This is a genomic window from Microcella indica, from assembly GCF_013414345.1.
GTDB classification, from domain to species: domain Bacteria; phylum Actinomycetota; class Actinomycetes; order Actinomycetales; family Microbacteriaceae; genus Microcella; species Microcella indica.
Map to the genome: position 1 here is coordinate 2262042 of NZ_CP058670.1, position 112630 is coordinate 2374671.

Below are 112630 nucleotides of genomic sequence, written 5' to 3' on the forward strand. Positions count from 1 at the left end.
CCCGTCGCGATCGCGCCGGCCACGGTGATGTGCGGCAGCGACGCCATGGCCCCGAGAGCCCAGCCGGCCGCGTCTAGCTGGCGCGCGGCTTCGGCGTACCGCAAGCCCGCGGGAACAGATGCCGTGCCTCGCTCCGCGTGCACGGTCACGGCCCCGGGAATCGCCTCGACGGAGACCAGGAGGTCGTCGCTGTCGGCGAGCGCCGAGAACGTGTGGCGCGAGCCGACGGCACGCACGGCGCGAGCCGCACCCACCAGCTCGATGAGCGCGTCAAGCGTCGTCGGTGCGGCGAATCGCGGCGCGCGGAAGATCACGTTGCCGGCCCAGTTGCGACCGGCGGCAGAAGGGGCGCTCACCCCTCGACCCTACGCGGGCTGACGCTCCTCGAGGCCCCAGGGCTGGCCGTATCCGCCCTCGCTCTCGGGCGCGGCCATGAGGTCGAGGAAGGGCTGCGCGTCGAAGGCCTCGGGGCCGAGCACGCCCGCGCCGCTCCACGCCCCGCTGGCGAGCAGCTCGAGCGCGACGACGGGGTTGAGGGCCGTCTGCCAGACGACGCACTGCGCCTCGTACTCGGCCATCGTCCAATCGTTGTCGCTCGCGTGGTAGAGGTACACCTCGCGCGGCTGGCCGTCCTTGCCGGTGCCCGTGACCCACATGCCGGCGCAGGTCTTGCCGGTCATGCGCGGCCCGAGAGTCGCGGGGTCGGGCAGGCCGGCGGCGACGACGTCGCGCGGGCTCACCTCGACCGGGCCGGATGCACTGCGCACGCGAACCGGCGCGGTCCTGTCGAGCCCCAGCTGGTTGAGGGTCTTCAGGATGCCGATGAACTCGTCACCGAGCCCGTACTTGAAGGTCACGCGCTGGGCGTCGAGCCAGCGCGGCATGAGCAGCACCTCTTCGTGCTCGACGTTGACGCACTCGACGGGGCCGATGCCCTCGGGGAAGTTGAAGACCTCGGGCTCGCTGAAGGGCGGCGTCGTGTACCAGCCGCGCTCCTTCTCCCACACGACGGGCGGGTTGAGGCACTCCTCGATCGTCGTCCAGATGGAGAACGACGGGGCGAAGATCTCGTTGCCCTCGTCGTCGCGCACGACGAGGTTGGCACCGTCGCGCGTGCCGAGCTCGTCGACCTCGCTGAAGAGGTGGTCGACGGCGTAGCGCGCGAACACGTCGCTCAGCCCGGGCTCGACGCCCATGCCGACGAGGGCGAGACGGCCGGCGCTCTCCCACTCCTCGGCGACCGCGAACTGCTCGTCACCGAGCTTGACGCCCGTCTTCGCGTAGGGCTCCTCGGGGTGGGGCTGCGACAGGCTCATCGCCATGTCCATGTAGTCCGCGCCCGCGGCCTTCGCGCCCTCGAAGATCGGCATGACGAACTTCGGCTCGACGGCGTTCATGACGTGGGTCGCACCCTGCTCGCGCGCGACCTTCTCGACGACGGCCGGGTCGGATGCGTCGATCTGCGCGGCGACGAATCGGTCGCCCTGCGGGCCGTGCTTCGCCTCGATCCAGGCGATCGTGCGCTCGGCGCGCGTCACGTCGTAGTCGCTCACGATCATGGTCTCGAAGAACGAGCGGCGGGCTGCGATCTTCGCGATCGCGTCTCCGACGCCTCCGGCGCCGACAAGCAGGATTCTCATGACCTCATGTTATCCATGTGGACAATTCAGCGCTAGACGGATGCCCTGCTCATCCCGAGCGGACGCGGCGCGGTCGCGGCTCCCGCGCGAGAGCGCGAGCGAACGGCACCCACACGACGACGGCGACCCCCGCGCCGAGCAGCGCGCCGCCAATCGTGTCGGTGAGCCAGTGCACCCCCAGGTAGGTGCGGCTCAGTGCCATCGCGACGATGTACAGGGCCCCGAGCATCCAGACCCATCGACGACCGCGATCGAGCGCGAGGATGAGACCGAGCGCGATCGCGATCGTCGCCGCGTTCGCGACATGGCCGGACGGAAAAGAGCCCTCGTCGCTCACCACGAGCATGAGCTCGGGCCTCGCCCGACCGAACGCCGCCTTGAGCACCTGCACGAGCCCCGCGCTGAGCACGGAGGCGAGCAGGAAGACCGCGGCGCCGAGCGGCCTGCGCGCAAGCACGAGCGCCCCCGCGATGAGGAGAGGAACGACGATCACGGCGACGAAGCCGCCGCCGAGCCAGTCCATGAAGAGCGCGGGAACATCCCACCACGGCCTGCGACCCTCGAGCAGCTCCTCCATCCACTCGGCATCGAGTTCGATCGGGCTCTCGCGCAGAGCGACGAGAATGCCCAGAAGCCCGGCGATGCCGACCGCGACACCGCCGCTGATGAGCGGCCAGTGGCCGGCGATCGTGCGCCGGTTCTCGAGAGACATAGGGGGCAGGCTACCGAGTCGCGCTGACCTCGCCTCAGAGAAGGGTCCGCGACTCAGAGGTTCGTCAGCGGCTGAGTGCCGGCACGGTGCGCGGTCGCACGATGAACCACAGGCTTGCCATGGCGACGGCGGCCGTGATCGCCATGACGGTGCCCATCGGCACGGCGTCGGCGATGCCGAAGAGCCCGACGATGGGCGAGATGATGCCGGCGAGCCCGAAGTTCATGGCGCCGAGCACCGAGGCCGCCGTGCCCGCCTCCTTTCCGTGGTTGGTGAGCGCCAGCACCTGCACGCACGGGAAACCGAATCCGCAGGCGGTGATGAAGAGCCAGAGGGGGATGACCGTGCCGAGCAGACCCGCCCCCGCGAGCTCGAGCACGACGATCGCGATGGCGCTGCCCAGCAGCACCGCGGTCGACCCGGCGAGAATCCACGCGGGACCGAAATACTTCGCGAGGCGCGAGCTCACCTGCACTCCGATGACAACGCCGATGGAGTTGGCGGCGAAGAGCAGGCCGTAGCCCTGCGGGTCGAGCCCGTAGACATCCTGGAAGAGGAAGGACGACGCCGAGAGGTAGGCGAAGAGGCCGGCGAAGGTCATGCCGCCGATGATCGCGACACCCACGAAGATGCGGTCGGTGAAGAGCGAGCGGTAGCGCTCTCCGAGAGTGGAGTGGCCCTTCTCCACGCGCCGGGCGGGCGGCAGGGTCTCGACGATGAAGAGCGCGGCGAGCACCATGATGATGACGCCGTAGGCGGCGAGCACCCCGAACATGCCGCGCCAGGGCATGACGAGCAGCAGCTGCGAGCCGATCACCGGTGCAGCGATCGGCGCGATGCCCGTGACGAGAGCAAGACGCGAGAGCATCCGCACGAGAGGGTAGCCCCCGAAGAGGTCGCGCACGGTGGCCATCGCGACGACGCCGCCGGCGGCAGCCCCGAAGCCCTGCAGCACGCGGAACGCGAGCAGCCAGGAGATGTCGGGCGAGAAGGCGACGCCGATGCTCGCGAGCACGTGCACGGAGGTCGCGAGGATGAGCGGCAGTCGCCGCCCCACTTTGTCGCTCCACGGGCCCACGAGCAGCTGGCCGAGCGCGAAGCCGAGCGTCGTCGCGGTGAGGGTCAGCTGCACAGCAGCCGTCGACACGTCGAGGTCGCCCTCGATCTGCGGGAAGGCCGGCAGGTACAGGTCGATCGTGAACGGCCCGAGCGCGGTCAGAGCGCCGAGGATGAGGACGTACACGGCCCGCTGGCGCCCGCTGAGCGAGTCGCCCGGGTGGACGACCGTCGTCACTGCGGGATACGGCGCGAGCTGATGAGCTCGCGGTACCAGTGCGCGCTGTCCTTGAGGGTGCGCTGCTGAGTCTCGTAGTCCACGTGCACGATGCCGAACCGCTTGGTGTAGCCGTAGGCCCACTCGAAGTTGTCGAGCAGGCTCCACACCTGGTACCCACGCAGGTCGACACCGCGCTGCATCGCCCGGTGAGCCGCCGTAAAGTGCCGACGCAGATAGTCGACCCGCTCGGGGTCGTGCACGCGCCCGTCGACGACCTCATCACCGTCGAAAGCTGCCCCGTTCTCGGTGATCATAAGCGGTAGCTCCGGGAACTGCTGGTGCAGGTCGATGAGCAACTGCTCGAAGCCGTCGGGCGCGATGTTCCACCCCATGGCCGTGTAGGGGCCAGCCTGCTGCACGAACTCGACGTTCTCTGACCCGGGCCAGGCCGAGCCTGTCGACACCCCGTGCCCATCGGCGTTGCTGCGCGGCGCGTGGCCGTCCCACATCTTCACCGTGACGGTCGAGTAGTAGTTGACACCGAGCACGTCGATCGGTTGGTTAATGAGCTCCAGGTCGCCGGGGCGCACGAACTGCCAGTCGGTCACGTTCGCGGTGTCGTCGAGCAGATCTTGCGGGTAGGCGCCGAGCAGCATCGGCCCGGTGAAGGCCCGGTTGGCAAGCGCATCAATGCGGCGCACGGCCTCCGACTGCGAATCAACGTCGGCGTCGTCTGCCCCGCGAATCATATGGATGTTGAGCGTCGCCGAGTACTCCGTGTCGGGGCGCGTCACGCTCGAGCGCAGGGCGGTGAGGCCGAGGCCGTGCGCGAGGTTCAGGTGGTGCACTGCGGTGAGCGCCGCCCGCCCGCTCGTGACACCGGGGGCGTGCACGCCGGAGCCGTAGCCGAGGTAGGCGCTGCACCACGGCTCGTTGAGCGTCGTCCACATCGCCACCCGGTCGCCGAGCGCCTCGCCCACGTGGTGGGCGTAGTCGGCGAAGCGGTACGCCGTGTCACGGTTCGTCCAGCCCCCCAGGTCTTCGAGCGCCTGCGGCAGATCCCAGTGGTAGAGGGTCGCGATGGGGCGGATTCCCCGCTCGAGCAGCCCGTCGACGAGACGGCCGTAGAACGCGAGCCCCTTGTCGTTCGGCGCACCCGTGCCCTCGGCCTGGACGCGCGGCCACGCGATCGAGAAGCGGTACGACTCGAGACCGAGCTCGGCCATGAGGTCGAGATCGCTCTCGACGCGGTGGTAGTGGTCATCGGCGACGTCGCCGGTGTCGCCGTTGACGATCTTGCCCGGCGTGTGGCTGAAGGTGTCCCAGATCGACGGGCCGCGGCCGTCCTCGTGCGCCGCGCCCTCGATCTGATAGCTCGCCGTCGCCGACCCGAAGACGAAGTCGGCGGGGAACTCGAGGCCAGAGTCGCGGTAGTCGGGGGAGCCGTCAGTCATGGTTCCAGCCTACTGGCGGGGGCGGCGCGCACCCGTTGCAGGGTCTCGGGCCGGATGCTCGGGCTGTCGTTGAGCACGCGCGAGACGGTCTGGTACGAGACGCCCGCGACCCGCGCCACGTCGCGGATGTTCGGAGCGCGCACGCGCTCCGGCTCCGCGGGCCGGTCGGTCTCGGTGGTCATCAGCGTCCGTTCGGGCGGGGAATGTGTACGGTCACACGGGTTCCGCCCCCATTATGCCGCTCGGTGCGTGCCCACTCGACGGGGACGAGGTGCCGGATGCTCGGCTAGACGCGCGCGAGGGCCTGCAGCACGTCGGCCACGAGGTCGTCGGCCTCCTCGATGCCCACCGAGAGGCGCACGATCGAGTCGGGCACCTCGAGCTCGGTACCGCGCACCGACGCATGCGTCATCTCGCTCGGGTAGTTCATGAGCGACTCGACGCCGCCGAGCGACTCCGCCAACTGGAACAGCCGGGTGCCTTCGGCGAAGGCGCGCGCGGCCGCTCCTCCACCGGCGAGCTCGAGCGAGAGCATCCCGCCGAACAGGCGCATCTGCCGCGCGGCGAGAGCGTGGTCGGGGTGCGAGGGCAGGCCCGGGTAGTGCACGCGCGCGACCGCCGCTTGACCCTCGATCGCCTCGGCGATGGCCTGCGCGTTCGCGCTGTGGCGCTCCATGCGTACCGCGAGGGTCTTGATGCCGCGCGAGGTGAGCCACGCGTCCATGGGGCCGGAGACGGCGCCCGCCGCGAACTGCTGGAACTGCACCTTCTGCGCGAGCTCGGGGTCGGAGGTCACGATCGCGCCGCCGAGCACGTCCGAGTGGCCGCCCAGGTACTTCGTCGTCGAGTGCACGACGACATCGGCTCCGAGCGCGAGAGGCTGCTGCAGGTACGGCGTCGCGAACGTGTTGTCGACGACCACGAGGGCTCCAGCAGCATGGCCGATCTCAGCGAGCTGGGCGATGTCGGTCACCGTCATCATGGGGTTGCTCGGCGTCTCGAGCCAGAGCACCCGCGGGCTCAGGTCGGCTAGCGCCGCCCGCACCGCGTCGGGGTCCGACAGCGCCATCGTCGTGAGGCCGATGCCCCAGTCGCCGAAGATGCGCCGCACGAGGCGGTGCGTGCCGCCGTACACGTCGTTGCCCATGAGCACGTGATCACCGGGGCGCAGCACGGCGCGCAGCAGGGCGTCCTCGGCGGCGAGGCCCGAGGCGAAGCTCACGGCGTGGGCGGCGCCCTCGAGCGCGGCGAGCTGCTCCTGCAGGGCATCCCGCGTGGGGTTGCCACCGCGCGCGTACTCGTAGCCGCCGCGCAGTCGGCCGATGCCCTCCTGCACGAACGTCGACGTGAAGTACACGGGCGGAATGATCGCGCCCGTCGTCGGGTCGAAGTCCTGCCCCGCGTGGATGGCGCGCGTGGCGAAGCCGTGGTCGGTGTGGTCGGTCATGGTTCTCCAGACGGTGGGGCGCGAAGAGGGGCGAGGATGCTCGCGGCTCAGCCGGCGAGCGCGGCGAGCAGGTCGTGGCGCGAGAGCAGCCCCACGGGGTTGCCGCCCTCGAGCACGAGAAGGGTGTCGGGCACGCGGCCGCCCGCGCCGCGCGCGGCAAAGCGCTCGGCCGCCGCCTCGAGGGACTCGTGCGCGCCTACGAAGGGCAGGCCGGGCCCCATCGCGGCCGTCACCGGGTCGGACGCCGTGACCTCGCCCGAGGCGAGCGCCTTCAGCAGACCGGAGGCGGAGACCGCACCGAGCACCTCGCCGAGCACGAGCGGCGGCTCCGCCGCGACGACGGGCAGCGCGCCCGCCGACGAATCCAGCGCGGCGATCGCCTCGCCTACGGTGTGCTCGCGACGCACGTGCGCGAGCGGGCGGCGCTGCTCGCCGAGCAGGTCGGCGACGGTCGGCGAGCCCGTGGCCGGAGCGAAGCCGTGGCGGCGCATCCAGCCCTCGTTGAAGATCTTGCCCAGGTAGCCGCGGCCGCCATCGGGGAGGAGGACGACGACGACGTCGTCGGGGCCGAGCTCGCGCGCCACCTCGAGGGCCGCGACGACCGCCATGCCGCACGAGCCGCCGACGAGCAGACCCTCCTCGCGCGCGAGGCGCAGCGTCATGTCGAAGGACTCCTGGTCGCTCACGGCCACGACGCGGTCGACGACGCTCGGGTCGTAGGCGCCCGGCCAGAAGTCCTCACCCACGCCTTCGACGAGGTACGGGCGACCGTCGCCGCCCGAGTAGACGCTGCCGACCGGGTCGGCGCCCACGATCTGCACGCGGCCCATGGGGGTCTCGTCGCTGATCTCGCGCAGGTAGCGGCCGGCGCCCGTGATCGTGCCGCCCGTGCCCACTCCCGCCACGAAGTGGGTCACCCGGCCCTCGGTGTCTCGCCAGATCTCCGGGCCCGTCGTCTCGTAGTGCGAGAGCGGGCCGTTGGGGTTCGCGTACTGGTTGGGCTTGAAGGCGCCCGGAATCTCGGCCGCCAGGCGATCGCTCACCGAGTAGTACGACTCGGGGTCGTCTGGTGCGACGGCGGTCGGCGTCACGACGATCTCGGCGCCGTAGGCGGTGAGCACGTTGCGCTTGTCCTCGCCGACCTTGTCCGGCAGCACGAAGACGCAGCGGTAGCCGCGCTGCTGGGCGACGAGCGCGAGACCCACGCCCGTGTTGCCGCTCGTCGGCTCGACGATCGTGCCGCCGGGCTTCAGCAGTCCGTCGCGCTCGGCCGCGTCGATGATGCGCGTCGCGATGCGGTCCTTGGACGACCCGCCCGGGTTGAGGTACTCGATCTTGGCGAGCACCGTCGCGGCGATGCCCTCGGTGACGTGGTTGAGCTTGACGAGGGGCGTGTCGCCGATGAGGTCGATGACCGTCTGCGCGTACTTCATGGTGCGTTCACGCTATCAGCGCCGGTAGGCCCTCTCAGTGGCCGCATACGATTCGTCTGCGATAATGAAGACTCTGTGCGCGTCTCGCCACAGTCCCTCACGAAGCCTCCGGGAGCGAAACCGTGTCCGACGACGAGAACCTCACGATCAAGCAGCAGCGCGAGAAGCGCCGTGCCGAGAAGGTGGCGGTCCTAAAGAAGAAGCAGCAGGCGGAGAAGGTGCGCAACCGCGTCACCGTCCTCGGCTCGATCGCCGCCGGCGCGGGCGTGCTCAGTCTCATCATCGCCGTCGTCATCACCTCGGCGACGCCTCCCGTCGATCCTTCGACGATCGAGGTCGAGGGCGTGCAGGAGATCGAAGCTCTCGAGGCGGTCCATGTGGAGTCTGCCGTCGATTACGAGCAGACTCCCCCTGCGGGCGGTCCCCACAACCCGACCTGGCTCAACTGCGGCATCTACGCGGAGCCCCTCCCGAACGAGAACGCCGTGCACTCGCTCGAGCACGGTGCCGTGTGGATCACCTACGACCCCGCGCAGCTCAGCGAGGACGAGATTGGCCAGTTGCGCGCCTCAGTGCCGAGCACGTACATGATCGTGTCGCCCTTCGACGGCCTCGACGCTCCGGTATACGCGAGCGCCTGGGGCTACCAGATCGCACTCGACGGCGTCGACGACCCGCGGCTTGCTGACTTCATCATCAAGTATCGACTCGCTCAGTCGGCCCCAGAGCCCGGAGCGCTCTGCAGCCAAGCGCTGGACGGACCCGGGAAGGTGTCGTAATGGGTGACAGAAAACCCGACGCAGCCGAAGCGTCTCTGACGCTCAGCCGAACGCGTCTGCTGGTCATCGGCACGCTGCTCGTGCTTGTCGCAATCGTTGTCGGCGTGCTGGTCGGGCGGGCCAATGCGCCAGCCGCGGCCCAAACGCCTGAAGAGTCGAGCGCCGAGGCGGGTTTCGCGCGCGACATGCAGGTGCACCACGGCCAGGCTGTCGAGATGTCCCTCATCATTCGCGAGCGCACTGACGACCCCGAGATCCGCCTGCTCGCGCTCGACATCGCGATTGGTCAGACTCAACAGCAGGGTCAGATGTTTGCGTGGTTGACGATGTGGGGTCTGCCACAAACCTCGAGCGGTCCTGCGATGGAATGGATGTCGATGCCCGCACTCAACAGCGACGAGCAGGGTCGCGACCACACCGGGATGGACATGACAAATGGCTCAAGTTCAGACGCCCTCGGCGGTGCAATGCCCGGCATGGCCACTCCGGATGATCTGCAGCTGCTGTCGAGCCTCATCGGCGTCGAGGCCGAGCGCCTCTTCCTCGAGCTCATGACGGAGCACCACCTCGGCGGCGTCGCGATGGCGGAGGCCGTGCTCGCACGCACCGACATGCCGTTCGTGACGAACCTCGCGAACGGCATGGTGCAGTTGCAATCGCAGGAGATCGACTACATGCGCGAGCTGCTCGCCGAGCGCCAATAACTCCTCAGTGGTCCTCGGCCGCGACAAAGTCGGTCGACTGCTCGGCGACGAGACGCGCGTACACGCCTCCGCGCGCGACGAGCTCGCCGTGCGTGCCGCTTTCGACGATGCGCCCTCGATCGACCACGTGAATGGTGTCGGCAGTGCTCACCGTCGACAGCCGGTGCGCGATCGTGATCGTCGTGCGCCCGCGCGTCGCCGAGTCGAGCGCCCGCTGCACGACGCGCTCCGAGACCGAGTCGAGCGCGCTCGTCGCCTCGTCGAGGATGAGCACCGGGGGGTCTTTGAGCAGCACGCGCGCGATCGCGACGCGCTGCTTCTCCCCGCCGGAGAGCCGGTATCCGCGCTCGCCGACGACGGTCGCGTAGCCGTCGGGAAAGCTCTCGATCGTCGCGTGGATGTTCGCGGCACGGCAGGCTGCCTCGAGCTCCTCGTCGCTCGCGTCGGGCTTCGCATACCGGAGGTTCTCGGCGATCGACGCGTGAAAGAGGTAAGTCTCCTGACTCACAATGCCGACCGACCCGATGAGCGACTCCTGGCGCAGCTCGCGCACGTCGGTGCCCGCGAACTCGACGACGCCGCTCGAGGCCTCGTGCAGTCGCGGCACGAGGTACGAGATCGTCGTCTTGCCCGCGCCGGACGGCCCGACGAAGGCCACGAACTGCCCGGGCTCGACGGTGAACGACACCCCGTCGAGGGTCGCGGTCGTCTCGTCGCCCGCATCGGGGTAGCGGAACACGACGTCGCGGAACGCGACGCTGCCCACGCGCGCGGGGTCCACGTCGCGCGCATCCGGCGACTCCGTGATCGCGGGCCGCAGGTCGAGGTACTCGAAGATGCGCGCGAAGAGCGCCGCAGACGTCTGCAGGTCGAGCGCGACGCGCATGAGGCCCAGCAGCGGGAAGGTGAGGCGCGCCTGCACCGTCGTGAAGGCGACGATCGTGCCCGCCGTCACCGCGACATCCGCCTGGATGAGGAAGGCGGCGACGAGGTAGATGACGGCGGGGATGACGGAGAGGAAGACGTTGACGATCGCGAAGAACCACTGGCCGCTCATCTGCAGCTGCACCTGCAGGCGGCGCTGCACCTCGTTCTCGCTGCGGTAGCGCTCGATCTCGCCCGCCTGGCCGAAGAAGCTCTTCGCGAGCAGGATGCCCGAGACGCTCAGCGACTCCTGCGTGATCGCCGACATGTCGCTCAGCGACTCCTGGGTCTTGCCGGCGATGCGCGCGCGCACCTGGCCGACGCGCCGCTGCGCGATCACGAGGAGGGGCAGCAGGATCACCGCGACGACCGTGAGCTGCCAGCTGAGGATGAGCATGGCGATGAAGGCCGCGATGACGGTGACCGTGTTGCCGATGACGCTCGAGACGGTGTTGTTGAGCACGCCCGCGACGCCCCCGACGTCGTTCTGCAGGCGCGACTGGATGGCGCCGGTCTTGGTGCGGGTGAAGAAGCCGAGCTCCATGCTCTGCAGGTGCGCGAAGAGCCGCACGCGCAACTGCGCCATGACGGCGTTGCCCACGGTGGCGGTGAGGAAGGTCTGGGCGATGCCGAGACCCGCGCTGAGCATCCAGAGCAGCAGCATGAGGCTCACGAGCTGAATCAGCACGGGGATGTTCGGGCCGCCCTCGGGCGGGAAGAGCCCTCGGTCGAAGGCCTGCTGCGTGAGGAGCGGCGGCAGCACGCTGAGACCGGCCGACACGAGGACGAGAGCGATCGTGAGCGCGAGGCGGGCGCGATGAGGCCGGAACAGCTGCGCGATGCGCGGGAGCAGATTCGGGATGCGCGGGGCAGCAGCGTTCTCGGCCCGCTGAGCCTCGGCGTCCCCGCCCGAGACACGTGATCCCCGGTGGCCGCCTCCCATGCTCATGCATCGAGCCTAGGCGCAGCCACCGGGGATTCCCGTGTGGAGAGTGCCGCTACCCCTTCGTCGAGCCCGCCAGCAGGCCGCGCACGAAGTAGCGCTGCAGGCTGAAGAACACGATGAGCGGAATGATCAACGAGATGAACGCCGCCGCCGGCAGGCGCTCGGTGTTGCGCCCGAAGTTTCCGACGAGCTCGGCCAACCGTTGCGTCAGGGGCGCGACGTCTGCTGTGCCGCCCGAGAACACGAGGGCGACGAGCAGATCGTTCCAGACCCACAGGAACTGGAAGATGCCGATCGACGCGAGAGCCGGGAGCGACAGCGGGATGATCACGCGGAAGAAGATCTGCGTGTGGTTCGCACCGTCGACACGGGCCGCCTCGACGACCTCCCCGGGAATCTCGGAGATGAAGTTGTGCAGCAGGAAGATGCACAACGGGAGCCCGAAGATGGTGTGCGCGATCCACACCGCGGGGAAGGTGCCGCTGATGCCGAGCACACCGCTGAAGATCTGCAGCAGCGGTACGAGGGCCATCTGCAACGGCACGATCTGGAGGGCGAACACGAGCACGAACAGCGCTCCGGAACCCTTGAACTTGATCCACGCGAAGGCGTACGCGGCCATCGTCGCGAGGGCGATGGGGAAGAGCGCCGCGGGAATCGCGATGACGAGCGAGTTCACGAAGTACTGCCCGAGGTTCGCCGAGGATGCGCCGGAGACGGTGAGCACTTCCGCGTAGTTCTCGAGCGTGAAGCTCGGGCTCACGAAGATGTTCCACCAGCCGGTCGTGCGGATCTCCTCCGGCGTTCGGATCGAGGAGACGAGCAGGCCGAAGGTCGGGATCGTCCACACGACGGCGATGACGATGGCCGCGAAGGTCGCCCAGCGCGAGGTGAGGCGCTGCTTGACCCGCTTCGCCTTGCCGCCCCCCGTCGCCTTGTTCCTCTGGCCGAGCGGCTTGTCGAGCTTGGTCTCGGCCTTCTGCACCTTGTCCGTGCTCGTGCCCGCGTTGGTTCCGCTGCTCGTGCTCATCGGATCTCCTTCTGCTTGCGCATGATGCGCACGTTGTAGACGACGATGGGCAGAACCATCACGAAGAGCACGACGGCGAGAGCCGAACCCTGCCCGAACTCACCACGGTTGAACGCCTGCGTGTACATCTCGTTCGCGACGACGGAGGTGTCGAAGTTGCCGCCCGTCATCGCTCGCACGATGTCGAAGACCTTCAGCGTGGCGATGGAGATGGTGGTGACGACGACGACGAGCGTGCTGCGGATGCCGGGAACCGTGACGTTCCAGAACGTCTGCCACGGGTTGGCGCCGTCGAGCCGGGACGCTTCGATGATCTCGACCGGGACTCCCTTGATCGCCGCCGAGAGCAGCACCATGGCGAAACCGGTCTGGATCCACACCATGACGATGATGAGGAAGAAGGTGTTCCATGGCGAGTTCTGCAGGAACTGCTGCGGTTCGCCGCCGACCCAGACGATGATCTGGTTGAGCACACCGATCTGCTCGCTGAACCCTTCCGCGCGGTACTCGTACATGAAGCGCCAGATGATGCCGGCGCCGACGAACGAGATCGCCATGGGCATGAAGACGAGCGACTTCAGGACCTTCTCACCCTTCGACTTGTCGATGAAGACCGCGTAGGCGAGGCCGAAGATCGTCGAGAGCGTCGGCACCAGCGCCACCCAGATGAGGGTGTTGATGAGGGTGATCTGAATCGACGGCTGGGTGAACATCCAGACGAAGTTGTCGAAGCCGACGAATTCCTGCGAGTTGCGGTTGAAGAACGACAGCACTGTCGTGTTGACCGCGGGGTAGATGAGGCCCACGGTGAGCAGGATGCCCGCGGGGAGAAGGAAGATGAGGAGCTGCAGAACGTCTCGACCCCGCTTGGGGGCCCGATCTGCCAAGAAGAGAAGGACGCCGACCACCACGGCGAACGCGGCGAGGCCGAGGAACATGAGTCCGAACTTCTCAGCGAAGTCGGACAGGAAATCCGCCATGCGATGAAACCTCCATTGGTTTATCTGACTCGACCCACGCTACCCGACAGTCGGGCCCGCCGAACAGGAGTGCTCGGCGGGCCCGCTGTCATTCAGTGCAGTTCAGTCATGAGAGAGAACTACTCAGGGGAAGGTGCTGTCGATAAACGACGTCAGCTCGTCGGTCGAGACCGTGCCGCTCACCCAGTCCACCATGCCGGTCCAGAAGGAGCTGGTACCGACTTCGGCGGGCATGAGGTCAGAGGCGTCGAAGCGGAACACCGTGTCCGGGTTCTGCAGGATCTCGATCGACTGGACGCCGAGCTGCGAGCCGGCGAGGCTCGCGTCGAGGCCCTGGTTGGCCGAGATGACACCGCCGAGCGCGACGCGGTTGTTCGCCCACGTGTCGCTCGCGAGGTAGGTCTGCACAGCACCCGTCGCCTCGCGGTCGTTGAACGCGGCGACGAACTCGCCACCACCGGTGACGGCGGGGCCGTCATCGGCGCTCATCGGCGGGGTGATGAAGGCCCAGATGTCGCCATCCGGAGCCACCGTCACGCCGTCGCCCCACTGCGCCTCGTAGAACGAAGCCTGGTGGTGCATCGAGCAGTTGCCATCGAGGATGGGCAGGCCGCCGTCGTTGAAGGTCGTCGAGACGATCGACTCGACGCCGCCGAAGCCGCCGTTGACGTACTCCGGGTTGAGGAGGATGTCGCCGACCATCTCGATGGCCTCGGTGATCTCGGGCGAGCTGAACTCGAGCTCTCCCGCGACCCAGGCGTCGTACGCCTCGGGGCCAGCCGAGCGCAGCACGGCGTCCTCGACCCAGTCGGTGCCGGGCCAGCCGGTCGCGTCACCGGAGCCGAAGCCGACGCACCAGGGGCGGTAGGCGCCCTCGTTGCGCTCGGTCATCTGGTCGGTGAGCGCCATCATCTCGTCCCACGTGGTGGGAATCTCGTAGCCGTTCTCCTCGAAGTCGGCCGGCGAGTACCAGATGTAGCCCTTGACGCTCGCCATGAGCGGCGCGGCGTAGAAGGTGCCGTCGATCGTGCCGTAGCCCTTCCAGGACTCGCTCCAGAACTCGTCGACGTTGTCCTCGACGCTCGAGGGAGCGGCGACGACGTAGCCGTCGGCGATGAGGCGCTGGAGAAGACCGGGCTGCGGGATGATCATGAGGTCGGGAGCGTCACCAGCGGCGGCGCGCACGTTGATCTGCGTCTCCGCCTCCTGCGTGCCCACGTAGTCGATCGTGATGCCCGTGCAGTCCTCGAAGTCGGACCAGCTGGTCACCAGGTCATCGGCTTCGACCTCGACGATCGTCGCGTAGACCTCGACGCTCTCGCCGTCGAAGGTGCCGTACTGCTCGTACGCGGAGCAGTCGACGTCGCCGCCCGCTCCGGGCTCGTCGGTGTCGGCGGCGCAGCCTGCGAGAACGAGGCTGAGGGCGCCGACTGCTGCGGCTGGCGCAAGAACCCTGCGCCGGAGAGTGGAACTCATGTGTTTCCTCCTCATTGAGGTCGGTCGGCGCATCGAGACCCGAGGCGCCGGGTGTGGTGTTGGTGGTGCAAGAGCGAAACTCGATACCCGCCATCGGGGCGCGGAAGGCACTCCGTCGGGAACCGGTTCCAGACGCTACGGTACGTCACGTTCGCGCGCACTGCAAGCGCGAGATTCCGGCTCGTTACCGATCCGTTGCGCGACTGTAGGCCCGCTCCCAGGTGCGAGATCCGGCCGTGAGCGAGCAAACATGCGGTGGATTCCTGGCACCGGTTCCATAGAGTCCGGGAATCGGGCTACACTGGCCCCTCAGCGGGCTACCCCAGCAGGCCGCCCCTTCTTCGCGGTCACCACCGCACCGGTCCAACGGAGGACGACGAGGCATGAGCATCCTGGCTGATGTTGCCCGCATCGCGGGCGTCTCCAAGTCCACCGCGTCGCGCGCTCTGAGCGGTCGCGGATACGTCTCGATCGACACGCGCCGGAAGGTCGAGGCAGCGGCCTCCGAGCTCGGCTACGTCGTCTCGAGCACGGCGGCGAGCCTCGTGACCGGCCGCACGCGCAACGTCGGGGTCGTCATCCCGTACATCAACCGCTGGTATTTCGCGGAGGTGCTCGAGGGCATCGAGTCCGCGCTCATCCGTGCCGGGTACGACCTCACTCTCTATCGTCTGAGCACCGACCGCGATCTGCGGCGCCGCGTGTTCGACTACTTCCTCGTGCGCAAGCGCGTCGACGCCGTGATCGCCGTCACGATCGCCCTGAGCCCGCACGAGGTCGAGATGCTGCAGGCGCTCGGCAAGCCGCTCGTCGCCATCGGAGGGCGCGTGGCGGGCATCCCGTCGCTGTCGATCGACGACGTGGAGACCTCGCGCCTCGCGACGGAGCACCTCATCAGCCTGGGCCACGAGCGCATCATCCACGTCGGCGGCGACCAGGACGAGCAGATGGACTTCCGCGTGCACAGTCAGCGCTACTCGGGCTTCCGACGCGCGATGGAGGAGGCCGGGCTGGGCGACGGGGACGACTTCCGCGAAGCGGAGTTCTCCATCTCCGGCGGCTACGCCGCGGGGCTCGCGGTGCTCGGCGATCCGCGCACGCGACCCACCGCCATCTTCGCCGGGTGCGACGAGATCGCGGTCGGCATCATGATGGCCGCCCGCCAGCTCGGCATCGGCGTGCCGCACGACCTCTCGATCATCGGCATCGACGACCACCCCCTCGCCGAGACTCTCGGCATCACGACGCTCGCCCAGCGCCCCGGCGCGCAGGGCGGCCGCGCGGTCGAGCTTCTGCTCGAGCAGATCGACCACCACGACGCCCACGCGCCCGATGAGCACCTGCTGCTGCCCACTGGCCTCACGGTGCGGTCGAGCACGGGCCCCGCGCGCCCGGCGTAGCGCACGAGTACCGCAGCGCGCGACGGTCTCTCCCCACGCACGAAGGCCCCGCGCCGTCGACGGACGGGCGGGGCCTTCGCGAGCAGCACGAGGCTGCGGGTAGTGCGACTACTTGAGGGTGACGGTGGCGCCGGCCTCTTCGAGCTGGGCCTTGGCCTTCTCGGCGGCCTCCTTGTTCGCGCCCTCGAGCACGACACCGGGAGCACCGTCGACGAGCGCCTTCGCCTCGCCGAGACCGAGGCTCGTGAGGGCGCGCACCTCCTTGATGACCTGGATCTTCTTGTCACCGGCGGCCTCGAGAACGACGTCGAACGAGTCCTTCTCCTCGACCTCCTCGGCAGCGGCTCCGCCACCGGCGTGGCCGGCCGCGGCCACGGCGACGGGCGCCGCGGCGGTCACCTCGAAGACCTCTTCGAACTTCTTCACGAACTCGCTGAGCTCGATGAGCGACAGCTCCTTGAACGCCTCGATGAGGTCGTCAGTCGACATCTTTGCCATGATTTCTCCTTCTTACGTGCTGCTACTGGTCTGATCTAACGCGAAGCTGGATTCAGCTCGCGGACTCCTGCTTCTGCCGCAGCGCGTCCACTGCCCGCGCGGCCTGGGCCAGCGGAGCGTTGAACATGTACGCGGCACCGAACAGCGAGGCCTTGACGGCACCGGCCAGCTTGGCCAGCACCACCTCACGGCTCTCGAGATCGGCGAGCTTGGTCACCTCGGCGGCGCTGAGCGGGTTACCGTCGAAGTACCCGCCCTTCACCACGAGGAGGGGGTTCGCCTTGGCGAAGTCGCGCATGGCCTTCGCCACGTTCACGGTGTCACCGTGGACGAAGGCGATGGCAGAAGGACCCTCGAGCAGGTCATCGAACGAGTCGATGCCGGCGTTGTTGGCCGCAATCTTGGTCAGCGTGTTCTTCACCACGGCATAGGTCGCGTCCTCACGGAGTGCGGCACGCAGCTGCTTGAGCTGGGCCACCGTGAGACCGCGGTACTCGGTCAGCAGGACGGCGTTCGAGCTGCGGAACAGTTCCGTCAGCTCGGCGACCGTTGCTTCCTTGTTCGCCATGGTGCTCCTCTAGTCATTGACGTTCGGACTCCAGAGAACACCCGGCACACATGACGAAAGCCCCGTAGCGCGGGCGCTCGGGGCTTCTTCGTGATCCCGGTACGGGATGCACGGCAAGAGTTTCCTCACACCTGCGCGGGCCCCCGCCGCTCTTCACGAGGAAGAACTGCGAGCCTTCGGCCGACTCGCCCGCGAACGGGCCCGTCGACAACCGGCGGTCTCTGGCAAGGGCTCAGACTACGGCACGGAACGGCCCGCGCGCAAAACGGCGCAGACGGGGCCCTCGCACGAACGGGGCGCCTAGGCCCCGTCGAGCCAGCTGTGCTGCGGCGCGTAGCCGAGGTCGCGCCGGGCGGCGTCGATCGACAGGAGCGTCTGGCGCCCGCTCACGGCGGAGTGCACCGGTACGTCGGGGAACTCGGCCGCCATGAGCTCTGCGCTGTCCCGCCGCATGACGGTGTCTGCCGCGGCGATGATGTAGGCGCTGTAGCCGGGCTGCTGCGCGAGGAGTGCGCGCTCGACCGCGTGACCGCCGTCGCGACGGTCGATGTAGCCCCACAGGTTCCAGCGCCGCACGGCCGGGTCGTCCTGCCAGGTCTCGAACTCGGCGTAGTCCTCGGGCGCCATGACGTTGCTGAAGCGCAGGCCGGTCATGGCGAGCTCCGGCTCCAGCCGGCAGATCGCCCGCCCGAACTCCTCCTCGAGGTGCTTGCCGACCGCGTACATGTAGTTCGGCCGCACCGTCTGGGTCTCGTCGATGGGGGCGGCGGGCGGCGGTTCCTCGAGCGGCAGGCCGAGCAGGGTCTCGCTCGAGGCGTGCACGATGTGCCGGATCCCGACGCGTCGCGCCGCCTGCACGACGCCGATCGTCATCGTGATGTTCTGCTGCAGAAGTGCCGTATCGGGCCGGATGCCCGGCGCGGGTGTCGCCGCGAGGTGCACGAGCGCGTCCACGCCGTCGTGGCGCCCCTCGACCCCGGCGAGAGCATCCGCCACCTGGCCGTAGTCGGCGAGGTCGACCTGCACGAAGTCCGCGCCGCGGGCGCCCACGGCATCCATGCCGATGACGGTGTGCCCGCGCTCGCGCAGGTGCTCGACGACCCCGACGCCGAGCTTGCCACTGGATCCTGTCACGGCGATGATCACGGTCGACCTCCTCTGCGGGCCGACGGTCACGACCCTCCTCGAGGCTACTCGTCGCGCGCGAGCGGCAGCCGCACGGTGAAGACCGTGCGGCCTGGGCGCGACTCGACCGACACGCTGCCCCCGTGCGCGCCCACGACAGCCGCGACGATCGCGAGCCCGAGCCCCGTGCTGCCGGTCGCCCGCGAGCGCGAGGTGTCGGCGCGTGCGAAGCGCTCGAAGAGGACCGGCTGCACCTCCTCCGGTATCCCCGGCCCGTCGTCGGCCACGCGCACGATCGCCTCGCCCTCGACGGCGGCGACCGACGCCGCGACCGACGTGCCCTCGGGCGTGTGCACGCGGGCGTTGGCGAGGAGGTTCGCGACGACCTGGTGCAGCCGCCCCTGGTCACCAGAGACGATGACGGGCTCGTCGGGCACCTCCACGCTCCAGCGGTGGTCGTCGCTCGTCGCACGGGCATCGGCGAGAGCATCCGCGATCACGCGACCGAGGTCGACGAGGTCGGTTCGCAACGCGCGGCCCTCGTCCAGTCGCGCGAGCAGCAGGAGGTCGTCGACGAGCTCGGTCATGCGCACCGACTCCGACTCGATGCGGTCGAGCGCGTGGCGAACGTCGGGCGGAACCTCGTGCCCGCCCCGCCGCGTGAGCTCGCTGTACCCGCGGATGGCGGCGAGCGGGGTGCGCAGCTCGTGGCTCGCATCGGCCACGAACTGCCGCACCTTGCCCTCGCTCGCCTCCCGGGCGAGCAGCGCCGACTGCACGTGGTCGATCATGCGCGTGAAGGCGGCGCCCAGCTGCCCGACCTCGGTGCGCGTATCGGTGTCGATCGTCTCGAGCCGGTCAGAGAGGGCGACGGCGCCGCGGTCGAGCGGCAGCGCGGTCACGCGCGTCGCCGTCTCGCGAATGCGGGTGAGGGGACGCAGCGCGACGCGGGCGACGCTGCGCCCGAGCGCCGCCGCGATGATGAGGGTGCCGATGAGGATGGCCGTGATCGTCGCGCCGAGGCGCGCGGTCGTCACGGTCGCCTCACGAGTGGACAGCCCGACCACGACGGCCGAGCCCTGACCGACGGGAGCACCGAGCACGCGGTACTCGCCGAGCCCGCCGGGGAACCGGATCGTGCGCGGCTGCTCGATCGAGGCCCCCACGAGGACGCGCTGCTGGAGGGCAGAGAGCTCGCGCACCTCGGCGTCGAGATCGAGGTAGGCGGCCGTCACACGGCCCTGCGGCGACACGACGGCGATGAGCGAGCCGAGCGGAAGCCCGGGGCCGAGCAGGCTGCGACTCGGATCCCCCGGCCCCGCGTCGAGGGTGACGGCGACGCGCTGCGTCGTCGTGCGCAGCTCGTCGTCGAGCTGGCCGATGAGGGAGGTGCGCAGAGCGAAGGTGCTCACGACGCCGATGCCGAGGGTGGCGACCGCGAGCAGAGCCAGGATGCCCGCGACGAGCCGCTGCTGCAGGGACCAGCCGCGCATCCTCAGAGCCCCGCCCTCACACGACCGGCCCTCACGCGACCGGCTTGATGAGGTAGCCCACGCCGCGCACGGTGTGGATCATCGCCGGGCCGAGGGTGTCGATCTTCTTGCGCAGGTAGGAGATGTAGATCTCGACGATGCTCGAGCGACCGCCGAAGTCGTAGCTCCAGACCCGGTCGAGGATCTGCGCCTTGCTGAGCACGCGGCGGGGATTGCGCATGAGGTAGCGCAGCAGCTCGAACTCTGTGGCGGTGAGCTCGATCTCGGTATCGCCGCGGCGCACCTCGTAGCTCTCCTCGTTGAGCACGAGGTCGCCGACGCGAATCTCGGGGTCCGCCCGCTCGCTCACCACGAGCGCGCTTCGGCGGATGAGCCCGCGCAGTCGCGCGACGAGCTCCTCGAGGCTGAACGGCTTCGTGACGTAGTCGTCGCCACCCGCGGTGAGGCCGACGACGCGGTCATCCACGGCGTCCTTCGCTGTGAGGAAGAGCACCGGAACGTTGTTGCCGTCCGCCCGCAGCCGGCGCAGCACTTCGAGGCCGTCGAGGTCGGGCAGCATGATGTCGAGCACGACGATGTCGGGGCGGAACTCGCGGCCGTGCGCGAGCGCCTCCTGCCCGGTGAGGGCGGTGCGCACCTCCCACCCTTCGTACCGCAGCGCCATCGAGACGAGGTCGGCGAGGGAGGGCTCGTCGTCGACGACGAGCGCCCGGACGGGTGAGCCGTCGGGACGCGTGAGACGAGGCGACTCGGTCTGATCGTCGTAGGACATGCTCCCAGTACTGCCCATGAACCTATGAGCCTCCTCGGAGCCAGCCCTGAAGCGTGCGCGGCGCGGTGCCACTCCGCTCCTCCCGCAGTGCTGCTCGCGGGCTGTCGCCGACAACGACGAGAACCCCGGCCGTCCTTGGGGGAAGGGACTGCCGGGGCTCGTCGTACTGCGCGGAGACGCGGAGCTCTCGGGGAGCCGGTGCGTCAGGCGCGGTGCGCGCCACGGGACTTGCGGCCCGTACCGGCGACGCCGGCCATGAGGGCGAAGAAGCCCACGAGTGCGGAGATCATGAGGAGGGGGAGGGTGATCATGATGTTCCTCTCGGGTCGAGTCGGGTGGGTGTCGCAGGGAGGTGAGCTCCGGGTGCTCGTGTCCTCCCTGTGGGGGACCGGGGGTGTCCCCCTTCTCTACGAGTGTGCGCTAAACGAACATCGAGCACAGTCCCCCCTCCGGGGGTGATTCGGTCCCCAGAAAGGGGGACTCCGGTGCTCACTTTCTGTACCCCGGTCGCCCTCCTGGCCCGCAATTCCGGGAGAGTTTGCCCTCGCGTGACACTCTGGAAACATCCGCGACCCGAAAGCGCGGTTGACTGATGCTCGTTGCGGGAGGGGACCGACGATGACGACGATGACGGCCATGGTGGCCACGGAATGGGGCGGCCCCGAGGTGCTCTCCCCCGCCGAGGTGGCGACGCCCGTGCGGGCGAACGCCGAAGTGCTCGTGAAGGTCATGGCGGCGGGCGTGAACCCGATCGACGCGAAGACCCGCGCAGGCCTCGGGGTCGCGGGCGCCGTGCGATCCTTCCCCGTGATCCTTGGCTACGACGTCGCAGGCGTCGTCGTCGAGTCGCCGTACGAGGCGCACCCGCTCGCCGTGGGCCGCGAGGTCTACGGCATGTCGATGGTGCCGCGCTTCGACGGCACCTACGCCGAGTACGCGGTACTGCCGGAGGCCTCCGTGTGCCCCAAGCCCGCCTCGCTGAGCTTCACCGAGGCGGCCGGCGTGCCGCTCGCAGCGCTCACCGCATGGGGCATGGTCGTCGATGTGGCGCGCGCTCACGAGGGGCAGCGGATGCTCATTCACGCCGGCGCCGGAGGCGTCGGGCACTTCGCCGTGCAGCTCGCCGCGTACTTCGGGGCCCATGTCACCACCACGGGCTCTGCCCGCAACCAGGGCTGGCTGCGCGAGCTCGGCGCCTCGCAAGTGATCGACTACACCTCGGCGCGCTTCGAGGACCATGTCCACGACGCGGACGTCGTCATCGACCTCATCGGCAATGTGCACGACGACACGGGCACGCGCTCGCTCAGCGTCCTGCGACCAGGCGGGCTCCTCGTCAACGCGCCCAGCGGCAGCTGGCCGACCATGCGCGAGGACGCGCTCGGGGCTGGCGTGCGGGCGACCGGCTACAAGGTCTCGCCGAGCGGGGCGACCCTCGCGGTGCTCTCACGGCTGTTCGAGTCGGGCGACCTTCGGGTGCACCTCGACCACGTGCTGCCGCTGAGCGAGGCCGCGGAGGCCCACCGGCTGCTGGAGGAGGGTCACACTCGCGGCAAGATCGTGCTCGAGGTCTCGCCAGATCAGTGAGCGCTGCGCGGTAGGCGACTGCGCAGTGAGCGCTGCGCAGGAGGCGCCGGTCAGAGCGCCCGCTCGCGCACCCAGTCGTCCTCATAGGTGTCGCCGACGAGGAACCTCTTGCTGCCCACCGTCTCGAACCCGCTCTTGGCGTAGAAGCGGTTCGCGCGGGCGTTGTGCTGGTTGACCCCGAGCCACACGCTCGCGGCATGGTGCCGCGACGCGGCGTCGACGACCGCTGCGACGAGCGCCGACGCGACCCCGCCCCCGTGGTGCAGGGGGTGCACGTAGAGCTTGCTGAGCTCGGCCGTCGGCCGCGAGCGCACCGCCTGCGCGACATCAGGGTCGGCCGGTTCGCCGTGCACGAGCATCGCATAGCCGACAAGCTGCCCGGCATCGTCGGCGACGACCACCTCGCGTGCGGGATCGGCCAGGTAGCGGTCGAACGCCGCCGCGCTCAAGTGCTCGGCGATGAACGCCGCCTTCGAGGCCTCGGTCGTCGAGGGCGGGCAGGCGAGCGGGAACGTGAGGGCGGCGAGCTCGTGCAGAGCCGAGGCCTCCGTCGCGCTCGCGGGCCGGATGCGCGCAGTCATGCCCCTATTCTGCCGCCCGGCCACGAGCATCCCGTGCTGGCCCCGTGCGCAGACGACGATGGCCCCGCCGAAGCGGGGCCATCGTGGTGATGCGGTGCGCGGTGCGCCGAGAAGACGACGCGCCTAGAAGACGTTGACGTCGAGCGGGATGCCCGGGCCGAAGGTCGTCGAGACGGTGGCCTTCTGCACGTAGCGGCCCTTCGAGCTCGACGGCTTGAGCCGCACGACCTCGTCGAGCGCCGCGTGGATGTTCTCCGAGAGCTGCTCCTGCGTGAAGCCGGTCTTGCCGACGATGAAGTGCACGTTCGCGTGCTTGTCGACGCGGAACTCGATCTTGCCACCCTTGATGTCGGTCACGGCCTTCGCGGGGTCGGGCGTCACGGTGCCGGTCTTCGGGTTGGGCATGAGGCCGCGCGGGCCCAGCACCTTGCCGAGTCGACCGACCTGGCCCATGAGCTCCGGGGTCGAGACCGCGGAGTCGAACGAGGTGTAGCCGCCGGCGACCTTCTCGATGAGCTCGGCGCCGCCGACCTCGTCGGCTCCCGCCGCGATCGCGGCCTCGGCCGCGGGGCCGGTCGCGAACACGATGACGCGGGCGGTCTTGCCCGTGCCGTGCGGCAGGTTGACGGTGCCGCGCACCATCTGGTCGGCCTTGCGCGGATCGACGCCGAGCTTGAGCGCGACCTCGACGGTCGAGTCCATCTTCTTGGAGCCCGTCTCGCGGGCGACCGCGACGGCCTCGTCAGGGGTGTAGAACTTGCCCGGCTCGATCTTCTCGGCCGCGGCCCGGTAGGCCTTGGACTTCTGTGCCATGTTGTGTCTCCTAGTGGGGAAGAACGCGGTTGACGAGCCTGGCAGGCTCTCCCGCTGAATGAAGGTGTGTGAGGTCGCTTACTTGTCGACCGTGATGCCCATGGACCGCGCCGTGCCGGCAATGATCTTCTCCGCGGCGTCGAGGTCGTTGGCGTTGAGGTCGGACTGCTTCTGCTCGGCGATCGCGCGAACCTGCTCGCGCGTGATCGAGGCGACCTTGACGGTGTGCGGGGTTCCCGAACCCTTCTGCACGCCGGCGGCCTTCTTGATGAGCTCTGCGGCCGGCGGGGTCTTGAGGATGAACGTGAACGAGCGGTCCTCGTACACGGTGATCTCGACCGGGATGACGTTGCCGCGCTGCGACTCGGTGGCCGCGTTGTAGGCCTTGCAGAACTCCATGATGTTGACGCCGTGCTGACCCAGCGCGGGCCCGATGGGCGGGGCGGGGTTGGCGGCGCCGGCCTGGATCTGCAGCTTGATCAGACCCGAGACCTTCTTCTTCGGTGCCATATTTTCTTCCTTCGTGTCGTGCGGCACCCGGTGAGAGTGCCGCGCTCCCGCCTGCGCGCCCTGTGCGCGCCGCGGTCAACTGATGAGTCTAGAGCGTGCCGCTCGACTCGGGGTACAGGGTCAGAGCTTGGTGACCTGGTCGAACGACAGCTCGACCGGGGTCTCGCGCTCGAAGAGCGAGACGAGCACCGTGAGCTTGCCGCTCTCGGGCTTGATCTCGTTGATCGTGCCGGGAAGGCCCGCGAACGAGCCCTCCTTGATCGTGATGGTCTCGCCGACCTCGAAGTCGATCTCGGCGGGGATGACGCGTGCCGCGACGCCGCCGCCCTTCGCGCCGCCGGTCTTGGCGGGCGCCTCGACGACCTGCACGGTCGACTTGAGCATCTGGAACGCCTCGTCGAAGCGCAACGGCGTGGGGTTGTGGGCGTTGCCGACGAACCCGGTCACGCCGGGCGTGTGACGCACGACCGACCAGCTGTCCTCGTTGAGGTCCATGCGCACGAGCACGTAGCTGGGGATGCGCACGCGGTTGACGAGCTTGCGCTGCCCGTTCTTGATCTCGACGACGTCCTCCATGGGGACCTGCACCTCGTAGATGCTCTCCTCCATGTTCATCGAGATCTTGCGGTTCTCGATGTTCTGCTTGACGCGCTTCTCGAAGCCCGCGTAGGAGTGCACGACGTACCACTTGCCCGGCTTCATGCGCAGCTCGAGCTTGAACTCCTCGTAGGGGTCGACCTCTGCCTCCTCAGCCTCGGCATCGGCCTCAGCGTCGGCGTCGGCGGCAGCGGCGTCCTCGTCGGACTCGTCGTGGGTCGCCTCGGCCGCGGCGTCCGCCTCCTGAGCGGAGTCGATGTCGAGGGCGTCCTCGACGACCGCGTCCGCCTCCGGGTCGGCCGCCATGTCGAGGGCGTCGAGAAGACCGTCGAGGTCGGGCTCGCGGTTCTCATCGTCGACGACGTGCATCGCGTTGTGCTCAGCCGGGTCGGAGGCGTGCTGCTGAGAGTCGAGCACGTTGCCCTCCTGCGCCTCGTCCTCCTCGGAGGACTGCTCGGCGGCGGTCGCGAGATCGATGTCGCGCGGCAATTTCTCAGACACTGCTTCTTCTTTCCTTGTGCTGTCGAACGGGCACTGCTGTCGAACGTGCACGGTTGTCGAACATGCTCGGTGAGGCGGACTCAGCCGCCGGCGCCCAGGTTTCCCGTACCGAACAGGAAGTTCACGAGAGACCCGAACACGATGTCGAGGCCCGACACGATCGCCATCATGATGATCACGAAGACGAGCACGACGAGCGTGTAGGTGATGAGCTCGCGGCGCGTCGGCGTGACGACCTTGCTGAGCTCGTTGAGCACCTGGCGGATGAACAGCGCGAAACGACTGAACGGTCCGCGCTTCTCGGCGCGTTCCCGCTTCGCCTTGGCGACGACATCCTCGCCGCCGGGCTCGTCGATCACATTGCTCACGTGATGCTCTACCTTCGTCGCTCGGGTACTGAACTGGGGGTGGTGCTCACCGCCGCACCCGGCACATCTCGTCCCGCGTCGCGAACGGATGCGCCGAGCTCGGCGACTGTGCAGGGCGGACAGGACTCGAACCTGCAACCTGCGGTTTTGGAGACCGCTGCTCTACCAATTGAGCCACCGCCCTCTGCGGTGCGGCGCTGACCCGCGGGCATGCCAAAGCATGGCGGAGATCAACCACCGTGCCCCAGTGTAGGCGACTCGGGCGAGGCCGCCAACCTGACGGGATGCCCTGCGCGCGAGCCGAGCATCCCGAAGCCGCTCTGCACGAGATCGGTAGACTGCGCAGCGTGACCAGCGACTCTCGACGCATCGCCCACCGCATCGCCGCCATCAGCGAATCGGCCACCCTCAAGGTGGACGCCCAGGCCAAGGCCCTCAAGGCCGCCGGGCGCCCCGTCATCAGCTTCGCGGCGGGCGAGCCCGACTTCGCGACGCCCGACCACATCGTCGAGGCCGCCGTCGAGGCGGCGCGTGACCCCAAGAACCACCGATACACGCCGGCCGCCGGGCTCCCCGAGCTGCGCGAGGCGATCGCCGAGAAAACGCTGCGCGACTCGGGCCTCGAGGTGCCCGCGAGTCAGGTCATCGTCACGAACGGCGGCAAGCAGGCCGTGTACGAGGCCTTCCAGACCATCGTGGACGACGGCGACGAAGTGCTGCTGCCCGCACCGTACTGGACGACGTACCCCGAGGTCGTGCGCCTGGCGGGCGGAACACCGGTCGAGGTCTTCGCCGGCAGCGACCAGGAGTACTTGGTCACGGTCGAGCAGCTCGAGGCCGCGCGCACCCCGCGCACCAAGGCGCTGCTGTTCGTGAGCCCCTCCAACCCGACGGGCGCCGTCTACAGCCCCGAGCAGACACGGGCCATCGGCGAGTGGGCCCTCGCCCACGGCATCTGGGTCATCACCGACGAGATCTACCAGGCCCTCACCTACGACGGCGCACGCGCGGTGTCGATCGTCGAGGCTGTTCCCGAGCTGGCCGAGCAGTGCATCCTCGTCAACGGCGTCGCGAAGACGTACGCGATGACGGGCTGGCGCGTGGGCTGGATGGTCGGGCCGAAAGACGTCATCGCGGCCGCGGCGAACCTGCAGTCGCACCTGTCGAGCAACGTCGCGAACGTCTCGCAGCGCGCGGCCCTCGCCGCCCTCACGGGCCCGCAGGACGCGGTCGCGTCCATGCGCGAGGCCTTCGACCGTCGCCGCCGCCTCGCCGTCGCCGAGCTCAACGCGATCGACGGGATGCTCACCCCCACGCCGACCGGAGCCTTCTACGTCTACCCCGACGTCACGGGGCTGCTCGGCCGCGAGTGGCACGGCGTGACGCCGACGACCTCGCTCGAGCTCGCCGGGCTGATTCTCGAGAAGGCCGAGGTCGCGGCGGTGCCTGGCGAGGCCTTCGGCCCGAGCGGGTACCTGCGCTTCAGCTACGCGCTCGGCGACGCCGACCTGCTCGAGGGCATCCAGCGCTTGCAGCGCTTCTTCGGCGCGTAGTCGCTCCGCGCGGCGTCAGCGCTGCGCGGCGGCGTACGCCTCGCGGATCTCGGCGGGGATGCGCCCGCGGTCGCCCACCGTGTAGCCGTTGCGCTGCGCCCACTCGCGCACGGCTGCCGTGTCGCTCGAGCCGCTCGAGCGCTTGCGCGGGGCAGCACCGCCACGGCGGCCCGTCGAGCGCGCGTTGGCGATGAACGGTGCGAGAGCATCCCGCAGCGCCCGCTGGTTGTCGTCACCGAGGTCGATCTCGTAATTCGTGCCGTCGAGCGCGAAGGCGACGGTGCCGCCCGTACCGGGCTCGATAACCGTGCCGTCGATATCGTCGACGAGTTCGGTCGTAATGCGCTTCATGGAATTCCCCCTCGATAAACAGTCGTGCTGGTGTGCGCATTGAGTGTAGAGGCTGCGAAATGCGGGCGCACTTTATGGGCTCTTCGCAGTTGAGGGGGTAGGTCGGTAGCGCGTCGGGGTCTGGAGACAGGGTCGAGGTCTTCCAGGATGGAAGTTCTTCAGGCTCACCATCCGAGAAAGACCTCGACGTGCTCAACGCTACCTTCGACCCCGCCGATCTGACTGTCTTCTGCCGTCTCGAGGAGCTCGGACTCGTGGTCGCCGGGCAGCGGATCGAGGCACATCGGGCGGTGTTGGAGTGCCGGATCGTGGAGCCGGACCAGTGGTGCCGGTGGTGCGGGGCGGAGGGTGTCTCGCGCGGCACCGAGGCGAGACGGCTCGCGCATGTCCCGTTCGGCGAGCGGCCGACGACGTTGCTGGTGCGGGTGCGCCGCTACCGGTGCTCGGGATGCGGCAGGTCGTGGCGGCAGGACAGCACCGCGGCGGCTGAGCCGAGGTCGAAGCTGTCCCGTGGAGCGCTCACCTGGGCGCTCACCGCGCTCGTCGTGGACCATCTCACGATCAGCCGAGTCGCAGCTCGGCTCGGGGTGTCCTGGCACACGGCCAACAGTGCTGTTTTGGAGGAAGGCCGTCGGAGGCTGATCGGCGATCCGGCCCGCTTCGATGGGGTCACCGTGATCGGTGTCGATGAACACGTCTGGCGGCACACGAGGTTCGGGGACCGCTACGTGACCGTGGTCATCGACCTGACCCCGGTGCGTGACGGGACGGGTCCGGCGCGGCTGCTGGACATGGTCGAGGGCCGATCGAAGCCGGTGTTCAAGACCTGGCTCGAGCAGCAGTCCCCGGCGTTCCGGGCCGGGATCGAGGTGGTCGCGATGGATGGGTTCACCGGCTTCAAGACCGCCGCCGCCGAAGCCCTCCCCGACGCGATCGAGGTGATGGACCCGTTCCACGTCGTCCAGCTCGCCGGCGACGCCCTCGACCGCACCCGGCAACGCGTCCAACAGCACACCCTCGGCCACCGCGGCCACGCCGGCGATCCGCTCTATGGTGTTCGCCGCGCCCTGCACACCGGGGAAGCGTTCCTCACCGACCGACAGCGCGCCCGCATCGAGGCGGTGTTCGCCATCGACGAGCATGTCGAGGTCGAGACCACCTGGGCCGTCTACCAGAGCATCGTCGCCGCCTACCGGCACCCCGACCGAGCCGCCGGGCGCCGAGCCCTGCAAGCGGTGATCGACTCGCTGCGTCACGGCGTTCCCGAAGTCCTCGTCGAGCTGGGCAAGCTCGGCCGCACCCTGCATCGCCGCGCCGGCGACGTGCTGGCCTATTTCGACCTGCCCGGCACCTCGAACGGTCCAACCGAGGCGATCAACGGCCGACTCGAACACCTCCGCGGCAGTGCGCTCGGCTTCCGCAACCTCAGCAACTACATCGCCCGCAGCCTGCTCGAAAGCGGCGGATTCAGACCCCACCTACCCGCTTGATTGCGAAGAGCCACTTTATGCGCTCATATCGTTCGCAACTCAGGCAGAGAGTGCGGTGGTGACCGGTTGACCCCGCACACACCCGATTCCTGCCTGAGTTAAGAACACGAACGGGGGGGTCCACCGGTCGGTGGACGGCAGAGTAGGCCTAACGGCCGTTGTCGCGACCGGGCTGCCAGGCGCAGAGTAGTCGCATGACCACACACGAGAACGTCGTCGAGGTGCGCGAATTGCGCAAGAATTACGGCCATTTCGCCGCCGTCGACGGTATTGACTTCGATATTCACCGGGGCGAGACATTCGCCCTGCTCGGCCCGAACGGCGCAGGAAAGTCGACGACGATCGAGATCCTCGAGGGCTACCGCGCCCGCACCTCGGGCGAGGCCCGCGTGCTCGGCGTCGACCCCGGTCGCGGCGGCCTCGACTGGAAGGCGCGGCTCGGCATCGTGCTGCAGTCCTCCGGCGAGAGCGGCAACGTCACGGTCGTCGAGCAGCTGCGGCACTTCGCCTCGTTCTACCCGAACCCGCGCGACGTCGACGAGGTGATCGCCGCCGTCGGGCTGGAGGAGAAGCGCAGCACGCTCATCCGCAAGCTCTCGGGGGGCCAGCGTCGCCGCGTCGACGTGGCGGTCGACATCATCGGCCGCCCCGAGCTGCTGTTCTTGGACGAGCCGACGACGGGTTTCGACCCCGAGGCGCGCCGCAGCTTCTGGGGCCTCATCCGCACCCTGCAGAGCGAGGGCACGACGATCCTCCTCACGACCCACTACCTCGACGAGGCCGCCCAGCTGGGCGACCGCGCAGGAGTCATCGCGGGTGGTCGCATGGTCGACCTCGCCCCGATCGGCGAGCTGGGCGGTGCGGATGCTCGCATTCCGATCGTGCGCTGGCGCGAGTCTGGTGAGCACCGCGAGCAGCGCACCGACGCACCGGGCGCACTCGTCGCCGCCCTGCTCGACCGGCTCGGGCCGGAACCCGAGGCGCTCGAGGTGATCCGCCCGAGCCTCGAAGACGTCTATCTCGACCTCATCGGCCACGAGGCCTCGACCTCGGATGACGCAGAACCGACCACGACAGAGACGGAGGTCGCACGATGAGCGCGACGACGAGCACCCCCCCGGCACCCCGCACGACTTCGCACGTTGTCGGCGGCAGCATCCTGCGGGCGATCCGCCTCGGAGGCCTGCGCATCGGCTACGAGGTGCGCGCGTACTTCCGCCAGGGCGACACCGTGTTCTTCACGTTCCTGTTCCCGGTCGTCATGCTCACGATCTTCAGCGTGTCGTTCAGCCAGGCGAGCTTCGGCCAGACAGCCGACGGCGACGACGTGAGCGCCGCGTGGTTCTACCTGCCCGCAATGCTCGCCGCCGGGCTGCTGCTGAGCGGTGTGCAGAACCTCGCGATCGATATCGCGCTCGAGAAGAGCGACGGCACGCTCAAGCGGCTCGCAGGCTCTCCCCTTCCGGTGGTGAGCTACTTCATCGGCAAGCTCGGGCAGTCGTTCGTCACGGGACTCGCGCAGGCCGCGGTGCTGCTCGCCCTCGGCTTCACCGTCTTCGGCGTGCCCCTGCCGGAGGAGCCGCAGAACTGGCTCGTGTTCGCGTGGGTGTTCGTGCTCGGTGTCGTCACCTCGGCGATCCTCGGCATCGCCCTCTCCGCTGTTCCGCGCAGCGGCAAGAGCGCGACGGCCGTAGTCATCCCGATCACGCTCGTGCTGCAGTTCATCTCGGGTGTGTACCTCGCGTTCAGCAACCTGCCGGACTGGCTGCAGAACTTCGCGAGCGTCTTCCCCCTCAAGTGGATGGCGCAGGGCATGCGCAGCGTGTTCCTGCCCGAGGAGCTCGTGATTCTCGAGCCGAACGAGTCGTGGGAGCTGCCCGGGGTCGCCCTGGTGCTGGGTCTGTGGCTCGTCGTCGGTCTTGTGCTCGCCCGCCTCACCTTCCGCTGGATCCGCAAGGACAGCTGAGTGGCTAGGCTCGGCCGCATGACGGCGAGGCGCTGGTGGTGGGTCGCTGTGCTCGGCATGGCGGCCCTCACCGGCGTGCTCGCCATCGTCAACCTGCAGACTCCGTGGCGCCTCACGCTCGCCCTCACGGGCATCGCCCTGCTGGTCGTCGCGTGGGCCGTTGTCGGCGACCGTCGCGCGGAGTCGGAGGCACCGTCGTGGACGCTCGTGCTGCTCGTCACCGCCGCCGCCGGCATCGGCACAGCCGGGTACCCGACCCTCGCGATCCTGCAGGCGCTCGCGTACCCGATCTCGTGGGTCTTCGCGGCCCGCTCGCGTGACGCCGTCGTCGGCAACGTGCTCATCGCCGTGGCGGTCGGCGTCGGTTTCGCCATCGGCATCGGCACCGGGCCGGAAGACATCATCCAGATCCTCGTGACGCAGTCGCTCGCCCTCGGGTTCAGCCTCGCGATGGGCTTCTGGATCACCCGGATGGTCGAGCTCGGCGAAGAGCGGGGCCGCCTGCTCACCGAGCTGCAGGGCGCGCAGGAGCAGATCGCCGCCCTGCACCGCGACGCCGGAGCCGCCGCCGAGCGCGAGCACCTCGCCCGCGAACTGCACGACACGATCGCGCAAGACCTCACGGGGCTCGTCATGCTCGCCCAGCGCGCACGGCGGGAGGGCGCGGGCGCGGTGGAGACGCTCGCGCTCATCGAGGAGAACGCGCGCGGCGTGCTCGCCGAGACGCGCGCACTCGTGGCGGCGGGCGCGAGCGTCGAGACCGGCGAGACCCGTCTCGATCTGCTCAACGCTCTGCGCCGCATCGCCGAGCGCTTCCAGCGCGAGACGGGCATCACCGTCACCGTGCAGGGGCCGGAGAGGCTCGTGCTGCCGCGCGACCTCGAGGTGGTCGTGCTGCGCTGTGCGCAGGAGGCGCTCGCGAATGCGCGCAAGCATGCGCGAGCATCCCGCATCGAGGTGGGGCTCGTCGCGGGGGACGGCGCCGTGCGCGTCACCGTGACCGACGACGGCATCGGCTTCGACCCGGACGACGCACCAGACGGGTTCGGGCTGCCCGGCATGCGCGACCGCCTCGCCCTCGTGGGCGGCTCGCTCAGCGTCACGAGCGCCCCCGGTGAGGGCACGCGGCTCACCGCCGAGGTAAGCGTGCAGGAGCTCGCGCTGTGATCCGCGTACTCGTGGCCGACGACCACGCGGTCGTGCGCGCCGGCATCGTGTCGCTCCTCGAGGCCGAGGACGGCATCGAGGTGGTCGGCGAGGCGGTCGACGGTGAGGATGCCGTGGGTCGCGCCCTCGCGCTGCGCCCCGATCTCGTCGTCATGGATGTCAGGATGCCCGGGCTCACGGGCGACCAGGCGACGGCGCGCATTCGGGAGAGCGCGCCGGAGATCCGCGTGCTCGTGCTCACGACCTACGAGTCGGATGCGAGCATCCTCGCCGCGATCGAGGCGGGCGCGAGCGGATACCTGCTGAAGGCCGCCCCGGCCGAGGAGCTCGTCGCGGGGGTGCGCTCGGTCGCCGCGGGCGAGGTCGCCCTCTCGCCGTCGATCGCCGCGCAGCTCGTGACGCGCATGCGCGAGCCGGCGCCTGCCGCGCTCACGCCGCGCGAGACGGAGGTGCTGCGGCTCGTCGCCGAAGGGCTCTCGAACCGCGAGATCGGCGAGCGCCTCTTCCTCGGCGAGGCGACCGTGAAGACGCACCTGCTGCGCACTTTCGAGAAGCTCGGCGTGAGCGACCGCACGCGCGCGGTGACCCTCGCGATGGAGCGCGGGCTCCTCTAGCCGAAAGCGCAGCGGCCACGGCGTGATCGCCGCGCGGCTTCTCCACAATTCAGGAGTTTCTGCAGCGGGTGCCTGGTGACACGCCGACGGCGCCCCCGTGCGGGCCATTTGGCGGCTCTCACTCCTGAATTGTGGAGGTGACAGCCTCAAGTGGGTGCTGTAGGCCGGGACTAGAGCTCGACGCCGAGGAAGACCGGCTCGGGGTGCAGCACGACGCCGAACTCGCTCATGACGCGCGTCTGGATGTACCGTGCGAGCTCGGCGAGCTCGGCCGCCGTCGCTCCGCCCGTGTTGACGAGCGCGAGCGTGTGCTTGCGCGAGACGGCCGCGCGGGAGGAGCCGAGTGCGAAGCCGCGGCGAATGCCGGAGTGCTCGATGAGCCACGCGGCGCTGAGCTTGACGGTTCCCTCGACGACGGGCGGCGGCGGGGCGGGCTCGGCGCCGAGCGGCACGGCGCGCGTCGGCGCCTCCGGCTGTTGCGCCCAGCGCGGCGCCTCCCCTGGCAGAGTTCGGGCGAAAGCCTCGCTCACGATGGGGTTGGTGAAGAACGATCCGGCGCTCACCGAGTCGGGGTCGTCGGGGTCGAGCACCATGCCCTTCGCGGCCCGCAGCGCGAGCACCGCGGCGCGCACACCGACGAGGGGCGCGGTATCGCCGATCTCGACGCCGAGGGCGTCGGCGAGCTGGGCGTAGCGCACGGGTCGGCTACGAGCATCCTCGTCGGCGCCCAGGGCGAGGTCGATGCTCAGCACGACCGCGCGACGCCCCTGCTTGATGCTGCTCGTGCGGTAGCCGAGCTCGAGCAGGGGCGCGGGCCACGTCGCGCGCTCCCCCGAGTCGAGGTCGAGCACCTCGACGGCGACGAGGCTCTCGGCGAGCTCCTGCCCGTAGGCGCCGATGTTCTGGATGGGGGCGGCTCCGCACGAGCCCGGGATGCCCGACAGCGCCTCGAGCCCCGAGAAGCCCTGGCGCACGGTGTGCTCGACGAGCGCCTCCCACGGCTCCCCGGCCTGCACGCGCAGGCGGATGGGGCGCGCCGAGCCGGGCGCATCCGGCAGTCGCTCGATGCCCCGCGTCGCGACCCGCACGACGACGCCCTCGACGCCGTCATCGCCGACGAGCACGTTGGAGCCGCCGCCGAGCACGAGCCACGGCTCGCCCACGCGGTCGGCCTCGAGCACCGTCTCGACGAGATGGTCGGTCTCGGTCGCGTCGACGAAGCGCTCGGCCTCGCCGCCGATGCGCAGGGTCGTCAGGTCGCTGAGCTTCATGAGGGTCGAGGAGCTAGTGCGCGCTGATGCGCACCTGCGCCTTGCCGAGCACGGTCTGCCCGTCATAGACGGCGGTGAGATCGATGCGCGCGCCGGCGTCGTCGATCACGCCGACGGTCGCCGTGACCGCCACCTCGGCGCCGGCCTGCGGGTCGACGACGACGGGGCGCGTGAAGCGCACCTGGTAGTCGCTCACCCAGCCGCGGCCGTCGAGCCAATCGACGACGGGCTGCACGGCGACACCCATCGTGAGCATGCCGTGCGCGAGCACGCCCGGCAGGCCCACCGACGCGGCGACGTCGTCGCGGTAGTGGATGGGGTTGAAGTCGCCGCTCGCCCCCGCGTAGCGCACGAGGGTGTCGCGGCTGAGGGCGAAGGTCTGCTCGGCGACGACCTGGCCGACCTCGAGGCCCAGGTTCTCTGCGAGGCTCACGAGTCGTCCCCTCTCACGACGAGGGTGGACACGCTCGTGACGACGTGGGCACCCTCGGCGTCGACCATCGTGCTCTCGCTCGCGACCATGCTGTTGCCGCCGAGCGTCTTGATGCTCGTCACGCGCAGGGTCGCGGTGAGCTCGTCGCCGGCGACGATGGGGCGCGTGTAGGTGAAGCGCTGGTCGCCGTGCACGACGCGGCTGAAGTCGATGCCCGCGTCAGGCTCGGCGAGCAGTTGCTGCAGGGTCGCCTCGGCGATGACGATCGGGAAGGTCGGCGGGGCGACGACGTCCGCGTAGCCGGCGGCCTGCGCGGCGGCCGGGTCGTGGTGCAACGGCGAGGTCGCGAGCACGGCACGCGCGAACTCGCGCACCTTCTCGCGCCCCACGAGGTAGGGGGCCGTCGGCGCGAACTCGCGCTCGGTCAGATCAGGGTTCACGGGCACCCGCCCAGTCTAGGCGGCGGGCTCAGAAGAGGGCGGTGCCCAGGAGCCGATCAAGGATGCTCCGCCCGAGCATCCTCTCGGCCGCATGGCCGCGCCGCTCACCGCGCACGAGCAGCTCGAGCCCGCGCACGGCCGCGACGGCGCCGAGCACGAGCTCGTCCCGCTCGCTCGGCACGCGCCCGTAACCGTGCAGGAAGGCCGCGCGCAGGGCGGGCGCGTCGCGCCACGCCCCGTACTCGAGCCACAGCAGGTCGGCCGACCACGGTTCGAACTCGAAGGCGGCGAAGTCGACGAAGCGCACGCGGCCCCCGGGGTCGACGACCCAGTGCCGCGGGTGCAGCTGGCGGTGCGCGGGCACGTGGTCGAGCGCACCCAGGTCGAGGGCCGCGGCGACGTGCTGCCGGGCGGCGTGGCGCTCCTCGGCGCCCCGCTCGCCCCACAGGTCGTCGGCGAGGGTGCTCCAGCGCTCGAAGTCGGCGGCGATGATCGGGCCGAAGCGGTCGTGGCGCACGGGTGGGGCGGAGTCGTGCAGGCGCCTCAGCAGCTCGCCGGCGCGAGCGTGCACGGCCTCGTCGTGCTCGAGCTCCGTGCCCGCGGCCTGCTCGCCGAGCACGTGCGATACGACCACGAGGCGCAGGGCCGGGTCGCTCAGCACGAGGCGCGGCGCGTCGCCGCTCAGCGCGGGAGTGTGGTGCTGCAGGGCGGTGTCTTCGCGACGGTGCGGCAGAGCATCCCGATGCCATTTGACGACCGCGCGCTCCTCGCCGCGCGTGACGACCTGCAGCACGCGCGAGGCCTTGAGAGCGCCGTCGTGCTCGGCGACGACGTCGACGGGGCCGAGGGTGCGATGCACGCGATCGAGAACCTCAGCGTCGGAGGCGAGGCGCGTCGAGGAGCGCCCCAGTTCGGGCGTCAGGGCATCGACGGTGATGCTCACGACCGGCCTCCTGTACTCGACGGTGCGCTACGCGCGGTCTCCTGATAGCACGAAACCCCGGTCACCTCGTGGTGGACCGGGGCCTCGGCAGAACCGTGTATCAGCTCGTGGGTGCGATGCCTACTGGCAGCTGTCGCACTGCAGCATGTCCATGGGGTCGACGGGAACGTCGTAGCCGCCCACGGTGTCGTTGTCGTTGTCCATTGCGGACCTCCTCTTGGTATGAATTCTCCGCCCCCGGCGGCTAGGGCTCTCACTATATACAGGGAATGACACGGTTGTCATTCCCCTAGATGTTGTGGTCTCGGCGTGTCGCGACAAGATGCGCGCACAGCGCCGCAGACAGCCCAGCGCCGTACTCTGAGAGCACCGCTCTCCTCACGCAAGGACACCATGCCGTCGCCCGATGCCTCCCGCCCGTCCCCTCGGGGTGCGGGGCGACCGCACCTGCCGGCGAGCCCCGTCGAGGAGGGCGTGCTCGTGGCCCGCTCGGCATTGCGCCTGGCCATCAAGAACCGCATCATCATGCTGACGCTGCGCGACGAGGAGCCGTGGCGGGACGAGGTCATGATCGAGCTCGCGCGGCGGGAGATCGAGACGCTCATGGCCGAGCTGACGCAGACCGCAGAGCGGCTCGAAGCGGCCAGCGCCGCGCCGCGCCGCGCTTTCGGGCTCTCCCGCCGCGCCGCCGCCAATGCGCGGCAGGACGCCGAGCATCAGCGCACGCGCGCCCGCATCCTGCGCGGCGTGGTCGACCGCCTGCGCGAGATCGAGGAGGACCCCGCCCAGACGCACGCCCTGCTCGCGGTCGCGCGCGAGGAGACCCTCGCCGAGCTCACCCAGGCGCGGCTCATCCCCGTCGGCGCCGAGCAGACCGAGGAGGAGCGGCGCGCGAGCATGGACGCCGTCAAGGAGGACCTGCGCGAGCAGCTCGCCCTGCAGCAGCTCAAAGATCTGCCCGAGGGGTACTGACGGGCGCAGGTTACTGCGAGGCGCAGGGTACTGAGTAGCGAGGGCGGGACTCGATCCCTACCGTGCCGCCTCGACGCCGCTGCGCGGCGCCGCGGACTGCGCGGTGGGGGCCCAGGAAGGTTCTCGGCGACACCCTGGATACCAATGCGAAGAGCCCCGCCGAGGCGGGGCTCTTCGCATTGGTAGCGAGGGCGGGACTCGAACCCGCGACACCACGATTATGAGCCGTGTGCTCTAACCACCTGAGCTACCCCGCCGGGTAGGCCTCCCGCATTGTGTGCGAGAGGGCCAGGGCCCCGAGTCAGGATTGAACTGACGACCCCTTCCTTACCATGGAAGTGCTCTACCACTGAGCTATCGGGGCGCGACCGTAGAGCCCGGAGGGCGAAACGGCACCGCAACAGATTAGCACTACGCTCCCGGCCCGATCGCACGCGTGTGGCGCGAGAAGCGAGGATGGAACCGTTTCCACATGGGGCGCGGTGGCCGTATCGTGGTCGTCATGCCTCACGAGAACACCGCGACTGCCACCCTGCCCTCCGGGCACCCCCGCGAGCTGGCTTCTGCCCCGGGCTCCGAGTGGTGGCGCTCCGCCGTCATCTACCAGATCTACCCGCGGTCGTTCGCCGACGCGTCGGGCGACGGCATCGGCGACCTCGCCGGCATCACGCAGCGGCTCGAGTCGCTCGCGAACCTCGGCGTCGACGCCGTCTGGCTCTCCCCCTTCTTCCGCTCGCCGCAGAAGGACGCCGGCTACGACGTCTCCGACTACTGCGACGTCGACCCCATCTTCGGCACCCTCGACGACTTCGACGCACTGCGCGACCGCGCGCACGAGCTGGGCCTGCGCGTCATCGTCGACCTCGTGCCCAACCACTGCTCGAGCGAGCACGAGTGGTTCCAGGAGGCCATGGCGGCCGGCCCCGGCTCACCCGAGCGCGATCGCTTCATCTTCCGCCCCGGCACGGGTGAGAACGGCGAGCTGCCCCCCAACAACTGGCACTCGATGTTCGGCGGCCCCGCGTGGACGCGCACGACCAACGCTGACGGCACCCCCGGCGACTGGTACCTGCACCTGTTCGACAGCACGCAGCCAGACTTCGACTGGACGAACCCGTGGGTGTGGGAGCAGTTTCGGCAGATCCTGCGCTTCTGGCTCGACCGTGGCGCAGACGGCTTCCGCGTCGACGTCGCCCACGGTCTCATGAAGGCCGAAGGCCTGCCCGACATCGAGGAGGCCGCCGAGGAAGACAGCGAGCTCGCCGAGGGCCTTATGGGCTCCCTCGAGGTTCCCTACTGGGGGCAGGACACCGTGCACGCCGTCTACCGCGACTGGCACGCCGTGCTCGCCGAGTACGAGGGCGACCGCGTGCTGTGCGCCGAGGCCTGGGTCGAGCCGCTCGCGAAGGCCGCCCTGTGGGTGCGCCCCGACGAGATGCACCAGGCCTTCAACTTCTCCTACCTCGCGACCCCGTGGCTCGCGCCGCGCCTGCGCGACGTCATCACCGAGTCGCTCGAGGCCTTCACGGGCGTGGGCGCGCCGAGCACGTGGGTGCTCTCCAACCACGACGTCGTGCGCCACGCGAGCCGCCTCGGCCTGGCCCCGCATGCGGCGGGCCCCGGCGCCGGCATCGGCCCGGCATCCTCTGACAAGCCGGATGCCGCTCTCGGGCTGCACCGCGCCCGCGCAGCCACGGCGCTCATGCTCGCACTGCCGGGCAGCGCCTACCTCTACCAGGGCGAAGAGCTCGGCCTGCCGGAGGTCATCGAGCTCGACGACGAGTACCGTCAGGACCCGTCGTTCCACCGCACCGGCGGGGAAGTGTACGGGCGCGACGGCTGCCGCGTGCCGATCCCGTGGGAGCCCGACGCTCCCGCCTTCGGCTTCAACACGACCGGCGAGAGCTGGCTGCCGCAGCCGGAGACGTTCGCGCGGTTCGCGCACGCCGCGCAGGCCGGCGTCGAGGGCTCGACGCTCGAGCTCTACCGTCTCGCGCTCGCGCTGCGCGCCGAGCACGGCTTCGGCCTCGGCACGCTGACCTGGCTCGAGGGGTACGCCGACGACGTGCTCGCCTTCCGCAACGGCGGCGTCACGGTCATCGCGAACCTCGGCGATGCTCCCGTCGAGCTGCCGGCCGGCGAGGTCATCCTCGCGAGCGACCCGCTCGAGGCCGGCGCCGTACCGAGTGACACGACCGTGTGGGTGGCCGCCTGAGGCTACGCCCGACTACCGGGCGTTCGTCCTAGCTCGCGTTCGTCGTGAGCCAGGCGAAGGGGTCGATCTCGATGCCGTCGATGGCGATCTCGAGGTGCAGGTGCGGCCCCGTGGAGAGCCCCGAATTGCCAACCGTGCCGACGAGAGTCCCCACCGGGATCTCCTGCCCGACCTTGAGTGGCGAGCTGTCCCACTCCATGTGGGCATACAGGCTTGTGACCCTCTGCCCGTTGATCGTGTGCGAGATCTCGACTCGGTAGCCGTACGACGTGTACTCGCCGACGCCGGTGACGACGCCGTCGGCGATCGCGTAGATGGGATTGCCCCCTCCGCCAAGCATGTCGAGGCCGCGGTGGTAGGACGAGCAGCCGAAGCAAGGGGCAACGCGGTCGCCGAAGCCCGAGCTGATGGGCACCGGATTCGGGAACGGCCACCGCACAGCACCCGTGCCGTTGGTCGAATACGAGAAGTTGCGAGTACCGTACTTGAGCCGCAGCATCTCGGCGTACGAGGTCACCGACCAGTCGTCGCGACTCGCGACCGGGGCGGCAACGCTCTCGGTCGGGGCGATCTCGAGCACCTGGTCCTCGACCATCTCCGGCGCCGGCTCGGCGGCGGCGGCCTCGGTCGACTCGAGCTCGTTGGTCGGGATGGCGGCGTAGGCGGCCGACGCCGGCTGAGCATCCGGATCGAAGAGGGCGCTGGGGTGCACGGAGGTGCCGATGAGAAGCGCAGCGGCCGCCGCCATGACGACGGGCGGGAAGGTCTTCTGGGCGACCCGCTTGCCGAGGCGGGTGCGGGCGGGCGCTGACGCGGTGGCGGGCGGGCGGCTGGCCGGGGTGCGCGTCGCCACGCTGCGGCGACCGCGCGATGAGGCGGGATGCACGGGGCCGACCACGGCGGACGGCTCGGGTGCGCTCGGTGCTGACGCGGTCGGTGCCGTCGCGACCGAGGCCGCCGCGCTCGAGGCCGGGCTGGCCTGCAGCGCGGAAGCCTCGGCCGCCGTGTCGTCGACCGCGTCGAGCGGTGCGGTCGCCACATCGGCGGGGTCGATCGGAGCGGGAGGCGCGGCGGGCGAGGCAACCGCAGGAGTCGCGCGTGCATCGGCCTTCGCGCGACGGTCCTTGCGCCCACCGGCACGACCGCGGCGGCGCGAACTCGACTTCTCCGCCTCGCGCAAGGCACGACGGCTGAGGGGCGCGGGCGTCGTGGAGACGGCCTCGAGCGGAACCTCGACGGGCTGAGTTGCCGGGGATTCCTCACCAAATGTGAAGCCGAGGGATTGCAGGGTTCCGGGGAGGGCGGTGGCGTCCGTCTCGGGGGCGCTGTTCCGCGGCTGCAGCTCGTCTGTCACGGGTATCGGTAGGCCTTGATCACATCTCTAGTCGGGTTCTGGAACTCGAACGTGGGTAGTGGACCTTCTCGGGAAAGAGACACGGTCAACCTCCGCGATTATCACGGATTGATAAAGAGTAACCGCTCCGAGGCGATTCGACCAGTCCATGAATCTTGTTCGCAGACTCTGCTCACCGGCTTCACGGGCCGTCAGACCCACCGGCATCGACCTGGATCAGGAGGGGTTCGAGCACAGCGGCCAGCTCGGGGTGAGCCGCGAGCAGGAACGCCGTGCTGGGCCGCGGCACCCCGAGGCCACTCACGCGCGCGCCAGCCTCCTCGGCGATGAGCGCGCCCGCCGCGTGATCCCACGGGTTGAGGGTGCGCTCGAAGTAGCCGTCGACGCGACCCGCCGCGACGGCGCACAGGTCGAGCGAGGCGGTGCCCATGCGGCGGATGTCACGCACGCGCGAGAGCAGACGGGCGACGACCGCGCCCTGCTCAGCGCGAACAGCTGCGTCGTAGGCGAAGCCCGTCGCGAGCAGGGTGCGCTCGAGGGAGTCGGGCTGAGCGACGCGCAGCGGCTGCTCGCCGAGGAACGCTCCCCCGCCAGCGGAGCCGGTGAAGAGCTCGCCCGTCGCCGGGTTGACGACCGCACCGGCGAGGGCCGTCCAGCTCTGCGGGTCGGGCTCGCCCTCGACCACCGCGATGCTCACGGCGTAGTGCGGGATGCCGTAGAGGAAGTTGACCGTGCCGTCGATCGGGTCGACGACCCAGGTGAGGCCGCTCGTGCCGCCTCCGCCCCCCGACTCCTCACCGAGGAACGCGTCGTCGGGCCGCAGCTCGAGCAGTCGGCTGCGGATGAACGACTCGGTGTCGCGGTCGACCTGCGTCACGACATCCACCGAGGAGGACTTCACATCGGCGACCTCGACGATGCCGCGGCGCGCCTCGGCGACCCGCTCGGCGGCCTCCACGGCGATGCCGCGGGCGATGGCGAGGAGCGAGGTGTCGGTCATGGGTGGCGAGTGAGGGATTCGAACCCCCGAAGGCTGAGCCGTCTGATTTACAGTCAGATCCCTTTGGCCGCTAGGGTAACTCGCCGGGTGCGCGCCCGACCGATGTGGTCACCGAGCGGAAGCGCGAGTCAAGGATACAAGAGGTACGAGCCTCGTGTGACCATCGCGAGACGGTCTCACGGCACCGCATCCGCGGCGGCCTGCGCGTAGAACGCGGAGCGCGTCGCGACGGCGTCGAGGTAGCTGCTCGCCGAGTTGTAGGCGGCGATGCCCGCCCGCCACGACTCCTCGTCGCCGAGGGTCGGCGTCGCGCGGCACAGGTAGTTGGCGGCGGCGAGCGACGCGTCGTCGATGTTGTGCGGGTCGGCCAGCCCATCGCCGCTCGCGTCGACGAACCAGTTGGCCCAGCTGCCCGGGATGAACTGCATGGGGCCGACGGCGCGATCGAACTCGTCGTCACCGTCGATGGCGCCGCCGTCGGTGTCGGGGATGAGCGCGGTCGTCGACCCATCGAGAGCGATGCCGATGATGGGCGGGCTCACGGTGCCGTCATCGGCGATGGATGCTCCGCCATAGCTGCCGTGCCGCGACTCGACCCAGCCGATGCCGGCGAGCGTGTTCCAGCCGAGGTCGCACTCGGGCCGCTCGCCGCGCTTCGCGATCGCGGCGCCGGCGTAGGCGGCGAGCGCCCGCTCCGGTATGCCCGTCTCGGCGGCGACGGCGGCGAGCCACTCGGGGTCGGCGAGGCCCGCGACCCCGGGGCGCGGGGGCTCAGAGGCCCCGGGGGGCACCTCGGCAGGGGCCGCCCAGCGCGGTGCGGGCGCGGCCTCGGTGGGGGCGGGTGGGGCCGCATCCCCACCGCCGTCGCGCGGAGCGAGCACGAGGGAGATGAGGAGCGCGAGCACGAGACCGCCCGCGAGCAGCCCGCCGATGAGCGTGGCGAGGGCGCGGCGCGAGAGCATGCGCCATTCCACCATGCGCACCTGACGCGAGACCGACCGGCAGCCCGGGGTGGCGGCTACCATGGGCGAATGGCTGATTCCTCATTCGACATCGTGAGCAAGGTCGACAAGATGGAGGCGGAGAACGCCGTCAACCAGGCGCAGAAGGAGATCGCGCAGCGCTACGACTTCAAGGGCGTGGGCGCGTCGATCGAGTGGAGCGGCGAGAGGCTGCTGCTCAAGGCGAGTGCCGAGGAGCGCGTCAAGGCCGTGCTCGAGGTGCTCGAGTCGAAGATGATCAAGCGCGGCATCGGCATCCGCAGCCTCGACACGGGTGAGCCGTACGCGAGCGGCAAGGAGTTCCGCATCGAGGTGGGGCTCAAGAACGGCATTTCGAGCGAGGACGCGAAGAAGATCGCGAAGATCATCCGCGACGAGGGGCCCAAGAGCGTCAAGAGCCAGATCCAGGGCGACGAGCTGCGCGTGCAGTCGAAGAGCCGCGACGACCTGCAGTCGGTCATCGCGCTGCTCAAGGGCAAAGACCTCGACGTGGCGCTGCAGTTCGTCAACATGCGCTGACATTTCGTGACGAGTGACTTCGGCGGTCACCCGCGTGGCAGCCGGGAGTACGGGCGCCTGCTCGCCGCGCTCTTCGTCGCGGGCATCGCGACCTTCACGCAGCTGTGGTCGGCGCAGGGCGTGCTGCCGCAGATCGCACGCGACCTCGAGGTCGGGCCCGCGACCGCCGCACTCACGGTGTCGGGCACGACGGCGGGGCTCGCCCTCGCCGTGCTGCCGTGGTCGTGGGTCGCCGATCGCATCGGCCGGCTCGCCGCGATGCGCATCGCACTCGTCAGCGCGAGCGCCCTCGGGCTTCTCGCGCCGCTCGCGCCGAGCATCGAGCTGCTCGTCGGAATCCGCATCGTCGAGGGCGTCGCCCTCGGAGGCCTCCCTGCGGTCGCGCTCACCTACCTGAGCGAGGAGGTCGACCGGCGGCACGCGGCGGTCGCCGCCGCGACCTACGTCGCGGGAACGAGCGTCGGCGGCCTCACGGGGCGGCTCGTCGCGGCGCCGGTCGCCGAGCTGAGCGACTGGCGCGGAGGGCTCGCCGCCGCCGCGGCCGTCGCCGCGGTCGCGGCGGTCGTGTTCCTCGTTCTCGCCCCGCGGGCTCGCGGCTTTCAGCCGGGCACCGTGCGCGGCGCGCGGCACATCGTCTCGGTCGTGCGCACGCTCGCGCGCGATCGTGTGGTCGTGGCTCTGTGGCTGCAGGGTGCGCTCCTCATGGGCGCGCTCGTCACGATGTACAACTATCTGGGCTTCCACCTCGAAGAGGCGCCGTTCGGGCTCCCGCCCGCGGTCGCGTCGCTGCTCTTCACCGCCTACCTCGCCGGTACGCTCTCCTCGCGCATGGCGGGCGCCCTCGTGGAGCGGGTGGGCCGACGAGGCGTGCTTCTCGCCTCCGGCGCGCTCGTGCTCGTGGGCGCGCTGCTCACCCTGGCGCCCGTGCTCGCGGTCGTCATCGTGGGTCTCGTCGCCCTCACCGCCGGGTTCTTCGCCGGCCACGCCGTGGCCTCCGGGTGGATCGGAGCGCGCGCGAGGGTGGGGCGGGCCCAGGCCGCGAGCATCTACACGCTCAGCTACTACGCCGGGTCGAGCGCCGCCGGCTGGCTCGGCGGCGTGCTGTTCGTGGTCGGCGACTGGCCCGCGGTGGTGGCGCTCGTCGTGGCGCTCGCGGGCTCGGCCACTCTCGCGGCGGCGATCGCCGCACGGGAGTCCCCGGCCGCGACCGATGCCGCTCAGTAGACTGCGCGCATGGTGGACGAGGGCACGGGGAGCGGCGCCGGAGCCGTGATCGTCGCGATCGTCGCCGGGCTGCTGCTGCTCACGATCGTGACGATCGCGCTCGTCTCGCTCGTGATCGTGCCCCGCAATCGTCGACCGCAGAGCGCGCTCGCCTGGCTGCTGCTCATCTACATCCTGCCGATCGTCGGCTTCCTGCTCTTCCTCACGCTCGGGTCTCGGCGGCTGCCCAAGCGCCGCCGAGAGAAGCAGGTGGAGATCAACCAGTACATTCTCGACACGACGGTCGGTATGGACCAGGTGTCGACGAACGAGCCCTGGCCGCCGTGGCTCATGCCGATCGCGCAGCTCAACCGCAACCTGGGTTCGATGCCTCTCGTGGGCGGCAACTCTGCCGAGCTCATCGCCGACTACACGGAGTCGCTGCGGTCGATGACGGAGGAGATCGACGCGGCAACCCGGTCGGTGCACGTCGAGTTCTACATCATGTCGGTCGATGAGGAGACCGAGCCGTTCTTCGCCGCCCTCGGGCGCGCTGTCGATCGCGGCGTCACGGTGCGCGTGCTGTTCGACCATGTGGCCTCGTTGCGCGTGCGCGGGTATCGCAGCATGCTGCGTCGCCTCGACGCGATCGGCGCCCTGTGGCACCGGATGCTCCCCGTGCGCCCGTGGCGGGGCCAGTACCAGCGACCCGACCTGCGCAACCACCGCAAGTTCCTCATCGTCGACGGGCGCGTGGCCTTCACGGGGTCGCAGAACCTCATCGAGCGCACCTACCACCGCGGCCCCCACTGGTCGGGTCGACTGGAGTGGAAGGAGCTCATGGTGCGGTTCGAGGGGCCGATCGTCGCCGGTGTCGACGCTCTGTTCGCGACGGACTGGTACAGCGAGACGGATGAGCTGCTGTTGCGGGAGACTCCGGCGGTCGTGGAGGCCGACCCGACGCGCATTCTGGACGCCCAGGTGGTGCCGAGCGGGCCGGCGTTCGAGGGCGAGAACAACCTGCGGCTCTTCAACTCTTTGCTGTATGCGGCGCAGGAGCAGATTCAGATCTGCTCGCCGTACTTCGTGCCGGACGAGTCGATGCTGTACGCGATCACGACGGCCGCGCAGAGCGGGCTCGACGTGCAGCTCTTCGCGTCGGAGATCGGCGATCAGCCGCTCGTGTTCCACGCCCAGCGCTCCTACTACGAGGAGCTGCTGCGGGCGGGGGTGCGCATCTGGCTGTACCGCGCACCCACGGTGCTGCACGCGAAGCACTTCACGATCGACGACCAGGTGGCCGTGATCGGCTCGAGCAACATGGATATGCGCTCGTTCAGCCTCAACCTCGAGGTGTCGGTCATGGTGCGGGGGGCGAGCATCATCAGCGAGCTGCGGGCGATCGAGCAGTCCTATCGCGACAACTCTCGCGAGCTCACGCTGGAGGACTGGATGCGCCGGCCTCGCCATATGCGCATCTTCGACGACCTCGCGCGCGTGACGGCGACCGTGCAGTAGCGACGGCGCGGCCGCGAGCGTAGGGTGCCCCCATGACGCAGAAGACCCTGCCGACCGATGTGCCCGTCGAGGAGTTCCTCGCGACGCTCGACGCTCGACGCAGCGCCGAGGGCGCCGAGCTCGTGGAGGTGTACCGCGCCGCCACGGGCGCGGAGCCCGTCATGTGGGGCCCGTCGATCGTGGGGTTCGGCCAGTACACCTATCGCTATGCGAGCGGGCACGATGGCGTCTGGCTGCGCACGGGGTTCTCTCCCCGCAAGGCCAAGCTCTCCCTGTACGGGCTCACCGAGCACCCCGACTCGCCCCCGCTGCTCGACCGCCTCGGGCCGCACACCGCCGCTGTCGCGTGCGTCTACGTCACGCGACTGTCGGTCATCGACCTGGACGTGCTGCGCGAGCTGGTCGCCCTCGGCTGGACGACGACCGCCGACTCCGCCGTCTGACGCGGATGCTCAGTCGCGGGAGATGCGGATCATCTCGTCGCGCGGCACGACCTTGATGCGCTCGCGGCCCTGCTTCTCGCCGAGCGACACCTCGTGGGCATCGAGACGGTGCCACCCGTCGAGGTTCGTGTACAGCACGCCGCGACCGTCGAGCAGATCGGTCACCGCCTGCTCGGCAGGCTCGGCGGGAGTCCACCACGAGCTCTGATCCTTCACCAGGTGCTGGATCGTCTCCATCGCGTCGCTTTTGGTGTGACCGATGAGCCCCACCGGGCCGCGCTTGATCCAGCCCGTTGCGTACACGCCCGGCAACTGGTCGTTGTCGTCGCCGAGCACCTGACCCTCGTGATTCGGGATCACGCCGTGACGCTCATCGAACGGGATGCCGTCGAGCGGCGACCCGAAGTAACCGACCGCGCGATACAGGGCCTGCACCTCGACCTCGCGGAACTCGCCCGTGCCGCGCACACCGCCCTGGCCGTCCGGCTCCGTGCGCTCGTACCGGAAGCCGCTCACCGCACCATCCGTCGTCAGCACCTCCACGGGGCGCGCGTAGAAGTGCAGGTGCAAGCGCCGAGACGCGCTTCCCGTCTCCCGGCTGCGCCACTGCGTGAAGATGCGGTCGATGACCGTCAGCTGCTTGTTCGACGTGATCGCGTCGCGCGAGGCCGGGTCGTGATCGAAGTCCTCCTCGTGCACGATCATGTCCACGTCGCGCAGCTCGCCGAGTTCTCGCAGCTCCAGGGGCGTGAACTTCACCTGCATCGGGCCGCGGCGCCCGAACACGTGCACATCCGTCACGGGTGATGCCTGGAGGCCCGCGTACACGTTCTCGGGCACCTCCGTCGGCAGCAGATCCTCCGGGTGCTTCGCGAGCATGCGCGCGACATCGAGCGCCACGTTGCCGTTGCCGACGACCGCCACCGACTGCGCCTCGAGCGGCCACTCGCGCGGAACATCAGGATGCCCGTCGTACCAGCTGACGAAGTCAGCGGCACCGTAGCTGCCGTGCGCGTCGATGCCGGGCAGCTCGAGTGGAGCATCCCGCACCGCGCCCGTCGAGAAGATGACCGCGTGATAATGCCGCTTGAGGTCGTCCAGCGTGATGTCGGCGCCGTACCGCACGTTGCCGAAGACGCGGATGTCACCCGAATCCAGCACCTCGCGCAGCGCATTGACGATGCCCTTGATGCGCGGGTGATCAGGGGCGACCCCGTAGCGCACGAGCCCGTACGGTGCGGGCAGCTGCTCGAACAGGTCGATCGAGACCTCGAACGCCCGATCGTGCTTGAGGAGGAGGTCGGCGGCGTAGATGCCGGCGGGGCCGGCGCCCACGATGGCGAGCCTGAGCTTGGTCATGTGAAGTAGAGCACTTTCTGGATCGGCGGAGGCGGCGGAGCCACGAGGATCGAGACTACTTGCTGCGGTCGACGACGGCTTCCGCGAACTTGGTGAGGGCCTTCGTGACCGGGCTCGGCGGCAAGGGCGCGAGCGCGGCGACGGCGTCATCCGCCCAGCGGCGCGCCTCGTCGAGCGTCTCCTCCGTCACGGGGTGGGCGCGCAGCTCGGCGATCGCCGCGGCGAGCTCCTCCTCGGTGCCACCAGCCACGACGTGCCGCTCGATGCGGTCCAGCAGGTCGGCGGCACTCGCGTCGCTCTGCGCAGCACGGCGCAAGTAGAGCAGAGGCAGGGTCGCGACGCCGCTGCGCAGGTCAGTGCCCTGCGCCTTGCCCGTCTCCGACTCCGGCTCGGCCAGGTCGATGACGTCGTCGATGAGCTGGAAGGCGACACCGATCTTCTCGCCGAAGACCACGACGGGCTCGGCGTACTCCTCCGGTGCTCCCGAGAAGATGACGCCCATCTGCGCCGCCGCGGAGATGAGCGACCCGGTCTTGTCGGCGAGCACCTGCAGGTAGTGGTCGATCGGGTCGTCCTCGAGACGCGGGCCCACCGTCTCGTGAAGCTGGCCGAGGCACAGGCGCTCGAAAGTGTCGGCCTGCAGCTTGATCGCGCCCTCGCCGAGGCTCGCGACGAGCTTGCTCGCACGTGCGAACAGCAGGTCGCCCGTGAGGATCGCCACCGAGTTGCCCCACACGCTCTGCGCGCTCGGAACCCCGCGGCGCATCTCCGCCTCGTCCATGACGTCGTCGTGGTAGAGCGACGCCAGGTGGGTGATCTCGATCGCCTGCGCTGCCGTGATGACCGCAGCGTTGTTGCCCTCGCCCAGCTGGGCGGTGAGGAGCGTCAGCACGGGGCGGATGCGCTTGCCCCCCGCCTCGAGCAGGTAGCGGGAGGCGACATCCGCCATGTCATCGGCGAAGCTCACCTCGCGCAGCAGGCCCGCCTCGACCTCCGCGAGGCCCTCCTCGATCGCGTCGGCGAAGCGCCGCTCCTCGCTCGAGGCGAAGAGCTTCTCGCCGAGGCCCAGCGACGCGCTGAGCGTCTTGCTGCGGCGGGCGAGGGGAGTGCCGTGGGTCACCGGATCTGCCGATCTGTCGAGAGGAAGGAGGCTACAGCGCCGTGAAGGACGAGGACGCGGCCGCATCGGTCGAGGTGCTCGACTCGGTCGAGCGCGCTCGGCGCTGAGCGACGGACGCGCGGATCGCCGCATTGGCCGGCTTGCGGCCACGATGCAGAGCGACGACGCCCGTCGTGAGGTTACGGTACGCGACTCGCGTGAATCCCGCACCGCGCAACCACTGGCTCAACCGGGTCTGGTCTGGCCAGTCCTTGATCGAGTCGAAGAGATAGCGGTACGCCTCGGGGTTCGAGCTTGCCGCACCCGCCACGAGAGGCATGACGTAGCGCAGGTAGGCGAAGTAGCCAGCGCGTACGACCCCGACGGGGGGCCGCGAGAACTCGCAGATCACGAGCCGCCCGCCCGGCTTGAGCACGCGGTACATCTCGGCGAGCGCCACCTGCGGGCGCTGCACGTTGCGCAGGCCGAAGCTGATCGTCACCGCATCGAACTCGTCATCACCGAACGGCAGCTTCTCGGCATCGCCCTGCACGAACTCGAGGCCCGGGTGCCGTCGTCGGCCCTCCTCGACCATGCCCTGCGAGAAGTCGAGGGCGATGACCTTCGCACCCGACTTGGAGAGAGCCGCAGCGCTCGTGCCCGTGCCCGCCGCGATGTCGAGGATGCGCTCCCCCGGCTGGGGGGCGACCGCCCGGCCCGTCGCCGCGCGCCACAGGCCCGCGTTGCCGACCGACAGCACGGCATTCGTGCGGTCGTATCGGCGCGCCACGCCGTCGAACATCGCCGCGACCTCGCGCGGCGTCTTCGTCAGGTCTGCCCTCGTCACACACCGAGTCTAGTGAGCGGTCGCCCGGGGTTGACCGTGAGCCGCCTGGGCAGGCGTCGAGTGCGCAACAGCAGCGCAGGAAGCGCAGAGTACGCTCGATCCGTGCCCTCCCCCGCTGCGCCCGCGGCGCATCCTGCCGCCACCGTGCTGCGAGTCGTCACCGAGATCGTGCCCGACCCCGGGCCGCTCCTGCCCTACGCGGAACCGGGCAGCCCTCTGCTCGCTCTGCGTCGCGGCGACGGCATCGTCGGCGTGGGAGAAGCGCTGCGGCTCGACTACCGGGGCCCCGACAGGATTGCCGACGCCGCCGCCCAGTGGCGCGCAGTGAGCGGCCTCGCTCACGTCGACGACCCGGTGCGCCGTCCCGGCACGGGACTCGTCGCGTTCGGCACCTTCGCCTTCGCCGACGACTCGGGCGCCACGAGCGCGCTCATCGTGCCCGAGCTCATCGTCGGCCGCCATGAGGGAGTCTCCTGGGTCACGCGCCTGAGCGTCGAGCAGGACGGCCTCGAACCCGTCTCCACTCCCCAGGCGCAGCCGATCGGCGAGCGCCCGCGCGCCACGCTCGCCGCCTCGAGCCTCAGCCGCGACGCCTTCATGGGCGTCGTCTCCGACGCCCTCACGCGCATCCGCGGCGGAGAGCTCGAGAAGGTCGTCATCGCCCGGGATGCGACCGCCCGCATTCCTGCCGACAGTGACCGTCGCGCGCTCGTCGACGAGCTCGCCCAGGCCTACCCCGACTGCCTCACCTTCGCCGTCGACGGCCTCTTCGGCGCGAGCCCCGAGACCCTCGTCAACGTGCACGCCCGCGAAGCGAGCGCGCGCGTGCTCGCGGGCAGCACCGCGCGAGGAGCCAACGCCGCCGACGACGCCGCCGCCGCCGCGACGCTCGCGACGAGCACGAAAGACCTCGACGAGCACGCCTTCGCCGTGCAGAGCGTGCTGCAGTCGCTGCGCCCCCATGCGCGCGCCGTCACGGCGAGCGAACTGCCCTTCACCCTCAAGCTGCCCAACCTCTGGCACCTCGCCACCGACGTCGCGATCGAGCTCGGCGAGCAGTCCAGCGCGCTCGACCTCGTCGCCGCGCTGCACCCCACCGCGGCCGTCGCGGGATCACCGACCGCCGACGCCCTCGCCCTCATCGCCGCGCTCGAACCCTTCGACCGCGGTCGCTACGCGGCACCCGTCGGTTGGATCGACCAGGACGGCGACGGCGAGTGGGTCATCGCACTGCGCTGCGCCACCGTCGACGCCGAAGGGCTGCTCACCGCGCATGCCGGTGCCGGCATCGTCGCCGACTCCGACCCCGAGGCCGAGCTCGCCGAGACGCGCATGAAGTTCCGGCCGATTGCCGACAGTCTGCGGTAGGGCTTACGAGTCGGCGAGACGCTGCTTCTCGAGCTCGACGTCGAAGTCGGCCGTCGGCCACTGCGGGTCGAGGTCGCGCAGAGCGGACAGCAGCAGGGTCTGCACCGCGAGCCGGGCATACCACTTGCGGTCGGCGGGCACGATGAACCAGGGCGCGTGGTCGGCATCCGTGCGCTGGATGGCGAGCTCGTAGGCGCGCTCGTACTCGGCCCAGAGCATCCGCTCATCGATGTCGCCCGGGTTGTACTTCCAGTGCTTGTCGGGGCGGTCCAGCCGCTCGGCGAGGCGCTCCTGCTGCTCATCCTTCGAGATGTGCAGCATGACCTTGACGATGCTCGTGCCGCTGTCGGCGACGCGGCGCTCGAACTCAGTGATGTCGTCGTAGCGCTGCTCGATCTCGTCGGCGGGAGCGAGCTCGCGCACGCGCCCGATGAGCACGTCCTCGTAGTGGGAGCGGTCGAAGACGCCGATCTTGCCGACGGCGGGCAGCTGCTTCTCGACGCGCCACAGGAAGTGGTGGCTGAGCTCCTCCTCAGTGGGGCGCTTGAACGCTGCCAGCTGAACACCCTGCGGGTCGACGGAGCCGATGACGTGGCGCACGATGCCGCCCTTGCCCGCCGTGTCCATGGCCTGGATGACGAGCAGCACGCGGCGCGTCTCACCGGCGGTGCTCGCGGCATGGAGCCGCTCCTGCAGGGTGCTCAGCTCGTCGACACCATCGGCGAGCGCCTTCTCACCGTCGGCCTTGTCACCGTCGAAGCCGGGAGTGGAGCGCGTGTCGATGTCGCGCAGTCGCACGTCGGCGGGGGCCCGCAGCAGTTCGTCCATGGCCCGAGGCTACCCGCCCGTCATTCGGCGGTCAGTCGCTCAGTGGCACGTCGACGAGGAGGCGGGGCTCGGGCGCAGTGAGGGCGTCATCGAGCTCGGCGCGCGTCGTCACCTTCCGGTAGGCCCACCCGCCGGCCGCGGCGAGCGCCGCGAGGTCGACGGCGTGGGGCGTGCGCATGACCCGCTCGAAGTCGTCGGCGGGCGCGGTCGCGGCCACTTCGAGCTCGTCGAAGATCGTGCCGCCGCCGTCGTTGCCGACGATGACGTGCAGCCGCAGATCGTCGGGCAGGGGGGCGAGCAGTGCGCCAGCGTCGTGGAGGAGGGCGAGGTCGCCGAGGAGCACGCGCGTCGTGCCGGGCGTCGCCGTCGTCTCGACGTCGGCGGCGCCGAGCGCCATGCCCGTCGCCGTCGACACCGTGCCGTCGATGCCCGCGAGCCCGCGGTTGGCGTGCACCGGAATCGCCTTGCCGGGCACGATCGCGTCGGCGACGCGGATGAGCCGGGATGCCGCCAGCACGAGTCGATCGTGCGGCCAGGTGGCCGCCCACACGGCGCGCACGAGCATCCGCCGGTCGACGGGTGCGCGCAGCACCGCCAGCTCGGCGGAGGCGAAGGCGGCGCGCACGCCTCGGTCGCTCGAGACGGCGAGCGAGAGGTCGGGAGCCGGGTCGCCGGGCTCCTGCGACTCGAGCACGGCGCGCGACATGCTCACCCAGCCACCGACCCAGCGCCGCACGACCGCGCGATCGGGGGCGCCCTGCACGCGCACCCCGTCCACGATGCGCGCGCGATGGCCGGGGTTGTACGCCTCGACGCCGGGGGTGCGCACGACGATCGTCTCGACGTCGCCGCGTTCCAGCAGGGCGGGCACCTCGCGACTGAGGGTCGGGTGGCCGAGAACGATCGCCCGGCCGACGGCCTCGCCGTGCGGCCCGCGCAGCACGTCGCGGTAGGCGACGACGAGGTGGCGGCCGAAGCGTGCGCCGCTCGATACTTCCGCGATGAGCGGAGCACCCAGATCGACGGCGAGCTGCTCGGCGGCCGGTCCGGCGCCGTGGCCTGCGATGACGACGGTCGCGTCGTCGGGCACGAGGTCGAGCGTCAGCCCCGGCTCGGTCGGCGGCGCGTCCTCCGCAGCGGCTGGGGCATCGATGCGGTCGGGCACGAGGATGCTCCCGCTCAACGGTTCGCGGTACGCGAGGTTGAGGTGCACAGGGCCCTCGGCGCTCGCCCTGACCGCGAGGGCGGCAAGGGTGCGAGCATCCTCGCGCTCACCGGGCGCGCCCGTCGGGGCGGGAGCATCCCAGTCGGCGCGCACGAGATCGCCGAAGATACCCGGCTGGACGGTCGTCTGATTGCTGCCGATGCCGCGCAGCTCGGCGGGACGGTCGGCGGTCAGCACGATGAGCGGAACGCCCGAGTGGTGGGCTTCGAGGACGGCAGGATGCAGGTTGGCGACCGCGGTGCCCGAGGTGCACACGATCGCGACCGGCCGGCCGGTCTGCACGGCGAGGCCGAGGGCGGTGAATCCGGCGACGCGCTCGTCGATGCGCACCGTGACGCGAAGGTGCCCTGCACGCGCGAAGGCGGCGGCGGCGAGAGCGAGGGCCTGCGAGCGCGAGCCGGGGCTCAGCACCACATCGGCGACCCCGTGCGCCACGAGGCCCTCGAGCAGGGCCGCCGCGGACGCCGAGGCCGGCGAGTCAGCGCTCAGCGGGGGGAGGGTTGTCATCGTCGAGATCGGCGAGCTCCTGCTCGAGACGGCGCAGGCGCTCGTCCTGCTCGGCACGGCGTGCCACCTCGTCGCGGCCGAGGGTACCGAGGAACGCCGGATCGTCGTCGGGAGCGACCGTGCGGCTCGTGCGGCCGGGGCCACGCCGCGCCTTGCCGACGATGAGCCACAGGATGCCGCCGAGCACGGGGAGGACGACCACGAGCACGGCCCACGCCGCCTTCGGCATCGCTCGGACGCGCCCACGGTCGGTGAGCAGGACGTCAACGAGCGTGTAGACCGTGAAGGCGACGGCCACCACCACGAGCACGACGATGACTCTGGGCATGCCCCTACTGTAGTCATCCGCACTGGGCGGCGCCCGAGAGCGGCCCGTGCGCAGCCTGCACCCTGGTCGCGCTCGTAGACTGGGAGCATGAGCCCCTGGATCGCCTACAGCCTCCTGCGGTTCGGACTGTTCGGCGGCGTCCTGGCGCTCCTTCTGCTCGCACAACTCGAGTGGTGGTGGGCGGCGATCCTCGCCACGATCATCGCGTTCACGGTCTCGTACATCTTCTTCCCCGGCCTGCGCCACGCGGTCGCCGCCGACCTCGCCGCCCGTCGCACGCGCGAGACGCCGGAGGACCCCGACGCCGACGCCGAGGACGCGGCGCTCGGGAATCGCTGACCGCGGCGCGCGGTACGGGTGCGGTTCGCGCGGCTGGCGGTAAGGGTTTCGTAAGCTCGCGCGCTGTCGGCTCGACCGGGCGGGCGCCTAGATTCTCCTCATGACCTCTCCCGCGCCCCTTCTGCGACTGGCTACCCTCGCGACCGCCCTGGCCCTCGTGGTCGCCGGCTGCACACCGGTCGACGATCCCACGGCCGACCCGTCGAGCACGGTGACTCCCGCGCCCGGCGCGAGCGAGCCGATGGACGACGACGGGGACGACGATGCTCCGGATGCCGGGGCCGGCTCGAGCGGGGACGCCGCGCAGGCAGGCGCCTACGTCGAGTACCGCGACGGCATCATCGAGGAGACCGCCGGCTCGAAGGCACTCTTCTTCCACGCGCCGTGGTGCCCGCAGTGCCGTGCGCTCGAGGAGAGCATCCTCTCGGGGGAGATTCCCGACGACCTGACGATCATCAAGGTCGACTTCGACACCGCGACGGGCCTGCGCCAGCAGTACGGCGTGACGATCCAGACGACGATCGTGTTCGTCGACGACGACGGCGCGGCGCTCGCGACCGAAGTGCTGTACTCCGACACGACCCTCGACGCCCTCGTGGCGGCGGCGCCCTAGGCTCGCGGCGTGGAAGGGCTCGCTCTCGTCAGCCTCGCCGCCGGCGTCCTCACCGTCGCGGCGCCGTGCGTGCTGCCGCTGCTGCCGATCATCATCGGCGGCTCGATCGTCGCCGACGACGCCGGCTCGACCCGGGCACGAGTGCGCCCCTACGTCATCGCGGGCTCGCTCGCGGTGAGCGTCATCGCCTTCACCCTGCTGCTGAAGGCGACGACGGCGCTGCTCGGCATTCCCACCCAGGTGTGGCAGATCGTCTCGGGCGTCATCGTCATCCTGCTCGGCATCAACCTGCTCGCGCCGAGCCTGTGGGAGCGAGTCTCGACGCGCCTCGGCCTCGGCGAGCGCAGCAACCGCGCGCTCGACGGCTCGGTGCAGCGGCAGAGCATCGGCGGCGACATCCTCACGGGGGCGGCGCTCGGGCCCGTCTTCTCCAGCTGCAGCCCCACCTACGCGCTCATCGTGGCGACCGTGCTGCCGGTCTCCTTCGCCGAGGGCGTGCTCTACGTCGCCCTGTACGCCGTCGGACTGGCGATTCCGCTGCTGCTCATCTCGCTCGCCGGCCGGGGGGCCGCACGCCGGCTGGGGTGGCTCGCGGACCCACGCGGCTGGTTCCGCCGCACGATGGGGGTGCTGTTCATCATCGTGGGTGTCGTCGTCATCGTCGGGGCCGACAAGGCTCTGCAGACCCTCATCCTCGACCTCGGCTGGTACAACCCCATCGCCGAGTTCGAAGGGGTGCTGCGGGGTGAGTGACCGTGGCGCCTGAGGCAGGGGGGATGGCGGAGCCGGGGGGCTCCGCAGGCGGGGTCGCGTCGTCGGGTCGCGACCCCGCCTCATCGGCGCTCAGCCGCCCGCTCGATGGTCGACGCGTGCTCGTGGTCGACGACGACCCGACGTTGCTCGAGATCGCCGCGACCTACTTGAGCGCGGCGGGCGCGACGGTGGCGACGGCGCCCGATTCGGTGCGCGCGTTGCGCTCTGCGGAGGAGTCGGAACCCGACCTCGTCGTGCTCGACCGCATGATCCCGGGGGTTGACGGGCTCGAAGTGGCGCGACGACTGCGGGAGCGCTCGACCGTGCCGATCATCATGCTCACGGCTCTCGGCGAGGCCGAGCACCGCATCGAGGGCCTCGAGGCCGGGGTCGACGACTATCTCGCGAAGCCGTTCTCGCCGCGCGAACTGGTGCTGCGCGCCGAGGCGCTCCTGCGCCGCTCGACCGCGAACCGGGAGGTGGACGGCGACGTGACCCTGGGGCGCCTGCACCTCGACGCCGCTGCTCGCACGATCAGTCTCGACGGCGCTCCGCTGGCCCTCACCGCCCGCGAGCACGACCTGCTCGCGCACCTCGTGCGCCGCCCCGGCCGCACACTGCGTCGCGACGAGCTGCTCGAAGAGGTCTGGGGCTGGACGATCGGCGACGTGTCAACGATCACTGTGCACGTGCGGCGATTGCGCGAGAAGGTCGAGCAGGACCCTTCGCACCCGCGCATCATCACGACCGTGTGGGGGGTCGGCTACCTGCTCGACCCGGCTGGCCTCGATCCGGCTGGCCCCGATCCTGCCGACCTCGATCCTGCCAACCTCGAGTCCGCGGGCCACGACCCTGCCCCGACCGACGCCGAGGGGGCTGAGTCGCCATGACGATCGCCGACTACGTGCAGGTTGTGGGCTTCGCGGCGGGCAGCGCCCTCGTCGCGGGGCTTCTCGCGGCCGTCGTGTTGCGGCTCGCGCGCCGGGCGCCCCTCGTCGTGCACGTCATCGTCATCGTCGCTGCCGCCGTCGGCGCCGTCGCCGGCGGCATCGCCCTTACCGCGGGCGGCATGTACATCAACGACTCCGACACGATGGTCGCCCTCTCGGTGACGGCGGCGAGCGGCGTCGTCTCCCTCGCGATGGCGCTCCTCCTCACCCTGGCGCTCTCGCGGGATGCCCGGGGCCTCGGCCGCGATGCCCGCCGGCTCGGGGCGGGCGACACCGTCGAGCCGGCACGCCGTGTGACGGCGGAGCTCGACGCCGTGCAGGGTGAGCTCGCGGAGTCGAGCGATCGGCTCGCGGCGGCGCGTACCGCGTCCGAGCGGGCGGAGGCGGCCCGGCGCGACCTCGTCGCCCGCATCGCGCACGACCTGCTCGCGCCTCTCGCGAGCATCCGCGCGATCGCCGAGACCCTTGAGGACGGCCTCTCGACCGAGCCGGAGCGGCACGCTCACCAGCTCGGGTCGCACGTGACGCGCCTGCACGCCCTCATCGGCGATCTCTTCGAGCTCTCGCGTATCGACGCCGGCACGCTCACACTCGCTCCCGAGACGGTCTCGCTCACCGACCTCGCCTCCGATGTCGTCGCCGACTTCGCACCCCTCGCGGCCCAACACGACGTGACTCTCGAGCTCTCGGCGACCGACGCGGTCACGGCCGTCGTAGATGCTCAGGCCTTCAGCCGCGCCCTCGTCAACGTGGTCGTCAACGCGATCGAGCACTCCCCCATCGGCGGTGTCGTCACGATCGCCGTCGACGAGCACGAGGGGGCGGGGCGCGTGCGCGTGCGCGACCGTGGGCCCGGCATCGCCGAGACCGACCTTCCCCATGTCTTCGACGCCGGATGGCGCGCCGACGCGGCGCGCACCTCCCCCCGCTTGGGCCTCGCCGGCGGCGCCGGACTCGGCCTCGCCATCACGCGCGCGATCCTCGAGGCGCACGGCGGCAGTGCGAGTGCCGCGCCTGCAGAACGAGATGCCACGGGCGGCGCTGACGGCGCCGCCGGCGCCGAGTTCACGCTGCTGCTGCCGCACCCCTGAGCCACGCGCTGGGCACCTCAGTGCCGACCCCACGAACACTGCCTGCCGTTGGCTTCCAGAATTGCGGAACTTTCTGAGCGCAGGTCACATAGTTCCGCAGTCCTGGAAGGTGCTCGGTGAGAGGTCGCCCGCAACGCGGGTCGAGCGAGACGCGTCCGCTCGCGAAGCCCTTAGAAGGCGATCGCCGCGGCCAACCCGAGCCCCGTGAGCAGCGCGGCGAGCGAGGTGAGCTTGAGCGCGAGCACGAGCTCCCCCGCCGTACGCGCGAGCAGCACGATGAGAATAACGGGGGCACTGATGAGGAGAGTGCCGTACACCGCGGGTGCCCACTGGAAGAGCAGGGCGAACGGCACGAGCACGCCGTACGCACTCGCGAGCAGCACCGAGAAGAGGATGCGGGCCGGTAGGTCGCCGAGCCGCACGGCGAGCGTGCGCTTGGCGACCAGCGCATCCTGCTCGCGATCGCGGATGTTGTTGACGAGCAGGATCGCCGCGGCGAAGAGACCCGCGATGATGCCGGCGAGCCACGCCTCGAGGGGCACCTGCTCGATCTGAACGAACGTCGTGCCCGCCGTGGCAACGAGGCCGAAGAACACGAAGGCGACGAGCTCGCCGAGCCCCGCGTAGCCGTACGGACGCTTGCCGCCCGTGTAGAACCAGGCGGCGATGAGCGCGACCGCCCCGACCGCGAGCAACCACCAGATGCCGGTCAGCACGACGACGGCGAGGCCCGCTGCCGCACCGAGGCCGAAGAACACGAGCGCGACGGTGAGCACCGTGCGGGGCTTCGCAGCCCCCGATCCCGTCAGCCGGCTCGGGCCGACCCGGTAACGGTCGGTGCCGCGCACACCGTCTGAGTAGTCGTTGGCGAAGTTCACCCCGACCTGCAGGAAGACCGCGACGGCGAGGCACAGCAGCGCGATCGCGAGGTTATAGCCGAGAGTGTTGTAGGCGATCGCGGTGCCGAGGGCGACGGGCGCGACGGCGAGGCTCAGGGTGCGCAGCCGGGCGCCGGCGATCCAGTCGCGCGCCGTCGCGGGACGCACCTTCGCCGGGTTGCCGGACGCCGCACTCGCCTTCGCAGGATTCGTGCGCGCGGGGCTCGTGCGCTTCGAGGGGGCGCGCTTCGCGGACTTCTTCTTCGTCTTCTTCGTCGGGGAGGCCACGGATGCGAGTGTAGCCGCGGCACGGGCGACCGGCGGAGCCGTGACGCGGGCGCGGCTCAGTCGACGAGGCGCGCGATCGTGAGCCGGTCGGGCTTGCCGCTCGGGAGCGTCGGCAGAGCATCCAGCACCCGGATGCGGTCGGGGCGCGCCTCGGGGCCCAGGGCGGCACCGACCGCGCGCCGCACCGCCGCGAGATCGGCCGGCCGCGTCGTGACGACGACGGGCACCTCGCCCCACTCAGGGTCGTGGCCGGGCACGACGACTGCGTCGTCGAGACCCGACTGCTCGCGCACAACGCGCTCCACCTCGCCCAGGCGCACCTTCAGACCGCCCGACACGATCGTGTCGTCGAGGCGGCCGAGCACCCGCAACGTGCCGTCATCGGCCAGCTCACCAGCGTCGTCGGTGCGGTACCAGCGCTCCCCGTCGTCCTCTATGAAGCAGCTCTCCGTGCGCGCCGGGTCGCCCAGGTAGTACTCGGCGATCGTGGGGCCCCCGAGCTCGACGCGGCCGTCGACGACGCGCACGTGGGTCTGGCCGATCGGGCGGCCGTCGTACACGCAGCCGCCGCTCGTCTCGCTCGAGCCGTAGGTGCGCGTGATGCGCCAGCCGAGCGCCGTCGCCCGCTCGACGAGCGGCGCGGGAGTCGCCTGGCCTCCGACGAGGATGCGCGAGAAACCGGCGAGCGCCTCGCGGAGGGGCGCATCCATCTCGGCGTCGTCGACGAGCCTCGCGAGCTGGGCCGGCACGAGCGCGGTGAAGCGCGTCGGCTGCGACATCTGCTCGATTGCGGCCAGCACGCGCGCGCCGCTCATGCGCCCCGGCGGCACCGGCACGGGCTCGATGTCGGCGGCGAGCGAACGGGCGAGCACGTTGATGCCCGCGATGTACTGCACGGGCAGGGCGAGCAGCCACTGGCCGGGGCCCCCGAGCGCGCTCTGGCTTGCCGCCGCACTCGCGAGCACGGCGTCGGCGCTCAGCGCGACGCGCTTCGGCCGGCCCGTCGTGCCGCTCGTCTCCACGACGACGGCGATGCGCTGCTCGACCTCGAGCGGAGCCGTGTGCACGGGGTTCACGCCCCCGCCGCGGAACAGCACCGCAGGCCCGTCGCCGCTCAGCGCCTCGCGCAGGGCGGCCCGGCACTGCAGCGGGTCAGCCGTATCGACGACGGCGAGCGGACGAGTCACGCGCCCACGCTACCCCGCGCCCTTGGCGCTCGCCCACGTGCGCCGCGTGTGCCACGCGCGCGACGTGTGCCAGATCTGGCGCGAAAGGGCGCACACCGCGTGGCCAAGCGCCCATCTGCGCCAGATCTGGCACAGGAAAGCGCTGCGCGCTGCGCGCGCAGCAGCTAGTACTGCCAGGGGTAGGGGCTCCAGTCGGGAGCGCGCTTCTCGAGGAAGGCGTCGCGGCCCTCGACGGCCTCGTCGGTGCCGTAGGCGAGCCGCGTGGCCTCGCCCGCGAAGAGCTGCTGGCCGACCATTCCGTCGTCGGTGAGGTTCATGGCGTACTTGAGCATGCGGATCGCTGTCGGGCTCTTCGTGAGGATCGTCTCGGCCCAGTCGAGCGCCTCCGCCTCGAGGGAGGCGTGCGGCACGACGGCGTTGACCGTTCCCATCTCGTAGGCGCGCTGCGCATCGTACTCGCGCGCGAGGAAGAAGATCTCGCGCGCGACCTTCTGGCCGACCTGCTTCGCGAGGTACGCGCTGCCGTAGCCGGCGTCGAACGAGCCGACGTCGGCGTCGGTCTGCTTGAAGCGCGCGTGCTCGGCACTCGCGAGGGTCAGGTCGCACACGACGTGCAGGGAGTGCCCGCCACCCGCGGCCCACCCGGGCACGACGGCGATGACGACCTTCGGCATGAAGCGGATGAGGCGCTGCACCTCCAAGATGTGCAGCCTCGACGCCCGCGCGCCGTCGACCGTGTCGGCAGTCTCGCCCTCGGCATACTGGTATCCGCCGCGCCCGCGAATGCGCTGGTCACCGCCCGAGCAGAACGCCCACCCGCCGTCCTTGGCGCTCGGCCCGTTGCCGGTCAGCAGCACGACGCCGACACGAGGGTTCTGCCGTGCGTCGTCGAGCGCCCGGTAGAGCTCGTCGACCGTGTGCGGGCGAAAGGCGTTGCGCACCTCCGGCCGGTCGAACGCGATGCGAGCGATGCGGCCGCTCGTGTCGAGGTGGTAGGTAACGTCGGTGAGGTCGTCGAACCCCGGCGCGACCAACCATCGTGCGGCGTCGAACAGTTCGGAGACGTGCGGCTCGGCCATGCCGCGAGCCTACCCGCGCGCACGATGCCAGACTGGGGCCATGGATGCTCTGCCCGAGCTCGACGACGTGCTGGGCCGCGCCCGCGTGGTGAGCGTGCCGCTCACCACGCGGTTCCGCGGCGTGCAGCACCGTGAGGCCGTGCTGCTCGACGGCCCGGCCGGCTGGAGCGAGTTCGCGCCCTTCCTCGAGTACTCAGATGCCGAAGCCAGCACGTGGCTCGCCGCGGCCCTCGACTTCGGGTGGCGCGAGTCGCGGGCTCCCGCGCTGCGGCAGAGCATCCCGGTCAACGCGACGCTACCTGCCGTGCCGCTCGCTCAGATCACGGGCGTCCTGAGCCGCTTCGGCGACTGCCGCACCGTGAAGATCAAGGTCGCCGAACCGGGCGAGAGTCTCGCCGACGACGTCGCACGCGTCCGCGAGACGCGGCGGCTGCTGGGCCCGTACGGGCGCATCCGCCTCGACGCGAACGGCGCGTGGAACCTCGACGAGGCCGAGCACGCCGTGCGCGAGCTCGAGCAGTTCGACCTCGAGTACGTCGAGCAGCCGTGCGGGAGCGTGCCCGAGTTGGCCGAGCTGCGACGGCGGATCCACCGCATCGACGTTCTCGTCGCGGCCGATGAGAGCGTACGCAAGGCCGCCGACCCGCTCGCCGTGGCGCGCGCCGACGCCGCTGACCTGCTCGTCATCAAGGCCGCCCCGCTCGGCGGCGTCGACCGGGCGCTGCGCATCGTCGCGGAGGCCGGGCTGCGGGCCGTGGTCTCGAGCGCGCTCGACACGAGCGTGGGTCTGTCGATGGGGGCGGCGCTCGCCGCGCGACTGCCGAGCCTCGACTTCGACTGCGGCCTCGGCACCGGGGCGCTGCTCGCCGACGACGTCGCCGACCCCCGCATCGTGCCCGTGGACGGCGCGCTCGGCGTGGGCCGGGCATCCCTCGACGAGGATGCTCTGACTCGCCTTGCCGCGCCCGCCGACCGCACCGCCTGGTGGCGCGAGCGCCTCACGCGGTGCCACGCCGTGCTCGCTACCGCGCCGCGGTAGGGCGAGTATTCCGGCCCCGAGAACGCGAAACACTCGCTACTCTCGTGTCACGACATCGGTTCACACCCCTGGAGGTTCGCCATGCGTCGAGCAGCAGTCGCCGTCACCGTCGCCGGAGTGATCGCGCTCGCGGGTTGCGGCGCCCCCTCCGGCGACCCCGAGCCCGACTCTGCAGACGACGCCGCGGTCGAGGAGCCGGCCACCCCGGAGGAGGGGCCGGTCGACCCGACAGATCCCGCGTGCCTCGTGGGCGACTGGCGTATCGCCGAAGACCAGATGCAGTCGTTCTACGACGCGCTCGCCGCCGACCTCGACGGCGTCTCCTTCGCCATCGACGGGAGCGTCGGGCTCTCGTTCACGGCAGACGAGTACCGCTACACCTCCGACTTCGTGCTCGATCTCACGATCGACGGCGCCGGCGAGGGTGAAGGCGTCGCGACGGGCGGCCTCGGCGGCACCTACACGGCGGAGGACGGCGTCATCACGACGACGCTCGTCGACAACGACCTCTCCGTCATCGTGACGGTGATGGGCCAGACCATCGACGGCTCTGACCTGGCGGGCGGCCTGCTGCTCTCCGACCCGATCAACGATGCGCCGTTCGACTGCTCGAGCGGCACGCCCGTGCTGCAGTTCGAGACCGGCTCGGGCCGCACGCCCGTCGCGCTCACACCGGCGAGCTGACGCCCGCGAGCTGAGCCCGACCCCGCGAGTCTGAGGGGCGACTACAGGCCGCACGGGCCCGGACTACCGCGGGGCACAGACTCCGCCGCGCCGACACTACTTTTACCGGGGTGGAGCCGGCGCGGCGGACCACCCGACCGCGCGCCCCTAGATAGCGCGCCTACAGCCCCGAGTACGAGTGCAGCCCGTTGAAGTACAGGTTGACGATCGAGTAGTTGAAGAGCACGGCGCCGAAGCCGACGATCGCGAGCCACGCCGAGCGGTTGCCCCGCCAGCCCCGCGTCGCGCGCGCATGGATGTAGCCGGCGAAGAGCGTCCAGATGATGAAGGTCCAGACCTCCTTGGTGTCCCAGCCCCAGTACCGACCCCAGGCGCGCTCGGCCCAGATGGCGCCGGCGATGAGCGTGAATGTCCAGAACACGAAGCCGACGACCGTCACCCGGTAGGCGAGCGATTCGAGAACGGATGCGCCGGGCAACGTGTCGAGGAAACGCAGGCCCGCACTCTCGCGGGCCTCACGCCGCGCCTGCATCAGCTGCATGATGGAGAGCCCGGCACCGATCGCGAAGAATGCGGTAGCCAGGGCAGCGACGAGAACATGGATGACGAGCCACGCCGACTGCAGTGCGGGCGGAGTGGGGACAACATCCACGTAAAAGTTGACGGTGACGATCCCCAGCGAGAGCACGACGAACCCCGTGATGTAGGCGCCAAGATAGCGGAGGTCTTTCCACAGTTGCACGGCGACGAAAGTACCCATCATGACGACGGTGGCGGTGAGACCAAACTCGAACATGTTCGTCCACGGCACGCGCTCCGCAGCGAAGCCGCGCGTGAGGACGGCGGCAGCGTGCAGCACGAACCCGAGGATCGAGAGGGCGAGGCCCGCTCGCTCGTACCTGGTTGCTCCGCCCGACTGGAGCGGAGCAACCGGACGTTCGAGGACGCTGGTCATGCTCGAGGAGTTCACAGCCGCCTGCTGCGCCCGCGCGGCTACCGGCTCGGCGCGCTGGGCAGACCTCTTGGCCAGATCGAGCGTGAAGAGGATGAAGGCGACCGTGTAGACGCCCATGGCCGAATACACGGCGACGAGGGAGTAGGCAACGAGATTGTCCATCACAACCTCATCGTACGATGTGCAGCTGTGAGGCGCCGCCTCGCCGCTGCTCCTCGATCAGGGGCCTCCGGCCCATACATCTCCTAGCTGCCCTCTCTATGCTGAGGGCATGCCCCGAAAAACTCGGCCCGTGAAGTCCGCCCGCCGCAAGAAGTCGCCCGTGTCGCCGCGCGCCGCACAACTCATCGCGGTCGGCGTGGCGCTCGCCCTCATCGCGATCATCGTCGCGATCGTCGTTTCGAGTCTCAACCGGGCGGAGCCGCAAGCATTGCCGACAGTTGCGCCGAGCGACGCAGGCGAACTGTTGCGGGAGAACCCGCACCTGCTCTCGGACGTGGCGCCGCAGGACGCGGATGCTGTGCTCGTCGAGTTCGTCGACTTCCAATGCCCCGCCTGCTCTGCGGCGAGCCCCATCGTTCAGCAAGTGGCCGACGAGTACGGCGACCGCCTCGCCGTCGTCGTGCGCAATCTACCGCTCACTAGCATTCACCCGCACGCTGTGGAAGCTGCGGTTGCCGCCGAGGCCGCTGCCGCACAAGGGGAATTCGCGGCGATGTACAAGGAGTTGTTTGCGACGCAGCAGGAGTGGAGTTCGGCTCGCGGCGATCAGTCCGACACGTTCCGTGACCTGGCCGAACAGCTCGGCCTTGACATGGACGAGTACGACCGCGTCGTCGACGACCCAGCGACGCGAGAGCGAATTGCACTCGACCAGGCAGACGCCTTCGCGCTCGGGGCAACAGGCACCCCGAGCTTTTTCCTCGACGGCGAACTCGTTCAGCTCAACTCCTTTGACGACCTGCGTGCGGCTGTCGATTCCGCGCTCCAGTAGAGCGCAATGAGTCGAAAGGCGTCGTCGCGACGCGCCTGACACATCGCTCACGCCCTTTCGCGCATCGCCATCGATTCGGCTCGTCGTCGCGCAGAGCCGTTGCTCGACCATGCCATGAGGAGGACGCCGACGCCGAGACCGGCCGCGGCGAGCTCGAACCATCCGCCGGCGGCTGCAGCAGGCGTCAGACCCTCGAAAAGCTCGACCTCCGCGACGATGCTCCCTGGTTCGTGCCAGGGAAGCTGAGCCAGTGTGCGCCCGTCAGGGCCGATGATGGCCGTGAGGCCGACGGTCGAAACATTGACCACCGTGCGCCCCAGCTCGATAGCGCGAGCCCGAGCAATGGCCAACTGTTGCGCGCTCTGGTCGGTGCGACCGAAGTCGGCATTGTTGGAGGCCGAGAAGATGACCTGCGCGCCCTCCAGGACCGAGTCTCGGAGCACGACATCGTCTGCAATGTCGAAGCAGATATTGATACCCGTGGGCACTCCATCGACGGTGAAGACGGCATCGGCCGACCCCGGCGTGTAGTCCCGCGCTACCAGGTCGATGAGATCGGGAGCAAACGGTCGCCAGAATTCACGATCCGGCACGTACTCGCCGAAGGGAACGGGGTGACGCTTGTCGTAGAAGTCGACTGCTCCCGAGCCTTGCTGCCACAGAATCTGCGTGTTGTAGGTGAGTCCTCCACGCTCGGTGACAGCCCAGCCGATCAGCGGAGCGCCCGCTTGCCGCGATACCCGATCGAATGCGGCAGCGGTTCGTGCGTCGTCGAGCGGGCTGCGGTCCGTCGAGCCTTCCGGCCAGAGGATCACATCCAGATCGCGATCCAGCACGGGAAGCGTCGCCTCGTACTGCGCGGCCAAGAGCGCGCCGTCGTCGCGGTCATCGAAGTATCCCGCCGGTCCGTTCCCCTGAATCGCGGCGACGCGCATGCTGCCGGTGGACGACATCGGCCATGTCGGTAGGGCGACGAGCACCGCGGCCAGGAGCGCTGGTACCACCGCGTCACCCCAGCGGGCAGGCGAGAACGAGCGCAACATCTCGACGACGAGCGCCACGAGCGACACCATGAGGAAGCTCACTCCCGACAGCCCGACCCACGAGAGCAGATCGCTGAACGGGCTCTCCGACTGCGACATGGCGAGCCGTCCCCAGGAGAAACCGCCATACGGCCACGTGCTGGCAACCATCTCGCGAAGAACCCACAAACCGGCGATTGTGGGAGGCACCAGGTACCGCGCATGACGGTTCGCACCAGACGCCGGAAGCCATCTATACGCGAGAGAGATCAGTAGACACCCGAGCGCGAACAGTGCCGCCTGCAGGGCGACGAGAGCCCCCATCGGTAATGGGCCGAGGAAGAGCGATGCCCATTGAATCAACGCGAGGTAGAAGGACGCGCCCGCCACGAAGCCCACGAGCAGCGCGCTAGCCGCGCTCCGTCCGGTGAGGGCAACAAGCAGCAGCCCGACCCCGAAGAATGGTAGGGGCCACACACCACGATCCGGGAAGCCCGCATCCAGAAGGAGCCCAGCTCCTGCAGCAAGCGGAAGAGCGAGCCACAAGGGAATCGCTTCGCCGCGGTCATGGACACCCATCATGGTGCGCCGCGGGTACCCTCCCCTGACGCCGCCCGAGGGGTGACTTTGAGCAGAACAGCGACGATGAGAAAGCCGAGGGCCGCGAGATACTGAGCGGCGAACCCCCAGAGACCGTCGAAAGCGAATGGGAAGACGGGGTTCCACAGCACGGCGATGACCAGCGGGATCGGCAACCACCACCAGTGTCGAACCTCGACGGCGAACCACGCGATGATGAGCGCCAAGACCGCCAGCACGTACCGAATGGGCATGAACGTCTCGGTGCCGACGAGCGGCAGGCCTGCCAGCGCGACGGCGGCGGCGAGAACCCCAGGAGCGAGAGCCGGACGCCGGAACTCCCGTGGACCGGGATGATCGGTTCGCGTGCGCGGCCTGGTCATGTGGGGCTCTCCTCATTGTTCGATGATCGTTGCCTCGCCGTCGGGGCCTGGTCGTCGCGCTGTCGCAATCGATCGAGGTACGCGTTGTAGGCCTCGAGTTCAGGCGCACCGTACCGGTCTGCCTTGAGGTCGGCGGCGGCGGCTCGCGAGGTGTCATAGCGATGCCAACGGTGCAGGATGTAGAGCAGGATGAGAACGGTGGGCGCCTCGCCGTATGACCACGCCAGGCCACCCGCGACGCCCTGGTCCGCCAAGGGATCGATGCCGAGTGCGGGTGGCGGGGTGGAGAAGTAGTCAACGATGAGCGATGGGCTCATCATGATGAACACTCCGAAGAACGCATGCAGGGCCACCTCGGCCGCTAGATCGAGAGCTCTGGCCGGGTAGGACATTCGAATGGGAAGTGGGTCGCTGCTCAGGATTGGAATCGTAAACAGTACGCCTGCGGCGAGGAAGCCGAGCTCGAGACTGACGTGCCCCCCGGGAGTCGAGAGAATCGGGTCGGCGAAATCCGCGAGGTAAAGCCCATAGAAGGAGAAGAGGAAGAGGGGCACAGTCACGACGGGGTGCAGGAGCCATCTGCCGAGTCGGCTTCGGAGACCGCTCAATGCGAGGCGCAGGACGCCGCGCCCCCAGCCACGATGCGGCGTCGCCCGAAGCAAGAGCGTCCCCGGGGAGCCGAGCACCAGCAGGGGCGGGATCAGCATCATGAGGGTCAGCTGCTGGAACATGAACACGGAGAACATCACATAGCCGTAGCCTTCGACTCCCAATCCGGTGACGAGGACGATCGACAGGCACCCCAGCAAGAAGACGACAGTCCTGCCCACCGACCAGTGGCGCCCCGTCGCCCACAGTCGTGCAGCACCGACGACGTAGAGTGCGGCGAGCGACAGCCCGACGAGCGGCAGAATCGGTAGCGGCTGCGGATCGAACGCCAGAAATTGCTCGAGGCTCGGCGGAGCATCGGGCAAGTTCACCCAGTTTTCAGTCACGTCTGATGTTCCTCGTGCGTTCGGCGGCTAGCGTCGCGGCTTGTTTTCCTCGGGTTTCCAGTAGCGCGGTCGACGTTTCGTCAGAGACGCTCTCATCCGTTGAGTTCCGCTTCGATGGCATTCTGGAGGTCGTCAAAGGAGTCCATTTGAACCATCTGGTCATTGACGAAAAAGGTAGGGGTCGAGGAGACTCCCAGCGAAACTCCCTCGTCGTAGTCTGACTTGACTCGTTGAAGGGTGGCAGGGTCGGCGATCGCCGCGTCATAGTCGGCCATATCGAGTCCTATCTCCTCGGCAAACTGTCGGAAGAGCGGGGCACGTGACTCCTGCGCCTCACCCCACTCCGACTGAGTCTGGAACAGACGGCTGTACATCGCCTCCAGCTGCCCCTGTTGTGCGGCGGCTTCCACGGCGACTGCAGCGTTCCTCGAGTTGTAGTGGCTGGGAAGCGGAAAATACCGAATCGCGAAGGTCACCTCTCCGGCATATGCGGCGCGGAGGCCCTCCACGACCGGGTAGAAGGCACCACAGGCCTCGCACTCGAAGTCGAGGAACTCGACTACCGTCACCGCGTCTTCTCCCGCGTCTTGCAAGATGTGGCTGTCCTCAGACAGCGCAGGGGCGGGGGTCGGCGCCGCAACAGGGCCTGGCTGCTGGTTCTGCGCTATGGCCACGAGAATGAACGCGACCACCGCGATCACGATCACGCCCCCCGAGATGATGGCGACTCTGACGTTTGAGTTCATATTTGTTCTCCTCTAAAGATGGTGGAGCACGTGTGCGGGCGCACACGGCATTTGCCGTCGCGGCAATGAGATGAGAGTGCGATGGCGCGGGCTCAGCGACCGCTGAAGCTCAGACGGGGCCGGATCCTACGTGCGATTCACGCACAGAGCCGCGAGTTCGGGTCGGAGCCAGCCGATGATCCTCCGAGGCGCGGACGATGCGGTGGGCCCAAGGGCCCTGTCACCGGTCGATGATAAGCACAGTACGACTCGTCCGAACCACGCGCGAACGCCCAGGATGAACAGGCCCGCCAGGCAACCGACAATCACGGTCATGCCACCTGCCACGAGATACGCGGCTTCGTTTTCGTCAGACGCGTCGGCCGTGTCGACATGCGCCCCGAGCTCGGTCAAGAGCAGCGCCTGACCACTGTCGGATGACAAGGATCGCTCGACAGGGCCATGAGTCGCTTGCGAGTGATGGGCGACAAGGATCGCCGCGGCGATGAGGAGGAGTGTGACGATCGCCATTCCTACTTTCGCGGTTGTGGCGTGATGCCGAGGCGCAGCGTCGACTCCGCAATCTCGGCGCCACGAGACCTGCGTCATGCTAGAGGTCACCACTCTCGATCGTCCGACGCGCGCCGTCGGATCGCGCACCGAGCTGGTCGTCGTGCTCATCCTCGGGGTGCAGGAGCACTAGGTGTCCCACGTGCTCCAGCCCCAACTCGAGGAGCACGCGTACGTGCGAATCGGCCAGGGCGTAGTACGCGTGGCGACCCTCTCGCTTGACTCCGACCACGCGGTGGGCGCGGAGCAGGCGGAGGGCATGCGACACCGAGGATTCGCTCGCGTCTACGACGCGAGCGATATCGTGCACGGCCATGGGGCCCGGCAACAGGGCGATCAGTATGCGTACCCGCCCGGGATCACCGAGAAGGCGGAATATGTCGGCCAAGTCGGAAACATGCGGCGTGTGTGGCATCTTTGCCCGCACCTGCTCAGCGTGATCGGAATGATCGGATCCGGGCGGCACCTCGCGGTGCCGCCTCGAGCCGATGTCCTCCATGGTTCTGATGATACCCCGCACTCCTTCGCTCACACGGCCCGAGGGGGCTCCTCGAACGCCATCGGTTCGCACTGAATAGTCGGGTGGTCGATGCTGTACTCGTCCCGCAAGACAATCAGCACCTCGTCGAGGACGCCGTGGTAGTCGTGCTCCGGGGACACAACGATGTGTCCGCTCGCAGCTTCCAATCCTGATGTCACTGTCCAGACATGGAGATCGTGGACATCGACCACCCCGTCTATGGAGAGTATCGCCGCGCGCAAGTCGCGAAGGTCGATATGTGGCGGCGCCACTTCCAGAAGGATCCTGAGCGCTTGCCTGCTCAGCCTCCATGTGCGCGGCAGGATGAAGAGCCCGATAGAGACACCGATAATCGGATCCGCATAGGCCCATCCGGTGGTGAGCAACACGACGGCCGCGGCGATGACCCCGACCGATCCGAGCAGATCCGCCAAGATCTCGAGGTATGCTCCCCGGATGTTGAGGCTTTCCCGAGACCCAGCCATCAGGAGACGGAAACTCACGATATTGATGAGCAGCCCGATGGTCGACACGACCAAGAGCGGCACTCCAGGCACGTCAGGCGGCTCGCTGAAACGTTGGATCGCTTCGACGATGACGTATCCAGCTACGCCGAAGAGCAGAACACCGTTGGCGAGCGCCGCGAGCACCTCCAGCCGGTAGAGCCCAAACGTGCGCTGGAGGGTGGCCGGGCGATTCGCCAGGGTGATGGCCGCGAGAGCCATCCCGAGCCCGATCACATCCGTCGCCATGTGCGCAGCATCAGAGATCAATGCGAGTGAATTCACGGCGATTCCGACCACGAACTCGACCACCATGTAGCTCGCCGTCAACGAGAAAGCGATAATCAGAGGTCGACGGTGTCTACCGCCGGCCGTCAGAGGTGCGTGAGAGTGCCCGGACCCCACTAGGCGGCCGAACTACCGGTTTTTTTGATCATATGAACATGATGTCAGACATTCTTGTGACAGACAAGCCCGCACGCCTGGATGGGTGGCGACCGTAGCGCAGTTCAGGCGAGCGCTGGCGCGAGGGTGTAGCTGGGCGCTGGCCGTTCCGCGAGCCAGTCTCGGCCTTGTCGCGTGGCGCGGTGTCGGTTGCGGACGCTACGTCACCAGGAGCTTGCGTCGCAGTCACGGGTGTTTGCCGTGTCGACACGGGAAGGCCCCACGCACTCAAGGGCGCGAGCGAGCGGCCAGGCCGATCGTCCGAGTCGGTGCCACCGAGACGTCGCGGCCATCGCGGCATGCCACTTGCTACTGCAGAAGGGCTCCCTCCGTCGTCGCTCCTGGACAACTCAGGAGGGACTGCGGGCCGTGACCACGGGTCAGCTCGAGCAAAACAACCCCCTCCGACGCCGGTGGATCGCTCAGGGTAGGTTGATTCGGGTCGCGTTCGCGACCATCATGAGTACGCCGTCCGCTCAGGTAGCGTGGCTCCAGACCCCCCCCATTGCGAGCCGCAGACTCGCATGTCATGAAAGGCGAGCATGACCCATGAACGAGCGGATACTGCAGCCAGCCGGTCGCCGGTCACGCTCGCGATCGTCCTGCTTGCCTCGGGGCTGATCGGATGGTTTGCCTCTGCTGCCCTGCTGGTGGAGCGGATCCGTAGCCTGCAGAACCCGACCGTATCGCTCAGTTGCGACGTCAGTCCGTTCGTAACGTGCGGCGCTCTTTTCGACCGCTGGCAGGCATCTCTGCTGGGCTTCCCGAACCCGATTCTGGGTGTCGCGGGCTTCGTTGCGCCAATCGTCGTCGCCGCGGGCCTGCTCGCGGGAGCGCGCTTCAGCGCCTGGTACTGGCAAGTATTCACAGCCGGTGTTCTCGGGGCGTGGATATTTGTCACGTGGCTCTTTGCACAGAGCGTTTTCGTGATCGGGGTGCTGTGCCCGTACTGCATGGTCGTCTGGGCAGTCACGATTCCTCTGTGGTGGTTCCTGGTGTCATGGGCGTTGCGTAGCGGCGCTCTGTTCGGGACCAGGGCACGGCGGTTCGGCGAGTGGTTCTTCCCATTCGCGTGGGTCGCGATGCTGGCGAATTACGCTGTGATCGTGATATCCATTCTGGTGAAATTTCCGTTTCTGTTGAGCGGGTAGCAGCCCGGTACTGTCCGCCTGGTCGCACTGCGCGACTCGTGTGATTCGGCCTGGGTTTAGTGCCGTCCTCTGATCCAGGATGGAACCTGATGCCGAAGAAGTTTGAACCAGAAATGAAGTCGCGTGCGCTGCGGATGTTCGCCGAGGCGCTGCCTGACCATCCGAGCAAGAGCGAGGCGGCGAAGCACGTAGGCGGGTTGCTCGGGATCAGTCCCGAGACGCTGCGAACCTGGGCTCGCCGCGAGGAGATCGACGCGGGCCTCGCCCCGGGGATCACCTCGGAGGCCGAGATCGAGATTCGACGGCTGAAACGAGAGAACGCGGAGCTGCGCAAAGCCAACGAGATCCTCAAGGCTGCGAGCGTGTTTTTCGCCAAGGAGCTCGACCACCCCACGACGAGATGATCGCCTTCATTGACCAGATGAGAGATCGCTTCGGGGTCGAGCTCCTCTGCCGGGTGTTGCGTCCGGCAGTTCGTGGGTTCCTCTCCGCCCGCGGCTATCGCGCCGCGAAAGCACGCATGCCCTCGGCGCGGCATTTGCGAGAGGAGCTTCTCGTGCCAGAAATTGCCCGGCTGCATGCGGAGAACTACGGCGTCTATGGCCGCCGGAAGATGCATGCGCTGATGCGCCGGCAGGGTTGGCAAGTGGGCCGGGATCAGACCGCACGGCTCATGAAACTGGCCGGAGTTCAGGGCGTGCGACGGTCCAAGAGGACATTCACCACGAAGTCGGATCCCACGACGGTGAAGCCCGGCGACCTGGTGAACCGGCAGTTCACCGCGCTGGCCCCGCGCAGGCTCTGGGTGGCCGACGTGACGTATGTCGCCACGTGGAGCGGGTTCGCGTATGTCGCCACGTGGAGCGGGTTCGCGTATGTCGCGTTCGTCACTGACGTGTTCTCCCGCCGCATCGTGGGCTGGCGGGTCGCTTCGACGTTGAAGGCTGACGTGCTGCCGCTGCAAGCGCTCGATATGGCCGCCTGGGATGCCGGAGGCGACCTGGCCGGGCTCGTGCATCACGCCGATCACGGGTCGAACTATCTGGCCGTGGTCTATACGGATCGGATTGTCGAACTCGGAGCGAAGCCGTCCACCGGAAGCGTCGGCGACAGCTACGACAACGCTCTCGCCGAGGCGGTGAACGGACTATTCAAGACCGAGCTGATTCGCCGCCGCGGGCCGTGGCGAACAGTCGAGCAAGTCGAGCTGGCGACGTTGGAATGGGTGTGGTGGTGGAACAACTCTCGCCTCCACGGCGAGCTCGACTACCGAACCCCGATCGAGATCGAGCAGGCCTACTACGCTGACCAAGAATCACCCCTGCTGGCGCCCGCCGGACAGGAAACCGGATAGGCACGAAACCCAGGCCGAATCATTTCGAGACCGACGGAGATGACCGTGACCAAGCCCGAGAATGCGATAGCGGTGATCCAGCCAAGCAAGGAGATCGCCACCTGCTCGCCCCAGGGCTCTGCCGACCTCGTGGATACGGAGACAGCAGCACCGACGCTGAGCACCATCGCACCACCCATCAACATCATTCCCAGCACAAGGGCGACGTGCCACAGTGCCAGCGCCAGTGCGGGGCGACGCACTTGCCATCGCGCCTGCCTCAATACCCGTGGGGAGACCACCAGAAGTGTGAACGCGGCACTCGTGAGCGCACCCACCAACGCGAGTGTCACGGCGTCATGGTGCGATCGTACGCAAGGGCGGCTCGCAGGAGCGCCGAATCGACATCGTCGAGGTTTCCGACGAATTTCACGAGGGCCGCCCGACGGTCCTCGACCGTTGCGAGCGCCGACAGCATCGAATCGCTCGCGTCCTCCGCCTCTGATCGAACCGCGGCAAACTTCACTCGGCGAGGCGACAGCGCAATCCGGCGCACCCGGCCCTTGGCCACAAGGCGTTCCAGCGACGTCAGCACGGTGGTGTAGGCCGGCTTCTTGCCGGGCAGCGCCTCCTGAATCTCAGCCGCCCCGAGGGGCTCTGCGCTTCGGTGAAGCACTCCGACGATCTCGCTCTCGAGCTGCCCCTGTGCGCGCGTCTTGCGTCCGGGCATGTCACGCCTCCTTCTCTCCAGCACTCTACAAGTTCCGCTCCAGAGCTCGGCGGCCCGCATGCACGTCGTGGCGCAGACGCGACGGCGGCGAGAGACAGTGGTTAGGGAACGACGATCGCGATGGACATCACCACCATGCCGAGCCCCATCACGATTGAGCTGACATGGTCACCGTAGAGGAGCGGCTCGCGCACTCGGCCGCGCCGGATGCTCCCGATAAGTCCTGCGAGGATCTTCGCCACGCCCGCCACCAGTGCCACGATCGTCCCGACACCCAGCCAGGTCACCGCCAGAGGCAGAGAGCCGTGAACTTCGCCCTGCATTCCCGACATCGAGCCCTCTGCCATCGCGCCACCGTCGGACATCGCGATGAGCATCCAGCACATCGTGGCCATCATGACGGCGTGAAGGTACTGCAAGGCGGCTGAGTGCTCGAGCAGTCCGCGTCGAAGCCAGCCTGCCTGCTCAGCCACTCCGAGACCGGCGAACCAGAGGGCAGCCAACGCAAAGAGGAGGATCTGCGGCCAGGGCGCAAGAGACATGCCCCACGGCCACGTCATCGCGATCATCCCCGATGACATGGCCATGTGCAGCAGCATCTCGATGCGCGTGAACCCACGACGCGACAGAACGAGCCGAAACAGCGCGTAGCTCCCAGCAGCCGCGAGCGCGATGGTGATTCCCCACTGTGCGGCAAGTCCTTCGACCACGTCGAATCCTCTTCCCAGTTTATCTCTACTCTGTGTAGTAGAACAGGAGCTACTCTGCCACACGATGTAGAGTTCCGGCATGCTGGTGGCGCACGGGGAGGGTAACGTGAAGACAACTGACTGGCTGCGCCGTGAGTCCAGCTCGACGTGCAGCACACTAGCGCGCCCGGCCCGGGCGCGGAGTCAGTGTTGGTGGTGCCGCGATGAGCTCTGATAAGAACGGGCGCACCTCGATCCACCCTTCGCTCAAGCCCGCACGCCCGCACCGCGGTATACTCGCCGTTTTCGTCGCCGGTGTCTCGCTGCAGGCTGCCGGCGTTCCCGCGCTGGCTGTCGTTCTCCTGGGCAGCTCGGGATATGACGCACTCGCGCGAAGCTACCCCGGAATCTTCACGTCCTTGCTGTCGGCGATCCTGCGCGTCGTTGCCGAAGGAGCCTCGTGGCTCACGGTCGGGGCCCTCGTCTGCGCTCTCTTCCTGCGTGCCGTGCCAGGACAGTCGCGTCGCCTCCTCGACCAAGACTTCGAGGTTCGTGTCGGTCGAGCATCCGCTCTGGTGTGGGCCGGTTCAGCGCTCCTGCTGATCCCGGTCGATGCGGCGGATGCCAATGGACAGACGATCGAAACGCTGCTCTTGCCCGGAGCTTTGCCGTACCTGGTGCAAGGCTCGTACCTTCCTGGAGCGTGGATCGTCGCCTTCATTCTGGCCTCCGCCAGCTACTTCCTCCTCGCCTTGGGTTCACGCTGGACGACCTTCCTGCCGGCCCTGCTCGCCTCGATGTTGGCTGTGCTCGCACCCGTCGTGGTCGGCCAGGTTCTGGTAGGTCCCGGGCATGACTTCGGGTCGGATGCGGCGATCATCGGAGTTCCCGTCAGCGCGGCGCTCTTCGGGGCAAGCACTGTCCTTACTTTGCGGCTGTGCTCCGGGCGCGCGATCCGACCCGGCACCCTTGACAGATTCGTGCGCATGGCCTGGTTCGCCTGGCCACTCGTTCTTGGATCGGAAATGGTGCTCGCGGCGTTCAAACTTGTCGGCCCCGACCCGTGGCAAACAGCTACCGCGACCTTGATCCTCACACGCTTGGGTCTGCTCGTGGGTCTCGCGTGCCTCTTCGCGTTCACCGTCATCGGTGAGCGCCGCAGGCGCATATCGCGGCACCAACTGACGCTTCTCTCGTGCGTCGGGACGACTCTCTCGTTGACCTATCTACTGGTAGGTGTCGTGATGACACGTATCCCGCCGCCCCAGTACTTCGTGCCCACGACGATCGCGGAGGTGTTCTTCGGCTTCACGATTGATGAGGCCCCAACCTTGACCGTGCTCGCGACGAGCTGGCGGCCCAACATCCTGTTCGCAGTCATCGCCGTTTCGGCCGTCATCTTGTACCTCGCGGCTCTGAGGCGAGTTCGGTCTCGCGGGCATGCCTGGCCGCTTGGTCGCACCGTCTCCTGGGTGCTGGGGTGGGTGGTAGTCGTCGTCGCCACCAGTTCGGGTCTGGGCAAGTATTCGGGCATCGACTTTGGCGTGCACATGACGGTGCACATGGCCCTCAACATGCTGGCGCCGCTCTTGCTGGTCATGGGCGGCGTAGTCACCCTCTTCTTGCGTGCAACCACGCCAGCCGGGACTCATGGAGCCGCAGGCCCGCACGAGTGGCTTGCCGCGGTTCTCAAGTGGCGGGTCTTGCGAGTGCTCTACAACCCTCTGCTCATCTTCGTTCTGTTCATCGGGTCCTACTACGGGCTGTATTTCACCGGTCTGTTTGAGGAAGCGATGCGGTTCCACTGGGGCCACCAAGCGATGAATCTGCACTTCCTCATCGTCGGATATCTCTACTACTCCCTCATCATCGGCGTCGACCGGCCTCCGCGCCCCTTGCCTCACCTCGGCCGGCTGGGATTCGTTCTCGCTGCGATGCCGTTCCACGCCTTCTTCGGCGTCATTCTCATGACCAGCACCACACTCATCGCCGAAGACTTCTACCGGCAGGTCGGGGCACCCTGGGCCGACCTCAGTGCCTCGCAATATGTCGGCGGCGGTGTGGCCTGGGCCGGCGGCGAACTGCCTCTCCTGATCGTCATCATCGCCCTCGGTATCCAGTGGGCACGTCAAGATCAGCGCGAGGCCGTGCGTAAAGACCGGCACTTCGATTCCGGCCTCGACGACGATTTCGAGGAGTACAACGCAATGCTCCGGCGCCTCGCGAACCGACGTGCAACCGCCGACTCCCGAGAGGACACATGACGACGCCGATCAACCAGGAGACCTCGATCGTGCACCTCAACATCGAGGGGATGACATGTGCTGCCTGCGCAGGTCGGGTGGAGAGGGCGCTCTCGCGACTCGACGGAGCCGTCGCCACGGTGAACTATGCGACTGAGCGAGCAACCGTCACGGGGATCGAGCGGGCACGGATCGCCGACGCAACAGAGGCGGTGGCGAAGGCAGGGTATCGGGCCCACCTTCGCACAGAGGCCGACGACGACTGGACCAGGCGAAGCACACTGGCGCGTCTCACGTCGTTGCGCCGCCGCCTTGCGGTATCGGCGTTGCTCACCGTGCCGCTCATGGACCTGAGCATTACGCTTGCGCTCGTCCCGAACCTGCGGTTCCCTTTCTGGGAACTGGTGTGCATCCTGCTCGCCGTTCCGATCGTGACGTGGGCGGCGTGGCCATTCCACCGAGCTACGGTGCGGAATCTCCGTCATGGATCGATGAGCATGGACACGCTCGTCACCCTCGGGATAGTGGTCTCGTTCGGCTGGGCGGTCGCGACCATCATTTTCGGCCCGGACGACGGCGGCTACTGGGTGGGGTTCGGTCCAACTCCGCCGGGAGCCGACTCGATCTATCTCGATGTCGCGGCGGGCCTCACGACCTTCCAGCTTGCCGGTCGATACTTCGAAACACGCTCGCGCCGCAAGGCCGGGGAAGTCGTCGATGCGCTCGGTGCCCTGGTTCCCATGACGGTGCGACGGATCCACGGAAGCGACGAAGAGCTCGTCTCCGCCGCCGATTTGCGCGTTGGTGACACCTTCGCCGTGCATCCAGGCGAGTCGATCGCCGCGGACGGCGTCATCAAGGAAGGGCGCGCGGCCATCGACGAGAGCGTCCTGACTGGTGAGCCGCTACCGCGGGAAGCGGTCGTGGGCGACACCGTCATGGGCGGGGCCGTCAGTGCCGACGGATACCTTCTCATTGAGGCGAAGGCTGTGGGCGAGCACACCCGACTTGCGCAAATGTCAGCACTCGCGGAGCGAGCGCAAGAGAGCAAAGCTCGAATTCAAACGCTGGTCGACCGAGTCGTCACCTGGTTCGTGCCATCGGCGATCGGCCTAGCCGTACTCGTCACCGTGGCGTGGATCGTCGCGGGGGCCGCACTGACGCAGGCAGTCGGAATCGGCATTGCTGTGCTCATCATCGCCTGCCCCTGTGCGCTTGGACTCGCCACACCGACGGCGCTCCTCATGGGTGTGGGCCGTGGTGCCCACATGGGCATCCTGATCAAAGGCATCAGCGCACTCGAGGCGTCCGGTCGTGTGGATACCGTCGTTCTCGACAAGACGGGCACGGTGACCACCGGTCGCATGCAGGTGACTGAGTTTCAGACCAAGGGAGCGGTGAATCGCGAAGATGCGCTCCGCTGGGCCGGCGCCCTGGAGTCCCGCTCCGAACACCCTGCTGCCCGCGCGATATGCGCATTCGTCCTCTCGAGAGTCTCGCCATTGCCCCGCGTGGACGACGAGCAGATCCGGCCGGGCCTCGGCGTGGCCGGGCACATCGAAGGTGCAACCACGGTGATCGGCAGCCCCCGTCTCGCCGAGGAGTTCGGCGTCGCCTTCACGGAGGACGACCGGCGCACGATCGCAGTGATCCGCGAACGCGGGGACACGGCAATTGTCCTCGGCCGTGCCGACCGGGTAGTCGCATTTCTCGCGCTGGGCGACGAGCTCAAGGACTCCGCCGTTGCCGCCATCGCAAGCCTGCGCGATCTCGGACTGAGAACCATCCTCCTGAGCGGCGACCACGAGACGACGGTTCGACGTGTTGCGGCCGCGGTCGGCATCGACGACGTGCGAGCCGGAGTGATGCCCGAGGCGAAAGCAGAGGTGATCAACGCTCTGAAGAGGGCAGGTCGTCACGTCGCCATGGTGGGCGACGGGATTAATGACGCACCAGCACTCGCGACAGCCCATCTCGGTCTGGCAGTCGCCGACGGGAGCGACATCGCGATTCGTTCTGCCGACATTGTCCTCATTCGAGAGGACCTCCGAGTGGTCGCCGATGCTGTTCGGCTTGCCCGTCGTACTCTGGGTACTATTCGGACAAATCTCTTCTGGGCTTTCGGCTACAACATGGCGGCGATTCCCCTCGCCGCTGCTGGACTTCTCAATCCACTCATCGCCGCAGCTGCCATGGCGCTCTCGTCAGTGCTCGTCGTCGCGAACAGCATGCGCCTGCGCAACTTCGTGAGCATCAGCGAATAACACGAGATCCAGCTCGCCTCAGCCAACGTAGGCCGAGATGAGGGCGAAAAGGGCGAAACCCGCCGTCAGGAAGAAGGGTTCGAGCCGACTGGATCGCTCTTGGTGAGCCTGCGTGGTCATCTCTTCCACCGCCATGCTTGTGAGCAGGCCGCCCGTGAATGCGAGCACCGACAAGGTGATGATCTCGGGGGCGCTCCTCAGCGCGAGGTATCCGATTGTGGCACCGACGAGCACGGGGATGGCGAAACTGAAGGAGAGGATCAGCCGGGTGCGGCGCCCGACTCCTGAGCGTCTCAGCGTGGCGACAGCCGCGAATCCTTCCGGGATGTCGGCAGGGACTTGACCCAGAGCGAGAATGAGGCCGAGGCCCGGGTTGATGACCGTGCCGGTGCCGATCATGACTCCGTCGCTGAAGAGATCGATCGAGACTCCTGCGAAGATGGCAGAAGGACCCGTGTCCACCTCTCCGGAACCGAACCGTCGTTTGACGTAGGCGAGGCTCCTCTCGATTCCGAGGAAGCCGAGGCCACCCAGGGCGAACGCAGCAATGGTAATCCACGGCGCCGACGCACGTAGCGCTTCCCGCATGAGCTCCAAGCCCACCACCGCGAGCACGATTCCCGTGGCGAAGTGCAAGGCGAGACTCAAGCGTCGACCGGAGACTCCGACGACCTCTGCGGCGAGGCCGCCCAGCATAGTTCCCACGGCGGGGAGCGCCGCAAGACCGAGGACGAGCAGGAAGTCGTTCATGCACCAAAGTGTGCCGAAGGTTCCGGCCCTTTTCCACCGACAGCGTCGAGCGATGTAGGGAAATGTCCAGTCAGCGACGCGGTCGTCGCCTCAACCGAGAATTACCTGAGTACGCGTGTATCTGCGACCTCATACCCCGGCGAACACGAGCCATAGCAGCACACCGTTCAGAGCGATGAGGAGCACGGATGCCACGATGCCAGCAGCAGTCGTGAGCCAGTGGTTCCGCCAGGGGCCGAGAAGAGCGGAATTGGCGGTGAGGGCGACAAGCGGGATGAGCGCAAAGGGAATGCCGAACGAGAGCACCACCTGGCTCAGGACGAGCGACTGAGTGGGGTCGAAGCCCAGCCACAATATGGCGATGGCCGGCGCCAGCGTGACGATTCTTCTGAGAACGAGCGGTACGCGTATGTGCAGCAGTCCACTCATGATCTCCGCACCGGCGTAGGCGCCCACTGCAGTCGACGCTAGCCCTGATGCGAGCAGTCCCACAGCGAAGAGCGTCGCAATCATCGGCCCGAGCGCGACACCGAGCGCGGCATGCGCGCCCTCGAGGCTGTCTGTGCCCGCAACACCGGGCAGCGTGGCCGCTGCAAGAAGCATGATGCACAGGTTGACCGCGCCAGCGATGACCATCGCCGCGGAGACGTCCCATCTCGTGGCCCTGAGGAGCACATTCGCCGGAATCGAGGTCGACGTACCCGGTAGCGGTTCCGTGTGTTCGATCTCACGCCGACTGCCTGCGGCACCACGCGCGGTCCAGGTCGAGAACCCACCGTCCTGATCCCGCCGCTGCGAGACAAAACGATCCCGACTCAGGGACGAGTGGGCGTAGATGGCATGCGGCATGATCGTCGCCCCCAGTATCGATGTGGCGAGCAAGACCGAATTGGTGTCCGCGAATCGCGGCTCAAGGCCAGAAAGAGCCGAGGTGATGTCGGGTGGCGCCACCACCACTCCTGCGGTGAATCCCACAGCAATGATCGCCAGCAAGCCTACGATCACGAACTCGAACGGGCGCGGGCCGCGTCGAGACTGCAGGATAAGGAGCACGATTGAGACTGCACCGGTGATGAGACCTCCCCAGACGAGCGGAATCCCAAAAAGCAGATTGAGCGCGACCGCGCCCCCGATCACTTCTGCGAGATCGGTCGCCATCGCAACGAGTTCCGCCTGCGCCCAGTACGCGCGGCGCGACCACCGATGGCGAATGCGCCTTCCCAGCACGTCGGGAAGGCTTCGACCCGTCACGATGCCGAGCTTCGCGGAGAGGTACTGGATGAGCCAGGCCATGAGGTTCCCGAGCACGACCACCCACACGAGCAGGTAGCCGTACTGCGCACCAGCCGTCATGTTGCTCGCGACATTCCCAGGATCGAGGTAGGCGACTCCGGCCACGAACGCCGGCCCCATCAGAAATACCAACCTCTGCGCGGGCCGCCTGCGCACCGGGTTGTGGGGCCGGTTGCCGCGACGTCGTGCGCTCCTCACGGCTCACCCGTGTGTCGCGACATCGGAGCAATGCCGGAGGCGTCATGAACCAGTGTCCAGGTTTTCGGCATACCGAAATTCTACGCCCTGAAGCACCTCGTCACCACGGGTCTGCCGTCTACCGTGCAAGACCGGTTGCGGTCAGGAGCGGCCCGCACCACCGCCTCGTCGGTCGCGTCGCGCGACTCCCGATTCACCCCCATGCGCATGAGCGAACTCGGCGACGGCGCGCTCCAGCTGCGGGTCCTCCCCCCGAGCGAGGCCCGCATACTGAAGACGCACTGCGTCGCCGTCAGCCGTCGCGACCACCCACAAGCGTCGGCGGGGGACGAACAAGCTCACGAGCAAACCGAGGACAACGAGAATGGTGGAGACGAGCACTCCGACTTGGGTGGGGTCGTGGTGGACTTCAATGCTGGCGAATCGCGGCAGGCTCGTGAATTCGACGCTGCCGAGCTCGTCCGGCAACTCGGCAGTCTGCCCCAGACCCAGTACGATGGGAGGCGCATCGGTGTCCCCACCCGTGATCTGCGTGAGGCCGTCGGTGTTGAGCGCGTAGACATTTCGAGGAACGCCTTCGTTCAAACCAAGATCGCCGACGTAGGCGTTGAAGGTGAGAACTGGTCGATCCGGTTCCGGGTACACGGAACTCAAGGCGCCGCTCTCGAGCTGGACTGCCGACGGGTAGAAGAATCCGCGCATACCGAGCTGCTGGTCGAGTCCGTCCGGCACCTTGACAATTCCCAGGCTCGTGAGATTCGAGTCTTGGGGAAGAAACGGCACCGGCTGACTGAAGACGGGAGAACCGTCCGGGGCGTAGACGGTGATCCACGGCGCGAACCCGTTGCCCAACAAGTATGCAGTCGCCCCATCGATATCGATCGGCTCGTTCACCTTGATCTGCCGGGAGTCCGTCTCCCCATCCTCGACGACCGTCACATAGGCAGTGAAGTCCAGCGCCTGAGGAAACCCTGTCGTGGGATCAGGCTGATACTCGGGCACGAACTCCTCTAGGCGGATTGAGTAGGGGTCCAAGCTCGATTCGTCAAAAAAGCGTCCGGGCGAGAACGAGTCAAAGCTCGTCAGCTGATTGGTGAACGCCTGGCCTTCGACGATGACCCTCTGACCGTTGTAGCCGAATCCGCCCGCGAACCCCACCGTCGCCAGAACGCCGACGAGCGCCGCATGGAAGACGAGATTGCCGGTCTCGCGCCAGTAGCCACGCTCGGCGGAGAGAGAGTCCCCGTACCGCTCGACTCTGTAGCGCTGACGTCGCAGGAGAGCGTGCGCTGACTCGAGCTCGGTCTCGACCGTGGACCGCGGGGCCACCCGTTCGGTGAAGCCAACCATACGGCTCAACCGTCCTGGCGTCCCTGGCGGTCGAGAACGCAAGGCACGCCAATGGTGGCGTGCCCGCGGGATGATGCAGCCGATCAACGAGATGAACAGCAGCAGATAGATCGCCGAGAACCACACCGAGGTATAGGTGTCAAAGACTTGCAACGCGTCCAGAATCGCGAATGCTTCCGGGTTGGATCTCTCGAATTGCACGACACCGTTCGGGTCTGCAGAGCGCTGCGGAACGAGCGATCCGGGGATCGCAGCGACGGAGAGCATGAGCAGGAGGAGGAGCGCAGTTCGCATGCTCGTGAGTTGTCGCCAGGCGAAGCGCATCCAGCCGCGCACCCCGAGCGCGGGCTGCGCGACACTCGTGCTCGGTGGTCTACTGTCGTAATGGTCAGAGGGGCGTGACGGTTCCATTGATCACCACCCCCAGGTTCGAGACGAATACCTGCCACAGGCCCGTCACCATGGCGAGACCGATGACGATGAGAATTCCGCCGCCGATGACGTTGATGACACGAATGTGACGCTTGAGCCACGCTGTGGCACGCGTCATCCAGCCGAAGCCCATAGCGACGAGCAAGAACGGAATGCCGAGGCCCAAGCAGTACACGAATCCGATGAGCGCCGCTCGGCCAAGCCCGCCCTCGGTGAGTGCGAGAGAATAGACGGCCGCAAGCGTCGGGCCCATGCACGGCGCCCAGCCGAGCCCGAAGACGATGCCGAGCAACGGCGCCCCGCCCAGCCCTGTCGCGATCTGCCAGCGCGGCCGCACCGTGCGCTGTAGGAAAGTCACCTGGCCGATGAAGACGAAGCCCATGACGATCACGACCGCGCCCGCAAGCCGGGTAATGAGGTCGAGTTGCGTCTGCAGCACGAGCCCAGCGGTCGCGAAAAGCAGAGAGAACCCCACGAATACGACCGTGAACCCGAGCACGAAGAACGAAGCACCGAGCACCACGCGACCCCGGTCGCTCGACAGTTGGTCGGCCCGGGAGAAGCCGGTCACGTACGCAAGATAGCCGGGCACGAGCGGCAACACGCACGGCGACACGAAAGCGATGACACCCGCGAGTAGCGCGATGGGCAGGGCAACCAAGAGCGAGCCGCTGAACACCAGTTCGCCGACGCTCATACGCTCACTCCGACTCTGCGAGGGTGTCGGCGATCATCGCGCGCAGAGTCGAGGGTTCGCTCAGCAGGCCCGTGATGCGCGCGGCCACACGGCCCTCGCGGTCGAGCACGAGCGTCGTCGGCACGGCATTGGGCGCGACCTGGCCGGCGAAGGCGAGGCGTGTCGAGCCATCGTTGGCATCGAGGATCGAGGGGTAAGTGACCCCGAACTCATCGGCGAAGGCGAGCGCCGTGGGGGCCTGGTCGTAAATGTTGACGCCGAGGAAGTCGACGCCGTCAGGCTGGAACTGCTGCCAGATCGCCTCGAGGTCAGCCGCTTCAGCACGGCACGGTGGACAAGCCGCGTACCAGAAGTTGACGACGAGAACGTCGCCACGGTAGTCATTGCTCGAGACAGTTTCGCCCGTCTCCGTGAGGCCTGAGAACGTGATCGGTTGACCGCGCTCGTCGGGCGCGATCACGGTGTATGAGCCGTCGCCCGAGATGTATCCCTGCCCGCTTCCTGAGCGGTACTGTTCCGCGAGCGGGTCGGCGGCCGAGCATGCCGTGACGGCGAGCGCTACGGCGGCAAGCATCGCCGCGCTGACACGGCGCCAGCGCGCGAGACGGGTCGGCGCCGCAGGGCGGCGAACTGCGGGTGTTGGGGTACTCACACGGCTCCTAGATCGGTGGCATTCTCCAGCAATTCTGCGCCCGGTTCCTGATAGCCGATCTCAGTGAAGGCGCCGCCCTGCCAGGCGAAGGAGGTGATGCTCGAGAGCGCGCAGCGCCGCTTGCGCGGGTCGTGCGCGAGCGGCTCGCCGGCGGCGGCGCGATGCACCATCCAGATCGGTAGCTGGTGGCTCACCATGACGGCCTCGCCCGAGTCGGTTCTCTCGTGGGCATCGGTCATGGCGGCGAGCATCCGCGTCGCTATCGAGGTGAAGGGCTCACCCCAGCTGGGCGTGCGGGGATTGCGCAGCAGGTGCCAGTGGCGCGGGTCGGCGAGCGTGCGCCGGTTCAGGCGCTTGCCCTCGAAGCGGTTGGTCGGCTCGATGAGGCGCTCCTCGGTGTGGATGTCGAGACCGAAGGCCTCCGCCCACGGCGCCGCCGACTCCTGCACGCGCTGCAGAGGCGAGGCATACAGCGCGGTGACGGGATGCCCGGCCAGTGCCCCCACGGCCGCCGCGGCCATGCGCTGCCCGAGCTCGCTGAGCCGGAACCCCGGCAGTCGCCCGTAGAGCACGCGCGTGGGGTTGTGGACCTCGCCGTGCCGCACGAGGTGGATGACGTCGGCAGGCATGGTCTCCAGTGTATTGAGGCCCGCCGGTAGACTCGTGCCTCGTGACTCGCACCGTGGTATCCCAGCTCAGCCCGCTCCCCGACGGCCCCGTGACGGTGGCCGGATGGGTCGAGACGGTTCGCGACCAGAAGAAGGTGCAGTTCGTCATCCTGCGCGATGAGACGGGCGCCGTTCAGCTCGTGAACCCTGCCACTAGGGATCTCGAGGAGGGCGCGACAGCCGAGCAGCAGGCGGCCGCCGAGCTCACCGAGACGATCGGAGCGCTCGCGCACGGCACCATGGTGCGCGTCTCGGGCGAGCTCAAGCACGACGAGCGGGTCAAGCTCGGCGGGCTCGAGGTCAAGGTCGGCACGCTCGAGGTCGTGAGCGAGGCGATCGCCGAGACGCCCATCGCCGAGGATTCGAGCCTCGACAAGCGCCTCGACTGGCGGTTCCTCGACCTGCGCCGCCCCGAGGCGAACCTGCTCTTCCGCGTGCAGACGACGTTCGAGCACGCGCTGCGCAGCTACTGGGTCGAGCGCGACTACGTCGAGATCCACACGCCCAAGCTCATGGCGAGCGCCTCGGAATCGCGTGCCGAGCTCTTCGAGATGGAGTACTTCGAGACGAAGGCGTATCTCGCCCAGAGCCCGCAGTTCTTCAAGCAGATGGCGCAGCCGGCCGGCTTCGGCAAGGTCTTCGAGATCGCCCCTGCCTTCCGCGCCGACCCCTCCTTCACCTCGCGCCACGCGACCGAGTTCACGTCGATCGACGCGGAGGTCAGCTGGATCGACTCGCACGAAGATGTCATGGCTATGCATGAGGAGGCCTTGGTCGCCGCGTTCACTGCGGTCGTCGAGAAGCACGGTGCCGCGATCGAGGCCGCGTTCGACGTGTCGTTGAGCGTGCCCTCGCTGCCGTTCCCGCGCATCCCGCTCGCCGAAGCACGGCAGATCGTCGCCGATGGCGGCTACGAGATTCCCCGCACCGACGGCGACCTCGACCCCGAGGGCGAGCGCCGCCTCAGTGCCTGGGTGAAGGCGAACCACGGCCACGACTTCGTGTTCGTGACCGACTACGCGACCGGGATCCGCCCGTTCTACCACATGCGCCGCGAGGGCGACGGGTCGATCACCAACAGCTACGACCTGCTCTACAACGGCACCGAGATCTCGACCGGTGCGCAGCGCGAGCACCGGGTGGACGTGCTCGTCGAGCAGGCGCGCGAGAAGGGCATCGAGCCGGAGGAGCTCGAGTTCTACCTCGACTTCTTCCGCTACGGCGTGCCCCCGCACGGCGGGTTCGGCATGGGCCTCGCGCGCGTGCTCATGCTTATGCTCGACCTCGGGTCGATCCGCGAGACGACGTACCTGTTCCGCGGGCCCACGCGCCTGCTGCCGTAGGGCGGTACCGCGCGGCTCAGACCGTGAAATCGGGACGGATGCTCCACCCGGTATACGCCTCGAGCGTCGCCAGGAGCGTGAGCGCCTGCAGTCGCGCGTGGTCGTCGCTCACGGTCGAGTAGACATCGATCGCGAGGGGTGGCGGCTCGCCGAACTTGGGAATCTCGATCTCGACCCATGCGCCTTCCGCGAGGTCGACGTAGGGTCGCGTGGTGCGCTGCTGCTGCACGGGTGCGTCGACGGCGAGAGCGACGATGGCGAGAGCATCCAGTTTGGTGACGGCGCTGCGTACGACGATCGTCGCGCAGTACTCGACCGGGTCGCGGCGGCCTCCGAAGCGAGAGGCGAGGAAGTCGCGAGCGGGTTGCATCACACCACGACGCTAGGGGCAAAATCTGAGCGGATGCCCGGCGATAGCTGGCCGACCGCCCTCGATTCCCGCGGGGCGTCTTGATACCGTGAGCGAAGATCGCGTGCGAAGGCTAGGAGGTGCGCCCATGCAGAAGCGTGCAGGCGTCACCGCCGTCGCCGCCATGATGGTGCTCGCCCTCGCCGGGTGCACGGCACCGCCCTCCCCGTTCGACGGCGAGCCGACGGCGGCCGACGAACTGCCCGACCACGTCGGCAACACGCCGGAGGACCGGGCCGAACTCGAATCGGTGCGGTACGCGGGCACCGCGAAGGACGCCGACGTCTGGATCGCGCGTCACGCCGACGGTGGCAACTGTCTTGTTGTCGACGCGAAGGGCGATCCGACGCTGTGGACTATCGGATGCTCGGGTCCGCTCTCACCGTTCGTCGGCACCTACCTGCGCGATGTCGGCGACTTCGAGTACTACCCGCAGGGCATCCCGGGTGGGGAACCTGAGGAAGGCTGGAGCGCGATCGGCGAGTACGTCGTCGTGGCGGACTGAGGCGGCCTACTCGCCGAGCACGCGCCGCGTGTACGCGTTCGCGAAGACCCGGTCGGGATCGAGGCGGTCGCGCGCAGTGAGGAAGTCGCCGAAGCGCGGGTACGCGGGCGCGAGGTCGGCGGCCGTGCGCCCGTGCAGCTTGCCCCAGTGCGGCCGCCCGTCGTGGGCGCGCATGATGTGCTCGACGGCGGTGAAGTAGGGCCGGGCATCCTCGCGCCAGTAGCGATGCACGGCGATGTAGGCGCTCTGCCGACCGTGCGCCGTCGACAGCCACGTGTCGTCGGCGGACGCGACGCGCAGCTCGACGGGGAACGAGATGCGCCAGCCCTCCCGCTCGACGAGGCGTTTGACCTCGCGGATGGCGGGCGCGAGCGCCTCGGCGGGGATCGCGTACTCCATCTCTTGGAAATGCACGCGGCGCGGGCTCGTGAAGACCTCGTGCGAGGGCGCCGTGTAGCTGCGCTGGCCGTAGAGCGCCGCGGCGAGGCGGTTGATGCCGGGCGTGAGCGGCGGCGCGGCGCGGCCCAGCTGGCAGATCGCCCAGTGCAGGCCGTTGCCGAAGAACTCGTCCTCCCACCACTCGGCGAGGCGGCCGAGCGGGCGGTACGGCGTCTCGAGGGGCAGGCGCGTGTTCGACTTGGTCGAGAGTCGCTCGGTGTGCGGCCACCAGTACGCCTCGAAGTGGTCGACGGCCGCGGCCCGGTCGAGAAACTCGTCGACGACCGCGAAGGGCTCACCTCGCTCCTCGGCGTGCAGCAGGAACGCGGGCACGCACTGCAGCTCGACCTCGACGAGCACGCCGAGGGCGCCGAGGCCCAGCTGGACGGCGGGCAGCAATTCGGGATGCTCCGCCTCACTCAACCGCAGCACCTGACCGTGTGCGGTCACGAGTGCGGCGGCCGTGATCTGGGTCGCGAGCCCGCGGAAGCCGAGCCCCGTGCCGTGCGTGCCCGTGCTCGTGGCCCCCGCAACCGTCTGCCGGTCGATGTCGCCCATGTTCTGCAGGGCGAGGCCGTGCGCCGCGAGGAGAGGTGAGAGCGCGTGCAGGGGGGTGCCGGCGAGCACCGTGACGCGCTGCTGCTCGGCGTCGACCCGCACGACGCCGCTGAGCCCCGCGAGGTCGAGCATCACCCCCTCCGTGAGCGCGATGTCGGTGAAGGAGTGCGCCGAGCCGATCGCCTTGACGGTCAGCCCGCGGTCACGCGCGGCACGCACGGCGGCCGCGACCGCGTCGATAGTCGTCGGCCGGGCGACGCCCACGGGCACGGCGCTCGCGGTGCGGCCCCAGGTGCGCACGCGCTCCGCCGCGCCGAGTGCGCGCGTGCTGCCCGGCGCGCCGATCGTGCTCACAGGAAGGCCTTCCCCTCACCGCGGTACGTCGGCAGCTCGGCGACGACCTCGCCCCCGTCGACGAGCGCGAATGCGTCGACGTGCTCACTGAGCTCGCCAGCCTTGGTGTGCCGCAACCAGACCCGGTCGCCGACGGCTAGGTTGCGCGCGGCGGCACCCGTGACGGGCGACTGCACTTCGCCCGCCCCCTCGCGGGGCAGGAAGCGCAGGCCGGCCGGGTGCACGGGCAGCGGCAGACGGTCCTGGCCCGCGGGCCCCGAGGCGATCCATCCGCCGCCCAGCAGCGTGGCGATCTCCGGGGTCGGGCGGCGCACGACGGGCAGTGCGAAGGCCGCCGCCGGCGCGGGCGCGAAGTGCGTGTAGTGATCGAAGAGGTGCGGCCCGAACAGGCCCGAGCCCGCGGCGACCTCGGTCACGGAGGCGTCGTCGTGCGTCGACTCGATCGACCCGGTGCCGCCGCCGTTGACGAACTCGATCTCGGCGATCTCGCGCACGGCCGCGACGACGGCGGCGCGCCGCTCGCGCAGCTCCTCGGCCGAGGCGCGCTGCAGCACGCGGATGATCGCGCCGCGCCCGCGCCCGGCGTTGCCGACGCCCGCGATCTGCGCCTCGTACGCCATGAGCCCGACGAGGTCGAACCCGGGCCTCGAGACGACGTGCTCGGCGAGCGCCCGCACCTGATCGTGCGTGCGCAGCGGCGAGCGCCGCACACCGATGTGCCCCATCGTGGGCGAGTGGTACGAGGCGTCGAGCTCGAGCGCGACGCGGATGCTCGCGCGCGCGGCCGGCGCGACGACGGCGTCGACGAGGTCGAGCTGGGCGGCGTCGTCGACCATGAGCGTCACGCGGCTCGCGAGCTGCGCGTCCGCGCCGAGGGCGGCGAGGGCGGTGCGATCGACGCTCGGGTATCCCACGACGACGTCGTCGTGCTCGCGCGCGAGCCAGAGCGCCTCGGGCAGCGTGTAGGCGAGGATCCCCGCGTATCCGGGCAGGGCGAGCACGGCATCCAGCACGGATCGCACACGCACCGACTTGCTCGCGACCCGAATCGGCAGTCCCGCCGCTCGCGCGAGCAGATCGTGCGCGTTGGCGGCGAGCGACCCGCGGTGCAGGGCGGCGAGCGGTGCGTCGAGCGCGCGCGTCGCCGCGTCGAGGCCACCCCAGTAGCGAGGTGGGTCGGATGCCCAGGGCCGAGCCGTCGGCGCCGTCAGGTCGATCATCGCGTTCCCTCCACGCTGCGCGCCTGCCGGTCGGCGGGGTGCAGGTCGAGCGTTTCAGACCCGCCGCGATCCCCACAAGGGAATACTTCGCATTTCTATGCGTTTGCATGGATAGTATGAGATTCACCGCGACACGAGGAGCGCACCCATGACCGACCAGGCAGCAGCCGAGACGCAAGGCCTGCACCACGTCACCGCGATCGCCGGGGACCCGCAGAAGAACATCGACTTCTACATCACCGGCCTCGGCCTGCGGCTCGTGAAGAAGACCGTCAACTTCGACGACCCGGGCACCTACCACCTGTACTACGGCGACGCCTCAGGGCGGCCCGGCTCGCTCATGACGTTCTTCCCGTGGCGGGGCATCCAGCCGGGTCGAATCGGCGCCGGCCAGTCGACCTCGACAGCGTTCTCGGTGCCCGCGGGTTCGCTCGGCTGGTGGGTCGACCACTTCGCGTCGGTCGGGGCCGAGGCCCGCATCACCTCGACGAGCTCGAGCGAGGAGCGCCTGCTCGTTGCCGACCCCGACGGCCTGCAGATCGAGCTCGTCGCGACGCACGAGGACGACCCGCGCGACCCCTGGGACTCCGCGAGAGTCCCCGCCGAGTACGCGATCCGAGGCCAGCACTCGAGCGTCCTGACGGTGCGCGACGCCGAGCGCACCCTCGCGCTCATGACGAACGATCTCGGGATGCACGTGGTCGAGCAGCAGGGCAACCGCACGCGCCTCGCCGCCGGCGCCGGAGGGCCGGGCGCGCTCGTCGACGTGCACGCCTCGAACCTCGTGCAACCCGGCCTGACGGCGGGCGGCACGGTGCACCACATCGCCTTCCGCGTGCCCGACCAGGCGACGCAGCAGCAGTGGCGCGACGAGCTCGTCTCGCGCGGCCACCAGGTGACCGAGATCCTCGACCGGCAGTACTTCACGAGCATCTACTTCCGCGAGCCGGGCGGCGTGCTGTTCGAGATCGCGACCGACACCCCCGGCTTCGACATCGACGAGCCGCTGCTCGAACTGGGCCGGGCGCTCAAGCTGCCGCCATGGCTCGAGCCCTCGCGCGAGGCGATCGAGCACGCGGTCATCCCGATCCGAGTGCCGGAGGAGAACAACCCGGAGGTGGCCGCGTGAGCGCGATCACCGACCAGCTGCCCGAGGGCGGACTCGCCTCGTGGCCGCACCTCTACACCCTGGGCGAGCCGGGCGCGCCCGTGCTGCTGACCCTGCACGGCACGGGTGGCGACGAGCGAGAGATCACCGCCCTCTCGACGCACCTCGACCCGCGGGCGAGCGTGCTCTCCCCGCGCGGCCGCGTGAGCGAAGGCGCCGCGAACCGCTGGTTCCGCCGCCTCGGCGAGGGCGTCTTCGACGTCGACGACGTCATCGCGCGCGCGGGCGAGCTCGCCGCCTTCATCGCCGCGGCGCGCACCGAGTACAGCATCGAGGATGCTCCGCTCATCGCCGCCGGATTCTCCAACGGTGCCAACATCGCGCTCGCGACCGCTCTCCTGCACCCGGGCGCCGTCGACCGGGTCGTCGCATTCAGCGGCATGTACCCCTTCGGCGACCGCGAGCCAGAGATCTCGGCGGCCGGAGTCGAGCTGCTGCTGCTCAACGGCGACCAGGACCCGATGGCGCCCGCGGCGAGCGTCGCGCGGCTCGAGGAGTTCGCAAGCGCGCGCGGAGCATCCGTGACGCGGCGCCGCCGCTCCGGCGGCCACGGCATCGACCAGGGTGAGCTGGCCGCCGCGCAGGAGTGGCTCGCCGGGTTGAAGTAGCAGCTCCAGCGGCGTACCGTGGCGTACAGCCCAAGAGTGAGGATTACTACGGACGGGAGCGGGGAACATGCGTCGACGTCTGACAGGAGCGCTTGTCGCTGGCGCGCTCGCGGTCACCGGGTGTTCAGCCACGCCTCCTCCGTTGCCCTTCGAGGAAGGCAGTGCGGTGGCCGATGAGCTGCCCGGCGCGATCAGTGAGGACGCCCGCGACAGCGTCGAGGCCTCGACGGTTCGGTACCAGGGTTCGACCGACGCGGTCGAGGTATGGGCGGCGCGCGAGGAGGTCGACCGCGGCATCTGCCTCATCGTCGCCCCGGTGAACGATCCCTCAGGCTGGGTCGTGGGTTGCGGCGGCGGCAACACCGTCACGTCCGTGAGCCTCACTGGCGGCGGCGACTACGAGTTCTACCCGCAGGGCCTCCCCGAGGGTGAACCGCGCGAGGGCTGGGTCGCCGTGAGCGACTACGTGATCGCGCGCGAGTAGGCCACGTCACTATGTGCGTGGTCCAGGACTGTTCGCGAACAGGCCGCACAGCAGCCCGTAGCGAACCGCGCACCTGCGCAGGCATGGACTTCGCGCAGCCCTCAGCCTGAGCTGGAGGCGGGGGCGATCACGACAGTGATGCCGTGCTCACGCAGTCGATCGACGTGCTCAGGCGCAGTCGCGGAGTCGACGATCACGGCATCAAAGTCGGCGAGAGGGAGCATCGCGTGCAGTGCCCTCTTCTCGAACTTTGTGCCGTCGACCAGGAGCACCCGACGGCGCGCGGATTCGAACATTGCACGCTTGACGTCCACCGTCTCTAGGGTCTGGTGAAAGCACACGTCGTCGACGATGGCGGAGGTCGACATGAAGAACAGGTCGGCTCGAAGCTCAGCGATCTCGCGTACCGTCATGCGGCCCATGAACGAGCTGCACCAGTTGTAGTAGTCACCCCCCAGGCCGATCATGGTCGTGCCGCGAGTGTTTCTGAGCTCGTTCATGATCGTCAGGGTGTTGGTAATGACAGTGAGAGGCGTCTTGTCACTGAGGTGCGGCAGCAGGTGCAGAGTCGTGGTCGAGTCGTCGAGCATGAGCGCCTGACCGGGCTCGATGAACTCCAGAGCGGCCCGAGCGATCGCCTTCTTCTGAGCGATCTGACGACCTGATCGGTAGACGTCGCTCGACTCCACGAGCGAGGTCGAGGTGGCCGTCGCGACGCCGCGGCTTTTGCGCAACAGCCCGCGGTCTTCCAGCTCGTCGAGATCGCGATGCACCGTCATCACACTGATGTCGAACCGCTCGGCGAGCGCTTCGATGCGCACGGAGCCTTCCTCCATGACGGCTTCGCTGATGGCGCGCTGTCGAGCCTGCTGGCGACTCCCTCGCGACAAAGACTCCGGGTCGGTGTACGACATTTCCCACCCTCCTGGATGTCACGCTATCGCGAAAGCTTCGTCCAGAATGAGTGCCAGTGAGCGCGGGTCGTGGGCGAAGCGCCCCAGAAACAGTCCGTCGACACTGCCGTCGAGCCGGGTCAGGAGGCCCGGTTTCGCGCTTCCGCCGTAGAGGACCGTCGTTGACTGCAGACGCGGATGATGGGACAGATGGTCGCGGATCGCGCCCACGACCTCGTGGATGTGCTCTCTCCCCGCGGGCTCCGCTCGCCCGATCGCCCACTCGGGCTCGTAGGCGATCACCAGTTCGGGAACAGTCTCACTCGCAACGTCAGCAAGGGCGGATTCGATCTGCGCGATGCAGGTCTCCACCCCTCGGCTCGGGTCTCCCTCGGCCTGCTCGCCGACGCACAGCACAGGGGTCAGCCCTGAGCGCACCGCGGCGGCGAGTTTGCGTCGCGTGGTGAGGTCGTCCTCACCGAACACTGTGCGGCGCTCGACGTGTCCCACCTCGACGAACTGGCACCCGAGCGCGACCAGGTCGGCTCCGCTGACGCCACCGGTATAGGCGCCGGATTCCTTCCAGAACAGGTCTTGCGCGCCCACGGCGACGGGCAGGTTGTCGAGTTCGGCAGAGACCGCGCACAGCGAGGGCAGGCTCGGCAGCACGAAGAGCCGAACCGAGCTCGTCGTAATCGACGGATGCGCGCGGGCGAGCTGCGCGACCTGCGCCGCCCAGTCGACTGAGGCCTTCAGATCGAGGTAGAGCTTGAGGCTGACACCGATCGTGAGTATGGGGGTCACGTCACGGGCCCGTCTTCGACGCCGTCCGTCCTGTCACCCATTGATGCCCGTCGTCTCATAGTCGGTGATGACGTCAACCTTTCCCGCCGAGGCGGAGCCGGTATCGAACTCGTAGCCGAGCCACTCTCGAGCCAGGCGTCGAGCGAGCTCCAGGCCGATGACCCGCTGACCGAAGGTCAGCACCTGCGCGTTGTTGCTGAGCACGCTGCGTTCGACGCTGAAGCTGTCGTGAGCAGTCACGGCGCGGACGCCGGAGACCTTGTTGGCGGCGATGGCCACGCCCAGACCCGTGCCGCACACGAGTAGGGCACGATCGGCCTGACCGTCCCGCACCTTCTCTGCCGCGGCAATGGCGACGACCGGGTAGGGGGTCGTTCCGGTGGCGTCGACTCCGAGATCGATGACCTCGCTGACCCGCGGGTCGCTCTCCAGGTCAGCCTTGAGAGCCTCCTTGTACTGGAATCCTGCTTCGTCAGATCCGACGACGATGCGCATGGGGTGAGTCATGACTGTTCTCCTTGTTCCTCAGCGTTCGCGGTCAGCACGTGGGCGACTGCGGTCATGGCGAGCGCGAACGAGACGGCGCCGGGGTCGGGCGTGCCGAGGCTCTTCTCCGCGTGAGGCCGGGCTCGACCCAGCCGTGGGAGCATCTCCGCGGTGTCGGCGGCGGCCGCTGTGGCGCGCTCGGCCGCTCTCGACCAGGCAGCGGAGAGCCGCTGGCCCTCGCCCACCTTCGCGGTCAGTTCATCGGTGAACGGCACGATCGCGTCCACCATCGTCTTGTCACCCAGCTCGGCCTTGCCCATGCGCTGCACCGTCGCGCGGGCGTTCTGGATCGCGTCGGCGACGGCCTGAGCATCGGGATGGTGCTCGTCCCCGAGACGCTCTCCCGCGGCGCGAAGGGCAGCACCCCACAGTGCGCCCGAGGTGCCACCGGCTTTGTCAGCCCACGCATCACCGGCGCGAGCGAGCACTGTTCCCGCTCCGGCGCCGGCGGCCGAGAGTTCCTGGGCCGCAGCCGCGGCCGCGTGTACGCCGCGCTGCATGCCGATGCCGTGGTCGCCGTCGCCCGCGATGGCGTCGAGACGACCGAGCTCGTCGACGTCACGATCGATGACGGCACGGATGGAGTCGATTGCAGCCTGAGCGACGCGGCCAGCGTTCCGGGACGCATCCGATGCGACCGGGATCGCCTCTTGCTCTGCGGCGTCGGGCGCAGCCTCCGCCGCTTCGGACTCGGCCGCCGCCCCGACGGAGCCCTTGCGGTAGGCCGGCGTGTAGGCCGGCGATCGCCAAACTGTCTCGAGTTCGTCGTCGAGCCAGAGGAGCGTCACCGACAGGCCGGCCATGTCGAAACTCGTCGCGTACTCCCCGATCTCGGGCTCCACGATGGTGAGCCCGGCGCTCTCGAGCTTCTCACTGACCGCGCCGTACATCACGAACAGCTCTTCACCCTTGACGGATCCGAGCCCGTTGATGATGACGGCAACCCGAGAGCCCGGTGTCGTCGAGACGGAGTCGGGGCGCTCGGCGAGAAGCGCGTCCACGCACTGCTCTGCCATCTCTCGGGCGCTCGGCACCGGCCTGATGTCGATGCCGGGCTCACCGTGAATGCCCATGCCCACCGCCATCTGACCGGGCGGCACGGTGAAGAGCGGTTCCGTCGCACCGGGAAGAGTGCAGCCGGAGAACGCGATACCGATGGACCGCGTGCGCTCGTTGGCCCGCTCGGCGAGAGCGGCGACCTCTTCGAGGGAGGACCCCCGTTCGGCGGCCCACGCCGCAGCGCGGAAGACCGCGAGATCGCCGGCGACGCCGCGGCGCTTCTGCCACTCAGCCGGAGGGGCGCTGTAGATGTCGTCGGTGACACGCACGGTGCGGCAGGGAATGCCCTCTGCGATGAGGCGTTCTTGAGCGGCGTCGAAGTTGAGCACATCGCCCGCGTAGTTTCCGTAGCTCAGCAGCACGCCAGCGGTCGTCGCGACAGACTTAGCGACGGTGTAGACCTGCTGGGCACTGGGCGAGGCGAAGACGTTGCCCATGGCCGCGGCGTGGGCGAGCCCTGGCCCGACAAGCCCGGCGAACGCAGGATAGTGACCCGAGCCTCCCCCGATCACGAGGGCGACCTGGTCCGGGGGCGTCGCGGCGGATCGGGCTACTCCCCCGGGAACGCGACGCACGAGGCCGCGGTGCGCCGCGACGAATCCTGTCGTGGAGTCGTCGGCAAAGTCAGCCGGATCGTTCGCAACGTGGCTCATGTGAAGTCTTTCGTCGTGTCGCGGTGGAGATGAGGGGTTCACGCGGGAGCGGAGCCGCTGAGGGGCGCCGCTCCCGCGCTGACCGCGCGGGAGCGCACGGTCGCTGTGCTCCGGCTTAGCCGGAGTAGGTGAACGGTCCCGTCATGAGGTCGACGTTCTCCTGCGTGATGAGAATGCAGTCGAAGGACTGCTTCTCGGTCTCCGGCACGGTGCCGTTGCGGATGTAGTCGTCAGCCAAGGCGATCGCCTCCGCGGCGAAGACCGCGACGGGCTGAAGAACCGTGTAGGCCATCTCGCCCGCCTTGACCGACTCGACCGCGTCAGGGTTGCCATCGAAGCCTCCGATGACGACGCCGTCGAACGCGCCCGACTCCTTCAGAGCGGCGATGGCGCCCAGGGCCATCTCGTCATTGCCGGCGATGACCCCACTGATGTCGGGGTTGGCCTGCAACAGTGTCTGTGTCGCGTTGCGACCTTCGGTGCGGTCCCAGTTAGCAACCTCTTCCCCGACCTGAACCAGATCCGGGTACTGCGAGATCACGGTGTCGAAGCCGTTCGAGCGAGTCTGCGCGTTGTTGTCGGACGGTGCGCCGAAGAGCTCGATGTAGTTGCCGTTTTCCTCCATCTGGCGCACAAACTCCTGGGCACCCAGAGCAGCGCCCTGAGCGTTGTTCGAGACCAGCTGAGCCAACGCGATGCCTGTCTCGTTGATCTCAGCGTTGATCAGGAAGACCGGGATGCCCGCATCCGTGGCCTTCTGGACGGCCGCGATCGAGCCGTCCGCGTTGGCCGGGTCGAGGATGAGCGCAACCGACTGGTTGGTGATGGCCGTGTCGATCAGCGTGTTCTCGGTGTTGGTGTCACCCAGGTGAGCGCCAACAACGGCCTCGTAGCCGAGCTCCTCTGCTGCGGCCGCGGCAACATCGCCCTCGGTCTTCCAGTAGGGGTTGGCCGGGTCGTTGACGATGATGGTGATGAGGCCGCCGGCCTCACCGCCCCCCGCCGACTCCGCGGGTGTGTCGGTGTCTCCTCCGGCGCAGGCGGTGAGACCCAGGGCCAGTGCTGCAGCGGCTGCCAGCGCAGTGAGCGCCTTCTTGCGAACCATGGTGGTTTCCTTTCATCGGGATGTGATGTGCATCGACTGGGGCGATGCGGGGGGCGGGTCAGGTGGTGGTGCCGGTGGTGACTGGCGTCTTCTGACCCGACGTTTCGGGGGAGTGGGGCTCGGTCGGCCCGTCGCCTGGCGTCGACGATGGTGGCGGAGTGCTCGAGGCGGCGGGACGGGGCCGACGGCCGTACTGGAGCGTGTTGAGCATCACGGCGATGACGATCACCGCGCCCATGAAGACCATCTGCCAGTAGGCGGAGACGCCGACGATCACGAGCCCATCGGAGAGGAAGCCGATGACGAACGCCCCGAGCAGGGTTCCGCGCACCGTTCCGCGTCCACCCGTGAGGGCCGCACCGCCGATGACGACGACCGCGATGGCGGTGAGCTCGTAGGTGTTGCCCGCCGTCGGGCTTGCGCTCGTGAGGGTCGAGGAGAGGATGAGCCCGGCGACCGAGGCGCAGATGCCGGAGATGACATACACCCACACGGTGACGGCCTTGACCGGCACTCCGGAGAGTTCGGCTGCGCGCTCGTTGCCTCCGGAGGCGTACAGCCAGCGCCCGAAGGTGGAACGGCTGAGCACGAATCCGAGAATCAGGGCGATGATGCCCATGATGATGACGCCGATCGGAATGCCGAGCAGTCGGTTGAACCCGAGCCAGTCGAACCCGGTGTTCCCCAGCTCAGGGTTGCCCGAAAGGTTGTTGACCGTGAGTCCGTTGGTCATCAGGAGCGCGATGCCGCGGACGACGTAGAGCATGCCGAGGGTCGCGACGAAGGGCGCGACCTTGAATTTGGCCACCAGGATTCCGTTGACCAACCCCACCAGGGCTCCCATGGCACAGGAGATGATGACAACGACGGGGATGCTCGGGTAGAGCACCACTCCGAAGATGGTGAGCGACAACCCGTCTTGAATGAGGAAGCCTCCGATGATCGCCGAGAAGCTCAAGGTGGATCCCACCGAGAGGTCGATGCCTCCGTTGAGGATCACCATGAGCATCCCCAGCCCCAGAATCGCAAAGATCGCCACGTGCGAGGCCATGATGAGGAGGTTGCTGACGGTGAGGTAGTTGGGCGACAGCATCGAGAACACGGCGATGATGAGAATCAGCGCGAGAAACGCCCGGCCCTCGATGAGGATCTTGCCGATCGATCGTGTCTTCCGCTGCGTGATGATCGCGGTGGTTGTGGTGGTTGTCGTCGTCATTGTCCGATCCATTCCTTGGGCCCGGTTAGGCGGCCACGGCCTCGCCAGAGGCGGCCATGATCATTTCTTTGGTCGCATCCGGTCCGAATTCGGCTGAGATGCGGCCGCGGTTCAGCACGATGATGCGGTGGGCGATGCTGAGGCACTCGCCCACCTCGGAGGTCGAGTAGACAACCGTGAGTCCTTCGGCAGCACGCGCGGCGAGGAGGCGAAACACCTCACCTTTCGCGCCGACATCGATACCGCGACTCGGCTCGTCGAGCAGCATGACTCGGGGACGCGTTCCCAGCACCTTGCCGATCACGACCTTTTGCTGGTTACCTCCTGACAGCGCCCCAATCTCGATATCGGGGCCATCCGTCTTGACCGTCACGTCGGCGATGAGCTGGTCGGCGTGGGTCCGCTCTGCTCGACGGGAGAGCACTCCGTTGACGAGACAGTCCCGCAGGCTGGAGAGGGTGAGGTTCTTGCCGACCGACATGGTCTGCACGAGTCCGTCGCGCTGGCGATCCTCGGGCACCAGGCCGATGCCCATCTCGATGCGCTCTGCGAGGGTCTGGCGATCCAACTTCTGACCTTCGAGCAGCACGGTGCCGCTGGACACGGCGCCGCGGCCCGCGATGGCCTCCAGCAATTCGGTCCGGCCCGAACCCATGAGCCCATAGAGGCAGACGATCTCGCCTGCCTTCACGTCGAGGCTGAGCCCGTTGACGATCGCGCGCTCCGGGTTCTCGGGGTCGAGCACGGTGAGGTTGCGGATGCTCAGGGCCGGGTCGCCGAAGTCGTACCCCGTCGGCGGCGCACCGAGGTCATAGTTGTCGCCGACCATGTTGCGCACGATCCACTCGAGGTCGATGTCGGCGCGCTCACCCCGGGCCGTCATGGAGCCGTCCCGCAACACGACCGCGTGGTCGGTGACTTCGAGCGCCTCTTCGAGGTGGTGGGAGATGTAGACGATCGCCACGCCGCGTGAGGTCAGGTCGTTGATGATGCCGAACAGCACCTGCACTTCCGATGCCGCGAGGGCCGACGTCGGCTCATCCATGATGAGAATGCGCGAGTTGACCGACAGCGCGCGAGCAATCTCGATGATCTGCTGCTGCCCCACGCGAAGGTCGGCCACCATGGTGTCCGGCTCGATCGGCAACTGCATCTCCTGCAGCAGTTCCCGCGTCTGACGATCCTCTTCCGCGTAGTCGACACCCGTCCGGCCCGGAATCTCACGGCCGAGGAAGATGTTGTCGCGCACGGAGAGGTTCGGGGCCAGGCTCAGCTCCTGGTGAATGATCGAGATTCCTCGCTCGCGAGCATCCGTCGTGGAGTGAAAGGTGACCGGCTTGCCGTCGAGGAGGATTTGGCCGGAGGTCGGCTGCTCGACTCCCGAGAGGATCTTCATGAGCGTCGACTTGCCGGCTCCGTTCTCCCCAAACAGCGTGGTGACCGTTCCGGAACGGATGTCGAAGTTGACCCCTCGCAGAGCGCGAACGCCGCCATAGTTCTTGACGATGTCGCGCGCCTCGAGCATCACATCGTCGAATGAGGCGTTCACAGCACCGTCACCTCCACCGGCGTGACCAGCCAGGCGGCGGGATTCACGAGCGTGAAGGCGCCGACCACGGTGACGGTCTGGCCCGACAGGTTGTCGGTGTCGACCGACTCGAGCACCCGAGTCTTGAGCTCATCGTTGAGAGCGGCGGCGGCATTCTGGAAGGCGATCTGGTTGGTGAACTCGCCGAACTCGTACGCGCCAGTGGCGTCACGCAGCTCTGTTCCGTTGATCGCCGGCCCGGTCTGCAGGCGCACCAGCAGGTCATCGGGCAACCCGTCGACCTGGATCTCGTAGATGCCTGACTGGCCGTCGCCGACGACTCCGGTGAAGCTCACGCTGAACACGGGGCCGCCGGAGCTGGGAACCGCGTACTGGTCAGCGGCAGCCTCAGGGTCATCAGCAATGGCGGCGGCCACCACTGTGGCATCTGCGGAGCGGTCGATGATTCCTTCTTGCACGATCTCGAACTGCTCCGCGCCGAAGTCTGCGGCGTTGAACTCGACGATCCCTTGCGCGAGCGGATCGTCGAGTGGCACGACCCTCGTTCCGAGGGCCATTCCGACCAGCACCGCCGCGATCACTCCGGCAGTGATGCCGCGCTTGGCAGTGCGGGAGAGACGGGTGCGCGTCCGCGGCGCGGTCGCCGACGTCGTGGGGGCGCTCATGCGATCAGCACCCGTGACTGGTCGTCGTTGGGGCGGATCTGCAGCTTGCGCCCTTCGCCTCGACGGAACTGGTCGAGGGCCTGCTCGTAGTCGTCGAGGACGAAGCTGTGGCTGATCATGGCCGTGGCGTTGACCGCGCCGGCTTCGAACATCTCCACCGCGCGACCAAAGGAGTTGAGCACGGCCATCGTTCCGACGATCGAGATCTCGTCGCGGTAGACGCGGAAGGGCGAGAACTCTGCCTTCTTGTCGGCGGGCGCGACTCCGAAGTCTTGGAAGAATCCGGCGGGCTTCACGCGCGTCAGGCCATCCTCGATCGCCCGGATGTTGCCGGTGCAGTCGATCACGACATCCCACTTCTCGCGGTCTGCATCGTCGGCGCTCGTGTAGCGCAGCTCAATGCCACACTCGGCGGCGGTGTTCAAGCGGTCTTCGTTGAGGTCGACGATCGTGACCGATGCCGCTCCGGCGCGGGTCGCGAGCTGGGCCATGAGCAGCCCCATCGTGCCGGAGCCGTAGACGAGCACGTGGTCGCCCATGCGACGGGGAAGCACGTCCCAGCCACGAATGGCGCAAGCGAGCGGCTCGATGAGGGCGGCCTCGAAGAGGTCGGTCACGGGCTTGAGCTTGTAGACGTTGCTCGCGGGCGCCGTGAAGAATTGCTGCGCCGCACCGTCGGAGGCGACCACTCCGAGCCCGTTCCAGAAGCGGCAGAGGTTCTGGTGGCCGTTGAGGCAGAACTCGCACTCGCCGCAGGTGGTGCTCGGGTTGACGACGACGTGGTCGCCGACCGCGAAGTCGAAGACACCGTCATTGACGCCCTCTCCGAGCTCGACGATGGTGCCGGATGCCTCGTGGCCGGGTACGAGGGGAAAGACAGTTCCCTCGAACTCGCCATCCAGCACGTGAGTATCCGTGCCACAGAGTCCGACCGCGGCGGTCTCGATGAGGATTTCCTTGTGGCCGGGCTTCGGCTGAGGGCGCTCCTCGAGGGCCAATTCGCCTTCCGACGTGAATACAACTGCGCGCATCTTTGCTCCCGTTGTTTGTGCGTTCATCGTTGAGACCGCGTGTGTTCCTCAAGCCGGTTCGCCGTCTCGCTCAGCGCGACCTCGCGCTGGACGAGTTGCGTCACCGTCTTGGCGGTCCGTGACCATGTTAGGTACGACGCCGCGCCATGTTATTTATCAACCTGGCGATGTTAGATTCACCATAGATTGCGATACGGTACCTGTCAACAGTGGTTTTCCGTCAACGGTGAGGAGACAGGTCATGACCGAAGTGCGATGGGACGACATCGACCAGCGGGCAGTCGACACGGCGCGAGTTCTCGCGGCTGACGCGGTCGAGAAGGTGGGCAACGGGCATCCGGGAACGGCCATGAGTCTCGCGCCACTCGCGTACCTGCTGTACCAGCGCGTGCTGCGCCACGACCCCGCCGACCCGACCTGGGCCGGTCGCGACCGCTTCATCCTGTCGGTCGGCCATTCGTCTCTCACGCAGTACGTGCAGCTGTACCTCGGCGGCTTCGGTCTCGAACTCGACGACCTGAAGGCGCTGCGCACGTGGGGCTCCCTCACCCCCGGCCACCCCGAATACGGTCACACGCCGGGCGTGGAAATCACGACGGGGCCGCTCGGCCAGGGTCTCGCCTCCGCCGTCGGTTTCGCCTACGCGACACGCTATGAGCGCGGCCTCTTCGACCCCGACGCCCCCGCCGGCGAGTCGCCCTTCGATCACACGATCTACGTCGTCGCCGGTGATGGCGACATCCAGGAGGGCGTGACGTCAGAGGCTGGCAGTCTCGCCGGTCACCAAGAGCTGGGCAACCTGATCGCCATCTACGACTCCAACCAGATCTCGATCGAAGACGACACCACCATCGCCTTCACCGAAGATGTCGCCGCCCGCTATGCGTCCTACGGCTGGCACGTGCAGACCGTCGACTGGAAAAAAACCGGCGCCTACCAGGAAGACATCCACGAGCTGTACGCGGCGATCGAGGCGGCGAAAGCCGAGACCTCCCGGCCCTCCCTGATCATCCTGAAGACCATCATCGGGTGGCCCTCCCCCGGCAAGCAGAACACGGGTGCCGTGCACGGCTCGGCCCTCGGAGCGAACGAGCTCGCGGCGACGAAGCGTGCCCTCGGGTTCGACCCCGAGCAGTTCTTCACCATCGATGACGACGTCATCGCTCACACGCGAGCCCTCGCCGATCGTGGGGCTGCCGCCCATGCCGAGTGGCAGCAGCGGTTCGAGACCTGGGCGGCGGCGAACCCGGAACGCAAGCAGCTCTGGGATCGCCTGCAGACCGGCGAGCTGCCCGACGGCCTGGACGCGGCGCTGCCGCACGGGGAACCCGGCACGGCGATGTCGACCCGGGCCGCGTCGGGCGCCGTCATCAATGCGCTCGCCGCTCACCTGCCCGAGCTCTGGGGTGGGTCTGCCGACCTGGCCGAATCGAACCTGACGACCATCAAGAGTGCGGCATCGTTTGCGCCCGCCGAGCGATCGACGCACGAATGGACGGCCGAGCCGTATGGGCGAGTGCTGCACTTCGGCATCCGCGAGCACGCGATGGGCGCCATCATCAACGGCATCCTCCTGCACGGGCCCACCCGCGCCTTCGGGGGCACCTTCCTCATCTTCAGCGACTACATGCGGCCCGCCGTCCGCCTCGCCGCACTCATGAACATCCCGAGCATTTTCGTCTGGACTCACGACTCAGTCGCCCTGGGAGAGGACGGCCCCACGCATCAGCCGATCGAACAACTCGCCACGCTGCGCGCCATCCCCAACATGACGGTGGCCCGCCCCTGCGACGCCGCGGAGACGGCGGCCGTGTGGCTGGAGGTGCTGCGTCGCCGAGGCGGACCCACCGGCATCGCCCTGACCCGACAGAACGTTCCCGTGCTCGACCGAGGCGAGGGCGAGGCCTCCGGCGCCGTTCTCGCCTCAGCAACGCTGGCGGCCCGTGGCGCCTATGTTCTCGCCGAGGCCCCTGACGGTGCGCCCGAGGTCATCCTCATCGCCACCGGGTCTGAGGTGCAACTCGCGCTCGCAGCGCGAGACACGCTGGCGCAAGACGGCATTCAAGCTCGCGTCGTGTCGGCGCCATCACTCGAGTGGTTCGCCGAGCAGGATGACGACTACCGCGAGTCGGTGCTGCCCTCGGCAGTGCGGGCCCGCGTCTCGGTCGAAGCCGGTGTCGCGCTGAGTTGGCGCGACGTCGTCGGCGACGCGGGCCGCAGCGTCTCCATCGAGCACTTCGGCGCGTCGGCCTCCGGCCCCGAGCTGTTCGAGCGCTACGGCATGACCGCAGACGCGGTCGTGGCGGCGGCAAAGGATTCGCTCACGCAGGTCTAGCCTTCCGCGACCCGGGCGCGGTCGCCCGCGCTCAGATCAGCCAGCGCTGTTTCTGCACGAGCGGGATGCTCCTCCACGCCTTGCCGATGCCCCAGGTGTCTCCGGCGAACGTCGTCGCGATCACGATCAGGGCGAGCGCGTAGATGATGTGGTAGTCGACGAGGGGGTTGTTCGAGGCGGTCAGCGGCGTGAAGGGCCACTCGGCGAGGTGCATGAAGACCATGAGGATGGTGCCGGCCACAGCGCTCACGCGAAGGCCGATACCCAGCATGACGGCGACGCCGATGCCGAGCATCCCGAGCATGAACAGCACGTCGGTGACCGGGTTGGCGAGGGTGAGGAAGAAGTCCTTGAGCGGTCCGGTGACCGTGTCGCTCCTGAGGAAGCCCTGGGCCGGCGTGCCGCCGTTGATCCAGGCCCGCTCGAGCGGCGTCGCGTAGCCGAGCCCGAACGTCTTGTCGAGAAACGCCCACAGGAAAATGAACCCGGTTGCCAGGCGCAGGACGGCGAGGGAGCGTCGGCCAAGGCCTGCTGTGGGCATCCCGGGCGCGTCGGTCTGGTCGGGGGCGTTCGGATCGATGGTGGTGGCGGTCATCTTCGTCTCCTCGAGGTGAACTCGTCCCACGACGATCGCGGGCCTGAGCGGTGATGACCCCAGAGTGGCCCGCTCGGCGGCCCCCGGGCAGTGCCAAAGGTCCCGACAATTCCCGCTGAGATTGAGCGGTACAGCACCGCCCCGCGATCCGGGAGGCTCTCCGCGCGTCAGCGGGGCAGGTTCGCCTCGATGAGCTCGACGATGGGGCGAGCGTCCGGCAGCACGGTGGGCCGGAAGCGATGCACCTCGCCGCTCGGCAGCACGAGGAACTTCTCGAAGTTCCACATGATCGGCCCGGCCTTGCCGCCGCCATCGGGCGTCTCGACCAGCTGCGTGTAGAGCGGGTGCCGCTTCGAGCCGTTGACCTTCGCCTTCTCGGTCATGGGGAAGGTGACGCCCCACGTGGTTCTGCAGTACTCGGCGATCTTCTCCTCGCTCGACAGCTCCTGCAGAAACTGGTTCGAAGGCACGCCGAGCACCGTGAACCCGCGGTCGGCGTAGCGCTTCTGCAGCTCCTCGAGCTGCTCGTACTGCGGCGCGAGCCCGCAGCGTGAGGCCACGTTGACGACGAGCACGACGTGGTCGGCGAACTCGGCGAAGGTCGTCTCGCGGCCGTCGAGCATCGTGAGCGGAGCATCCGTGAGGGAGGTCATGCCCCGACGATAGGAGCGTTTGCTGAGCGCACACGGTGCACCCGCTCTGTGGCTACGGAGTGTGCGCCGGCATCTCGTCGAGCGTTCCCCCGGCCGCTGCCGCCGCCTCGAACAGCGGCAGGTGAGATTCGAGGGATGCCCGGCGCAGGTTGCCCAGCACCGTCACGAGTCGCGCATCATCGGCCTGGGCGAGCAGCTCGTCGTAGAGTGCGACGTTGCTGATCTCGCCCTCCGCCCACGCTTCGGCCGCCGCCTGCAGGTCGGTCGGTGCGACGACCTGCCCGATGTAGGGGTTCTCGGGAACCTCGATGCCGGCACGGTCGAGCTGGCGGGTCAGCGCGTCGATGTGCCGCAGCTCGCCCTCGAGGATCGTCGCGTACGGCTCGACCTCGCCGAACCGGTCGAGCACGGCGAGGTACGACGCTGCGGCGGCGTACTCCCCGACGGGCGACATCAGGGCGTCCCACGCGAGGGCAGCATCACTGTCGGGGTCGACGTCGGCGGGCAGGGCCGTCGCGGCGGGCGCCGTCGGCGCAGCGATGCCCGGGTCGGCTTCGGGGGCACTCGTGCTCGAGTCCGCGGGCGTGAGCGTCGCATCGCGGGCAGGCACGGCCTCGGGAGCGGGTGCGCAGCCGGCGAGGGTGAGGGCGACCACCAGGCCGAGCCCGACGGCACCCGTCCCGATGGCGAAGCGGACAGGGTGTGCAGTGCCTTCGAGCCTCATGGTGAGCTCCTTCCCGGAGAGCTCCCATAATACCCCCGGGGGTATGAACGCGCTGAGAGCCGCCCCTGACGACCCTGCGCGCGCCGAGTCGTGTGCGAGCGTCAGTCTTGCGTCTGGTGCTCGGCGCGCTGGCGGATGCGGCGCCCTTCCTCGATGGCCTCACGTTCTGCCTCGGCACGCTTCTCGATCATGGTGTCGTCGCGCGGGGGCAGCTGGATGACCTCCTCGGCCGGCAGGCCCGCCTGGAGCTCGCGCGCCCGCTCGAGCTCCGCGTCGACTTCGGCGCCGAACAGCAGCGCCATGTTGGCGAGCCACAGCCAGAGCAAGAACACGACGACGCCTCCCAGAGCGCCGTAGGTCGCCGAGTAGTTCGCGACGTTCGACACGTAGAAGCCGAAGCCGAGCGACACGATGACGAGCGCCACGATCGCGATCGCCGCCCCAGGGCTCAACCAGCGGAATCTCGGCTGCCGCGCGTTGGGGGTCGCGTAGTAGAGCACCGCGACCATGAGCACGAGCAGCACGGCGAGCACGGGCCAGCGCGCGATGCTCCACGCCGTCTGCGCGGTCGCGCCGATGCCCAGCGCATCACCGATCGCCTGCGCGAGCGGCCCGGAGACGAGGAGGCCGACGACCATGACGACGATGATCGAGAGGCCGAGGAGCGTGATGAGCAGCTGCAGGGGCTTGAGCTTCCAGATCGGTCGCCCCTCCTCGATGCCGTAGATGCGGTTCATGGCCCGGCTGAACGCGGAGACGTACCCGGAGGCCGACCAGAGCGCGAGCAGCAGGCCGACCGCGAGGGCGAGGCCTGCGCCAGGCGAGGTGGCGAACTGCTCGATGGGCCCGCGCAGCACCTCGATGATCTGCTCAGGCGCCACAGCCCCTGCGATGTCGAGCACGGCGTCGGCCGACCGCGTGCCCTGCCCGACGAGCCCGAGAATCGAGAACACCGCGATGAGCGCGGGGAACAGCGCGAGCACCGAGAAGAAGGTCAGCGAGGCGGCGATGTCGAAGCTCTGGTGGGCGATGAACTCGCGCCCGGCGCGCTTCGCGACATACGTCGCGGTGCGCGGCCGCAGATCGGTCGGCGAGGAGGGCTTGCGCTTGTCATCGGGCTCGGGTGCGTCGTCGCGGCTGTCGGGATGCTCGTGCATGAGTCTCGGCTCCGATTCCTGTCGGGGTCGTGTCGGTGTTCATCGGAGCACGCCCACTGCGCGCGCACAGTCTTGCCGTGGCTGGCGCGCCCCACACCATCCAGTCAGACATGCGCGCACCCATAACGCCAGGGTCTGGCGAGAGCACTCAGGGCGCGCTAGGGTGCGCGGCGCCACTCGCTCGGGGCGAGAACGCAGAAAACCCCGAACCTGCGAGGTTCGAGGGTCTCCACTGCCCTGCGGGCAAGAGCGGTGACGGTGGGATTTGAACCCCATGCCTGCCCGCCCGGATGCTGTTGTGCTGGTCAAATCCCCCGGATTTCCGGGGTTTTGGGGCTCTTCGCAATCAAGCGGGTAGGTGGGGTCTGAATCCGCCGCTTTCGAGCAGGCTGCGGGCGATGTAGTTGCTGAGGTTGCGGAAGCCGAGCGCACTGCCGCGGAGGTGTTCGAGTCGGCCGTTGATCGCCTCGGTTGGACCGTTCGAGGTGCCGGGCAGGTCGAAATAGGCCAGCACGTCGCCGGCGCGGCGATGCAGGGTGCGGCCGAGCTTGCCCAGCTCGACGAGGACTTCGGGAACGCCGTGACGCAGCGAGTCGATCACCGCTTGCAGGGCTCGGCGCCCGGCGGCTCGGTCGGGGTGCCGGTAGGCGGCGACGATGCTCTGGTAGACGGCCCAGGTGGTCTCGACCTCGACATGCTCGTCGATGGCGAACACCGCCTCGATGCGGGCGCGCTGTCGGTCGGTGAGGAACGCTTCCCCGGTGTGCAGGGCGCGGCGAACACCATAGAGCGGATCGCCGGCGTGGCCGCGGTGGCCGAGGGTGTGCTGTTGGACGCGTTGCCGGGTGCGGTCGAGGGCGTCGCCGGCGAGCTGGACGACGTGGAACGGGTCCATCACCTCGATCGCGTCGGGGAGGGCTTCGGCGGCGGCGGTCTTGAAGCCGGTGAACCCATCCATCGCGACCACCTCGATCCCGGCCCGGAACGCCGGGGACTGCTGCTCGAGCCAGGTCTTGAACACCGGCTTCGATCGGCCCTCGACCATGTCCAGCAGCCGCGCCGGACCCGTCCCGTCACGCACCGGGGTCAGGTCGATGACCACGGTCACGTAGCGGTCCCCGAACCTCGTGTGCCGCCAGACGTGTTCATCGACACCGATCACGGTGACCCCATCGAAGCGGGCCGGATCGCCGATCAGCCTCCGACGGCCTTCCTCCAAAACAGCACTGTTGGCCGTGTGCCAGGACACCCCGAGCCGAGCTGCGACTCGGCTGATCGTGAGATGGTCCACGACGAGCGCGGTGAGCGCCCAGGTGAGCGCTCCACGGGACAGCTTCGACCTCGGCTCAGCCGCCGCGGTGCTGTCCTGCCGCCACGACCTGCCGCATCCCGAGCACCGGTAGCGGCGCACCCGCACCAGCAACGTCGTCGGCCGCTCGCCGAACGGGACATGCGCGAGCCGTCTCGCCTCGGTGCCGCGCGAGACACCCTCCGCCCCGCACCACCGGCACCACTGGTCCGGCTCCACGATCCGGCACTCCAACACCGCCCGATGTGCCTCGATCCGCTGCCCGGCGACCACGAGTCCGAGCTCCTCGAGACGGCAGAAGACAGTCAGATCGGCGGGGTCGAAGGTAGCGTTGAGCACGTCGAGGTCTTTCTCGGATGGTGAGCCTGAAGAACTTCCATCCTGGAAGACCTCGACCCTGTCTCCAGACCCCGACGCGCTACCGACCTACCCCCTCAACTGCGAAGAGCCGGTTTTGGGGTCACGTTCGGTTACCGCAGACACCTTCGATTGTGCACGCTTGTGGGTTTTTTGTGGGGCAATAGGGCTGCGGCTCCCTCACGGCTACAGTCTGCGAGGCGGTGTCCACAAGCCCGCATTGGTCATGGCGTATCGCGTCTTACCTCGGTAGAATGGAGTCACGACGAGCCGGCTACCGGAGCGTTGTTCGCCTGGAACCCTGCCTTGTGCAGGGTTTCAGTGCTTTACGGGTCCCATCGGCGGCAGCGCGGCTTCAGCGGAGCGACGTCTGCCCACAACGCCCGTGCAGTTCGTTCAGCCTTCGGGCCGGAAGACTTGTGCGCGTCGAGGCGCCTGTATAGGTACGCGATCAAGTCCGCAGCTTGCAGGCCAGGAGACTCGACGGACCGGCCGAACGTGATTGGGAACTGAACGTGCTGTAGCTTGCTCGGCTTGTAGCCGCCAGTGGTGACGGTCTGGTAGGCCGCCATCCGACGCGCGTGATCTTCTTGATCGGGGACTTCGTCGGCGATGACAAGGACCTCTTCCCTAGTGAGTCGTGCGTGACTGTTGAGCACTTCCAGTAGATGTCGAAGCACGACACGGTGTGGGGGTTCGGGGTAGCTGTATCTGGCGTTGAGGCGCGCGACGTCGACACCCTCGACGAAGGCGCGAGCTCGGGGAAGAGTGCCCATCTCCCGAAGTGCACGTGAGTAGATGGCGTGTGCTGCACGGTGCTTTCCACGTAGAGGCGACCACTCTTTGTCGCCCGACATGATCTCGTACCCGTGGAGTTCAGCGGAGTCGGGGTCGACGCCGAAACCTGCCGCGTATTCCAGGGCTCGGCGGTTGGCGGCCCTGAGGTCGAGGAGCTGCGACTCGTTGACGACGAACGCGGCGATGTAATAGCGGTCACGCGTATAGGACTCGTCAACGAAGGCAAACAACACTCACACAGTCTGCCCGATCCGCCCGCCTGGCCCGCGTGAGGCGACCCCTCCCGGTCCTGTCAAGCGCGACGGTGTGACCGTTGGCCTCCGAGCACCTACATGCCCATGCGTCGTCGTACGATCTCGATCGCTTTTGCTCGCCCCGCCTCGACACCGATCTCGGCGGCTTCGTCAGGCATCCCTTCGTCGAAACGGGCACGATGGGAGGCATCCATCGCCGCGCGCAACGCCTCCGCGTACTCGGCATCGGTCAACTCGTATCGAATCTCTGTCATGACGTCACACTACTTCGGTGCTCGAAGGCACAACGGAGCGGTCGACGCGATCTTGCGGGCGCCCTGACCCCCTTGCGCAATGGGCGTCTGTCTAGACCTTCGCCGCGAGCGACGGATCTCCCGAGTTCGTCTCGCACTCCGGGTTATCGCAGACTCGCTCGTCGATGTACGTAGGCGGGCCGAAACTGCGACCGCGACCGCGGTCGGGCGTGAGTACCACTCGGACGGGCTCGCCGCAGCTTGCACAGTTTGGGGTCGGGTTAGTCATGAACTTGCCCATCTGTCGGGAGGGTTGTCCGATCAGACTAGGTCGATCTGATCGACCATCGAAAGGGTGCCCGGCGAGTTGAACCGCGCGTCGGTGCCCGATGCTAGGTTCGCTCACATGAGTGCAGCGCCTGGTTGGTACCCCGACCCCGAACAAGCGGCCACCCTCCGCTACTGGACCGGTACCGTGTGGACGGAGCAACGTGCACCCGCCGCGGCCGCACCAGTCGCCACGCGCCCCACAAGAGAAACGTGGCTCGCGTACGTCCTTCTGATCTTTCTCGGCGGGTTCGGCGTTCACCGCTTCTACCTCGGAGACACCGCCGTGGGCGTCACGCTACTGCTCCTGACGATTATCGGATGGGCTACTGCCGCGTTCGCTATTGGGTTCTTGTTCGTCGGCGTTGTGTGGGTCTGGATCATCGTCGACTTGTTCCTTGTCCCCGGGCTTGTTCGACAAGCCAACAGCCGCCGCTAGGAAGGGGTCTGCTGCACGGATAGGTGACAGGTTGTAGTCACGCCGCCAGTGCGGCTGGCGTGCTCATGATGGCCTCGAACTCGACCGGGGTCAAACGGCCGAGAGCGGCTTGCCGGCGTCGCCGGTTGTAGGTGCGTTCGATCCAGGTGACGATCGCGATGCGCAGCTCGTCGCGGGTGGCCCAGGAGCGGCGGTTGAGGACGTTCTTCTGCAACAGCGAGAAGAACGATTCCATCGCGGCGTTGTCTCCCGCAGCGCCGACTCTGCCCATCGATCCCACCATGCGGTGGCGGCTGATCGCTCGGAGGAATTTCCGGCTTCGAGATTGGCTGCCTCGGTCGCTGTGGATCACGCAGCCGGCGACGTCGCCGCGCATCTGAACGGCGTTCTCCAGCGCTCTGACTGCCAAGCTCGACTTCATCCGTGAGTCGATCGAGTAGCCGACGATCTTGTTGGCGAACACGTCCTTGACCGCGCAGAGGTAGAGCTTGCCCTCACCGGTGCGATGTTCGGTGATGTCGGTCAGCCAGAGCCGGTTCGGGCCATCGGCGGTGAACTCATGCCGGATGCGTCCGGTCTCGTCCACGACCGCGCAAAGGTCGTCGTGGACTGGCGGGCCTGCCTTCTTGCCGTTCCTGCCGCGCTTCTTTCCGAACGCGCTCCACCAGCCGTTGTCGCGGCAGATCCGCCACGCCGTCCGATCAGCCATCGACTCTCCGGCGTCGCGAGCTTCATCGGCCAGCAGCCGATGCCCGAATTCCGCGTCATCCTGGTGAGCATCGAACAGCGCGTTCGCGCGATACGCCTCCACCCGATCAGCGTTCGTGATCGGCTGCTTCAGCCATCGGTAGTAGGGCTGGCGGGAGAGCTTGAGAACCCGGCACGTCACCGTCACGGGTATCCCGTCAGCGGCGAGCTCTGTCACGAGCGGGTAGAACCTTTTCCCGGCAGATGGGCCTGCCCCAAATACGCCGCCGCGCGGCGCAGCACCTCGACCTCCTGCTCGAGCAGCCGATTACGCTGACGCAGCTCCCGCAACTCGGCATCACGATCGCCCGGAGACAGCGCCCCCGACTCGGCAGCCTGCCGGGTAGCGCGGGAGCGGGCGAGCCACTTCGTGAGCGTCATCGGGTGAACCCCGAAATCGTTCGCGATCTGCTCGACCGTCACTCCCAGTTCGCGATTCTCCGCGACGCGCACGGTCAAGTCCCTGGAAGTGGTGTAACGGCTGATCCTTCGCTTTAGGCGCTGAGAGGGATGAAGGTGTCGGCGACCACCTCGTCTCCGTTGTTGGGCAGCACCCGCATGCGGGAGCGTGCCAGGACCTCCAGGCCCAAGTAGCGGCGCCCCTCTGCCCACTCATCGGTCTGCTCGGCCAGAACGCCGCCGACCAGGCGGATGACGCTGTCGCGGTTGGGGAAGATGCCCACGGAGTCGGTGCGGCGGCGGATCTCGCGGTTGAGGCGCTCGTTGGGATTGTTCGACCAGATCTGCGACCAGACATCTTTGGGGAACTCGGTGAAGGCGAGAATGTCGGCCCGAGCGGTATCGAGGTGCTCGGCGACCGCGGGGAGCTTCTCGGCGACGTAATCCAGGGTCCGATCGAACTGGGCGTGGACGTCGGAGGCGGTGGGCTGGTCATAGACGGAGTGCAGCATCGCCTTCACCGCCGGCCACATGCTCTTCGGGGTCACGCTCATCAGGTTCGCCGCGTAGTGGGTGCGGCAGCGTTGCCAGGTGGCGCCGGGCAGGTTCGCTGCGATCGCGTCCTTTAAGCCGGCGTGCGCGTCACTGGTGACGAGCTGCACGCCGGTGAGCCCGCGGGCGACGAGGTCGGCGAAGAACGCATTCCACGCCGACCCGGTCTCGCTCGTGGCCGTCTGCAGGCCGAGGACTTCCCGGCGGCCGTCGCCGTTGACCCCGGTGGCGATCAGCACGACCGTGTTCACCACCCGGCCGCCCTCGCGAACCTTCATCGTGAGAGCGTCGGCAGCCACGAACGTGAACGGGCCCGCCTCGACCAAAGACCGGTGCCGGAAGTCGGCAACCTGCTCGTCGAGCTCGGCAGCCATCCGCGAGACCTGCGACTTCGATAGAGCGTTGATGCCGAGAGTCTTCACCAGCTTGTCCATCCGCCGGGTGCTCACCCCGGCGAGGTAGCAGTCGGCAATC

The 112630-nt window shown here is 68.5% G+C and carries 111 protein-coding genes, 4 tRNA genes and 1 pseudogene (2 of these 116 only partly in view); 36 read left to right on the forward strand and 80 right to left on the reverse strand.

Going from position 1 to position 112630, the window contains the following annotated elements; translation table 11 throughout:
* The 8 genes and pseudogenes from HUJ41_RS10970 to HUJ41_RS11005 form a co-directional block, all read right to left on the reverse strand.
* Positions 1 to 356 carry the 5' end (the start) of a D-arabinono-1,4-lactone oxidase gene (locus HUJ41_RS10970; protein ID WP_179872586.1) on the reverse strand. The gene continues 898 nt to the left of window position 1, outside the view, so the window shows 356 of its 1254 coding nt (coding positions 1-356); it begins with the start codon at positions 354 to 356; its stop codon lies beyond the left edge, outside the window.
* Positions 357 to 365: 9 nt separating this feature from the next.
* The gene (locus HUJ41_RS10975) at positions 366 to 1640 is read right to left on the reverse strand and encodes a saccharopine dehydrogenase family protein (RefSeq protein ID WP_179872587.1); all 1275 of its coding nucleotides are present in this window, start codon (positions 1638 to 1640) and stop codon (positions 366 to 368) included.
* A 49-nt stretch (positions 1641 to 1689) separates the two neighbouring features.
* Positions 1690 to 2352 carry a phosphatase PAP2 family protein gene (locus HUJ41_RS10980; RefSeq protein ID WP_179872588.1) on the reverse strand — a complete coding sequence of 221 codons (663 nt, stop codon included), beginning with the start codon at positions 2350 to 2352 and terminating at the stop codon, positions 1690 to 1692.
* A 64-nt stretch (positions 2353 to 2416) separates the two neighbouring features.
* A complete protein-coding gene (locus HUJ41_RS10985) occupies positions 2417 to 3646 on the reverse strand; it encodes a multidrug effflux MFS transporter (protein WP_179872589.1) in 1230 nt (409 codons plus the stop codon).
* Positions 3643 to 5082, reverse strand: coding sequence for a GH1 family beta-glucosidase (locus HUJ41_RS10990; RefSeq protein WP_179872590.1), 1440 nt, complete (start codon positions 5080 to 5082; stop codon positions 3643 to 3645). Before HUJ41_RS10990 ends, HUJ41_RS10985 begins: the two co-directional genes overlap by 4 nt.
* Positions 5083 to 5096: 14 nt before the next feature.
* A pseudogene (locus tag HUJ41_RS10995) lies at positions 5097 to 5264 on the reverse strand (LacI family DNA-binding transcriptional regulator); the annotation flags it as partial.
* Between the two features lie 104 nt (positions 5265 to 5368).
* On the reverse strand, positions 5369 to 6529 hold the full coding sequence (locus tag HUJ41_RS11000) for a cystathionine gamma-synthase (RefSeq protein WP_179872591.1): 1161 nt from the start codon (positions 6527 to 6529) through the stop codon (positions 5369 to 5371).
* Positions 6530 to 6576: 47 nt separating this feature from the next.
* A complete protein-coding gene (locus HUJ41_RS11005) occupies positions 6577 to 7962 on the reverse strand; it encodes a cystathionine beta-synthase (protein ID WP_179872592.1) in 1386 nt (461 codons plus the stop codon).
* A 122-nt stretch (positions 7963 to 8084) separates the two neighbouring features.
* Between HUJ41_RS11005 and HUJ41_RS11010 the strand changes: the two genes are divergently transcribed.
* Both HUJ41_RS11010 and HUJ41_RS11015 read left to right on the forward strand, forming a co-directional pair.
* Positions 8085 to 8741, forward strand: coding sequence for a thioredoxin-like domain-containing protein (locus HUJ41_RS11010; RefSeq protein WP_179872593.1), 657 nt, complete (start codon positions 8085 to 8087; stop codon positions 8739 to 8741).
* Positions 8741 to 9445, forward strand: coding sequence for a DUF305 domain-containing protein (locus tag HUJ41_RS11015; protein WP_179872594.1), 705 nt, complete (start codon positions 8741 to 8743; stop codon positions 9443 to 9445). Before HUJ41_RS11010 ends, HUJ41_RS11015 begins: the two co-directional genes overlap by 1 nt.
* 4 nt (positions 9446 to 9449) lie before the next feature.
* Here the strand turns inward: HUJ41_RS11015 and HUJ41_RS11020 are convergent, their stop codons facing one another.
* The 4 genes from HUJ41_RS11020 to HUJ41_RS11035 form a co-directional block, all read right to left on the reverse strand.
* On the reverse strand, positions 9450 to 11312 hold the full coding sequence (locus HUJ41_RS11020; protein ID WP_179873998.1) for an ABC transporter ATP-binding protein: 1863 nt from the start codon (positions 11310 to 11312) through the stop codon (positions 9450 to 9452).
* A gap of 55 nt (positions 11313 to 11367) precedes the next feature.
* Complete coding sequence (locus HUJ41_RS11025) at positions 11368 to 12345, reverse strand: carbohydrate ABC transporter permease (RefSeq protein ID WP_179872595.1); 978 nt, start codon at positions 12343 to 12345, stop codon at positions 11368 to 11370.
* Positions 12342 to 13325, reverse strand: a complete 984-nt coding sequence (locus HUJ41_RS11030; protein WP_179872596.1) for a carbohydrate ABC transporter permease — start codon at positions 13323 to 13325, stop codon at positions 12342 to 12344. The genes HUJ41_RS11025 and HUJ41_RS11030 overlap by 4 nt, the downstream gene beginning before the upstream one ends.
* A 123-nt stretch (positions 13326 to 13448) precedes the next feature.
* Positions 13449 to 14801, reverse strand: a complete 1353-nt coding sequence (locus tag HUJ41_RS11035; RefSeq protein WP_179872597.1) for an ABC transporter substrate-binding protein — start codon at positions 14799 to 14801, stop codon at positions 13449 to 13451.
* 383 nt (positions 14802 to 15184) lie between these two features.
* Between HUJ41_RS11035 and HUJ41_RS11040 the strand changes: the two genes are divergently transcribed.
* The gene (locus HUJ41_RS11040) at positions 15185 to 16201 is read left to right on the forward strand and encodes a LacI family DNA-binding transcriptional regulator (protein ID WP_179872598.1); all 1017 of its coding nucleotides are present in this window, start codon (positions 15185 to 15187) and stop codon (positions 16199 to 16201) included.
* A 108-nt stretch (positions 16202 to 16309) separates the two neighbouring features.
* Here HUJ41_RS11040 and rplL read toward each other — a convergent pair whose 3' ends face one another.
* From rplL to HUJ41_RS11065, 5 genes are all read right to left on the reverse strand, one after another.
* Positions 16310 to 16699 carry a 50S ribosomal protein L7/L12 gene (gene rplL, locus HUJ41_RS11045; RefSeq protein ID WP_179872599.1) on the reverse strand — a complete coding sequence of 130 codons (390 nt, stop codon included), beginning with the start codon at positions 16697 to 16699 and terminating at the stop codon, positions 16310 to 16312.
* A 52-nt stretch (positions 16700 to 16751) separates the two neighbouring features.
* Complete coding sequence (rplJ, locus tag HUJ41_RS11050) at positions 16752 to 17267, reverse strand: 50S ribosomal protein L10 (RefSeq protein ID WP_179872600.1); 516 nt, start codon at positions 17265 to 17267, stop codon at positions 16752 to 16754.
* Between the two features lie 300 nt (positions 17268 to 17567).
* Positions 17568 to 18413, reverse strand: coding sequence for an NAD-dependent epimerase/dehydratase family protein (locus HUJ41_RS11055; protein WP_179873999.1), 846 nt, complete (start codon positions 18411 to 18413; stop codon positions 17568 to 17570).
* A 44-nt stretch (positions 18414 to 18457) separates the two neighbouring features.
* Positions 18458 to 19885, reverse strand: a complete 1428-nt coding sequence (locus HUJ41_RS11060; protein WP_179872601.1) for a sensor histidine kinase — start codon at positions 19883 to 19885, stop codon at positions 18458 to 18460.
* Positions 19886 to 19916: 31 nt separating this feature from the next.
* On the reverse strand, positions 19917 to 20657 hold the full coding sequence (locus HUJ41_RS11065; RefSeq protein ID WP_179872602.1) for a response regulator transcription factor: 741 nt from the start codon (positions 20655 to 20657) through the stop codon (positions 19917 to 19919).
* Between the two features lie 618 nt (positions 20658 to 21275).
* Between HUJ41_RS11065 and HUJ41_RS11070 the strand changes: the two genes are divergently transcribed.
* Positions 21276 to 22244 carry an NADP-dependent oxidoreductase gene (locus tag HUJ41_RS11070; protein WP_431356467.1) on the forward strand — a complete coding sequence of 323 codons (969 nt, stop codon included), beginning with the start codon at positions 21276 to 21278 and terminating at the stop codon, positions 22242 to 22244.
* A gap of 50 nt (positions 22245 to 22294) precedes the next feature.
* On the opposite strand, the gene HUJ41_RS11075 is transcribed toward HUJ41_RS11070, so the two are convergent.
* From HUJ41_RS11075 to HUJ41_RS11100, 6 genes are all read right to left on the reverse strand, one after another.
* Positions 22295 to 22825 (reverse strand): GNAT family N-acetyltransferase, encoded by a 531-nt coding sequence (locus HUJ41_RS11075; RefSeq protein WP_179872603.1) that lies wholly within the window; start codon positions 22823 to 22825, stop codon positions 22295 to 22297.
* 123 nt (positions 22826 to 22948) lie between these two features.
* On the reverse strand, positions 22949 to 23638 hold the full coding sequence (gene rplA / locus HUJ41_RS11080; RefSeq protein WP_179872604.1) for a 50S ribosomal protein L1: 690 nt from the start codon (positions 23636 to 23638) through the stop codon (positions 22949 to 22951).
* Positions 23639 to 23716: 78 nt separating this feature from the next.
* Positions 23717 to 24148: a 50S ribosomal protein L11 gene (rplK, locus tag HUJ41_RS11085; RefSeq protein WP_152583609.1), complete on the reverse strand. Its 432-nt coding sequence runs from the start codon at positions 24146 to 24148 to the stop codon at positions 23717 to 23719.
* Between the two features lie 120 nt (positions 24149 to 24268).
* Positions 24269 to 25246 carry a transcription termination/antitermination protein NusG gene (gene nusG / locus HUJ41_RS11090; RefSeq protein WP_179872605.1) on the reverse strand — a complete coding sequence of 326 codons (978 nt, stop codon included), beginning with the start codon at positions 25244 to 25246 and terminating at the stop codon, positions 24269 to 24271.
* Between the two features lie 80 nt (positions 25247 to 25326).
* Entirely contained in the window at positions 25327 to 25614 is a 288-nt protein-coding gene (secE, locus tag HUJ41_RS11095) for a preprotein translocase subunit SecE (protein ID WP_179872606.1), read from the reverse strand.
* A gap of 111 nt (positions 25615 to 25725) precedes the next feature.
* Positions 25726 to 25798 (reverse strand) — tRNA-Trp (locus tag HUJ41_RS11100).
* Positions 25799 to 25961: 163 nt separating this feature from the next.
* On the opposite strand from HUJ41_RS11100, the gene HUJ41_RS11105 reads away from it, so the two are divergent.
* Positions 25962 to 27167 (forward strand): pyridoxal phosphate-dependent aminotransferase, encoded by a 1206-nt coding sequence (locus HUJ41_RS11105; protein WP_246299222.1) that lies wholly within the window; start codon positions 25962 to 25964, stop codon positions 27165 to 27167.
* A gap of 15 nt (positions 27168 to 27182) precedes the next feature.
* Here the strand turns inward: HUJ41_RS11105 and HUJ41_RS11110 are convergent, their stop codons facing one another.
* On the reverse strand, positions 27183 to 27518 hold the full coding sequence (locus HUJ41_RS11110) for a histone-like nucleoid-structuring protein Lsr2 (RefSeq protein ID WP_152583613.1): 336 nt from the start codon (positions 27516 to 27518) through the stop codon (positions 27183 to 27185).
* Positions 27519 to 27706: 188 nt separating this feature from the next.
* On the opposite strand from HUJ41_RS11110, the gene HUJ41_RS11115 reads away from it, so the two are divergent.
* The 5 genes from HUJ41_RS11115 (at position 27707) to HUJ41_RS11135 (ending at position 32755) form a co-directional block, all read left to right on the forward strand.
* The gene (locus tag HUJ41_RS11115; protein ID WP_179872018.1) at positions 27707 to 29008 is read left to right on the forward strand and encodes an ISL3 family transposase; all 1302 of its coding nucleotides are present in this window, start codon (positions 27707 to 27709) and stop codon (positions 29006 to 29008) included.
* A gap of 194 nt (positions 29009 to 29202) precedes the next feature.
* Entirely contained in the window at positions 29203 to 30105 is a 903-nt protein-coding gene (locus tag HUJ41_RS11120) for an ABC transporter ATP-binding protein (RefSeq protein WP_179872608.1), read from the forward strand.
* Positions 30102 to 30974 carry an ABC transporter permease gene (locus tag HUJ41_RS11125; protein WP_179872609.1) on the forward strand — a complete coding sequence of 291 codons (873 nt, stop codon included), beginning with the start codon at positions 30102 to 30104 and terminating at the stop codon, positions 30972 to 30974. The genes HUJ41_RS11120 and HUJ41_RS11125 overlap by 4 nt, the downstream gene beginning before the upstream one ends.
* Positions 30975 to 30992: 18 nt before the next feature.
* A complete protein-coding gene (locus HUJ41_RS11130) occupies positions 30993 to 32141 on the forward strand; it encodes a sensor histidine kinase (protein WP_179872610.1) in 1149 nt (382 codons plus the stop codon).
* Complete coding sequence (locus HUJ41_RS11135) at positions 32138 to 32755, forward strand: response regulator (RefSeq protein ID WP_152583617.1); 618 nt, start codon at positions 32138 to 32140, stop codon at positions 32753 to 32755. The genes HUJ41_RS11130 and HUJ41_RS11135 overlap by 4 nt, the downstream gene beginning before the upstream one ends.
* 170 nt (positions 32756 to 32925) lie before the next feature.
* Here the strand turns inward: HUJ41_RS11135 and HUJ41_RS11140 are convergent, their stop codons facing one another.
* Genes HUJ41_RS11140 through HUJ41_RS11155 form a run of 4 tightly spaced genes read right to left on the reverse strand, consistent with a single transcriptional unit; the run spans position 32926 to position 35842 of the window.
* Positions 32926 to 34026, reverse strand: coding sequence for a UDP-N-acetylmuramate dehydrogenase (locus HUJ41_RS11140; protein WP_246299223.1), 1101 nt, complete (start codon positions 34024 to 34026; stop codon positions 32926 to 32928).
* A gap of 13 nt (positions 34027 to 34039) precedes the next feature.
* Entirely contained in the window at positions 34040 to 34459 is a 420-nt protein-coding gene (locus HUJ41_RS11145; RefSeq protein WP_246299224.1) for a MaoC/PaaZ C-terminal domain-containing protein, read from the reverse strand.
* Positions 34456 to 34905: an FAS1-like dehydratase domain-containing protein gene (locus HUJ41_RS11150; protein ID WP_179872612.1), complete on the reverse strand. Its 450-nt coding sequence runs from the start codon at positions 34903 to 34905 to the stop codon at positions 34456 to 34458. Before HUJ41_RS11150 ends, HUJ41_RS11145 begins: the two co-directional genes overlap by 4 nt.
* Before the next feature lie 22 nt (positions 34906 to 34927).
* Positions 34928 to 35842, reverse strand: coding sequence for an aminoglycoside phosphotransferase family protein (locus HUJ41_RS11155; RefSeq protein ID WP_179872613.1), 915 nt, complete (start codon positions 35840 to 35842; stop codon positions 34928 to 34930).
* A 393-nt stretch (positions 35843 to 36235) separates the two neighbouring features.
* On the opposite strand from HUJ41_RS11155, the gene HUJ41_RS11160 reads away from it, so the two are divergent.
* Positions 36236 to 36814 carry a hypothetical protein gene (locus HUJ41_RS11160; RefSeq protein WP_179872614.1) on the forward strand — a complete coding sequence of 193 codons (579 nt, stop codon included), beginning with the start codon at positions 36236 to 36238 and terminating at the stop codon, positions 36812 to 36814.
* Between the two features lie 180 nt (positions 36815 to 36994).
* On the opposite strand, the gene HUJ41_RS11165 is transcribed toward HUJ41_RS11160, so the two are convergent.
* Positions 36995 to 37071: transfer RNA gene (locus tag HUJ41_RS11165), tRNA-Met, on the reverse strand.
* A 35-nt stretch (positions 37072 to 37106) separates the two neighbouring features.
* Positions 37107 to 37178: transfer RNA gene (locus tag HUJ41_RS11170), tRNA-Thr, on the reverse strand.
* 138 nt (positions 37179 to 37316) lie between these two features.
* Here HUJ41_RS11170 and HUJ41_RS11175 point away from each other — a divergent pair.
* Positions 37317 to 39029 carry a glycoside hydrolase family 13 protein gene (locus HUJ41_RS11175; protein ID WP_179872615.1) on the forward strand — a complete coding sequence of 571 codons (1713 nt, stop codon included), beginning with the start codon at positions 37317 to 37319 and terminating at the stop codon, positions 39027 to 39029.
* A 28-nt stretch (positions 39030 to 39057) separates the two neighbouring features.
* On the opposite strand, the gene HUJ41_RS11180 is transcribed toward HUJ41_RS11175, so the two are convergent.
* From HUJ41_RS11180 to HUJ41_RS11195, 4 genes are all read right to left on the reverse strand, one after another.
* Positions 39058 to 40383 carry a M23 family metallopeptidase gene (locus tag HUJ41_RS11180; protein ID WP_152583623.1) on the reverse strand — a complete coding sequence of 442 codons (1326 nt, stop codon included), beginning with the start codon at positions 40381 to 40383 and terminating at the stop codon, positions 39058 to 39060.
* Positions 40384 to 40564: 181 nt separating this feature from the next.
* Positions 40565 to 41383: an inositol monophosphatase family protein gene (locus HUJ41_RS11185; RefSeq protein WP_179872616.1), complete on the reverse strand. Its 819-nt coding sequence runs from the start codon at positions 41381 to 41383 to the stop codon at positions 40565 to 40567.
* A gap of 3 nt (positions 41384 to 41386) precedes the next feature.
* Positions 41387 to 41468, reverse strand: a tRNA-Tyr gene (locus tag HUJ41_RS11190).
* A gap of 91 nt (positions 41469 to 41559) precedes the next feature.
* Complete coding sequence (locus HUJ41_RS11195) at positions 41560 to 42408, reverse strand: lytic transglycosylase domain-containing protein (protein ID WP_246299225.1); 849 nt, start codon at positions 42406 to 42408, stop codon at positions 41560 to 41562.
* Positions 42409 to 42414: 6 nt separating this feature from the next.
* Here HUJ41_RS11195 and HUJ41_RS11200 point away from each other — a divergent pair, with 6 nt between their 5' ends.
* The 4 genes from HUJ41_RS11200 to HUJ41_RS11215 are packed head-to-tail and all read left to right on the forward strand — an operon-like array spanning position 42415 to position 46067.
* On the forward strand, positions 42415 to 42903 hold the full coding sequence (locus HUJ41_RS11200; protein WP_152583625.1) for a YajQ family cyclic di-GMP-binding protein: 489 nt from the start codon (positions 42415 to 42417) through the stop codon (positions 42901 to 42903).
* Positions 42904 to 42909: 6 nt separating this feature from the next.
* Positions 42910 to 44127, forward strand: coding sequence for an MFS transporter (locus HUJ41_RS11205; RefSeq protein WP_179872617.1), 1218 nt, complete (start codon positions 42910 to 42912; stop codon positions 44125 to 44127).
* A gap of 9 nt (positions 44128 to 44136) precedes the next feature.
* Positions 44137 to 45624, forward strand: a complete 1488-nt coding sequence (gene cls / locus HUJ41_RS11210) for a cardiolipin synthase (RefSeq protein WP_179872618.1) — start codon at positions 44137 to 44139, stop codon at positions 45622 to 45624.
* 32 nt (positions 45625 to 45656) lie between these two features.
* Entirely contained in the window at positions 45657 to 46067 is a 411-nt protein-coding gene (locus HUJ41_RS11215) for a DUF1801 domain-containing protein (RefSeq protein WP_179872619.1), read from the forward strand.
* A gap of 9 nt (positions 46068 to 46076) precedes the next feature.
* On the opposite strand, the gene HUJ41_RS11220 is transcribed toward HUJ41_RS11215, so the two are convergent.
* Genes HUJ41_RS11220 through HUJ41_RS11230 form a run of 3 tightly spaced genes read right to left on the reverse strand, consistent with a single transcriptional unit; the run spans position 46077 to position 49372 of the window.
* Positions 46077 to 47426 carry an FAD-dependent oxidoreductase gene (locus HUJ41_RS11220; protein WP_179872620.1) on the reverse strand — a complete coding sequence of 450 codons (1350 nt, stop codon included), beginning with the start codon at positions 47424 to 47426 and terminating at the stop codon, positions 46077 to 46079.
* A gap of 55 nt (positions 47427 to 47481) precedes the next feature.
* A complete protein-coding gene (locus tag HUJ41_RS11225; protein WP_246299226.1) occupies positions 47482 to 48546 on the reverse strand; it encodes a polyprenyl synthetase family protein in 1065 nt (354 codons plus the stop codon).
* Positions 48547 to 48577: 31 nt separating this feature from the next.
* The gene (locus HUJ41_RS11230; RefSeq protein ID WP_224744474.1) at positions 48578 to 49372 is read right to left on the reverse strand and encodes a class I SAM-dependent methyltransferase; all 795 of its coding nucleotides are present in this window, start codon (positions 49370 to 49372) and stop codon (positions 48578 to 48580) included.
* A 102-nt stretch (positions 49373 to 49474) separates the two neighbouring features.
* On the opposite strand from HUJ41_RS11230, the gene HUJ41_RS11235 reads away from it, so the two are divergent.
* Positions 49475 to 50740: an isochorismate synthase gene (locus tag HUJ41_RS11235; RefSeq protein ID WP_224744475.1), complete on the forward strand. Its 1266-nt coding sequence runs from the start codon at positions 49475 to 49477 to the stop codon at positions 50738 to 50740.
* A 3-nt stretch (positions 50741 to 50743) separates the two neighbouring features.
* On the opposite strand, the gene HUJ41_RS11240 is transcribed toward HUJ41_RS11235, so the two are convergent.
* Genes HUJ41_RS11240 through HUJ41_RS11250 form a run of 3 tightly spaced genes read right to left on the reverse strand, consistent with a single transcriptional unit; the run spans position 50744 to position 53628 of the window.
* Positions 50744 to 51568, reverse strand: a complete 825-nt coding sequence (locus HUJ41_RS11240) for a PPK2 family polyphosphate kinase (protein WP_179872622.1) — start codon at positions 51566 to 51568, stop codon at positions 50744 to 50746.
* A 31-nt stretch (positions 51569 to 51599) separates the two neighbouring features.
* Complete coding sequence (gene menD / locus HUJ41_RS11245) at positions 51600 to 53300, reverse strand: 2-succinyl-5-enolpyruvyl-6-hydroxy-3-cyclohexene-1-carboxylic-acid synthase (RefSeq protein ID WP_179872623.1); 1701 nt, start codon at positions 53298 to 53300, stop codon at positions 51600 to 51602.
* Positions 53272 to 53628 carry a PLDc N-terminal domain-containing protein gene (locus HUJ41_RS11250; RefSeq protein WP_179872624.1) on the reverse strand — a complete coding sequence of 119 codons (357 nt, stop codon included), beginning with the start codon at positions 53626 to 53628 and terminating at the stop codon, positions 53272 to 53274. Before HUJ41_RS11250 ends, menD begins: the two co-directional genes overlap by 29 nt.
* Before the next feature lie 87 nt (positions 53629 to 53715).
* On the opposite strand from HUJ41_RS11250, the gene HUJ41_RS11255 reads away from it, so the two are divergent.
* The 5 genes from HUJ41_RS11255 (at position 53716) to HUJ41_RS11275 (ending at position 57374) form a co-directional block, all read left to right on the forward strand.
* Positions 53716 to 53967, forward strand: a complete 252-nt coding sequence (locus HUJ41_RS11255) for a DUF4229 domain-containing protein (RefSeq protein WP_179872625.1) — start codon at positions 53716 to 53718, stop codon at positions 53965 to 53967.
* Positions 53968 to 54067: 100 nt separating this feature from the next.
* The gene (locus HUJ41_RS11260; RefSeq protein WP_179872626.1) at positions 54068 to 54580 is read left to right on the forward strand and encodes a thioredoxin family protein; all 513 of its coding nucleotides are present in this window, start codon (positions 54068 to 54070) and stop codon (positions 54578 to 54580) included.
* 9 nt (positions 54581 to 54589) lie between these two features.
* The gene (locus tag HUJ41_RS11265; RefSeq protein ID WP_179872627.1) at positions 54590 to 55333 is read left to right on the forward strand and encodes a cytochrome c biogenesis CcdA family protein; all 744 of its coding nucleotides are present in this window, start codon (positions 54590 to 54592) and stop codon (positions 55331 to 55333) included.
* A 23-nt stretch (positions 55334 to 55356) separates the two neighbouring features.
* Positions 55357 to 56223, forward strand: coding sequence for a response regulator transcription factor (locus tag HUJ41_RS11270; protein WP_179872628.1), 867 nt, complete (start codon positions 55357 to 55359; stop codon positions 56221 to 56223).
* Positions 56220 to 57374, forward strand: a complete 1155-nt coding sequence (locus HUJ41_RS11275; RefSeq protein ID WP_179872629.1) for a sensor histidine kinase — start codon at positions 56220 to 56222, stop codon at positions 57372 to 57374. Before HUJ41_RS11270 ends, HUJ41_RS11275 begins: the two co-directional genes overlap by 4 nt.
* 170 nt (positions 57375 to 57544) lie before the next feature.
* On the opposite strand, the gene HUJ41_RS11280 is transcribed toward HUJ41_RS11275, so the two are convergent.
* The 3 genes from HUJ41_RS11280 to HUJ41_RS11290 form a co-directional block, all read right to left on the reverse strand.
* Positions 57545 to 58540, reverse strand: a complete 996-nt coding sequence (locus HUJ41_RS11280) for a 1,4-dihydroxy-2-naphthoate polyprenyltransferase (RefSeq protein ID WP_348531833.1) — start codon at positions 58538 to 58540, stop codon at positions 57545 to 57547.
* A 56-nt stretch (positions 58541 to 58596) separates the two neighbouring features.
* Positions 58597 to 59727, reverse strand: coding sequence for an AMP-binding protein (locus HUJ41_RS11285; RefSeq protein WP_179872630.1), 1131 nt, complete (start codon positions 59725 to 59727; stop codon positions 58597 to 58599).
* 164 nt (positions 59728 to 59891) lie between these two features.
* Positions 59892 to 60806, reverse strand: a complete 915-nt coding sequence (locus HUJ41_RS11290; RefSeq protein ID WP_179872631.1) for a 1,4-dihydroxy-2-naphthoyl-CoA synthase — start codon at positions 60804 to 60806, stop codon at positions 59892 to 59894.
* Positions 60807 to 60846: 40 nt separating this feature from the next.
* Here HUJ41_RS11290 and HUJ41_RS11295 point away from each other — a divergent pair, with 40 nt between their 5' ends.
* On the forward strand, positions 60847 to 61845 hold the full coding sequence (locus tag HUJ41_RS11295) for an o-succinylbenzoate synthase (RefSeq protein WP_179872632.1): 999 nt from the start codon (positions 60847 to 60849) through the stop codon (positions 61843 to 61845).
* A gap of 81 nt (positions 61846 to 61926) precedes the next feature.
* On the forward strand, positions 61927 to 62529 hold the full coding sequence (locus HUJ41_RS11300) for a hypothetical protein (protein WP_179872633.1): 603 nt from the start codon (positions 61927 to 61929) through the stop codon (positions 62527 to 62529).
* Positions 62530 to 62689: 160 nt separating this feature from the next.
* Here HUJ41_RS11300 and ccsB read toward each other — a convergent pair whose 3' ends face one another.
* Positions 62690 to 63649 (reverse strand): c-type cytochrome biogenesis protein CcsB, encoded by a 960-nt coding sequence (gene ccsB / locus HUJ41_RS11305; protein WP_407941897.1) that lies wholly within the window; start codon positions 63647 to 63649, stop codon positions 62690 to 62692.
* 106 nt (positions 63650 to 63755) lie between these two features.
* Between ccsB and HUJ41_RS11310 the strand changes: the two genes are divergently transcribed.
* Positions 63756 to 64478, forward strand: a complete 723-nt coding sequence (locus HUJ41_RS11310; protein WP_179872634.1) for a DsbA family protein — start codon at positions 63756 to 63758, stop codon at positions 64476 to 64478.
* 47 nt (positions 64479 to 64525) lie between these two features.
* Here HUJ41_RS11310 and lnt read toward each other — a convergent pair whose 3' ends face one another.
* The 7 genes from lnt to HUJ41_RS11345 form a co-directional block, all read right to left on the reverse strand.
* Positions 64526 to 66082, reverse strand: coding sequence for an apolipoprotein N-acyltransferase (gene lnt, locus HUJ41_RS11315; RefSeq protein ID WP_246299227.1), 1557 nt, complete (start codon positions 66080 to 66082; stop codon positions 64526 to 64528).
* Positions 66079 to 66462 carry a DUF6804 family protein gene (locus HUJ41_RS11320; RefSeq protein ID WP_179872635.1) on the reverse strand — a complete coding sequence of 128 codons (384 nt, stop codon included), beginning with the start codon at positions 66460 to 66462 and terminating at the stop codon, positions 66079 to 66081. Before HUJ41_RS11320 ends, lnt begins: the two co-directional genes overlap by 4 nt.
* A complete protein-coding gene (locus tag HUJ41_RS11325; protein ID WP_224744477.1) occupies positions 66459 to 67457 on the reverse strand; it encodes a cytochrome c oxidase assembly protein in 999 nt (332 codons plus the stop codon). The genes HUJ41_RS11320 and HUJ41_RS11325 overlap by 4 nt, the downstream gene beginning before the upstream one ends.
* A gap of 92 nt (positions 67458 to 67549) precedes the next feature.
* Entirely contained in the window at positions 67550 to 68203 is a 654-nt protein-coding gene (locus tag HUJ41_RS11330) for a DsbA family protein (RefSeq protein ID WP_179872636.1), read from the reverse strand.
* A 126-nt stretch (positions 68204 to 68329) separates the two neighbouring features.
* Entirely contained in the window at positions 68330 to 68713 is a 384-nt protein-coding gene (locus HUJ41_RS11335; RefSeq protein WP_179872637.1) for a hypothetical protein, read from the reverse strand.
* Between the two features lie 79 nt (positions 68714 to 68792).
* A complete protein-coding gene (locus HUJ41_RS11340; RefSeq protein WP_179872638.1) occupies positions 68793 to 69251 on the reverse strand; it encodes an ArsR/SmtB family transcription factor in 459 nt (152 codons plus the stop codon).
* A 29-nt stretch (positions 69252 to 69280) separates the two neighbouring features.
* Positions 69281 to 70180: a cation diffusion facilitator family transporter gene (locus HUJ41_RS11345; protein WP_179872639.1), complete on the reverse strand. Its 900-nt coding sequence runs from the start codon at positions 70178 to 70180 to the stop codon at positions 69281 to 69283.
* Positions 70181 to 70761: 581 nt separating this feature from the next.
* On the opposite strand from HUJ41_RS11345, the gene HUJ41_RS11350 reads away from it, so the two are divergent.
* A complete protein-coding gene (locus HUJ41_RS11350) occupies positions 70762 to 71370 on the forward strand; it encodes a vitamin K epoxide reductase family protein (protein ID WP_179872640.1) in 609 nt (202 codons plus the stop codon).
* A gap of 89 nt (positions 71371 to 71459) precedes the next feature.
* A protein-coding gene (locus HUJ41_RS11355) for an IS3 family transposase (protein ID WP_179872641.1) occupies positions 71460 to 72724 on the forward strand; the annotation gives its coding sequence in 2 pieces (ribosomal slippage) (positions 71460 to 71745 and positions 71745 to 72724; 1266 coding nt in all).
* A gap of 328 nt (positions 72725 to 73052) precedes the next feature.
* Here HUJ41_RS11355 and HUJ41_RS11360 read toward each other — a convergent pair.
* Positions 73053 to 73433, reverse strand: a complete 381-nt coding sequence (locus tag HUJ41_RS11360; RefSeq protein ID WP_152583653.1) for a BlaI/MecI/CopY family transcriptional regulator — start codon at positions 73431 to 73433, stop codon at positions 73053 to 73055.
* Positions 73434 to 73534: 101 nt separating this feature from the next.
* Positions 73535 to 74224: a DUF5134 domain-containing protein gene (locus HUJ41_RS11365; RefSeq protein WP_179872642.1), complete on the reverse strand. Its 690-nt coding sequence runs from the start codon at positions 74222 to 74224 to the stop codon at positions 73535 to 73537.
* Between the two features lie 122 nt (positions 74225 to 74346).
* On the opposite strand from HUJ41_RS11365, the gene HUJ41_RS11370 reads away from it, so the two are divergent.
* Together HUJ41_RS11370 and HUJ41_RS11375 are read left to right on the forward strand one after the other, a co-directional pair.
* The gene (locus HUJ41_RS11370) at positions 74347 to 76386 is read left to right on the forward strand and encodes a cytochrome c oxidase assembly protein (RefSeq protein ID WP_179872643.1); all 2040 of its coding nucleotides are present in this window, start codon (positions 74347 to 74349) and stop codon (positions 76384 to 76386) included.
* On the forward strand, positions 76383 to 78629 hold the full coding sequence (locus tag HUJ41_RS11375) for a heavy metal translocating P-type ATPase (RefSeq protein ID WP_152583656.1): 2247 nt from the start codon (positions 76383 to 76385) through the stop codon (positions 78627 to 78629). The genes HUJ41_RS11370 and HUJ41_RS11375 overlap by 4 nt, the downstream gene beginning before the upstream one ends.
* Positions 78630 to 78647: 18 nt before the next feature.
* Here HUJ41_RS11375 and HUJ41_RS11380 read toward each other — a convergent pair whose 3' ends face one another.
* The 6 genes from HUJ41_RS11380 to HUJ41_RS11405 form a co-directional block, all read right to left on the reverse strand.
* A complete protein-coding gene (locus tag HUJ41_RS11380; RefSeq protein ID WP_179872644.1) occupies positions 78648 to 79379 on the reverse strand; it encodes a ZIP family metal transporter in 732 nt (243 codons plus the stop codon).
* Positions 79380 to 79508: 129 nt separating this feature from the next.
* Complete coding sequence (locus HUJ41_RS11385) at positions 79509 to 80792, reverse strand: Nramp family divalent metal transporter (RefSeq protein ID WP_179872645.1); 1284 nt, start codon at positions 80790 to 80792, stop codon at positions 79509 to 79511.
* 219 nt (positions 80793 to 81011) lie between these two features.
* Complete coding sequence (resB, locus tag HUJ41_RS11390) at positions 81012 to 82514, reverse strand: cytochrome c biogenesis protein ResB (RefSeq protein WP_246299229.1); 1503 nt, start codon at positions 82512 to 82514, stop codon at positions 81012 to 81014.
* 94 nt (positions 82515 to 82608) lie between these two features.
* A complete protein-coding gene (locus HUJ41_RS11395; protein WP_152583660.1) occupies positions 82609 to 83349 on the reverse strand; it encodes a cytochrome c biogenesis CcdA family protein in 741 nt (246 codons plus the stop codon).
* Positions 83350 to 83353: 4 nt separating this feature from the next.
* Positions 83354 to 84001, reverse strand: a complete 648-nt coding sequence (locus HUJ41_RS11400; protein WP_246299231.1) for a TlpA disulfide reductase family protein — start codon at positions 83999 to 84001, stop codon at positions 83354 to 83356.
* Entirely contained in the window at positions 83998 to 84630 is a 633-nt protein-coding gene (locus HUJ41_RS11405) for a histidine phosphatase family protein (protein ID WP_179872646.1), read from the reverse strand. The genes HUJ41_RS11400 and HUJ41_RS11405 overlap by 4 nt, the downstream gene beginning before the upstream one ends.
* A 41-nt stretch (positions 84631 to 84671) precedes the next feature.
* On the opposite strand from HUJ41_RS11405, the gene aspS reads away from it, so the two are divergent.
* Complete coding sequence (aspS, locus tag HUJ41_RS11410) at positions 84672 to 86012, forward strand: aspartate--tRNA(Asn) ligase (RefSeq protein WP_431356468.1); 1341 nt, start codon at positions 84672 to 84674, stop codon at positions 86010 to 86012.
* Between the two features lie 16 nt (positions 86013 to 86028).
* Here the strand turns inward: aspS and HUJ41_RS11415 are convergent, their stop codons facing one another.
* Positions 86029 to 86385, reverse strand: coding sequence for a hypothetical protein (locus tag HUJ41_RS11415; RefSeq protein ID WP_179872647.1), 357 nt, complete (start codon positions 86383 to 86385; stop codon positions 86029 to 86031).
* A 124-nt stretch (positions 86386 to 86509) separates the two neighbouring features.
* On the opposite strand from HUJ41_RS11415, the gene HUJ41_RS11420 reads away from it, so the two are divergent.
* Positions 86510 to 86926 (forward strand): hypothetical protein, encoded by a 417-nt coding sequence (locus HUJ41_RS11420; RefSeq protein ID WP_179872648.1) that lies wholly within the window; start codon positions 86510 to 86512, stop codon positions 86924 to 86926.
* 6 nt (positions 86927 to 86932) lie between these two features.
* Here the strand turns inward: HUJ41_RS11420 and HUJ41_RS11425 are convergent, their stop codons facing one another.
* Entirely contained in the window at positions 86933 to 88267 is a 1335-nt protein-coding gene (locus HUJ41_RS11425) for a D-arabinono-1,4-lactone oxidase (RefSeq protein WP_246299370.1), read from the reverse strand.
* 5 nt (positions 88268 to 88272) lie between these two features.
* Positions 88273 to 89496, reverse strand: coding sequence for an alanine racemase (locus HUJ41_RS11430; protein ID WP_179872649.1), 1224 nt, complete (start codon positions 89494 to 89496; stop codon positions 88273 to 88275).
* 148 nt (positions 89497 to 89644) lie between these two features.
* On the opposite strand from HUJ41_RS11430, the gene HUJ41_RS11435 reads away from it, so the two are divergent.
* From HUJ41_RS11435 to HUJ41_RS11445, 3 genes are all read left to right on the forward strand, one after another.
* A complete protein-coding gene (locus HUJ41_RS11435; protein WP_179872650.1) occupies positions 89645 to 90625 on the forward strand; it encodes a ring-cleaving dioxygenase in 981 nt (326 codons plus the stop codon).
* Positions 90622 to 91272 carry an alpha/beta hydrolase gene (locus tag HUJ41_RS11440; protein WP_246299232.1) on the forward strand — a complete coding sequence of 217 codons (651 nt, stop codon included), beginning with the start codon at positions 90622 to 90624 and terminating at the stop codon, positions 91270 to 91272. The genes HUJ41_RS11435 and HUJ41_RS11440 overlap by 4 nt, the downstream gene beginning before the upstream one ends.
* A 166-nt stretch (positions 91273 to 91438) precedes the next feature.
* A complete protein-coding gene (locus tag HUJ41_RS11445) occupies positions 91439 to 91756 on the forward strand; it encodes a hypothetical protein (protein ID WP_152583669.1) in 318 nt (105 codons plus the stop codon).
* A gap of 101 nt (positions 91757 to 91857) precedes the next feature.
* Here the strand turns inward: HUJ41_RS11445 and HUJ41_RS11450 are convergent, their stop codons facing one another.
* The 9 genes from HUJ41_RS11450 to HUJ41_RS11490 all read right to left on the reverse strand — a co-directional run bounded on the left by HUJ41_RS11450 (position 91858) and on the right by HUJ41_RS11490 (position 101277).
* Positions 91858 to 92670, reverse strand: a complete 813-nt coding sequence (locus HUJ41_RS11450; RefSeq protein ID WP_152583670.1) for a DeoR/GlpR family DNA-binding transcription regulator — start codon at positions 92668 to 92670, stop codon at positions 91858 to 91860.
* An 18-nt stretch (positions 92671 to 92688) separates the two neighbouring features.
* The gene (locus HUJ41_RS11455) at positions 92689 to 93453 is read right to left on the reverse strand and encodes a triose-phosphate isomerase family protein (RefSeq protein WP_152583671.1); all 765 of its coding nucleotides are present in this window, start codon (positions 93451 to 93453) and stop codon (positions 92689 to 92691) included.
* A gap of 33 nt (positions 93454 to 93486) precedes the next feature.
* A complete protein-coding gene (locus HUJ41_RS11460; RefSeq protein WP_152583672.1) occupies positions 93487 to 93960 on the reverse strand; it encodes a ribose-5-phosphate isomerase in 474 nt (157 codons plus the stop codon).
* Positions 93957 to 95711 carry a dihydroxyacetone kinase family protein gene (locus HUJ41_RS11465; RefSeq protein ID WP_152583673.1) on the reverse strand — a complete coding sequence of 585 codons (1755 nt, stop codon included), beginning with the start codon at positions 95709 to 95711 and terminating at the stop codon, positions 93957 to 93959. The genes HUJ41_RS11460 and HUJ41_RS11465 overlap by 4 nt, the downstream gene beginning before the upstream one ends.
* A 115-nt stretch (positions 95712 to 95826) precedes the next feature.
* The gene (locus HUJ41_RS11470) at positions 95827 to 96816 is read right to left on the reverse strand and encodes a D-ribose ABC transporter substrate-binding protein (protein WP_152583674.1); all 990 of its coding nucleotides are present in this window, start codon (positions 96814 to 96816) and stop codon (positions 95827 to 95829) included.
* A 58-nt stretch (positions 96817 to 96874) separates the two neighbouring features.
* A complete protein-coding gene (locus tag HUJ41_RS11475) occupies positions 96875 to 98032 on the reverse strand; it encodes an ABC transporter permease (protein ID WP_152583675.1) in 1158 nt (385 codons plus the stop codon).
* Between the two features lie 25 nt (positions 98033 to 98057).
* The gene (locus tag HUJ41_RS11480) at positions 98058 to 99581 is read right to left on the reverse strand and encodes a sugar ABC transporter ATP-binding protein (RefSeq protein WP_246299234.1); all 1524 of its coding nucleotides are present in this window, start codon (positions 99579 to 99581) and stop codon (positions 98058 to 98060) included.
* Complete coding sequence (locus HUJ41_RS11485; RefSeq protein WP_152583676.1) at positions 99578 to 100246, reverse strand: DUF2291 family protein; 669 nt, start codon at positions 100244 to 100246, stop codon at positions 99578 to 99580. The genes HUJ41_RS11480 and HUJ41_RS11485 overlap by 4 nt, the downstream gene beginning before the upstream one ends.
* Complete coding sequence (locus HUJ41_RS11490) at positions 100243 to 101277, reverse strand: zinc-dependent alcohol dehydrogenase family protein (protein WP_152583677.1); 1035 nt, start codon at positions 101275 to 101277, stop codon at positions 100243 to 100245. Before HUJ41_RS11490 ends, HUJ41_RS11485 begins: the two co-directional genes overlap by 4 nt.
* 241 nt (positions 101278 to 101518) lie before the next feature.
* On the opposite strand from HUJ41_RS11490, the gene tkt reads away from it, so the two are divergent.
* Positions 101519 to 103612 carry a transketolase gene (gene tkt / locus HUJ41_RS11495; RefSeq protein ID WP_179872652.1) on the forward strand — a complete coding sequence of 698 codons (2094 nt, stop codon included), beginning with the start codon at positions 101519 to 101521 and terminating at the stop codon, positions 103610 to 103612.
* A 31-nt stretch (positions 103613 to 103643) separates the two neighbouring features.
* On the opposite strand, the gene HUJ41_RS11500 is transcribed toward tkt, so the two are convergent.
* The 7 genes from HUJ41_RS11500 to HUJ41_RS11530 form a co-directional block, all read right to left on the reverse strand.
* A complete protein-coding gene (locus HUJ41_RS11500; protein WP_179872653.1) occupies positions 103644 to 104207 on the reverse strand; it encodes a DoxX family protein in 564 nt (187 codons plus the stop codon).
* A gap of 167 nt (positions 104208 to 104374) precedes the next feature.
* A complete protein-coding gene (locus tag HUJ41_RS11505) occupies positions 104375 to 104860 on the reverse strand; it encodes a glutathione peroxidase (protein WP_179872654.1) in 486 nt (161 codons plus the stop codon).
* 52 nt (positions 104861 to 104912) lie between these two features.
* The gene (locus HUJ41_RS12675; protein WP_218925614.1) at positions 104913 to 105584 is read right to left on the reverse strand and encodes a ferritin family protein; all 672 of its coding nucleotides are present in this window, start codon (positions 105582 to 105584) and stop codon (positions 104913 to 104915) included.
* Positions 105585 to 105685: 101 nt separating this feature from the next.
* Positions 105686 to 106741: a YihY/virulence factor BrkB family protein gene (locus HUJ41_RS11515; RefSeq protein WP_179872655.1), complete on the reverse strand. Its 1056-nt coding sequence runs from the start codon at positions 106739 to 106741 to the stop codon at positions 105686 to 105688.
* 346 nt (positions 106742 to 107087) lie between these two features.
* Positions 107088 to 108389: an ISL3 family transposase gene (locus tag HUJ41_RS11520; protein WP_179872018.1), complete on the reverse strand. Its 1302-nt coding sequence runs from the start codon at positions 108387 to 108389 to the stop codon at positions 107088 to 107090.
* 344 nt (positions 108390 to 108733) lie between these two features.
* Positions 108734 to 109438, reverse strand: a complete 705-nt coding sequence (locus tag HUJ41_RS11525; RefSeq protein ID WP_179872656.1) for a DUF3800 domain-containing protein — start codon at positions 109436 to 109438, stop codon at positions 108734 to 108736.
* 95 nt (positions 109439 to 109533) lie between these two features.
* Positions 109534 to 109713 (reverse strand): hypothetical protein, encoded by a 180-nt coding sequence (locus tag HUJ41_RS11530; protein WP_179872657.1) that lies wholly within the window; start codon positions 109711 to 109713, stop codon positions 109534 to 109536.
* A 385-nt stretch (positions 109714 to 110098) separates the two neighbouring features.
* Here HUJ41_RS11530 and HUJ41_RS11535 point away from each other — a divergent pair, with 385 nt between their 5' ends.
* On the forward strand, positions 110099 to 110458 hold the full coding sequence (locus HUJ41_RS11535) for a DUF2510 domain-containing protein (protein ID WP_179872658.1): 360 nt from the start codon (positions 110099 to 110101) through the stop codon (positions 110456 to 110458).
* Positions 110459 to 110495: 37 nt separating this feature from the next.
* On the opposite strand, the gene HUJ41_RS11540 is transcribed toward HUJ41_RS11535, so the two are convergent.
* Both HUJ41_RS11540 and HUJ41_RS11545 read right to left on the reverse strand, forming a co-directional pair.
* Positions 110496 to 111664 (reverse strand): IS3 family transposase gene (locus HUJ41_RS11540; RefSeq protein ID WP_246299236.1). Its coding sequence is split into 2 segments (ribosomal slippage): positions 110496 to 111401 and positions 111404 to 111664, totalling 1167 coding nucleotides; the frame shifts between segments, so codons are not numbered across the junction.
* 35 nt (positions 111665 to 111699) lie between these two features.
* On the reverse strand, positions 111700 to 112630 hold the 3' portion of the coding sequence (locus HUJ41_RS11545) for an IS256 family transposase (protein WP_179872659.1). The gene runs 317 nt beyond the window's last position; the window shows 931 of its 1248 coding nt (coding positions 318-1248); its start codon lies beyond the right edge, outside the window; it ends in the stop codon at positions 111700 to 111702.

Coding starts and splice junctions, on each gene's coding strand:
- HUJ41_RS10975 (WP_179872587.1), bottom strand. CDS start 1,640: ATGAGAATCCTGCTTGTCGGCGCCGGAGGCGTCGGAGACGCGATCGCG.
- HUJ41_RS10980 (WP_179872588.1), bottom strand. CDS start 2,352: ATGTCTCTCGAGAACCGGCGCACGATCGCCGGCCACTGGCCGCTCATC.
- HUJ41_RS10990 (WP_179872590.1), bottom strand. CDS start 5,082: ATGACTGACGGCTCCCCCGACTACCGCGACTCTGGCCTCGAGTTCCCC.
- HUJ41_RS11000 (WP_179872591.1), bottom strand. CDS start 6,529: ATGACCGACCACACCGACCACGGCTTCGCCACGCGCGCCATCCACGCG.
- HUJ41_RS11005 (WP_179872592.1), bottom strand. CDS start 7,962: ATGAAGTACGCGCAGACGGTCATCGACCTCATCGGCGACACGCCCCTC.
- HUJ41_RS11015 (WP_179872594.1), top strand. CDS start 8,741: ATGGGTGACAGAAAACCCGACGCAGCCGAAGCGTCTCTGACGCTCAGC.
- HUJ41_RS11020 (WP_179873998.1), bottom strand. CDS start 11,312: ATGGGAGGCGGCCACCGGGGATCACGTGTCTCGGGCGGGGACGCCGAG.
- HUJ41_RS11025 (WP_179872595.1), bottom strand. CDS start 12,345: ATGAGCACGAGCAGCGGAACCAACGCGGGCACGAGCACGGACAAGGTG.
- HUJ41_RS11030 (WP_179872596.1), bottom strand. CDS start 13,325: ATGGCGGATTTCCTGTCCGACTTCGCTGAGAAGTTCGGACTCATGTTC.
- HUJ41_RS11035 (WP_179872597.1), bottom strand. CDS start 14,801: ATGAGTTCCACTCTCCGGCGCAGGGTTCTTGCGCCAGCCGCAGCAGTC.
- HUJ41_RS11040 (WP_179872598.1), top strand. CDS start 15,185: ATGAGCATCCTGGCTGATGTTGCCCGCATCGCGGGCGTCTCCAAGTCC.
- rplL (WP_179872599.1), bottom strand. CDS start 16,699: ATGGCAAAGATGTCGACTGACGACCTCATCGAGGCGTTCAAGGAGCTG.
- rplJ (WP_179872600.1), bottom strand. CDS start 17,267: ATGGCGAACAAGGAAGCAACGGTCGCCGAGCTGACGGAACTGTTCCGC.
- HUJ41_RS11060 (WP_179872601.1), bottom strand. CDS start 19,885: ATGCGCGGCTGGTCCCTGCAGCAGCGGCTCGTCGCGGGCATCCTGGCT.
- HUJ41_RS11065 (WP_179872602.1), bottom strand. CDS start 20,657: ATGTCCTACGACGATCAGACCGAGTCGCCTCGTCTCACGCGTCCCGAC.
- HUJ41_RS11070 (WP_431356467.1), top strand. CDS start 21,276: ATGACGACGATGACGGCCATGGTGGCCACGGAATGGGGCGGCCCCGAG.
- HUJ41_RS11075 (WP_179872603.1), bottom strand. CDS start 22,825: ATGACTGCGCGCATCCGGCCCGCGAGCGCGACGGAGGCCTCGGCTCTG.
- rplA (WP_179872604.1), bottom strand. CDS start 23,638: ATGGCACAGAAGTCCAAGGCCTACCGGGCCGCGGCCGAGAAGATCGAG.
- rplK (WP_152583609.1), bottom strand. CDS start 24,148: ATGGCACCGAAGAAGAAGGTCTCGGGTCTGATCAAGCTGCAGATCCAG.
- HUJ41_RS11110 (WP_152583613.1), bottom strand. CDS start 27,518: ATGAAGCGCATTACGACCGAACTCGTCGACGATATCGACGGCACGGTT.
- HUJ41_RS11120 (WP_179872608.1), top strand. CDS start 29,203: ATGACCACACACGAGAACGTCGTCGAGGTGCGCGAATTGCGCAAGAAT.
- HUJ41_RS11125 (WP_179872609.1), top strand. CDS start 30,102: ATGAGCGCGACGACGAGCACCCCCCCGGCACCCCGCACGACTTCGCAC.
- HUJ41_RS11130 (WP_179872610.1), top strand. CDS start 30,993: ATGACGGCGAGGCGCTGGTGGTGGGTCGCTGTGCTCGGCATGGCGGCC.
- HUJ41_RS11140 (WP_246299223.1), bottom strand. CDS start 34,026: ATGAAGCTCAGCGACCTGACGACCCTGCGCATCGGCGGCGAGGCCGAG.
- HUJ41_RS11160 (WP_179872614.1), top strand. CDS start 36,236: ATGCCGTCGCCCGATGCCTCCCGCCCGTCCCCTCGGGGTGCGGGGCGA.
- HUJ41_RS11175 (WP_179872615.1), top strand. CDS start 37,317: ATGCCTCACGAGAACACCGCGACTGCCACCCTGCCCTCCGGGCACCCC.
- HUJ41_RS11185 (WP_179872616.1), bottom strand. CDS start 41,383: ATGACCGACACCTCGCTCCTCGCCATCGCCCGCGGCATCGCCGTGGAG.
- HUJ41_RS11195 (WP_246299225.1), bottom strand. CDS start 42,408: ATGGTAGCCGCCACCCCGGGCTGCCGGTCGGTCTCGCGTCAGGTGCGC.
- HUJ41_RS11200 (WP_152583625.1), top strand. CDS start 42,415: ATGGCTGATTCCTCATTCGACATCGTGAGCAAGGTCGACAAGATGGAG.
- cls (WP_179872618.1), top strand. CDS start 44,137: ATGGTGGACGAGGGCACGGGGAGCGGCGCCGGAGCCGTGATCGTCGCG.
- HUJ41_RS11215 (WP_179872619.1), top strand. CDS start 45,657: ATGACGCAGAAGACCCTGCCGACCGATGTGCCCGTCGAGGAGTTCCTC.
- HUJ41_RS11220 (WP_179872620.1), bottom strand. CDS start 47,426: ATGACCAAGCTCAGGCTCGCCATCGTGGGCGCCGGCCCCGCCGGCATC.
- HUJ41_RS11240 (WP_179872622.1), bottom strand. CDS start 51,568: ATGGACGAACTGCTGCGGGCCCCCGCCGACGTGCGACTGCGCGACATC.
- menD (WP_179872623.1), bottom strand. CDS start 53,300: ATGACAACCCTCCCCCCGCTGAGCGCTGACTCGCCGGCCTCGGCGTCC.
- HUJ41_RS11250 (WP_179872624.1), bottom strand. CDS start 53,628: ATGCCCAGAGTCATCGTCGTGCTCGTGGTGGTGGCCGTCGCCTTCACG.
- HUJ41_RS11255 (WP_179872625.1), top strand. CDS start 53,716: ATGAGCCCCTGGATCGCCTACAGCCTCCTGCGGTTCGGACTGTTCGGC.
- HUJ41_RS11260 (WP_179872626.1), top strand. CDS start 54,068: ATGACCTCTCCCGCGCCCCTTCTGCGACTGGCTACCCTCGCGACCGCC.
- HUJ41_RS11270 (WP_179872628.1), top strand. CDS start 55,357: ATGGCGGAGCCGGGGGGCTCCGCAGGCGGGGTCGCGTCGTCGGGTCGC.
- HUJ41_RS11275 (WP_179872629.1), top strand. CDS start 56,220: ATGACGATCGCCGACTACGTGCAGGTTGTGGGCTTCGCGGCGGGCAGC.
- HUJ41_RS11290 (WP_179872631.1), bottom strand. CDS start 60,806: ATGGCCGAGCCGCACGTCTCCGAACTGTTCGACGCCGCACGATGGTTG.
- HUJ41_RS11295 (WP_179872632.1), top strand. CDS start 60,847: ATGGATGCTCTGCCCGAGCTCGACGACGTGCTGGGCCGCGCCCGCGTG.
- HUJ41_RS11300 (WP_179872633.1), top strand. CDS start 61,927: ATGCGTCGAGCAGCAGTCGCCGTCACCGTCGCCGGAGTGATCGCGCTC.
- HUJ41_RS11310 (WP_179872634.1), top strand. CDS start 63,756: ATGCCCCGAAAAACTCGGCCCGTGAAGTCCGCCCGCCGCAAGAAGTCG.
- lnt (WP_246299227.1), bottom strand. CDS start 66,082: ATGATGGGTGTCCATGACCGCGGCGAAGCGATTCCCTTGTGGCTCGCT.
- HUJ41_RS11320 (WP_179872635.1), bottom strand. CDS start 66,462: ATGACCAGGCCGCGCACGCGAACCGATCATCCCGGTCCACGGGAGTTC.
- HUJ41_RS11330 (WP_179872636.1), bottom strand. CDS start 68,203: ATGAACTCAAACGTCAGAGTCGCCATCATCTCGGGGGGCGTGATCGTG.
- HUJ41_RS11335 (WP_179872637.1), bottom strand. CDS start 68,713: ATGGCGATCGTCACACTCCTCCTCATCGCCGCGGCGATCCTTGTCGCC.
- HUJ41_RS11340 (WP_179872638.1), bottom strand. CDS start 69,251: ATGGAGGACATCGGCTCGAGGCGGCACCGCGAGGTGCCGCCCGGATCC.
- HUJ41_RS11350 (WP_179872640.1), top strand. CDS start 70,762: ATGACCCATGAACGAGCGGATACTGCAGCCAGCCGGTCGCCGGTCACG.
- HUJ41_RS11360 (WP_152583653.1), bottom strand. CDS start 73,433: ATGCCCGGACGCAAGACGCGCGCACAGGGGCAGCTCGAGAGCGAGATC.
- HUJ41_RS11365 (WP_179872642.1), bottom strand. CDS start 74,224: ATGCCGGAACTCTACATCGTGTGGCAGAGTAGCTCCTGTTCTACTACA.
- HUJ41_RS11370 (WP_179872643.1), top strand. CDS start 74,347: ATGAGCTCTGATAAGAACGGGCGCACCTCGATCCACCCTTCGCTCAAG.
- HUJ41_RS11375 (WP_152583656.1), top strand. CDS start 76,383: ATGACGACGCCGATCAACCAGGAGACCTCGATCGTGCACCTCAACATC.
- HUJ41_RS11380 (WP_179872644.1), bottom strand. CDS start 79,379: ATGAACGACTTCCTGCTCGTCCTCGGTCTTGCGGCGCTCCCCGCCGTG.
- HUJ41_RS11385 (WP_179872645.1), bottom strand. CDS start 80,792: ATGGGGCCGGCGTTCGTGGCCGGAGTCGCCTACCTCGATCCTGGGAAT.
- resB (WP_246299229.1), bottom strand. CDS start 82,514: ATGCGAACTGCGCTCCTCCTCCTGCTCATGCTCTCCGTCGCTGCGATC.
- HUJ41_RS11395 (WP_152583660.1), bottom strand. CDS start 83,349: ATGAGCGTCGGCGAACTGGTGTTCAGCGGCTCGCTCTTGGTTGCCCTG.
- HUJ41_RS11405 (WP_179872646.1), bottom strand. CDS start 84,630: ATGCCTGCCGACGTCATCCACCTCGTGCGGCACGGCGAGGTCCACAAC.
- HUJ41_RS11420 (WP_179872648.1), top strand. CDS start 86,510: ATGCAGAAGCGTGCAGGCGTCACCGCCGTCGCCGCCATGATGGTGCTC.
- HUJ41_RS11430 (WP_179872649.1), bottom strand. CDS start 89,496: ATGATCGACCTGACGGCGCCGACGGCTCGGCCCTGGGCATCCGACCCA.
- HUJ41_RS11435 (WP_179872650.1), top strand. CDS start 89,645: ATGACCGACCAGGCAGCAGCCGAGACGCAAGGCCTGCACCACGTCACC.
- HUJ41_RS11450 (WP_152583670.1), bottom strand. CDS start 92,670: ATGTCGTACACCGACCCGGAGTCTTTGTCGCGAGGGAGTCGCCAGCAG.
- HUJ41_RS11460 (WP_152583672.1), bottom strand. CDS start 93,960: ATGACTCACCCCATGCGCATCGTCGTCGGATCTGACGAAGCAGGATTC.
- HUJ41_RS11465 (WP_152583673.1), bottom strand. CDS start 95,711: ATGAGCCACGTTGCGAACGATCCGGCTGACTTTGCCGACGACTCCACG.
- HUJ41_RS11470 (WP_152583674.1), bottom strand. CDS start 96,816: ATGGTTCGCAAGAAGGCGCTCACTGCGCTGGCAGCCGCTGCAGCACTG.
- HUJ41_RS11475 (WP_152583675.1), bottom strand. CDS start 98,032: ATGACGACGACAACCACCACAACCACCGCGATCATCACGCAGCGGAAG.
- HUJ41_RS11485 (WP_152583676.1), bottom strand. CDS start 100,246: ATGAGCGCCCCCACGACGTCGGCGACCGCGCCGCGGACGCGCACCCGT.
- HUJ41_RS11490 (WP_152583677.1), bottom strand. CDS start 101,277: ATGCGCGCAGTTGTATTCACGTCGGAAGGCGAATTGGCCCTCGAGGAG.
- tkt (WP_179872652.1), top strand. CDS start 101,519: ATGACCGAAGTGCGATGGGACGACATCGACCAGCGGGCAGTCGACACG.
- HUJ41_RS11500 (WP_179872653.1), bottom strand. CDS start 104,207: ATGACCGCCACCACCATCGATCCGAACGCCCCCGACCAGACCGACGCG.
- HUJ41_RS11505 (WP_179872654.1), bottom strand. CDS start 104,860: ATGACCTCCCTCACGGATGCTCCGCTCACGATGCTCGACGGCCGCGAG.
- HUJ41_RS12675 (WP_218925614.1), bottom strand. CDS start 105,584: ATGAGGCTCGAAGGCACTGCACACCCTGTCCGCTTCGCCATCGGGACG.
- HUJ41_RS11515 (WP_179872655.1), bottom strand. CDS start 106,741: ATGCACGAGCATCCCGACAGCCGCGACGACGCACCCGAGCCCGATGAC.
- HUJ41_RS11530 (WP_179872657.1), bottom strand. CDS start 109,713: ATGACAGAGATTCGATACGAGTTGACCGATGCCGAGTACGCGGAGGCG.
- HUJ41_RS11535 (WP_179872658.1), top strand. CDS start 110,099: ATGAGTGCAGCGCCTGGTTGGTACCCCGACCCCGAACAAGCGGCCACC.